This window comes from Streptomyces sp. NPDC058646 (genome assembly GCF_042716875.1).
Lineage (GTDB): Bacteria > Actinomycetota > Actinomycetes > Streptomycetales > Streptomycetaceae > Streptomyces.
Window position 1 is genome coordinate 55,016 of sequence record NZ_JBHXRK010000002.1, and the last position, 112,899, is coordinate 167,914.

General features: G+C 73.4%; 96 protein-coding genes and 6 pseudogenes (2 of these 102 only partly in view). 47 read left to right on the forward strand and 55 right to left on the reverse strand.

Annotation, left to right across the window (positions count from 1 at the left end):
• The 3 genes from ACFWUZ_RS03760 to ACFWUZ_RS03770 form a co-directional block, all read right to left on the reverse strand.
• Positions 1-136 carry the 5' end (the start) of an SGNH/GDSL hydrolase family protein gene (locus ACFWUZ_RS03760; RefSeq protein ID WP_384366500.1) on the reverse strand. It extends 656 nt beyond the left edge of the window, so 136 of the gene's 792 nt are visible here — the first part of the coding sequence; its start codon is at positions 134-136; its stop codon lies beyond the left edge, outside the window.
• Between the two features lie 81 nt (positions 137-217).
• Positions 218-1,243: a hemolysin family protein gene (locus ACFWUZ_RS03765; protein WP_384366503.1), complete on the reverse strand. Its 1,026-nt coding sequence runs from the start codon at positions 1,241-1,243 to the stop codon at positions 218-220.
• Complete coding sequence (locus ACFWUZ_RS03770; protein ID WP_384366506.1) at positions 1,240-2,580, reverse strand: hemolysin family protein; 1,341 nt, start codon at positions 2,578-2,580, stop codon at positions 1,240-1,242. Before ACFWUZ_RS03770 ends, ACFWUZ_RS03765 begins: the two co-directional genes overlap by 4 nt.
• A 204-nt stretch (positions 2,581-2,784) precedes the next feature.
• On the opposite strand from ACFWUZ_RS03770, the gene ACFWUZ_RS03775 reads away from it, so the two are divergent.
• The gene (locus tag ACFWUZ_RS03775; protein ID WP_384366509.1) at positions 2,785-3,210 is read left to right on the forward strand and encodes a GNAT family N-acetyltransferase; all 426 of its coding nucleotides are present in this window, start codon (positions 2,785-2,787) and stop codon (positions 3,208-3,210) included.
• 26 nt (positions 3,211-3,236) lie between these two features.
• On the opposite strand, the gene ACFWUZ_RS03780 is transcribed toward ACFWUZ_RS03775, so the two are convergent.
• The 4 genes from ACFWUZ_RS03780 to bioB form a co-directional block, all read right to left on the reverse strand.
• On the reverse strand, positions 3,237-3,914 hold the full coding sequence (locus ACFWUZ_RS03780; protein WP_384366512.1) for a class I SAM-dependent methyltransferase: 678 nt from the start codon (positions 3,912-3,914) through the stop codon (positions 3,237-3,239).
• Between the two features lie 362 nt (positions 3,915-4,276).
• Entirely contained in the window at positions 4,277-4,996 is a 720-nt protein-coding gene (bioD, locus tag ACFWUZ_RS03785; protein WP_384366514.1) for a dethiobiotin synthase, read from the reverse strand.
• Between the two features lies 1 nt (position 4,997).
• Positions 4,998-6,320 carry an adenosylmethionine--8-amino-7-oxononanoate transaminase gene (locus tag ACFWUZ_RS03790; protein ID WP_384366517.1) on the reverse strand — a complete coding sequence of 441 codons (1,323 nt, stop codon included), beginning with the start codon at positions 6,318-6,320 and terminating at the stop codon, positions 4,998-5,000.
• Entirely contained in the window at positions 6,313-7,572 is a 1,260-nt protein-coding gene (gene bioB / locus ACFWUZ_RS03795; RefSeq protein ID WP_384366521.1) for a biotin synthase BioB, read from the reverse strand. Before bioB ends, ACFWUZ_RS03790 begins: the two co-directional genes overlap by 8 nt.
• A 156-nt stretch (positions 7,573-7,728) precedes the next feature.
• On the opposite strand from bioB, the gene ACFWUZ_RS03800 reads away from it, so the two are divergent.
• A complete protein-coding gene (locus ACFWUZ_RS03800) occupies positions 7,729-8,901 on the forward strand; it encodes an 8-amino-7-oxononanoate synthase (RefSeq protein ID WP_384366524.1) in 1,173 nt (390 codons plus the stop codon).
• 7 nt (positions 8,902-8,908) lie between these two features.
• Here the strand turns inward: ACFWUZ_RS03800 and ACFWUZ_RS03805 are convergent, their stop codons facing one another.
• Positions 8,909-9,130 (reverse strand): DUF397 domain-containing protein, encoded by a 222-nt coding sequence (locus ACFWUZ_RS03805; RefSeq protein WP_384366527.1) that lies wholly within the window; start codon positions 9,128-9,130, stop codon positions 8,909-8,911.
• Between the two features lie 12 nt (positions 9,131-9,142).
• The gene (locus tag ACFWUZ_RS03810; RefSeq protein ID WP_384366530.1) at positions 9,143-10,027 is read right to left on the reverse strand and encodes a helix-turn-helix domain-containing protein; all 885 of its coding nucleotides are present in this window, start codon (positions 10,025-10,027) and stop codon (positions 9,143-9,145) included.
• A gap of 197 nt (positions 10,028-10,224) precedes the next feature.
• Here ACFWUZ_RS03810 and ACFWUZ_RS03815 point away from each other — a divergent pair, with 197 nt between their 5' ends.
• Positions 10,225-10,677: an ATP-binding protein gene (locus ACFWUZ_RS03815; protein ID WP_384366533.1), complete on the forward strand. Its 453-nt coding sequence runs from the start codon at positions 10,225-10,227 to the stop codon at positions 10,675-10,677.
• 30 nt (positions 10,678-10,707) lie between these two features.
• Here the strand turns inward: ACFWUZ_RS03815 and ACFWUZ_RS03820 are convergent, their stop codons facing one another.
• On the reverse strand, positions 10,708-11,106 hold the full coding sequence (locus ACFWUZ_RS03820) for a VOC family protein (protein ID WP_384366536.1): 399 nt from the start codon (positions 11,104-11,106) through the stop codon (positions 10,708-10,710).
• 332 nt (positions 11,107-11,438) lie between these two features.
• On the opposite strand from ACFWUZ_RS03820, the gene ACFWUZ_RS03825 reads away from it, so the two are divergent.
• From ACFWUZ_RS03825 to ACFWUZ_RS03855, 7 genes are all read left to right on the forward strand, one after another.
• A complete protein-coding gene (locus ACFWUZ_RS03825; protein ID WP_384366539.1) occupies positions 11,439-11,741 on the forward strand; it encodes an urease subunit gamma in 303 nt (100 codons plus the stop codon).
• 14 nt (positions 11,742-11,755) lie between these two features.
• Positions 11,756-12,067 (forward strand): urease subunit beta, encoded by a 312-nt coding sequence (locus ACFWUZ_RS03830; RefSeq protein ID WP_384366542.1) that lies wholly within the window; start codon positions 11,756-11,758, stop codon positions 12,065-12,067.
• Positions 12,060-13,781: an urease subunit alpha gene (locus tag ACFWUZ_RS03835; protein WP_384366545.1), complete on the forward strand. Its 1,722-nt coding sequence runs from the start codon at positions 12,060-12,062 to the stop codon at positions 13,779-13,781. Before ACFWUZ_RS03830 ends, ACFWUZ_RS03835 begins: the two co-directional genes overlap by 8 nt.
• A 16-nt stretch (positions 13,782-13,797) precedes the next feature.
• Positions 13,798-14,472, forward strand: a complete 675-nt coding sequence (locus tag ACFWUZ_RS03840; protein ID WP_384366548.1) for an urease accessory protein UreF — start codon at positions 13,798-13,800, stop codon at positions 14,470-14,472.
• Positions 14,473-14,513: 41 nt separating this feature from the next.
• Positions 14,514-15,209 carry an urease accessory protein UreG gene (gene ureG, locus ACFWUZ_RS03845; RefSeq protein ID WP_384366551.1) on the forward strand — a complete coding sequence of 232 codons (696 nt, stop codon included), beginning with the start codon at positions 14,514-14,516 and terminating at the stop codon, positions 15,207-15,209.
• Between the two features lie 215 nt (positions 15,210-15,424).
• Positions 15,425-16,216, forward strand: a complete 792-nt coding sequence (locus ACFWUZ_RS03850; RefSeq protein WP_384367247.1) for an urease accessory protein UreD — start codon at positions 15,425-15,427, stop codon at positions 16,214-16,216.
• A gap of 193 nt (positions 16,217-16,409) precedes the next feature.
• Positions 16,410-18,083, forward strand: coding sequence for an alpha/beta hydrolase (locus ACFWUZ_RS03855; RefSeq protein ID WP_384366554.1), 1,674 nt, complete (start codon positions 16,410-16,412; stop codon positions 18,081-18,083).
• Between the two features lie 27 nt (positions 18,084-18,110).
• On the opposite strand, the gene ACFWUZ_RS03860 is transcribed toward ACFWUZ_RS03855, so the two are convergent.
• From ACFWUZ_RS03860 to ACFWUZ_RS03885, 6 genes are all read right to left on the reverse strand, one after another.
• A complete protein-coding gene (locus tag ACFWUZ_RS03860) occupies positions 18,111-18,821 on the reverse strand; it encodes a lysophospholipid acyltransferase family protein (protein ID WP_384366557.1) in 711 nt (236 codons plus the stop codon).
• A 99-nt stretch (positions 18,822-18,920) separates the two neighbouring features.
• Positions 18,921-19,079 (reverse strand): hypothetical protein, encoded by a 159-nt coding sequence (locus ACFWUZ_RS03865; RefSeq protein ID WP_384366560.1) that lies wholly within the window; start codon positions 19,077-19,079, stop codon positions 18,921-18,923.
• Between the two features lie 32 nt (positions 19,080-19,111).
• Complete coding sequence (locus ACFWUZ_RS03870; RefSeq protein ID WP_384366563.1) at positions 19,112-20,068, reverse strand: cytochrome c oxidase assembly protein; 957 nt, start codon at positions 20,066-20,068, stop codon at positions 19,112-19,114.
• Positions 20,069-20,158: 90 nt separating this feature from the next.
• Entirely contained in the window at positions 20,159-21,187 is a 1,029-nt protein-coding gene (locus ACFWUZ_RS03875; RefSeq protein ID WP_384366566.1) for a 6-phosphofructokinase, read from the reverse strand.
• A 214-nt stretch (positions 21,188-21,401) separates the two neighbouring features.
• Positions 21,402-22,130, reverse strand: coding sequence for a glutamine amidotransferase (locus ACFWUZ_RS03880; RefSeq protein ID WP_362062256.1), 729 nt, complete (start codon positions 22,128-22,130; stop codon positions 21,402-21,404).
• Between the two features lie 28 nt (positions 22,131-22,158).
• Positions 22,159-23,397, reverse strand: a complete 1,239-nt coding sequence (locus ACFWUZ_RS03885) for a MurT ligase domain-containing protein (RefSeq protein ID WP_053790204.1) — start codon at positions 23,395-23,397, stop codon at positions 22,159-22,161.
• 123 nt (positions 23,398-23,520) lie between these two features.
• Here ACFWUZ_RS03885 and def point away from each other — a divergent pair, with 123 nt between their 5' ends.
• Complete coding sequence (gene def, locus ACFWUZ_RS03890; protein ID WP_384366570.1) at positions 23,521-24,075, forward strand: peptide deformylase; 555 nt, start codon at positions 23,521-23,523, stop codon at positions 24,073-24,075.
• Positions 24,076-24,409: 334 nt separating this feature from the next.
• On the opposite strand, the gene ACFWUZ_RS03895 is transcribed toward def, so the two are convergent.
• The gene (locus ACFWUZ_RS03895; RefSeq protein ID WP_384366573.1) at positions 24,410-25,054 is read right to left on the reverse strand and encodes a TetR family transcriptional regulator; all 645 of its coding nucleotides are present in this window, start codon (positions 25,052-25,054) and stop codon (positions 24,410-24,412) included.
• 206 nt (positions 25,055-25,260) lie between these two features.
• Here ACFWUZ_RS03895 and ACFWUZ_RS03900 point away from each other — a divergent pair, with 206 nt between their 5' ends.
• Positions 25,261-26,493 carry an acyl-CoA dehydrogenase family protein gene (locus ACFWUZ_RS03900; RefSeq protein ID WP_384366576.1) on the forward strand — a complete coding sequence of 411 codons (1,233 nt, stop codon included), beginning with the start codon at positions 25,261-25,263 and terminating at the stop codon, positions 26,491-26,493.
• Positions 26,494-26,617: 124 nt separating this feature from the next.
• Here the strand turns inward: ACFWUZ_RS03900 and ACFWUZ_RS03905 are convergent, their stop codons facing one another.
• Positions 26,618-27,058: an SRPBCC family protein gene (locus tag ACFWUZ_RS03905; protein ID WP_384366579.1), complete on the reverse strand. Its 441-nt coding sequence runs from the start codon at positions 27,056-27,058 to the stop codon at positions 26,618-26,620.
• Positions 27,059-27,213: 155 nt separating this feature from the next.
• Between ACFWUZ_RS03905 and ACFWUZ_RS03910 the strand changes: the two genes are divergently transcribed.
• Positions 27,214-27,399, forward strand: a complete 186-nt coding sequence (locus ACFWUZ_RS03910; protein ID WP_031142052.1) for a DUF5999 family protein — start codon at positions 27,214-27,216, stop codon at positions 27,397-27,399.
• 143 nt (positions 27,400-27,542) lie between these two features.
• Here ACFWUZ_RS03910 and ACFWUZ_RS03915 read toward each other — a convergent pair whose 3' ends face one another.
• Both ACFWUZ_RS03915 and ACFWUZ_RS03920 read right to left on the reverse strand, forming a co-directional pair.
• Positions 27,543-29,639 (reverse strand): ATP-binding protein, encoded by a 2,097-nt coding sequence (locus ACFWUZ_RS03915; protein ID WP_384366582.1) that lies wholly within the window; start codon positions 29,637-29,639, stop codon positions 27,543-27,545.
• Between the two features lie 63 nt (positions 29,640-29,702).
• The gene (locus tag ACFWUZ_RS03920; RefSeq protein ID WP_384366585.1) at positions 29,703-30,650 is read right to left on the reverse strand and encodes a fibronectin type III domain-containing protein; all 948 of its coding nucleotides are present in this window, start codon (positions 30,648-30,650) and stop codon (positions 29,703-29,705) included.
• A 202-nt stretch (positions 30,651-30,852) separates the two neighbouring features.
• Between ACFWUZ_RS03920 and ACFWUZ_RS03925 the strand changes: the two genes are divergently transcribed.
• From ACFWUZ_RS03925 to ACFWUZ_RS03955, 7 genes and pseudogenes are all read left to right on the forward strand, one after another.
• Entirely contained in the window at positions 30,853-32,454 is a 1,602-nt protein-coding gene (locus ACFWUZ_RS03925) for an ABC transporter substrate-binding protein (protein ID WP_384366588.1), read from the forward strand.
• 46 nt (positions 32,455-32,500) lie between these two features.
• A complete protein-coding gene (locus ACFWUZ_RS03930; RefSeq protein ID WP_384367250.1) occupies positions 32,501-33,466 on the forward strand; it encodes an ABC transporter permease in 966 nt (321 codons plus the stop codon).
• A gap of 4 nt (positions 33,467-33,470) precedes the next feature.
• Positions 33,471-34,337, forward strand: coding sequence for an ABC transporter permease (locus ACFWUZ_RS03935; protein WP_384367253.1), 867 nt, complete (start codon positions 33,471-33,473; stop codon positions 34,335-34,337).
• An 83-nt stretch (positions 34,338-34,420) separates the two neighbouring features.
• On the forward strand, positions 34,421-35,410 hold the full coding sequence (locus tag ACFWUZ_RS03940; RefSeq protein ID WP_384367255.1) for an oligopeptide/dipeptide ABC transporter ATP-binding protein: 990 nt from the start codon (positions 34,421-34,423) through the stop codon (positions 35,408-35,410).
• Entirely contained in the window at positions 35,403-36,062 is a 660-nt protein-coding gene (locus ACFWUZ_RS03945) for an ABC transporter ATP-binding protein (protein ID WP_384366591.1), read from the forward strand. The genes ACFWUZ_RS03940 and ACFWUZ_RS03945 overlap by 8 nt, the downstream gene beginning before the upstream one ends.
• A gap of 98 nt (positions 36,063-36,160) precedes the next feature.
• Positions 36,161-36,355, forward strand: coding sequence for a hypothetical protein (locus ACFWUZ_RS03950; RefSeq protein WP_384366595.1), 195 nt, complete (start codon positions 36,161-36,163; stop codon positions 36,353-36,355).
• 136 nt (positions 36,356-36,491) lie between these two features.
• Positions 36,492-37,890: pseudogene (locus tag ACFWUZ_RS03955) on the forward strand (hypothetical protein); the annotation flags it as partial.
• A 138-nt stretch (positions 37,891-38,028) separates the two neighbouring features.
• On the opposite strand, the gene ACFWUZ_RS03960 reads toward ACFWUZ_RS03955, so the two are convergent.
• The 3 genes from ACFWUZ_RS03960 to ACFWUZ_RS03970 all read right to left on the reverse strand — a co-directional run bounded on the left by ACFWUZ_RS03960 (position 38,029) and on the right by ACFWUZ_RS03970 (position 43,556).
• Positions 38,029-38,889 (reverse strand): NlpC/P60 family protein, encoded by an 861-nt coding sequence (locus ACFWUZ_RS03960; protein ID WP_384366598.1) that lies wholly within the window; start codon positions 38,887-38,889, stop codon positions 38,029-38,031.
• A gap of 229 nt (positions 38,890-39,118) precedes the next feature.
• Positions 39,119-43,042: a helix-turn-helix domain-containing protein gene (locus ACFWUZ_RS03965; RefSeq protein WP_384366601.1), complete on the reverse strand. Its 3,924-nt coding sequence runs from the start codon at positions 43,040-43,042 to the stop codon at positions 39,119-39,121.
• Positions 43,043-43,190: 148 nt separating this feature from the next.
• The gene (locus tag ACFWUZ_RS03970; protein ID WP_384366604.1) at positions 43,191-43,556 is read right to left on the reverse strand and encodes a hypothetical protein; all 366 of its coding nucleotides are present in this window, start codon (positions 43,554-43,556) and stop codon (positions 43,191-43,193) included.
• Between the two features lie 269 nt (positions 43,557-43,825).
• Between ACFWUZ_RS03970 and ACFWUZ_RS03975 the strand changes: the two genes are divergently transcribed.
• A complete protein-coding gene (locus tag ACFWUZ_RS03975) occupies positions 43,826-44,548 on the forward strand; it encodes a helix-turn-helix domain-containing protein (protein ID WP_384366607.1) in 723 nt (240 codons plus the stop codon).
• 112 nt (positions 44,549-44,660) lie between these two features.
• On the opposite strand, the gene ACFWUZ_RS03980 is transcribed toward ACFWUZ_RS03975, so the two are convergent.
• Complete coding sequence (locus tag ACFWUZ_RS03980; protein ID WP_384366610.1) at positions 44,661-46,094, reverse strand: nucleobase:cation symporter-2 family protein; 1,434 nt, start codon at positions 46,092-46,094, stop codon at positions 44,661-44,663.
• 388 nt (positions 46,095-46,482) lie between these two features.
• On the opposite strand from ACFWUZ_RS03980, the gene ACFWUZ_RS03985 reads away from it, so the two are divergent.
• Positions 46,483-47,568 (forward strand): nitrous oxide reductase family maturation protein NosD, encoded by a 1,086-nt coding sequence (locus tag ACFWUZ_RS03985; RefSeq protein WP_384366613.1) that lies wholly within the window; start codon positions 46,483-46,485, stop codon positions 47,566-47,568.
• A gap of 35 nt (positions 47,569-47,603) precedes the next feature.
• The gene (locus tag ACFWUZ_RS03990) at positions 47,604-48,674 is read left to right on the forward strand and encodes a methyltransferase (protein WP_384366616.1); all 1,071 of its coding nucleotides are present in this window, start codon (positions 47,604-47,606) and stop codon (positions 48,672-48,674) included.
• A 66-nt stretch (positions 48,675-48,740) separates the two neighbouring features.
• Here ACFWUZ_RS03990 and ACFWUZ_RS03995 read toward each other — a convergent pair whose 3' ends face one another.
• A complete protein-coding gene (locus tag ACFWUZ_RS03995) occupies positions 48,741-48,998 on the reverse strand; it encodes an acyl carrier protein (protein ID WP_384366619.1) in 258 nt (85 codons plus the stop codon).
• Between the two features lie 36 nt (positions 48,999-49,034).
• Complete coding sequence (locus tag ACFWUZ_RS04000; protein WP_384366622.1) at positions 49,035-50,177, reverse strand: SchA/CurD-like domain-containing protein; 1,143 nt, start codon at positions 50,175-50,177, stop codon at positions 49,035-49,037.
• Positions 50,178-50,405: 228 nt separating this feature from the next.
• Here ACFWUZ_RS04000 and ACFWUZ_RS04005 point away from each other — a divergent pair, with 228 nt between their 5' ends.
• Entirely contained in the window at positions 50,406-52,037 is a 1,632-nt protein-coding gene (locus tag ACFWUZ_RS04005) for an FAD-dependent oxidoreductase (RefSeq protein WP_384366625.1), read from the forward strand.
• Between the two features lie 35 nt (positions 52,038-52,072).
• Here the strand turns inward: ACFWUZ_RS04005 and ACFWUZ_RS04010 are convergent, their stop codons facing one another.
• From ACFWUZ_RS04010 to ACFWUZ_RS04030, 5 genes are all read right to left on the reverse strand, one after another.
• Entirely contained in the window at positions 52,073-53,995 is a 1,923-nt protein-coding gene (locus tag ACFWUZ_RS04010) for a helix-turn-helix domain-containing protein (RefSeq protein ID WP_384366628.1), read from the reverse strand.
• A 77-nt stretch (positions 53,996-54,072) separates the two neighbouring features.
• Entirely contained in the window at positions 54,073-55,452 is a 1,380-nt protein-coding gene (locus tag ACFWUZ_RS04015; protein ID WP_384367258.1) for an MFS transporter, read from the reverse strand.
• Between the two features lie 579 nt (positions 55,453-56,031).
• Complete coding sequence (locus tag ACFWUZ_RS04020) at positions 56,032-56,601, reverse strand: hypothetical protein (RefSeq protein ID WP_384366631.1); 570 nt, start codon at positions 56,599-56,601, stop codon at positions 56,032-56,034.
• Between the two features lie 286 nt (positions 56,602-56,887).
• On the reverse strand, positions 56,888-60,868 hold the full coding sequence (locus ACFWUZ_RS04025) for an AAA domain-containing protein (RefSeq protein WP_384366634.1): 3,981 nt from the start codon (positions 60,866-60,868) through the stop codon (positions 56,888-56,890).
• Positions 60,869-60,986: 118 nt separating this feature from the next.
• Positions 60,987-62,528, reverse strand: coding sequence for a serine/threonine-protein kinase (locus ACFWUZ_RS04030; protein WP_384366637.1), 1,542 nt, complete (start codon positions 62,526-62,528; stop codon positions 60,987-60,989).
• Positions 62,529-63,166: 638 nt separating this feature from the next.
• Here ACFWUZ_RS04030 and ACFWUZ_RS04035 point away from each other — a divergent pair.
• Positions 63,167-63,523 carry a hypothetical protein gene (locus ACFWUZ_RS04035; RefSeq protein ID WP_384366641.1) on the forward strand — a complete coding sequence of 119 codons (357 nt, stop codon included), beginning with the start codon at positions 63,167-63,169 and terminating at the stop codon, positions 63,521-63,523.
• A 55-nt stretch (positions 63,524-63,578) separates the two neighbouring features.
• Here the strand turns inward: ACFWUZ_RS04035 and ACFWUZ_RS04040 are convergent, their stop codons facing one another.
• Positions 63,579-65,195 carry an FAD-binding oxidoreductase gene (locus ACFWUZ_RS04040; protein ID WP_384366644.1) on the reverse strand — a complete coding sequence of 539 codons (1,617 nt, stop codon included), beginning with the start codon at positions 65,193-65,195 and terminating at the stop codon, positions 63,579-63,581.
• Between the two features lie 63 nt (positions 65,196-65,258).
• Here ACFWUZ_RS04040 and ACFWUZ_RS04045 point away from each other — a divergent pair, with 63 nt between their 5' ends.
• Positions 65,259-65,891: a TetR/AcrR family transcriptional regulator gene (locus ACFWUZ_RS04045; RefSeq protein WP_384366647.1), complete on the forward strand. Its 633-nt coding sequence runs from the start codon at positions 65,259-65,261 to the stop codon at positions 65,889-65,891.
• Between the two features lie 690 nt (positions 65,892-66,581).
• Entirely contained in the window at positions 66,582-67,349 is a 768-nt protein-coding gene (locus tag ACFWUZ_RS04050) for an NPP1 family protein (RefSeq protein WP_384366650.1), read from the forward strand.
• A 59-nt stretch (positions 67,350-67,408) separates the two neighbouring features.
• Here the strand turns inward: ACFWUZ_RS04050 and ACFWUZ_RS04055 are convergent, their stop codons facing one another.
• Both ACFWUZ_RS04055 and ACFWUZ_RS04060 read right to left on the reverse strand, forming a co-directional pair.
• Positions 67,409-68,737 carry a phosphoribosyltransferase family protein gene (locus ACFWUZ_RS04055; RefSeq protein WP_384366653.1) on the reverse strand — a complete coding sequence of 443 codons (1,329 nt, stop codon included), beginning with the start codon at positions 68,735-68,737 and terminating at the stop codon, positions 67,409-67,411.
• Between the two features lie 136 nt (positions 68,738-68,873).
• Positions 68,874-69,671, reverse strand: a complete 798-nt coding sequence (locus ACFWUZ_RS04060; protein WP_384366656.1) for a 3-hydroxybutyrate dehydrogenase — start codon at positions 69,669-69,671, stop codon at positions 68,874-68,876.
• A 276-nt stretch (positions 69,672-69,947) separates the two neighbouring features.
• Between ACFWUZ_RS04060 and ACFWUZ_RS04065 the strand changes: the two genes are divergently transcribed.
• Positions 69,948-70,187, forward strand: coding sequence for a chaplin (locus ACFWUZ_RS04065; RefSeq protein WP_384366659.1), 240 nt, complete (start codon positions 69,948-69,950; stop codon positions 70,185-70,187).
• A gap of 118 nt (positions 70,188-70,305) precedes the next feature.
• Here ACFWUZ_RS04065 and ACFWUZ_RS04070 read toward each other — a convergent pair whose 3' ends face one another.
• Positions 70,306-70,731: a DUF5997 family protein gene (locus tag ACFWUZ_RS04070; protein WP_384366662.1), complete on the reverse strand. Its 426-nt coding sequence runs from the start codon at positions 70,729-70,731 to the stop codon at positions 70,306-70,308.
• A gap of 37 nt (positions 70,732-70,768) precedes the next feature.
• On the opposite strand from ACFWUZ_RS04070, the gene ACFWUZ_RS04075 reads away from it, so the two are divergent.
• Positions 70,769-71,569, forward strand: coding sequence for a LysR family transcriptional regulator substrate-binding protein (locus ACFWUZ_RS04075; RefSeq protein WP_384366666.1), 801 nt, complete (start codon positions 70,769-70,771; stop codon positions 71,567-71,569).
• 62 nt (positions 71,570-71,631) lie between these two features.
• Here the strand turns inward: ACFWUZ_RS04075 and ACFWUZ_RS04080 are convergent, their stop codons facing one another.
• A complete protein-coding gene (locus ACFWUZ_RS04080) occupies positions 71,632-72,747 on the reverse strand; it encodes a sigma factor (RefSeq protein WP_384366669.1) in 1,116 nt (371 codons plus the stop codon).
• A gap of 242 nt (positions 72,748-72,989) precedes the next feature.
• On the opposite strand from ACFWUZ_RS04080, the gene ACFWUZ_RS04085 reads away from it, so the two are divergent.
• From ACFWUZ_RS04085 to ACFWUZ_RS04095, 3 genes are read left to right on the forward strand one after another with little or no spacing between them, the layout of a single operon-like run.
• On the forward strand, positions 72,990-73,418 hold the full coding sequence (locus ACFWUZ_RS04085; RefSeq protein ID WP_384366672.1) for a hypothetical protein: 429 nt from the start codon (positions 72,990-72,992) through the stop codon (positions 73,416-73,418).
• Positions 73,412-73,645: a helix-turn-helix transcriptional regulator gene (locus ACFWUZ_RS04090; protein ID WP_266938205.1), complete on the forward strand. Its 234-nt coding sequence runs from the start codon at positions 73,412-73,414 to the stop codon at positions 73,643-73,645. Before ACFWUZ_RS04085 ends, ACFWUZ_RS04090 begins: the two co-directional genes overlap by 7 nt.
• Entirely contained in the window at positions 73,642-74,628 is a 987-nt protein-coding gene (locus ACFWUZ_RS04095) for an NAD(P)-dependent alcohol dehydrogenase (RefSeq protein WP_384366676.1), read from the forward strand. The genes ACFWUZ_RS04090 and ACFWUZ_RS04095 overlap by 4 nt, the downstream gene beginning before the upstream one ends.
• Positions 74,629-74,691: 63 nt before the next feature.
• On the opposite strand, the gene ACFWUZ_RS04100 is transcribed toward ACFWUZ_RS04095, so the two are convergent.
• From ACFWUZ_RS04100 to ACFWUZ_RS04115, 4 genes are read right to left on the reverse strand one after another with little or no spacing between them, the layout of a single operon-like run.
• Positions 74,692-75,312 carry an ATP/GTP-binding protein gene (locus ACFWUZ_RS04100; RefSeq protein WP_384366679.1) on the reverse strand — a complete coding sequence of 207 codons (621 nt, stop codon included), beginning with the start codon at positions 75,310-75,312 and terminating at the stop codon, positions 74,692-74,694.
• Positions 75,293-75,652: a DUF742 domain-containing protein gene (locus tag ACFWUZ_RS04105; RefSeq protein ID WP_384366682.1), complete on the reverse strand. Its 360-nt coding sequence runs from the start codon at positions 75,650-75,652 to the stop codon at positions 75,293-75,295. The genes ACFWUZ_RS04100 and ACFWUZ_RS04105 overlap by 20 nt, the downstream gene beginning before the upstream one ends.
• On the reverse strand, positions 75,649-76,056 hold the full coding sequence (locus ACFWUZ_RS04110; RefSeq protein ID WP_384366685.1) for a roadblock/LC7 domain-containing protein: 408 nt from the start codon (positions 76,054-76,056) through the stop codon (positions 75,649-75,651). Before ACFWUZ_RS04110 ends, ACFWUZ_RS04105 begins: the two co-directional genes overlap by 4 nt.
• Positions 76,053-77,687, reverse strand: coding sequence for an ATP-binding protein (locus ACFWUZ_RS04115; protein ID WP_384366688.1), 1,635 nt, complete (start codon positions 77,685-77,687; stop codon positions 76,053-76,055). The genes ACFWUZ_RS04110 and ACFWUZ_RS04115 overlap by 4 nt, the downstream gene beginning before the upstream one ends.
• Positions 77,688-78,117: 430 nt before the next feature.
• Here ACFWUZ_RS04115 and ACFWUZ_RS04120 point away from each other — a divergent pair, with 430 nt between their 5' ends.
• From ACFWUZ_RS04120 to ACFWUZ_RS04135, 4 genes are all read left to right on the forward strand, one after another.
• Positions 78,118-79,392 carry a ricin-type beta-trefoil lectin domain protein gene (locus tag ACFWUZ_RS04120; RefSeq protein WP_384366691.1) on the forward strand — a complete coding sequence of 425 codons (1,275 nt, stop codon included), beginning with the start codon at positions 78,118-78,120 and terminating at the stop codon, positions 79,390-79,392.
• A 170-nt stretch (positions 79,393-79,562) separates the two neighbouring features.
• The gene (locus tag ACFWUZ_RS04125) at positions 79,563-80,471 is read left to right on the forward strand and encodes a PP2C family protein-serine/threonine phosphatase (RefSeq protein ID WP_384366694.1); all 909 of its coding nucleotides are present in this window, start codon (positions 79,563-79,565) and stop codon (positions 80,469-80,471) included.
• Positions 80,472-80,540: 69 nt separating this feature from the next.
• Positions 80,541-81,545 carry an MASE1 domain-containing protein gene (locus tag ACFWUZ_RS04130; RefSeq protein ID WP_384366697.1) on the forward strand — a complete coding sequence of 335 codons (1,005 nt, stop codon included), beginning with the start codon at positions 80,541-80,543 and terminating at the stop codon, positions 81,543-81,545.
• Between the two features lie 292 nt (positions 81,546-81,837).
• Complete coding sequence (locus ACFWUZ_RS04135) at positions 81,838-83,052, forward strand: S8 family serine peptidase (protein ID WP_384366700.1); 1,215 nt, start codon at positions 81,838-81,840, stop codon at positions 83,050-83,052.
• A gap of 144 nt (positions 83,053-83,196) precedes the next feature.
• On the opposite strand, the gene ACFWUZ_RS04140 is transcribed toward ACFWUZ_RS04135, so the two are convergent.
• The 5 genes from ACFWUZ_RS04140 to ACFWUZ_RS04160 are packed head-to-tail and all read right to left on the reverse strand — an operon-like array spanning position 83,197 to position 90,502.
• Positions 83,197-84,183, reverse strand: a complete 987-nt coding sequence (locus tag ACFWUZ_RS04140; protein WP_384366703.1) for an ABC transporter substrate-binding protein — start codon at positions 84,181-84,183, stop codon at positions 83,197-83,199.
• A 1-nt stretch (position 84,184) separates the two neighbouring features.
• Positions 84,185-86,263, reverse strand: coding sequence for an ABC transporter permease subunit (locus tag ACFWUZ_RS04145; RefSeq protein WP_384366706.1), 2,079 nt, complete (start codon positions 86,261-86,263; stop codon positions 84,185-84,187).
• 46 nt (positions 86,264-86,309) lie between these two features.
• Complete coding sequence (locus tag ACFWUZ_RS04150; protein ID WP_384366709.1) at positions 86,310-87,401, reverse strand: glycine betaine/L-proline ABC transporter ATP-binding protein; 1,092 nt, start codon at positions 87,399-87,401, stop codon at positions 86,310-86,312.
• Positions 87,398-89,005, reverse strand: coding sequence for a GMC family oxidoreductase (locus tag ACFWUZ_RS04155; protein WP_384366712.1), 1,608 nt, complete (start codon positions 89,003-89,005; stop codon positions 87,398-87,400). The genes ACFWUZ_RS04150 and ACFWUZ_RS04155 overlap by 4 nt, the downstream gene beginning before the upstream one ends.
• 12 nt (positions 89,006-89,017) lie before the next feature.
• The gene (locus ACFWUZ_RS04160) at positions 89,018-90,502 is read right to left on the reverse strand and encodes an aldehyde dehydrogenase family protein (RefSeq protein WP_384366715.1); all 1,485 of its coding nucleotides are present in this window, start codon (positions 90,500-90,502) and stop codon (positions 89,018-89,020) included.
• A gap of 203 nt (positions 90,503-90,705) precedes the next feature.
• On the opposite strand from ACFWUZ_RS04160, the gene ACFWUZ_RS04165 reads away from it, so the two are divergent.
• Both ACFWUZ_RS04165 and ACFWUZ_RS04170 read left to right on the forward strand, forming a co-directional pair.
• Positions 90,706-91,443 (forward strand): IclR family transcriptional regulator, encoded by a 738-nt coding sequence (locus ACFWUZ_RS04165; RefSeq protein WP_384366718.1) that lies wholly within the window; start codon positions 90,706-90,708, stop codon positions 91,441-91,443.
• Positions 91,444-91,518: 75 nt separating this feature from the next.
• Positions 91,519-91,845 (forward strand): putative quinol monooxygenase, encoded by a 327-nt coding sequence (locus tag ACFWUZ_RS04170; RefSeq protein ID WP_384366721.1) that lies wholly within the window; start codon positions 91,519-91,521, stop codon positions 91,843-91,845.
• A 46-nt stretch (positions 91,846-91,891) separates the two neighbouring features.
• On the opposite strand, the pseudogene ACFWUZ_RS04175 reads toward ACFWUZ_RS04170, so the two are convergent.
• The 5 genes and pseudogenes from ACFWUZ_RS04175 to ACFWUZ_RS04195 form a co-directional block, all read right to left on the reverse strand.
• Positions 91,892-93,026, reverse strand: a pseudogene (locus ACFWUZ_RS04175) (AMP-binding protein).
• A gap of 152 nt (positions 93,027-93,178) precedes the next feature.
• Complete coding sequence (locus tag ACFWUZ_RS04180; protein ID WP_384366723.1) at positions 93,179-93,931, reverse strand: class I SAM-dependent methyltransferase; 753 nt, start codon at positions 93,929-93,931, stop codon at positions 93,179-93,181.
• An 8-nt stretch (positions 93,932-93,939) separates the two neighbouring features.
• Positions 93,940-95,142 carry an aminotransferase class V-fold PLP-dependent enzyme gene (locus ACFWUZ_RS04185; protein ID WP_384366726.1) on the reverse strand — a complete coding sequence of 401 codons (1,203 nt, stop codon included), beginning with the start codon at positions 95,140-95,142 and terminating at the stop codon, positions 93,940-93,942.
• A 1-nt stretch (position 95,143) separates the two neighbouring features.
• Positions 95,144-95,602: pseudogene (locus tag ACFWUZ_RS04190) on the reverse strand (rhodanese-like domain-containing protein); the annotation flags it as partial.
• Between the two features lie 7 nt (positions 95,603-95,609).
• Positions 95,610-97,007: pseudogene (locus tag ACFWUZ_RS04195) on the reverse strand (Y4yA family PLP-dependent enzyme); the annotation flags it as partial.
• 213 nt (positions 97,008-97,220) lie between these two features.
• Between ACFWUZ_RS04195 and rpmB the strand changes: the two are divergent.
• Positions 97,221-97,412, forward strand: a pseudogene (gene rpmB, locus ACFWUZ_RS04200) (50S ribosomal protein L28); the annotation flags it as partial.
• Between the two features lie 10 nt (positions 97,413-97,422).
• Positions 97,423-97,554: pseudogene (locus ACFWUZ_RS04205) on the forward strand (30S ribosomal protein S14); the annotation flags it as partial.
• 128 nt (positions 97,555-97,682) lie between these two features.
• Here the strand turns inward: ACFWUZ_RS04205 and ACFWUZ_RS04210 are convergent.
• Positions 97,683-98,942: a serine hydrolase domain-containing protein gene (locus tag ACFWUZ_RS04210; protein ID WP_384366729.1), complete on the reverse strand. Its 1,260-nt coding sequence runs from the start codon at positions 98,940-98,942 to the stop codon at positions 97,683-97,685.
• A gap of 253 nt (positions 98,943-99,195) precedes the next feature.
• Positions 99,196-101,673, reverse strand: coding sequence for a SpoIIE family protein phosphatase (locus ACFWUZ_RS04215; RefSeq protein ID WP_384367261.1), 2,478 nt, complete (start codon positions 101,671-101,673; stop codon positions 99,196-99,198).
• 142 nt (positions 101,674-101,815) lie between these two features.
• Here ACFWUZ_RS04215 and ACFWUZ_RS04220 point away from each other — a divergent pair, with 142 nt between their 5' ends.
• A complete protein-coding gene (locus ACFWUZ_RS04220; protein WP_384366732.1) occupies positions 101,816-102,247 on the forward strand; it encodes a VOC family protein in 432 nt (143 codons plus the stop codon).
• A 21-nt stretch (positions 102,248-102,268) separates the two neighbouring features.
• Here the strand turns inward: ACFWUZ_RS04220 and ACFWUZ_RS04225 are convergent, their stop codons facing one another.
• Together ACFWUZ_RS04225 and ACFWUZ_RS04230 are read right to left on the reverse strand one after the other, a co-directional pair.
• Positions 102,269-102,703, reverse strand: a complete 435-nt coding sequence (locus ACFWUZ_RS04225; protein WP_384366735.1) for a CBS domain-containing protein — start codon at positions 102,701-102,703, stop codon at positions 102,269-102,271.
• Positions 102,704-102,814: 111 nt separating this feature from the next.
• Positions 102,815-103,174, reverse strand: coding sequence for an HGxxPAAW family protein (locus tag ACFWUZ_RS04230; RefSeq protein ID WP_384366738.1), 360 nt, complete (start codon positions 103,172-103,174; stop codon positions 102,815-102,817).
• 117 nt (positions 103,175-103,291) lie between these two features.
• Between ACFWUZ_RS04230 and ACFWUZ_RS04235 the strand changes: the two genes are divergently transcribed.
• The 5 genes from ACFWUZ_RS04235 to ACFWUZ_RS04255 all read left to right on the forward strand — a co-directional run bounded on the left by ACFWUZ_RS04235 (position 103,292) and on the right by ACFWUZ_RS04255 (position 111,490).
• Positions 103,292-103,759: a MarR family winged helix-turn-helix transcriptional regulator gene (locus ACFWUZ_RS04235; protein WP_384366741.1), complete on the forward strand. Its 468-nt coding sequence runs from the start codon at positions 103,292-103,294 to the stop codon at positions 103,757-103,759.
• A gap of 177 nt (positions 103,760-103,936) precedes the next feature.
• The gene (locus tag ACFWUZ_RS04240; protein WP_384366744.1) at positions 103,937-104,977 is read left to right on the forward strand and encodes an SMP-30/gluconolactonase/LRE family protein; all 1,041 of its coding nucleotides are present in this window, start codon (positions 103,937-103,939) and stop codon (positions 104,975-104,977) included.
• Positions 104,978-105,095: 118 nt separating this feature from the next.
• The gene (locus ACFWUZ_RS04245) at positions 105,096-106,541 is read left to right on the forward strand and encodes a glyceraldehyde-3-phosphate dehydrogenase (protein ID WP_384366747.1); all 1,446 of its coding nucleotides are present in this window, start codon (positions 105,096-105,098) and stop codon (positions 106,539-106,541) included.
• Between the two features lie 230 nt (positions 106,542-106,771).
• Positions 106,772-108,658: a VanW family protein gene (locus tag ACFWUZ_RS04250; RefSeq protein WP_384366750.1), complete on the forward strand. Its 1,887-nt coding sequence runs from the start codon at positions 106,772-106,774 to the stop codon at positions 108,656-108,658.
• A gap of 198 nt (positions 108,659-108,856) precedes the next feature.
• Positions 108,857-111,490, forward strand: coding sequence for a SpoIIE family protein phosphatase (locus ACFWUZ_RS04255; RefSeq protein ID WP_384366753.1), 2,634 nt, complete (start codon positions 108,857-108,859; stop codon positions 111,488-111,490).
• A gap of 28 nt (positions 111,491-111,518) precedes the next feature.
• Here ACFWUZ_RS04255 and ACFWUZ_RS04260 read toward each other — a convergent pair whose 3' ends face one another.
• Positions 111,519-112,142 (reverse strand): sigma-70 family RNA polymerase sigma factor, encoded by a 624-nt coding sequence (locus ACFWUZ_RS04260; RefSeq protein ID WP_384366756.1) that lies wholly within the window; start codon positions 112,140-112,142, stop codon positions 111,519-111,521.
• Positions 112,143-112,219: 77 nt separating this feature from the next.
• On the opposite strand from ACFWUZ_RS04260, the gene ACFWUZ_RS04265 reads away from it, so the two are divergent.
• A protein-coding gene (locus ACFWUZ_RS04265) for an alpha/beta fold hydrolase (protein ID WP_384367264.1) crosses the window boundary here: on the forward strand, positions 112,220-112,899 show its 5' portion. 205 nt of this gene lie beyond the right edge of the window; only the first 680 of its 885 coding nucleotides appear in the window; its start codon is at positions 112,220-112,222; its stop codon lies beyond the right edge, outside the window.

Sequence of the window (112,899 nt, forward strand, 5' to 3'; positions counted from 1 at the left end):
GCTCGCGCGCGGCGAGCCGGGCGGCCAGCAGGTCGGCCCAGCCCCGGTAGGAGCCGTCCGGGAGCAGGTCGGACATGCCCTCGGTGAAGGAGTCGCCGACCGCGACGAAACTGGTGTAAGAGGCATTCATCTCCATGGCGGAGCGATGTTACCGCGTGGTACCCCGGCCCCGCAGGGCCGGGGACCCGCGGGGCCGGGGATCAGCCGGGCCTGCCGGTCACGCGGCCGCCGGCCTGCCGAACAGCTCGCGCAGCACGTCCTCCATCGTGACCAGCCCCGTCATCGTGCCGTCCGTCCCGAGCACCGCCGCCAGGTGCGTACGGCTGCGCCGCATGGCGGTCAGCACGTCGTCCAGCGGAGTCTCCGCGCGGACCTGGGCGATGGGCCGCAGCGCCGGCAGCGGGAAGGCCTCGTCCCGCTCCGTCCCTTCCGACTCCAGGGCGTCCTTGACGTGCAGGTAGCCCAGGATCCGGTGCTGTGCGTCGATCACGGGGAAGCGGGAGTAGCTTGACGTCGCCGACAGCCGTTCCAGGTCGGCCGGGGTGATGCCGAGCCGGGCGGTGACCACCCGGTCCGCCGGCAGCACCACATCGGTCACCGGCCGCCTGCCCAGCTCCAGGGCGTCGTGCAGCCGCTCGCTCGCCCGGTCGTCGAGGAGCCCCGCGTCACTGGAGTCCTTGACCATCCGGGCCAGCTCGTCGTCCGAGAACGTCGCCGCGACCTCGTCCTTCACCTCCACCCGCAGCAGGCGCAGCAGCAGGTTGGCGAAGGCGTTGATCGCGAAGATCACCGGCCGCAGGCCACGGGTGAGGGCCACCAGCGGCGGCCCCAGCAGCAGGGCGGTGCGCACCGGCTCCGCCAGCGCCACGTTCTTCGGCACCATCTCGCCGAACAGCATGTGCAGGTAGGTCGCCAGCGCCAGCGCCACCACGAAGGAGATCGCGTGCGTCAGGCCGTCCGGGACCCCGACCAGGTCGAACAGCGGCGTCAGCAGGTGGGCGATGGCGGGCTCCGCCACCACACCCAGCACCAGGGTGCACAGGGTGATGCCCAGCTGCGCCGCCGCCATCATGGCCGACACGTGCTCCAGGCCCCACAGGACGGCGCGGGCCCGCCGGTCGCCCTGCTCGGCGTACGGCTCGATCTGGCTGCGCCGGACCGAGATCAGCGCGAACTCCGCGCCGACGAAGAAGGCGTTGACGACCAGGGTCGCCAAGCCGATCAGCAACTGGATCGCGGTCATCGCTCCCCCTCCGCGGCCTGGTTCCCGGCCGGTCCGTCCGGAGCGTGCAGCAGCACGCGGGCGGCGCGCCGCCCGCTGGCGTCCACCACGTCCAGCCGCCAGCCGTCCAGGTCCAGGCCGTCGCCCACGGCGGGGATCCGGCCGAGCTCGGTCGCTATCAGGCCCGCCAGCGTCTCGTACGGGCCGTCAGGCACCCGCAGTCCGATCCGCTGGAGCTGGTCCGTGCGTGCGGCGCCGTCGGCGGAGTAGAGCAGGCGCCCCGAGGCGTCCGTACCGGCCGGGGCCAGGTCGGGGGTCTCGTGCGGGTCGTGCTCGTCGCGGACCTCGCCGACGACCTCCTCGACGATGTCCTCCAGCGTGGCCACGCCGGCCGTACCGCCGTACTCGTCGATGATCACGGCCATCGTCCTCTTGCCGGACAGCCGGTCCAGCAGCCGGTCCACGGTCAGGGACTCGGGAACGAGCAGCGGCTCGCGCATCAGGTGCGACACCGGGGTGCGGGGGCGCTCCGGCGCGGGCAGGGCCAGCACGTCCTTGATGTGGACGGTGCCGACGACGGTGTCGAGGCTGTTGCGGTACACCGGGAAGCGCGACAGGCCGGTGGCCAGCGTCGCGTTCGCCACGTCCTCGGCCGTGGCCTGCGCGTCGAGGGCGGTGACCTGGACGCGCGGGGTCATCACGTTCTCCGCGGTCAGGTCGGCCAGGTTCAGGGTCCGCACGAACAGTTCGGCGGTGTCCTTCTCCAGCGCTCCCGCCTTGGCCGAGTGCCGCGCCAGCGCGACCAGCTCCTGCGGGGTACGGGCCGAGGCGAGCTCCTCGGCCGGCTCCATGCCGAGCCGGCGCACCATGTGGTTCGCCGTGGTGTTCAGATGGCCGATCAGCGGCCCGAAGGCCCGGCTGAAGACCCGCTGCATGGTGGCCACGCGCTTGGCGATGACCAGCGGCGAGGAGATCGCCCAGTTCTTGGGCACGAGCTCGCCGACGACCATCAGGACGACGGTCGACAGCACGGTGCCGAGGACCAGAGCCGTGGAGGAGGCGGCGCCGGACGACAGCCCGACGTCCTCGAACGGGCCCTGGAGCAGGGCGGCGATGGAAGGCTTGGAGATCATGCCGATGACCAGGCCGGTCACTGTGATGCCGAGCTGGGCACCGGAGAGCTGGAACGTCAGGCTGCGGACGGCTGCCAGGGCGCTGTCGGCCCCGCGCTCACCCCGCTCGACGGCCTGTTCGAGCTCGCTGCGCTCGACCGTGGTCAGCGAGAACTCGGCCGCGACGAAGACCCCGCAGGCAAGGCAGAGCAGGAGCGCCACGAGCAGCAGGAGCACTTCGGTCATCGGTCGTTCACCTCCGTCCCATGATCAGCCGGGAGGAGGGGTGTCGCGCGATGTCGCTTACCGGAATGCCGGGGACTGGGAGGCTCGCCCATGGGCGGACGCTCACACCTTTCGTTGAAGTGGACTGTTGACCACATGGTAAAGGACGGGCAAAGAGGGTCCATCATTCTGCTGGCGGCCCCGACCGGATGATGGGATCCGGCCATGAGTGATCTTCATATCAGCCCCGCCGGGGCAGCCGATCTCAGCGCCGTGCTCGACTTCTGGAAGAGCGCGGCCGAGGGAACGAGTATCAGCGACGACCTCGCCGGGGTCGAACGCCTCCACCGTAGAGACCCCCACGCCCTGCTCCTCGCCCGCCGCGACGGCGAACTCGTCGGCACCGTCATCGCCGGGTTCGACGGCTGGCGCTGCCACCTCTACCGGCTCGCGGTCCACCCGGGGCACCGCAGACAGGGCATCGGGGCGGCGCTGCTGGCCGCCGCCGAGGAGCGGTTCACGGCCCTCGGCGGGCGGCGCGCGGACGCGATGGTGCTCGACCGCAACGAGCGGGCGCACCGCGCATGGGAAGCGGGCGGATACGGGCCCGAGGAGCACTGGACGCGCTGGGTCAAGCCGCTCGCCCGCTGACACCGGCCCCCCGTACGCGCCCCGGCTCAGGCCGGGGAGCGGCGGGCCGAACCGATCACGCAGTACGAGGTCGGGAGGGCCGGGCCGCGCTCCGGCAGCCGGAAGGAGCGCTGCGAGACGATCCGGAAGCCCGCGGCTTCGATGGAGGCGAGCGGGTCGCGGGACGTGTGGCAGCCGCCGAAGAGACGGGGCCAGACGGTCCGGTCCAGCGCCCGCTGCACGGCGGCCATGCCGGGGCCGGGCGCGAGGCCGTGCTCCAGGAAGCGCAGCTCGGCGTCCGGGCGGAGCACGCGGTGCAGCTCGGCGAGGGTGCGGGGCAGGTCCCGTACGGTGCACAGCACCAAGGCGGCGACGGCGGCGTCGAAGGCCTCGCTCTTCACCGGGAGGGACTCGGCCACGCCGGGCACGACGTCCACCGGGACCTCGGAGCGCAGGGCGGCCGACACGGCGAGCCGGCGCAGGGTGCGCTCCGGTTCGACGGCCACCACCTCGGAGACGGCGCGCGGGTAGTGGGCGAAGTTCAGGCCGTTCCCGGCGCCGATCTCGATCACCCGGCCGGAGACGCCGTGCAGCAGCTCGCGGCGGAGGGCGCCGATGCCGCCGCGGGTCTCGGCGGTGGTGCTGGCACGGGCGTAGAACCGGGCGAAGAGCGGGTGGTGGACCGGGTCGGGGGGCAGGACGCTTGGTTCGGGGCGCGGCGACATGACGAACCTCCGGGGCGGCGGACGGGTGCGTACCTTCAGCGTGCCCGGTCCGCCGGCGCTCATCCCTGCCGTGGGGTGGCGCTGCCGGTAACCGCCCCGCCGCGGCGCCGTTGCGGGGGCTCCGCCCCCGGGCCCCCGCGCCTCAAACGCCGGCGGGGCTGGGGGTGGGGCTGCGGCGCCCCGCGGTGCCTGGCTGGGGCTGGAGGCGGGGTCGTGGCGTCCAGCGGAGCCCAGCTGAGAGTGGGCGGGGCCGGGCTGCGGCCCCCAGCGGTGCCTGGCTGGGCGTGGGGGCGGCATCCGCCGGGCCCGGGCCTGGGCCCGGACCCGGACCGGGGTTCGGCGGAGGGTGGGGGTCGGGGGGGTTACGCCGGCCAGGTGGTCAGGAAGGACTGGGCCGTCCAGGTGCCGTGGAGGGGTGGGGCCAGCCAGGAGGGGGCCGCGGTGCGGAAGGCGGCCGGGGAGGTGGCGGCCGCGCCGTGCGGGACCGCGCCCAGCAGCGGCAGGTCCGAGACCTTCGGCAGGTCCGCGAGGTTGCAGCGGGAGGCCAGGTCCGGGTCTGCGGGCCAGCTGCCGACGACCACGCCCAGCCCGGTCAGGCCGCGGGCCCGCAGGGCCTCCGCCGTCAGGGCGGTGCTGTTCAGCGTGCCGAGGCCCGCCGGGGCGACCAGCAGCACCGGGGCGCCGAGCTGCCGGGCCGTGTCCGCGAGGGTGTGCCCCGCCTCGTCGAAGCGGACCAGCAGCCCGCCCGCGCCCTCCACCAGGACCAGGTCGTGGGTCAGGGACAGCCGTTCCGCCGCCCGGGCGATCTCCGCGGGCGAGAGGGTCGGCAGCCCCGAGCGGCGGGCCGCGGTGTCCGGGGCCAGCGGCTCCGGGTAGCGGGCCAGCTCCACCGCCGTGACCGAGGGGCCCGCGAGCCGGACGGCCTCGGCGGCGTCCCCGGGCTCGTCCGGGCCCACGCCCGTCTGGGCGGGCTTGAGGACCGCCACCGACAGGCCGCGGGCCACCGCAGCGGCGGCGACGGCCGAGGTGACCACCGTCTTGCCGATCTCCGTGCCCGTGCCGGACACCACCAGTACGGACATCTCAGCCCTCCTGCGCGGCCGCGCACACGGCCCGGCAGATGCGGGCGACGTCGGCGTCGCCGGTGACGAACGGCGGCATGGTGTAGATCAGGTCCCGGAAGGGGCGCAGCCACACCCCTTCCCGGACCGCCGCCCGGGTGGCGGCAGCCACGTCGGCCTCGTGGTCGAGCTGGACCACGCCGATGGCCCCCAGCACGCGGACGTCCCGGACCCCGGGCAGGCCCGACGCCGCCGCCAGGCCCTCGCGCAGGCCCGCCTCGATCCGCTTGATCTCCTGGGCCCAGTCCTGGCCCAGCAGCAGGTCGATGGAGGCCAGGGCCACGGCGGTGGCCAGCGGGTTGCCCATGAAGGTCGGCCCGTGGGCCAGCACCGGGACCTCGCCCTGCGAGATCCCCTGTGCGACCCGCTCGGTGCACAGGGTCGCGGCGAGCGTCACGTAACCGCCCGTCAGCGACTTGCCCAGGCACATCACGTCCGGGGTGATCCCGGCGTGGTCGGAGGCGAAGAGCGCGCCCGTACGGCCGAAGCCCGTGGCGATCTCGTCCAGGATCAGCAGGACCCCGTACTCGTCGCAGAGTTCGCGCAGCACCCGCAGGTATCCCGGGTTGTGGAAGCGCATCCCGCCCGCGCCCTGGACCACCGGTTCCACGATGACGGCGGCCAGCTCGTCCGCGTGCGCGGCGACCAGCGAGCGCAGGTGGGCGGCGTACGCCGGGTCGACGGGCGTGTCGAAGCCGCCGGGCGGCGCGTCAGCGAAGACCTGCCGGGGCAGGTGGCCCTGCCACAGCTCGTGCATCCCGCCCTCGGGATCGCAGACGGCCATCGGCTGCCAGGTGTCGCCGTGGTAGCCGCCGCGCCAGGTCAGCAGCCGGGTCTTGCCCGTCCGCCCGAGCGAACGCCAGTACTGCAGGCACATCTTGACCGCGACCTCGACGGAGACCGAGCCCGAGTCGGCGAGGAAGACGTGCTCCAGGCCGCCCGGGGTGATCTCCACCAGCTTCGCGGCCAGCCGGACGGCGGGCTCGTGGGTGAGCCCGCCGAACATCACGTGCGACATCCGGCCCAGCTGGCCGGTCACGGCCTCGTTCAGCACCGGGTGGTTGTAGCCGTGGACCGCCGACCACCAGGAGGACATGCCGTCGACCAGCTCGTCCTGCCCCTGCGCCGGGGCGGCCAGCCGCAGCCGGACACCCGAGGCGGAGGAGACGACCAGCGGCTCCTGCCGCCCCGGCATCGGACCGTACGGGTGCCAGACGTGCTGCCGGTCCAGGGCCAGCAGCTCCTCGACCGGCAGCGGATCCTGCGTGTGGTGCGGGTCAGGCATTGGGGGCGAGGTCCGTTCCCGCGCCGCGTCGGCGCACCGCCACCAGGTCGGAGCGCACCTCGCCCGCACCGGCCTGCGCCCCCACCGGCGCCGCCTCCTGCGCGGCGGGCGCGTGCCCGGAGCAGCCGCCGCACGCCGAGCCGCAGCCCGCCTCGTCGGCCGCCCCCGAGGACGCCCCGGAGCCGCAGAGCGAGGCGCCGCCGCTGTGCGAGCCGCAGCCTCCGGCCGCAGCAGCCTCCACGGCGTCGGCGCGGTGCGCGGGAAGGGTCGTCGTACCGGCGCCCTCCACCTCGAAACCGGCGTCCGCGATCATGTCGAGGTCGGCCTGCCCGGCCTGTCCCTCACTGGTGAGGTAGTCGCCCAGGAAGATCGAGTTGACCAGGTGCAGGGCCAGCGGCTGCATCGTGCGCAGGTGCACCTCGCGCCCGCCCGCGAGCCGGACCTCCACGTCGGGGCAGACGAAGCGCACCATCGCCAGGATCCGCAGGGCGCGCTGCGGGGTGAGGTTCCACTCCTTGGCGAGCGGGGTGCCCTCGAAGGGGATCAGGAAGTTGACGGGCACCGAGTCCGGGTCGAGGTCGCGCAGCGAGTAGACGACGTCGACCAGGTCCTCGTCGCTCTCGCCCATGCCCGCGATCAGGCCGGAGCAGGCGGACAGGCCCGCGGCGTGCGCCTTCTGCACCGTGTCGACCCGGTCCGCGTAGGTGTGGGTCTTGGTGATCTGGCCGTACGTCGCCTCGGACGTGTTGAGGTTGTGGTTGTACGCGTCGGCGCCCGCGTCGCGCAGCCGCTCCGCCTGGCCGTCGGAGAGCAGGCCGAGGCAGGCGCAGACCTCGACGCCCTCGTTCTGCTCCTTGATCGCCGCGATGGTCTTGCCGACGCGGTCCACGTCCCGGTCCGTCGGACCGCGGCCGCTCGCCACCAGGCAGACCCGCTTGGCCCCGCCCGCGACACCGGCCGCCGCTGCCTGCGAGGCCTCTTCCGGCTTCAGCCAGGTGTACTTGAGGATCTCGGCCTTGGAGCCCAGACGCTGGGAGCAGTACGAGCAGTCCTCCGGGCAGAGGCCCGACTTCAGGTTGACCAGGTAGTTCAGCTTGACCCGGCGCCCGAACCACTGCCGGCGCACCTTGCCGGCCGCGGCCACCACGTCGAGCAGTTCGTCGTCGGAGGTCGCCAGTACGGCAAGTGCCTCTTCGCGGGTCGGCAGCTCACGCCGCAGCCCCTTGTCAACCAAGGTGTTCAGCAGATCCATGACGCCGATCCTGGACCACGCGACCACTCCCGGCCAAGGAGAGAATGAACAACATGGCCGGAACCGAGTGTGTGTATCGCCACACCTGACGCGTAGGTCCCGCCGGTTAAGGTCGGGCAGGTCTGTGGACTGCCGACAAAAACCGAGGACGCGCCGATGCCCCAGCACAGCCCCGAGCCCGTGGACGTCTTCGCCTGGATTGATGACGCCGAACGGGTCCGTGAGCAGGCCGGACTGGTTCGGACGCTGCGCCCGCGCCCCGCCTCCTCCCCGCTCCTGGACCTCGCGAGCAACGACTACCTCGGCCTGTCCAGGCACCCCGGGACCGTCCGCGGCGCACGCGAGGCGGCCGAGCGCTGGGGAGCCGGAGCCACTGGATCGCGGCTGGTCACGGGCACGACCGAGCTTCACGCCGAACTCGAACGGGAGCTCGCCGCCTTCTGCGGTTTCGAGGCGGCGCTGGTCCTCTCCTCCGGCTACGCGGCCAACCTCGCGGCCGTGACCGCGCTCAGCGACCGGGGCACCCTGGTCGTCTCCGACGCCGGGAACCACGCCTCGATCGTCGACGGCTGCCGCCTTTCGCGCGCCGAGACCGCGGTGGTCCCGCACTCCGACCCGGAGACCGCCCGCAAGACGCTCGCCGCGCACGAGGGCAGGGCGTTGCTGGTCAGCGACTCGGTCTTCTCCGTCGACGGGGACGCCGCCCCGCTCGCGGCGTACGCGGCCGCCTGCCGGGAGGAGGGCGCGGCCCTGGTCGTGGACGACGCGCACGGGCTGGGCGTACTGGGCGAGGGCGGCCGGGGCGCGCTGCACGCGGCGGGGCTCGCGGGCGCGCCGGGGGTGGTCGCCACGCTGACCCTCTCGAAGTCGCTGGGCAGCCAGGGCGGCGCGGTGCTCGGCCCGGCCAAGGTGATCCGGCACCTGGTCAACACGGCCCGGACCTTCATCTTCGACACCGGGCTCGCGCCCGCCGCCGCGGGTGCGGCGCTGGCGAGCCTGCGGCTGCTCCAGCAGGAACCGGAACGGGCACGCAGGGCCCGGGAGGTGGCCGCCGAGCTGTACGGGCGGCTCACCGCGTCCGGCCTGACCGCGGCCCGGCCGGACGCGGCCGTGGTGTCGGTTCGGGCCCCGTCGGCTTCGGCGGCACTGCGCTGGGCCGCCGACTGCCGCGAGGCAGGTCTGTCCGTGGGCTGCTTCCGCCCGCCGTCGGTGCCGGACGGCATCTCCCGGCTGCGGCTGACCGCCCGGGCGGACCTCACGGGGGAGGAGATCGACCGGGCCGTCGGGACGATCCTGGGGACCGCGCCCGCCGGAGCCACGGACCGGTAGGCGGGGGCTACGGGTGCCGGTCCGCCCGGACCGAGGCCAGGAAGCCGGTCCAGGCCGGCCCGGTGAAGAGCACGGCCGGGCCGTCCGTCCGCTTGGAGTCCCGGACGGCGAGCAGACCGCTGCCGAGGGCGGCCGCCTCCACGCAGTTGTTCATACCGGTGCTGCGGCTGCTCCGCCGCCACCGCGCGCTGTTCAGAAGTCCGCTGGTGGATAAGGGGGTTGCGGACACGGGGGTGCCTCCTTACGCGTCGTCAGCGAGTGAGCTGATGAGATCCGACGAGTCCTGGGGCGGGAGGGCGTGCGCCTGGATGGTGCGGAACGCGGCGCTGTAAGCCTCTAGGTCTTCCTTCCGCTCCAGATAGAGGCTACTCGTCAAATGGTCGAGTACCACCACATCCAGATCGGCGATGTTCGGAAATGAGAAGATGACGAACGGTCCGGTGAGGCCGAGATGTCCCCCCACGCTGAACGGGAGGACCTGCAGGCGCACTTGGGGCAGCCGTCCCACCTCCACCAGGTGCCGCAGCTGCTCCTTCATCACCCCCGGCCCCCCGATCTGCCGGCGCAGCACCGCCTCGTCCAGCACCGCGCTCAGCTCCAGCGGGGGGTCCGCCCGCAGCACCGCCTGCCGCGCCAGCCGCACCTCGACCAGGGCGTCGACCTTCGGCTCGGGGAGCCCGCCCAGCGCGGCCCGCGTCACGGCCCGCGCGTAGCCGGGGGTCTGCAGCAGCCCCGGGACGACCGACAGCTCCACCGTACGGGCCGACCGGGCGCCCGCCTCCAGGCTGATGAAGTCCCGGTACTCCTGGGGCAGCAGCCCGCGGTAGTCGTGCCACCACTGCCGGCCCCGACCGGTGTCGCCGTCCGCGCCGGGGCCCGCGGCCGAGGCCGACAGGGCCTCCAGGAGGGCTCGTTGCTGGGCGCTCACGACCTCCCCGTACGCGTCCAGGAGCAGCCGGATGTCCTCCGGCTTGACGCCGCTGCGCCCCGTCTCGATGCGGCTGATCTTCGACTGGTGCCACCCCACGATCCGGGCCGCCTCACCACTGGTGAGTCCGGACCGGTCGCGCAGGGCACGCAGTTCCTCGCCGAGCTTGCGTCGGCGCACTGCGGGACCGTGCTGCACACCCGCCTCCTTCCACCGGCACAGCTCGCACCAGTCTGAGGGTCAAATACGCTCTTCCGTAGCAGAGTTCACCGCATTGGGGGACAGATATATGCATATCTTGGGGGAACGGGAGAAACGGCGGCATGATGGGTGGCACTCTGGCGTCCAGCACAGATCCGGGGCGGCTCCGCCCCGGTGGGAAAGGGACCGTCGCCATGGCAGATCACCAGGAAGCATCCGTCACTCTGCCGAGCGGTCCGGCCTCGGTCGCCGCCGCCCGCCGCTACGTCGCGGAGGTGCTGAGCGAATGGGGACTGCCCGATGAGGCCGAGACCGCGGACAGCGTCCGGCTGATCGTCTCGGAGCTCGCCACCAACGCGGTCCAGCACACCTTCGGCCAGTCACCCACCTTCACCGTCGACATCCGGCTGGAGCGCGGGGAATGGCTCCGCGTCGGGGTGACCGACAGCCACCCGCGCTGGCCCAAGCGCCTGCCGGCCGCCGTGCAGCAGGACAACGGCCGGGGAATGGTCATCATCCGGTGGCTCACCGCGGAAGCGGGCGGCCGGCTGTCGGTCACCCCCACCGAGGATGGCGGCAAGACGGTGTGGATCGCCCTTCCCTGGACCGTCGGAGCCCCGGCGGGGACCGCCGTCACCGGCTGCTGAGCCAGGGCGCGACCCATCGGGGGACGGGTCTCAGACGAGTCCGCGCTCGACCGCGCTGCGCTCGATGCACAGTTCGTTGCCCTCGGGGTCGGCCAGGACCACCCAGCCCATCACGCCGTCCGGCGCGCGCCGGTCGTCGACGAGCTTCGCGCCGAGCCCGAGCAGCCGGTCCACCGTCTCGTCCCGGGTGCCGGTGGGCGGCTGGATGTCCAGGTGGACCCGGTTCTTGACGGACTTGGCGTCGGGGACGCGGATGAAGAGCAGGCCCGGCACGCCGGGCCTGGCCGGCTGCGGCTCCAGGAGGATCTCGTCGTCGCCCTCCTCGTCGTCCGGGTGGATCGGGAAGCCGGTCACGGCGGACCAGAAGCGGGCGACCGCGTAAGGATCGAGCGCGTCGAAGGTGATGTGACGGACGGGGTTCAGGAACACGGATCTCCTCGGTCAGGCGCCTGACGGCCGCCCGGAGTGCCCTGACGGCCGTATACGGAACGGGGCCTGCGCGGTCCTGCCGCTGAACCGAGTGTCTTCCCGAAACGTGGGTTAACCCAACGGAAAAGCGGGGCCCTTAGCGTGGCGGCCACGTTCCTCCGCCAATGATCGCCCATGATCCGGTAAAGCTGCGGTGGTCGGGACGGAAAGCCTTTCACCGCGTTGGGCAAGACCCGCTTGGCTCGGATATGCGCAGGTCAACTGGGCGTTGACGGCCAGTAGGGTCGCCCCGGCGCGATGTCGATCTTGTCCCGGAAGCTTGGTGAATACGAGTGCACCTGACACCGCACGAGCAGGAGAGACTGCTCATCCACGTGGCCGCGGACGTGGCGGAGAGGCGCAGGGCCCGCGGAGTGCGCCTCAACCACCCCGAAGCCGTCGCCCTGATCACCTCGCACCTCCTCGAAGGCGCCCGCGACGGCCGCACGGTGGCCGAGCTGATGGCCTCCGGTCGCACCGTCCTGCGCCGCGAGGAGGTGATGGAGGGGATTCCCGAGATGATCCACGACGTCCAGGTCGAGGCGACCTTCCCGGACGGCACCAAACTCGTCACCGTCCACGATCCGATCGTCTGAAGGGGAGTACCCGCATGATCCCCGGCGAAATCGCCTACGGGGACGGGCCGGTGCCCTTCAACGAGGGCCGGACCGTCACCCGCATCGTGGTCCTCAACTCCGCCGACCGTCCCGTCCAGGTCGGCTCCCACTACCACTTCGCCGAAGCCAACCCGGGCCTCGACTTCGACCGCCCCGCCGCCCACGGGCTCCGGCTCAACGTCGCCGCCGGAACGGCCGTCCGCTTCGAGCCGGGCATCCCCGTCGCGGTGGAACTCGTACCGCTGGGCGGACGGCGCACCGTACCGGGACTGCGCGGGGAGACCGGAGGGGCGCTCGATGGCTGAGATCTCGCGCCAGGAGTACGCCGACCTGTTCGGGCCGACGGCCGGTGACCGGATCCGGCTGGCCGACACCGACCTGTTCGTCGAGATCGAGGAGGACCGCAGCGGCGGACCCGGCCGGTCCGGCGACGAGGCCGTCTTCGGCGGCGGCAAGGTCATCCGCGAGTCCATGGGCCAGGCCCGCACCACCCGCGCCGAGGGCGCCGCCGACACCGTGATCACCGGCGTCGTGGTCCTCGACCACTGGGGCGTCGTCAAGGCCGACCTCGGCATCCGCGACGGCCGGATCTGCGGCATCGGCAAGGCCGGCAACCCCGACACCATGGACGGCGTCGACCCCGCCCTGGTCATCGGTCCGGAGACGGAGATCATCGCCGGCAACGGGAAGATCGTCACCGCGGGAGCCGTCGACGCCCACGTGCACTTCATCTCCCCGACGGTCATCGACGAGGCCCTGGCCTCCGGGATCACCACCCTGGTCGGCGGCGGCACCGGTCCCGCCGAGGGCACCAAGGCCACCACTGTCACCCCGGGCCCCTGGCACCTGGCCCGGATGTTCGCCGCGCTGGAGGCCTACCCCGTCAACATCGGCCTGCTCGGCAAGGGCAACACCATGTCCCGGGAGGGCATGCACTCCCAACTGCGCGGCGGAGCCCTCGGCTTCAAGATCCACGAGGACTGGGGGGCCACCCCCGCCGTCATCGACGCCTGCCTGGGCGTCTGCGAGGAGACCGGCGTCCAGGTCGCCATCCACACCGACACGCTCAACGAGGCCGGATTCGTCGGGGACACCCTCAAGGCCATCGGCGGGCGCACCATCCACTCGTACCACACCGAAGGGGCCGGCGGCGGGCACGCACCCGACATCATCACCGTGGTGTCCGAGCCCAACGTCCTGCCCAGTTCCACCAACCCGACCCGGCCGCACACCGTCAACACCGTCGAGGAACACCTCGACATGCTGATGGTCTGCCACCACCTCAACCCCGCCGTCCCCGAGGACCTCGCCTTCGCCGAATCCCGCATCCGGCCCTCGACCATCGCCGCCGAAGACGTCCTGCACGACCTCGGGGCGATCTCCATCATCTCCTCCGACTCGCAGGCCATGGGCCGGGTCGGCGAGGTCGTCCTGCGCACCTGGCAGACCGCCCACGTGATGAAGAAACGGCGCGGCTTCCTGCCCGGAGACGGGCCCGCCGACAACCACCGCGCCCGCCGCTACGTCGCCAAGTACACGATCAACCCGGCCGTGGCCCAGGGACTCGCCCGCGAGATCGGCTCGGTGGAAACCGGCAAACTCGCCGACCTGGTCCTGTGGGACCCCGCCTTCTTCGGGGTGAAACCCGCCCTGGTCATCAAGGGCGGGCAGATCGCCTACGCGCAGATGGGCGATGGCAATGCCTCCATCCCCACCCCCCAGCCGGTGCTGCCCCGTCCGATGTTCGGCGCCCACGGGCGGGCGCCAGGACTCAATTCGCTCAACTTCACCGCGCAGGCCGCCCTCGACGACGGACTGCCCGAACGGCTCGGCCTCGGCAAGCGGTTCGTGGCCATCGAGAGCACCCGCAAGGTGAGCAAGGCGGACATGCGCTGCAACGACGCGATGCCGAAGGTGGAGGTCGACGCCGACACCTTCACCGTCCGCATCGACGGAGAAGCCGTGGAACCGGCGCCCGCGAGCGAACTGCCCATGGCACAGAGATACTTCCTCTTCTGATGAGGGGCCGCACGCGATGAGCCTCGCCGCGCTGCTCGTCCTCGCCGACGGCCGCTTCCCCGCCGGGGGCCACGCGCACTCCGGCGGGGCCGAGGCGGCCTGCAAGGCGGGCCGGATCCACGACGCCGCCACCCTGGAGGAGTTCTGCCGGGGCCGTCTGCACACCGCGGGCCTCACCGCCGCCGGGCTCGCCGCCGCGGCGGCCCTCGGGCTCGACCCCGCCCGGCTCGACTCCGCCGCCGACGCCCGCACCCCCTCGCCCGCGCTGCGCACGGCGGCGCGGCGCCTGGGCCGCCAGCTGCTGCGGGCGGCCCGGGCCACCTGGCCGGACCCGGCGCTGGAGGCCCTGGCAGCCGCCTTCCCGCGCGGGGCCCATCAGCCGGTGGTGCTCGGCGTCACCGCCCGGGCGGCCGGGCTCGGGCCGCGCGAGGCCGCCCACGTGGCGGCGTACGAGGCCGTCGGCGGGCCCGCGACCGCGACCGTCCGGCTGCTGGGCCTCGACCCCTTCGAGGCGAGCGGGGTCCTGGCCCGCCTCGCCCCCGAACTCGACGCCGTGGCCGCCCGGGCGGAGCGGGCCGCGTTGCGCGCCCGCTCGGAGGGCCCGGACGCTCTGCCCGCGGCCTCCTCGCCGCTGCTGGAGATCGCGGCGCAGGCCCATGCCGACTGGGCGGTACGCCTCTTCGCCTCCTGAACCGCGCCGCCCGGCCCCCGACCATCTCAAGGAGATCCCCCATGCACCTCGACCACGCCGTGACCTACCCCCAGCGGCACACCCACGGCGCCGCACCGCTGCGGGCCGACGGCTCGCGCCGCGCGCTGCGCATCGGACTCGGCGGGCCCGTGGGCTCCGGCAAGACAGCCACCGTCGCCGCGCTCTGCCGGGCCCTGCGCGCCGAGTTCTCCATGGCCGTCGTCACGAACGACATCTACACGCGGGAGGACGCCGAGTTCCTGCTCCGCGAGGCCGTGCTGCCGCCCGAGCGGATCACCGCCGTCGAGACCGGGGCCTGTCCGCACACCGCCATCCGCGACGACATCTCCGCCAACCTGGAGGCCGTCGAGGAACTGGAGGAGGCCTTCCGGGAGAGCGGCCCGCTCGACCTGATCCTCGTCGAGTCCGGCGGGGACAACCTCACCGCCACCTTCTCCCGCGGGCTGGCCGACGCCCAGATCTTCGTCATCGACGTGGCCGGCGGCGACGACATCCCGCGCAAGGGCGGCCCCGGCGTCACCACCTCCGACCTCCTCGTCGTCAACAAGACCGACCTCGCCCCCCACGTCGGATCCGACCTCGCCCGGATGGCCCGCGACGCCGCCGAGCAGCGCGGCGCACTGCCCGTCGCCTTCCAGTCGCTGCGCGGCCCGGACGGCGTGGCCCCGGTGGCCGCCTGGGTCCGCGAACGCATCGCCACCTGGGCCACCCGGTGACCAGCACGCCGCCCGCGTCTGCGCCGCCCGCGTCTGCGCCGCCCGCGTCCGCGCCGGCCGGGCCCGCGCCGGTGGCGGAGTTGCCTGGGACGGTCCTGTCCGATCCGGTGCCGGCCGCCGCGGCGCGGTTCTCGGCGGCCCCGGCCGAGCCGGAGTTGCCCCTGGCGGTCCGGTCCGGTGCAGGCCGGACCGCGTCGGCGGTGCCCACCCCGGTCCTGCCCGCGCCGGGCGTCACCGCTCGTGCCCGGACCGCGGCCGGGCTGACGGCCACCGCCCGGATCCGTGCCGTGGCGGACGGGCGCGGCGCCACCGCCCTGCCCCTGCTGGCCGGGGAGGGGCCGCTCGCGCTGCGCCGCACCCGCGACCGCGGCGGCGAGGCCGGGGTCATGCTGGTCGGCGCGATGAGCGCCCCGCTCGGCGGCGACCACCTCACCGTCGAGGCCACCGCCGGTCCCGGGGCCCGCCTGGCGCTCGCGTCGGCGGCGGCGACCCTGGCGCTGCCCGGCCGGGGCGGCGAACCCGCACGGTACGACGTACGGCTCGCCCTGGAGGACGGGGCCTCCGTGCGGTGGCTGCCCGAGCCCCTGGTCTCCGTGCGCGGCAGTGACCTGACGGTGCACACGCGGACCGAACTGGCCCCCACCGCACGGCTGCTCCTGCGCGAGGAGCAGGTGCTGGGGCGTACGGGGGAGGCCCCCGGCCTGCTGCGCAGCCGGCTCACCGTCGCCCTCGGCGGCCGACCGCTGCTCGACCAGGAGCTCGCCTGCGGCCCCGGCGCGCCCGGCGGCTGGGACGGCCCGGCGGGACTGGCGGGCCACCGGGCGCTCGGCCAGCTCCTCGTCGTGGACCCGGCCTTCGCCGCAGCCCCGCCCGCGGCCCGGCTGCTGGGGGAGTTCGCCGCGGTGACCCCGCTCGCCGGGCCCGCCGTGCTGGTGACGGCCCTGGCCCCGGACGCCCTGAGGCTGCGCGAGCTGCTCGACACCGCCCTGCGCACCTACGGCTGGTGACCCGTACCGGGCATCCCGGCGCGCAGCGGGTACCGCTCAGCGGTGCCCGCCTCCCGGTTATCGGTTGGCAAAGAACACGGCCGAGGACTGTCGCCCGGCACGGGTGAGCGACAAGGATCCCCTTGCACCCCGATGACCGGACCGACCGAACCAGGCCGCCCACGGCGGCACTTGACGCAGGGGGAACCACCACGTGATACGCACCGCGGCGCTGGGGAGCGCCGCCACCCTCATCACCGGGGCACTCGCGGCGAGCCTGCTGCTCGCACCGCCCGCCGGAGCGGCCACGGCCGGCCGGGACGACGGGGCCGCCGAGGCGGCCGGCGTGCAGATCGCCGCCGCCCGGGCCGCGCGCACCGGGATCGACTGGAAGGACTGCCCCGCCGACTGGGGCCTGGAGAAGCCCATCCAGTGCGGCTGGGTGAAGGTCCCGCTCGACTACCGCAAGCCCTTCGGCCGCACCATCGACCTCGCCGTCGACCGGATCGGCAGCACCGGCACCCGGCAGGAGCGGCAGGGCGCGCTCGTCTACAACCCGGGCGGCCCCGGCGGCTCCGGCATGCGCTTCCCGCGCCGGGTCACCACGCAGAGCCCGCTGTGGGCGAACACCGCGAAGGCCTACGACTTCGTGGGCTTCGACCCCCGCGGGGTCGGCCATTCGGCGCCGATCTCCTGCATCGACCCGCAGGAGTTCGTGAAGGCCCCCAAGGCCGACCCCGTCCCGTCCGGCGAGGCCGACAAGCGTGCCCAGCGCAAGCTCGCCGCCGAGTACGCGGACGGCTGCAAGGAGCGCAGCGGCGAGATGCTGCCGCACATGACCACCCCGAACACCGCGCGGGACCTGGACGTCATCCGGGCGGCCCTCGGCGAGCGGAAGCTGAACTTCCTCGGCGTCTCCTACGGCACCTACATCGGCGGGGTCTACGCGACCCTGTTCCCGGCCCACGTGCGCCGCATGGTCGTCGACAGCGTGGTCGACCCGGACCAGGACAACATCTGGTACGAGGCCAACCTCGGCCAGGACGTCGCCTTCCAGACCCGCTGGAACGACTGGCAGGACTGGGTCGCCGAGAACGACGCGGTCTTCCACATCGGCGCCACCCGCGCCCAGGTCGAGGCCAGGTACCAGGAACTGCGCGCCACGGCCAAGGCGAACCCGATCGGCGGGGTCGTCGGCCCGGCCGAGCTGATCGGCTTCTTCCAGGGCGCCCCGTACTACGACTCCTCCTGGGTGCCCGTCGCCCAGACCTGGAGCAAGTACCTCGCCGGCGACACCCAGGCCCTGGTCGACGCGATCGCCCCGGACATGTCCGACCTCAAGGGCAACGCGGCGGCCGAGAACAGCAACGCCGTGTACACCGCGGTCGAGTGCGCCGACGCGAAGTGGCCCACCAGCTGGGCGCAGTGGGACCGCGACAACACCGCGCTGCACGCCAAGTACCCGTTCCTGACCTGGTCGAACGCCTGGATGAACCTGCCCTGCGCGACCTGGAGGTCCAAGCAGAGCACCCCGATCGAGGTCCGTGCCGGGCGCGGATTGCCGCCGGTGCTGATCGTCCAGTCCGAGCGGGACGCGGCCACGCCGTACAAGGGCGCCGTCTCGCTCCACCGCCGGCTGGCCGGCTCGCGCCTGATCACCGAGCGGAACGCGGGTTCGCACGGGGTCACGAGCCTGGTGAACCCCTGCGTCAACACGAGGGTGGACGCCTACCTGCTGACCGGCAGGGTCGATGCCGCCGATGTGACGTGCGATCCGCACGCCGAGCCCGTCGCCCCCGCCCCGGCCGCGGCGAACGCCACCGGCCAGGCGGCCCGGCCCCGGACCCCGGCCCTCCCGGCGCACGAGGAACTCCCCGCCGTGCGCTGATCCCCGGGGCCACGGGCGGGAGGAGGCTCAGCGCGCGGTGCGCCGGGCCTTCTTCCGCTCGGCCTCCTCCTCGGCCTTGACCTCGGCCGCGTACCGGTCGACGTACTCCTGGCCGGACAGCCCGAGGATCGCGTACATGATCTCGTCGGTGACGGCCCGCAGGACGGTCCGCTCGCCCTCCAGCCCCTCGTACCGGGAGAAGTCCATCGGCTCGCCGAAGCGGATCGTCACCCGCCGGATCTTGGGGATCTTCTTACCGGGCGGCTGGATCTCGAAGGTGCCGACCATCGCGCACGGCACGACGCGCACCCCGGCGCCCAGCGCCATCGCGGCCACCCCCACCTTGCCCTTGTAGAGCCGTCCGTCGTGCGACCGGGTGCCCTCCGGGTAGATGCCCAGCAGCTCGTCCTTGGCCAGCACCCCGAGCCCCTCCCGCAGGGCCGCCTGCCCGGCGTCCTTGCCCGAGCGGTCCACGGGGATCTGGCCGGCGCTGCGGAAGAACGAGGCGGTGAGCCGCCCCTTGATCCCGGGGCCGGTGAAGTACTCGGCCTTCGCGAGGAAGGTGATCCGCCGCTTGAGGATCGCGGGCATCAGGAAGTGGTCGGAGAACGACAGGTGGTTGCCCGCGATGATCGCGGCCCCCTCCGCCGGGATGTTCTCCAGCCCCTCGATCCGCGGGCGGAACAGCAGCCTCAGAAGTGGACCGAGCAACACGTGCTTGAGCAAGTGGTAGAACACCAGGCCGCTCCCGTCGATGTCCCGTTGTCACGGCCATCGTACGGACAGTCAGTCCCGCTCCGGCAGTTCGGGGACCGCCTTGATCGCACCCTGTCCTGATCACACGCTGCGGGAGGCGGCCATCGCGGCGGTCAGCAGCCCCAGCACGACCCAGCCGAACCACAGCCAGCCGTTGCTGCCGAGGACCACGGAATACGCGGCGACGGCCACCAGGGCGGCGAAGGTCATGACAGCCATCGCCTTAACAGATCCGGTCATGCCCCATGGTCGCGCGCCGGAGCCGCAATCCGCTACTGGCCACGCGCTTGGAGCGAGGCGAGATATGCGTTGTACGCCTCCAGCTCCCGGTCGCCGTCGCGGTCCGCGGCCCGGTCGGAACGCTTCGCGGCACGCTGCTCGGAGTGGTACCACTGGTAGACCAGCGCGATCAGCACGAGCACCGACGGGATCTCGCTGAAGGCCCACGCGATGCCGCCGCCCCACTGCTGGTCGAGCAGCGGATCGATCCCGAGGGAGGCGGGCGGGTTCGCGTACGTCTTGATCATCGGCTCGCTCGCCATCATGAGCGCGATGCCGAAGAAGGCGTGGAAGGGCATCCCCGCGAACAGCTCCAGCATGCGCATCACGTACCCCGGCCGGTGCGGTCCCGGGTCGATGCCCATGATCGGCCAGAAGAAGATCAGGCCGACGGCGAGGAAGTGCACCATCATCGCGATGTGGCCCGTCCGGCTCTCCATCAGGAAGTCGAAGAGCGGGGTGAAGTACAGGGCGTACAGGCTGGCGATGAACATCGGGATCGTGAAGGCCGGGTGCGTGACGATCCGCATGTACCGGCTGTGCAGCAGCATCAGGAGCAGCTCGCGCGGCCCCTTGGTGCCGCGCGCGGCGGGTGGCAGGGCGCGCAGCGCGAGCGTCATCGGCGCGCCGAGCAGCAGCAGGATCGGGGTGATCATGCTGATCACCATGTGCTGGACCATGTGGACGCTGAACATGACCATGCCGTAGTCGTTCAGCTTGGTGCACATGACGAGGATGACGCTCAGCACGCCGAGGGTGAAGGCGACGGTCCGGCCCAGGGACCAGGTGTCCCCGCGCCGGCGCAGCCGCAGCACGCCCCATCCGTACAGGGCGAGCCCCAGCAGCGAGCCGAAGAGGAAGAAGGCGTCGAAGGAGAACTCCAGACCACGCCCGAGCGTGAAGGGCGGCAGGTCCATGTGCATGTCCATGCCGTGCCCGTTGTGGTCCATCTGTTCACTCCCTTGACTGTGGCGCCCCACCACAGTAGTGCCGCCCCCGGACGCTCCTGCGCGCGGGGGCGGCCGTAAAGGGCATACCGGTCACAGAACGGTCTGGGCCTCGTCGTAGCGCTCGGCCGGAACCGTCTTGAGGGTCTCCACGGCCTCGGCGAGCGGCACCATCACGATGTCCGTGCCGCGCAGCGCGGTCAGCATGCCGAATTCGCCCCGGTGCGCGGCTTCCACCGCGTGCCAGCCGAAGCGGGTGGCCAGGACCCGGTCGTAGGCGGTGGGCGTGCCGCCGCGCTGGACGTGGCCCAGGATGACGGGGCGCGCCTCCTTGCCCAGGCGGTGCTCCAGCTCCACCGCGAGCCGGTTGCCGATCCCCGCGAAGCGCTCGTGCCCGTACATGTCGGTGCCGCGCTCCTCCAGGGCCATCGAGGAGCCCCGGGCGGGCTTGGCGCCCTCGGCGACCACGACGATCGCGAACCGCTTGCCCGCGGAGAAGCGCTCGCCGACGATCGTCGTCAGCGCGTCGATGTCGAAGGGGCGCTCCGGGACGACGATCGCGTGCGCGCCGGCCGCCATGCCCGAGTGCAGGGCGATCCAGCCGGTGTGCCGGCCCATGACCTCCACGACCATGACGCGCTGGTGGGACTCGGCGGTGGTCTTCAGCCGGTCCAGGGCCTCGGTTGCCACCCCGACGGCGGTGTCGAAGCCGAAGGTCACGTCGGTGGACGCGATGTCGTTGTCGATGGTCTTGGGGACCCCGACGATCGGCAGACCCGCCTGCGAGAGCAGGTTCGCGGCCTTCAGGGTGCCCTCGCCGCCGATCGGGATGATCGCGTCGAGGCCGAGGTCGGCGACGTGGCCGCGGGCGCGCTCGACGCCGTCGCGCAGGTGTGCGGGCTGGACCCGGGAGGAGCCGAGGATGGTGCCGCCCCGGGCCAGGATGCCGGCGACGGCATCGAGGTCGAGCTTGCGGTAGTCCGCCTCCAGAAGACCCTTCCAGCCGTCGTGGAAACCGATCACTTCGTCGCCGTGGTCGACGACGGCGCGGTGCACGACGGAACGGATGACGGCATTCAGGCCGGGGCAGTCGCCACCGGAAGTGAGCACACCAATGCGCATGGCAGGAAGAGACCTTTGCAACGTGGGCCGAGGACCGGACCACGTCGTCCGGTGGGAACTACCGTCACCCTACAAGCGCCGGAGCGGTGGACTGAACCATCCTCCACATCCTGGTCGCGCACCTCGTGGGAAACCACGTCGGCCCGGTCCCCCCAAGGGAATCCGGGCCGAACATATGGTGCCGGGGCCGCCCCGATGAGCGGCCCGCGCGGCGCTAGGCGGGCTGCGTCGCCGCCGCGATGCGCTCGGCGCGGAGCGCCTCGTACCACCGGTCGTCTATGGCCGGCAGCGCGTTCACGTCGAGCGCCAGCTTCAGCAGCAGGTCCGCGATGTGCGGGTTGCGCGCCATCACGGGGCCGTGCATGTAGGTGCCGAACACCGTGTCGTTGTACGCGCCTTCGGTGCCGTCGCCGGTGCCGTTGCCGCGGCCCATGCTCACCCGGGCGAACGGCCGGGCCGTCGGGCCGAGGTGGGTGACGCCCTGGTGGTTCTCGAAGCCCGTCAGCTGCGGCAGGCCCAGGCGCGGGTCGATGTCCGCGAGGACGTCGCCGACGCACCGCTCGCCCTCGCCGCGCACGGTGACGACGTCCAGCAGACCGAGGCCCTGCTGGCGCTCGCCCATGTCGTTGACGAACTCGTTGCCGAGGATCTGGTAGCCGGCGCAGACGGAGAAGACGATCGCCCCGTTCGAGACCGCCCGCTCCAGACCGCCGTCACGCAGCAGCCGCTCCGCGGCCAGCCGCTGCGGCCGGTCCTCACCGCCGCCGATCAGGTAGATGTCGCCCGAGGTCGGGATCGGCTGGTCGCTGCGCACGTCCACGCGCTGCACGTCCAGGCCGCGCTGACGCGCCCGGCGCTCCACCACGAGGGCGTTGCCCTGGTCTCCGTACGTGCTGAGCAGGTCGGGGTAGACCCACACCAGACGCAGGCTGTTGTCGCTCATGCTCTTGTCCTCTGCGTTTCTGACGGGTCTAGTTGCCGACGCGGCGGCGCACGTCCTGGAAGGCGGTGTAGTTGGCGATCAGCTCGATCTGTCCGGGCGGCGCCAGCTGCACGGCCTCGTCGAGGGTCTCGCACACCCGGAAGTCCAGGCCCGCGACCTCCAGGCGGACCGCCAGGTCCAGCTTGCGGTCACCGATCACGAAGATCGGGTGGCCCGCGAGGCGCGGGTAGTCCACGTCCCACAGCCAGGAGGTGTCGGTGCCGTCGGCGCCGCGCGCGTTCACCGAGAGGATCACCGGGGTCGGCGGCGGGTCGATCAGCGAGAACGTCTCCAGCCAGCCCGCCGGGTTCTTCGCGAGCAGCAGCCGCAGCTCGCGGCCCTGGAAGTTCACCACGTCGTAGCGGCCGGCCACGGCCTGCACCTGGTACATCCGCTCCAGCGCCACCTGCGGCGGCACGCCGAAGACGGCTGCCACGGCGGCCGACGTGGCCGCGTTCGCCTTGTTGGCGCGGCCGGGCAGCTGGAGGTGGATCGGCCAGGCGCTGCCGTGCGGGTCCAGTACGTGGTCACCGGAGAGCACCCAGCTGGGGGTGGGGCGGCGGAAGCCGCACTCGCCGCAGAACCAGTCGTCGCCGGGGCGCTGCATGACGCCACCGCAGGAGGGGCACGACCAGGCGTCGTCCTTCCACTCCTGGCCGGCCGCGACCCACACCACGTTCTGCGAGGAGGAGGCGGACCAGACGATCAGCGGGTCGTCGCAGTTCGCAACGATCACGGCCTTGGAGCCCTGGAGGCCCTCGCGCCACTTCTCGGCGAGCATGCGGGTCTCGGCGGCGCGGTCCAGCTGGTCGCGCGAGAGGTTCAGCAGGGCGATCACCTTCGGGGTGACGTCCCGGGCCACTCCGGCCAGGTACTTCTCGTCGACCTCGATGACGCCGTACTTGGCGTCCGAGCCGCCCGCCAGCGCCGAGGTGATGCCGGCCGGCATGTTCGCGCCGAGGGCGTTGGAGACGACCGGACCGCTGGCCCGCAGGGCCTCCGCGATCAGCCGGGTCGTCGTGGTCTTGCCGTTCGTCGCGGAGACGAGGACGACATCGAGATGCTGCGCCAGCGCTCCGAGGAGATCGGGGTCGAGCCTGAGTGCGACCTTGCCACCGATCACCGATCCGCTTCCGCGTCCCGCGGCCCGCGACACCGCCGCCGCGGCCTTGCCCGCCGTCACGGCCAGCTTGGCCCGCGGCGAAAGCGGCTCCGTGTTGCCTGCCATCGTCCCTTGTCCTCCTTGCGTCGGTCGGCCCCAGCCTATCCAGTACCTGCCGGGGCCTTGACCGCGGCGCCCCCGGGCCGCCGTAGATCTCCTCATATATTCGCCCGTCGTACCCTTACCGCCATGCGACAGCGCCCCATCCCCGGTACCTCCGGCATCGTCCGCACCATGAGCCTGCTGGGCGATCCGGTGCTCCACTCCGCCTGCGCGGAGGTCACCGAGTTCGGACCGGCCCTCGACCGGCTCATCGAGGACATGTTCGCGACGATGTACGCCCACCAGGGCGTCGGCCTCGCCGCGAACCAGATCGGGGTCGGGCAGCGGGTGTTCGTCTACGACTGCCCCGACGACGAGGACGTCCGGCACGTCGGGCACGTCGTCAACCCCCGCCTGGTGACGGCCGACGGGGACGAGTTCCTCGGGCCCGAGGGATGCCTCTCGCTGCCGGGCCTGGAGGCGGGGACCGCCCGTTTCGACCACGCGGTCGTCGAGGGGGTCACCTCGGACGGGGCGGCCGTACGGATCCCGGGTACGGGCTTCTTCGCCCGCTGCCTGCAGCACGAGTGCGACCACCTCGAGGGGACGGTCTACGCGGACCGGGTCACGGGACTCCGCGCGCGTCGCCTGCGGCGAGCCATCCGCAAGACCCCCTGGGGCGCAGCCGCCGCCCACGCCTGACGGCCTCGCGCCGCGGCGGGCACTTCCGGCCGCCCGGAACGTCCTCAGTGCCTTCGGCTCCGCGGCCTTCGGGGGGTCCGCCCGACCTCGCCTCGTCGGGGCGCGCCCCGGATCAGCGGCCGCCGCCCCAGACCCCGCGCCTCGAGCGCCGGCGGGGCCGGAGGTGTGCTCGGCGAGGAGGGGAAGGGGCCCCGCGGGGCCGGCAAGTGCCCGCGCGGGGGCGGAAGATGCCCAGCCGGAGCCGGAGCCGGAGCCGGAGCCGGAGCCGGAGCCGGAGCCGGAGCCGGAGCCGGAGCCAGGGCCCGAGCCCGAGCCCGAGCCCGAGCCGGGTGGGTCAGAAGCCGGGGCCGTCGGCGCGGTTGCCGGCCGTGGCGAGGCGGCCCCACAGGAGGTCGGTGAGGGCGGCGACCAGCTCCTCGCGGGCGCACGGGCGTTCGCCGAGCCACCAGTCGCCCGCGGCGTGCATCATGCCGACGATGCCGTGGCCCCAGACGCGCGCGAGCCGTTCGCCGCCCGGGCCGAGGTCCACCCGCTCGCCGATCACCTGGGCCAGCTCCTCGCCGAGCCGGCGCAGCAGCGGCGCCGTGTGCCGGCCCACGTCGAAACCGCGCTCGGCGGCCTGCGGGTCCTCGGCCGGGTGCATCAGGAAGCGGTAGACCTGCGGGCGGGCCTCGATGGCGGCGAGGTACGTCTCCAGCGTCGACTCCACCCGCTTGCGGCGCTCGGCCGGGGCGTCGAGTGCGGCGCGCAGGGAGTCGAGCAGGGCGTCGGTGTGCCGCACGGCGAGCGCCTGGTAGAGGCCCGCCTTGTCACCGAAGTGCCGGTAGAGGATGGGCTTGGTGATGCCCGCCTCCGCGGCGATGGCGTTCATGGAGGCCTTGGGGCCGTCCCTGAGCACGACCCGGTCGGCCGCTTCGAGCAGTTCCCGCCGCCGGCGTTCGGCCGATCCCGGCTCGCCGGCCTGCTGCGTGGTCTCCATGACGTGTTTCTCTCCCCGCCCTTGCGATGTGCGTGACGCCCACGCAACGTAACACCCCGCACACCCTGGCGATCGAACCGGCAACCGCCTCCCGGGCGGTTCCGGCCCTGCTTGACAGGGCTTACTCGCCGGTAACAGACTGTGGTCATCGCGCGGGTTACCGGTAGTAACATGCACGTGGACGAGCACAGACAGCTGGAGGGGACATGGCGGAGTTCACCATGGAGCTCAACGAGGACCAGAAGCAGGTGCGGGACTGGATCCACGGCTTCGCCGCCGACGTGATCCGCCCCGCGGCCGCGGAATGGGACGAGCGCGAAGAGACTCCCTGGCCCGTCATCCAGGAGGCGGCGAAAGTCGGCATCTACTCGCTGGACTTCTACGCCCAGCAGTTCTTCGACCCCACCGGCCTCGGCATCCCGATGGCGATGGAGGAGCTGTTCTGGGGCGACGCGGGCATCGCGCTGTCCATCGTCGGCACCGGACTCGCGGCCATCGGTGTCGTCGCCAACGGCACCGAGGAGCAGATCGGCACCTGGATCCCGCAGATGTACGGCACCCCGGACGACGTGAAGGTCGCCGCCTTCTGCTCCTCCGAGCCGGACGCGGGCTCCGACGTGGGCTCGATGCGCACCCGCGCCGTCTACGACCGGGCCAAGGACGAGTGGGTGCTCAACGGCACCAAGACCTGGGCGACGAACGGCGGCATCGCCAACGTCCACATCGTCGTGGCCGTCGTCGACCCGGAGCTGGGGACGAAGGGCCACGCCTCCTTCATCGTGCCGCCGGGCACGCCGGGCCTGACGCAGGGGCAGAAGTTCAAGAAGCACGGCATCCGGGCCTCGCACACCGCCGAGGTGGTGCTGGAGGACGTACGGGTCCCCGGCTCCTGCCTGCTCGGCGGCAAGGAGAAGCTGGACGAGCGGCTCGCACGGGCCCACGAGCGGGCGCGCAGCGGCGGCGCCGGCGAACGCGTGAAGAACGCGGCCATGGCCACCTTCGAGGCCTCCCGGCCGGCTGTGGGCGCCATGGCGGTGGGCACCGCGCGCGCCGCGTACGAGGTGGCCCTCGACTACGCGAAGACCCGCACCCAGTTCGGCCGCCCGATCATCGACAACCAGGGCGTGGCCTTCCAGCTCGCCGACATGCGGACCCGGATCGACGCCGCGCGGCTGCTGGTGTGGCGGGCGTCCTGGATGGCGGTCGCGGGGCGGCCCTTCACCTCGGCCGAGGGCTCGATGTCGAAGCTCTTCGCGAGCGAGATGTGCAAGAAGGTCACCGCGCAGGCGGTCCAGATCCTCGGCGGCAACGGCTTCACCCGGGAGTACCCGGTCGAGCGCATGCACCGGGACAGCGCCATCTACACCATCTTCGAGGGGACGAGCGAGATCCAGCGGCTGGTGATCGCGCGGACGATCTCCGACATGCCGATCCGCTAGGAGCGCGTCCGGCCCTGCGTCCCGGCCCCTCGCGGCCCGTCACGGCCCGGACCCCCACCCGGGCCGTGGCCCGCCGCGACGCAGGACCGGAGCGGGACCCGCGCCGGCCGCCCCCGGGCGGCGCTCAGGGGCGCAGGAGGCGGCGCAGGGCGCGGCCGAACAGCAGCCGGCCGGCCGCCGTGACCAGGGGGTCGAGGAGGCGGGGGAGGGGGCGTACCCGCAGGGACTCGTCCCAGTGGACCTCGCTGCCCCCGCCCGGCACCGGCCGGACCCCGATCTCAGCCCAGCCCGTCACCACCCGGCCGCGCTTCTCCAGCCGGACCAGCCCCGGCGTTCCGTCCGCCGCCGGAGGCTGCCAGACGACGACCTCCATCGGGTCGTCGAACGTGATCCTGCCCACGCCCGTGCGGGCGGTGAAGACCGTCCCGACCCGGGTCGGCGGCGCCGTCCCGACGATGGTCCGGGTGAGGGGGACCTGTGCGCCGTGCCGTCCCCAGTCCGTCAGCCGCTGCCACGCCTCGGCCGGCGGGAAAAGGGTGCGGTGAACGATCCGGATAACGGGCATGAGCGCATCGTAATCGGGCATACACACCGTGAACTGAACCACGAATATGGGTTCCGTCCAGGGGTGGCGATCAGCAATACTCACCGCCACCGTGGATCGCGGATTCGACCGGGTGACCACCGGCCCTCCCGCCCCACTCTGCGAGGAGGTGCGCCATGTGCTCCCACCAGCCCCCCTGCCCTACGGCGGACAGCGCCGACCACGATGCCGCCCGCACGGTGGCCTTCCACCCCGAACAGGGCTGGAGCCTGCTCTGCAACGGCGCCGTGGTGTTCGACGACACCGGTGAACTGCTCCCCGACGGCCGCGCGGTGGAACCCCGCCGCCCGGCCCTGGTCTGAGCGAGGAGGCAGCATGCGCCAGCAGCTGATCCGCAAGCCCGTTCCGAAACCCGCCCCCCGAGACCTGGACCTGCGCACCCCGTCGGGCAGACCCCTCCCGTACTGACGGGAGTCCAGGAGTTACCGGGTCCACCGGCTGCCGCTCAGCCGGTGGACGCGGCCGTGCCGCCCCGGAACGCCGCCTCGAAGGCCGCGTCCCCGATCGCCGCCCGCGCCTGCCGCTCGCCCTGGTCCCGCAGGGCCGTCAGCGACGGCGAACCCATCTGCGGCCTGCCCACCGTGCGCCACCAGGCGTGCCCGGTGCCGAGCAGGCGTGCCGCCAGCTCCCCGTCGCCCAGCGCCGCCACCGCGGCCGCCAGCAGGTCCAGGCCCAGGGCGATGCCGAAGCGGTCGCCGAGCAGCCGTTTCCCGGACAGCATCGCCCGTACGTGACGGGCGGCCTCCCCGTGGTGGCCCAGGCCCAGCGCCGCCACCGCCAGGATGTAGTCCGCGTACGCCCGCAGCCAGCGCTCGCCCAGCTCCGCGCAGGCGTCCCGCAGGGCCCGGGCCTCCTCGGCCGCCTCCTCGTAGCGCCCCAGGTCGCACAGGGCGTACCCGGTGGCCAGCCGGCACAGCAGCCAGCCGGGTCCGGTGGTCCGGCCGCCGTGGCCCGCCCGGGCCCGCGGACCGGCCAGTTCGAGGGCCCGTACGGGGTCCCCGGGCATGAGCACCGCCACCGCGTGCAGGTGGGCCGCCCGCAGCTCCCGCTCCGGGTCCGCCAGCCGGGCCGCCTCCCGGGTGCAGTCCAGGCCGAGCTCGCGGGAGGTCGACAGGTCGCCCTGGAGCAGGGTCGTCAGCCCGAGGGCCCACAGGGCCTGGGTGTACGCGGCCCCCCGGTGCGGGGCGGCCCGCAGCGCCCGTTCGAGGAAGTTCCGGCCCTCGTGGACGTGCCCGCAGGCGAACCAGTAGAACCACAGGGCCCCGGCCATCTCCACCGCGGCCGCCGGGTCGGAGCCCAGCAGGTGCTCCAGGGCCGTACGCAGCTGCGCGTGCTCGGCGGTCGTCCTGCGATACCAGTCCACCTGCCCCGGTCCCAGCCAGCCCCGGTCGGCGGCCTGGGAGAGCGCCGCGTACCAGTGGGCGTGCCGGTCGGCGGTGATGCGGACCTCGCCTAGCTCCTCCAGCCAGTCGTGGCCGTACTCGCGGATCGTGTCGAGCATCCGGTAGCGGGCCCCGGCGCCGCGCTCCTCGGTGCACCGGACCACCGATTTGGCGACCAGGCCCGCGAGGACCCGCTCCACCCGCGAGGCGGGCAGCGGACCGCCCGAGCACACGGCGCGGGCCGCGGCGACGTCGAAGTCACCCGTGAACACCGACAGGCGTGCCCACAGCAGCCGTTCCACCGGCTCGCACAGCTCGTGGCTCCAGCCGATCGTGGTCCGCATCGTCCGGTGCCGCGGCAGCAGGGCGGTCCGGGTGTCGGACAGCATCTCCGAGCGGCTGCCGAGCCGTTCGGCCACCTGTTCCAGCGTCCACAACCGCAGCCGGGCGCCGGCGAGTTCCAGGGCGAGCGGGATCCCGTCGAGGCGACGGCACACCTCGACCGCGACGGCGGACCGTACGGGGTCCTCGAAGACGGCCGCGGCCTCGTCGGTCGCCGCGAGCGCGCGCGCCCGGAAGAGGGCGAGGGCGTCGCTCTCAGGGCCCTCGCAGGGCAGCGGGCAGACCTCGAAGAGGGTCTCGCGGGGGGAGCCGAGCGGCTCGCGGGAGGTGACCACCACCGTCAACCCGGGCGCGGACTGCAGGAGTTCGCCCACGAGGTGGCGGCATTCGGCCACCAGGTGCTCGCAGGTGTCCAGGACGAGGAGCAGCTCCTTGTCGGCCATCCAGGCGCACAGCTCCTCGTCGAGGGGGCGCGAGGAGTGGTCGGCGAGCCCCACGGCATGGGCGACGGTGGTGGTGAGCAGGGCGGGGTCGCGCAGCGGCGACAGCTCCACCCACCAGACGCCGTCGGGCCGCGCCCGGCGGGCGCCGGTGACCGCGCGCAGGGCGAGGCGAGACTTCCCCACACCGCCCACCCCGGTGAGGGTGACCAGCCTCCGTTCGTCCAACAGGTGGTGGAGTAAGCCGAGTTCCTTCTCCCGGCCGACGAAGCTCGCCGATTCCGGCGGCAGGTTTCCCGGCAGGGCGCCGGAGCCTGGTCCAGCCTCCCCGCCCGTGGATCCTGCCTGATTGTTGTTGACCGAGTACTCACCGAACACAGCTGTATTGTGCGTGATCTTCTTTCACGGCAGGGCCGATCAGGCCGGAACGCCCGTCGGATTTCACGCTACGAGAACGATCCGCCGCTCCGCGGAGAAGGCGCCCCAGTTGCCGTCGGGCAGCCGGGCCCGCAGTTTCACGGCCCACACGGTGCCGGCCGGCTCGGTCACCGTCAGCCGGTGCTCGGCCCTGCCCGCCGGAACCGCACCGGCGCCGAACTGGATGACGGTCGTGGGCCGTTCGTTGACGTAGAGCTGGTACTCGCTGGTCTCCCGCCCGGTGTCGGGGGGTGTCCAGGTGAGGGTGACCGCCCCGGGCGAGACGGCCGCGGCGAACTCCGCGGGCGCCGTACCGGGGCCCTGCCCGGAGGCGGGCGGGGTCGTCACGTCCACCGGCGGGCCGTCGGGGGAGGAGTTGTCCGCCCCGTCCCGGGCGCGGACGGTGAAGGTGTAGACGGTGTCCGGCTGGAGGCCGGTGAGGACGGTACCGCTCTCACCGGGGCCGGCGGTATGGATGCGGACGCCGCCCTGGTAGACGTCGTAGGCCGTCACGTCCGTGTCGTCCGTGGCCGCGGACCAGGACATCCGGGCGGCGCGGGGGCCGGTCGCGCTGCCCGTGGTGGTGGCCGGGGCGGTGGGGGCCGTGCGGTCCTCGGACCGGGCCGCCGGGGTGGTGACCGTGGCCACCGGGGTCTGCGGGGAGAGGTTGCCCGCGGCGTCCTCGGCCCGGACCGTGAAGGCGTAGCCCGTCTGCGGGGTGAGCCCGGTGACGTCCGTCATGGTCTTCCCGGCCGGGAGCTCCCGCACCGGGCGGCCGGCCTGGAACACCTGGTAGCCGGTCACCCCGTCCGAGGGCTTCGCCGCGTCCCACATGACGTGCACGGTGGTGGCGCTGCCGGCCTGCGCCGTGAGCCCGGCGGGAGCGGGCGGGGCCACGGTGTCGGCCGCGGTGCACCCCGCCGGGCCGAGGAGGGCCAGGCAGAGGGCGAGCGTGGGGGCGGTGCGTCGCACGGGGTGCCTTCCTCCGCATCCTCGTAAAGGTCTAGACATATATGGCACGCGGAACGGAGACCCGGCAAGACCCGTGCGCCCTCCGGTCGGCCTGGCCGAAAATGGCCCCCGGTGTGACCCGGTTCGTCTTCCTCTGCCCCCGTCTGGCATTATTGCGATCTCTTTGCAATAACAGATGATCGTAAACAGGGATGTGCACAGCATGACGGCCCGGACAGTACGGGGAGCGGTCGGCGCCACGCTGGCCGCCGCACTCATCACGGGCGTGGCGGCCTGCTCGAACCCCTCCCCGGGCGGCGCGGCGGACGCCGGCGGCGCGGACTCGGCCGTGGTCGGCATCGCCACCGAGCCGGAGAGCCTCAGCCCGCTCCTCGGCTACGGCAAGGACGGCAACTCCAAGATCTTCGACGGACTGCTCACGCACGACGCCGAGATGAAGCTGCAGCCCGCACTGGCCCGCGCCCTCCCCGAGGTCTCCGCCGACGGACGCACGTACACCTACGCGCTGCGCCAGGGCGTGAAGTTCAGCGACGGGGCGCCCTTCTCCGCCAAGGATGTCGTCTTCACCTACCGGACGATCCTCGACGCGAAGACGAACAACGCGTCGAAGACCGAACTCGACGCCGTCGAGAGCGTCGAGGCGCGGGGCGAGGACACGGTCGTCTTCACGCTGAAGTACCCCTACGCGCCCTTCGCCGAGCGCACCGTGCTGCCGATCGCCCCCGAACACGTCGCGGGAGGGCAGGACGTCAACAGCGGAGACTTCACCACCCGGCCCGTCGGTACCGGCCCCTACCTGCTCACCGGCTGGTCCAAGGGCGAGAAGCTCAGCTTCAGGGCCAACCCCGGGTACTGGGGCGGTGAACCCGCCGTCAAGAAGTTCACCATGGCCGTCATCAAGGACGACGACGTACGCCTCACCCGGCTGCGCTCCGGCGAGCTGGACGCCGCGATCCTCCCGCCCAACCTCGCCAGGGCCTTCGAGAAGGACGGGACGCGCACGACCTTCGCGGCCAGGACCTTCGACTACCGCAACGTGACCCTGCCGACGCAGCACAGGGTCACCGGTGACCTGGCGGTCCGCCAGGCCCTGGACATCGCCGTCGACCGGGGCGCCATGGTCGACAAGCTCCTCGACGGCGCGGGCAAGCCCGCGTACGGCCCGGTCCCGACCGGCAGTCCCTGGTTCACGGCCGGCACCGAGCGCGCGCACGACCTCGACCGGGCGCGCCGGATCCTCGACGACGCCGGCTGGAAGGCCGGCGAGGACGGAATCCGCGTCAAGGACGGAGTCCGCGCCTCCTTCCCGCTCTGGTACACCTCCGGCGACAAGATCCGCCAGGACCACGCCCTCGCCTTCGCCTCCGACGCCAAGAAGGCCGGCATCGAGATCAGGACCGAGGCCGGGACCTGGGAGGTCATCGAGCCCCGCATGAAGACGGACGCGGTCCTCGCGGGCGGCGGCTCCCCCGCCGACCCGGACTTCGACCAGTACCAGCTGCTGACCTCCTCGCTCGGCGGTGACGGCTTCAACAACATGGCCCGGTACGACAACCCGACCGTGGACCGCGCCCTCGAAGACGGCCGCCGCAGCGGCGACCCGGCCGCCCGCAAGGCGGCGTACGACACCGTGCAGCGCGAGCTCGTGAAGAACCCGGGCTACGTCTTCCTCACCCACATCGACCACCTGTACGTGGTGAACGACAGGTGGGAGGGGCTCGGCACCCAGGTCGAGCCGCACGACCACGGCCTCGGCTCAGGCCCCTGGTGGAACGTCGAGAGCTGGAAGCCGAAGCAGAAGTGAGCCCGGCCCAGTGACCTCCCGCTCCGCCCGCCTGCCCTGGGGGCCGATGGCGCGCATGGCGGGGCGGCGGACCCTCTTCGCCGCCCCCGTGCTGCTCGCCGTCACCTTCGGGGTCTTCGCCGTCGCCGCGCTGTCCCCCTTCGACCCCGTCAAGGCGTACGCCGGCACCGCCGGCCTCACCGCCTCCCAGGAGCACCTCGACGAGCTGCGGGCCAACCTCGGCACGGACCGGCCGCTGGTCACGCGCTGGTGGGACTGGCTGACCTCGGCCCTCACCGGGGACTTCGGCACCTCCTCCGTCATGCGGCAGCCGGTGTCCGACGTCATCGCCGAACGGGTCGGCTGGTCCGCGCTGCTCGCCGCCTGCGCCTTCGTGCTGGCGGTCCTCGCGGGCACCGCGCTCGGAGTGCTGGCCGCGCGCCGGCCGGGCGGCCCGCTGGACCGGGCGGTGTCCGCGCTCGCGTACACCCTGGAAGCGGCCCCGGCCTTCTGGCTGGGCCTGCTGGCCATCTGGTTCTTCTCGGTACGGCTGGGGGCCCTGCCCTCCGGCGGCCTGACCGACGCGGGCAGCGACGTCGTCACCTTCGGGCAGGTCGCCTCGCACCTGGTGCTGCCCGCACTGGTGCTGGGCCTCTCCCAACTCCCCTGGTTCTTCCTGTACGTCCGCCAGGGCGTCGCCGACGCGCTCGCGGAGGACCCCGTCCGCGGGGCCCGCGCGCGGGGTCTCGCGGAGCGGACCGTCCTCCTCGGGCACGGGCTCCGCTCCGGCATGCTGCCGATGCTGACCCTGGTCGGCTCGCGGGTCCCGGAACTGATCACCGGCGCGCTGCTCGTCGAGACCGTCTTCAGCTGGCCGGGCATCGCCGCGGCGACCGTGCAGGCGGCTACCTCGGTGGACTTCCCGCTGCTCGCTGCCCTGACCGTGCTGGCCACGGCCGCGGTGCTCGCCGGGAACCTGCTGTCCGACCTGCTCTACGGGCTGGCCGACCCGAGGGTGGGTTTCGATGGCTGAACCCATGGCCGGCCGGGCCTGGCAGCCCGCGGGCCGCACCCGGCGTTCGACGCGCACGCTGCGCGTACGGGCTTCGGCGGCGACCGTCGCGCTGATCGTGGCGGCGGTGCTCCTGGTCCCGCCGCTCGCACAGCTCGACCAGCAGGCGGTCGACTTGTCGGCAAAGCTCCTTCCGCCGTCGTGGGCGCACCCCTTCGGGACGGACGACGTCGGGCGGGACCTGCTCCTGAGGTGCGTCTACGGGCTGCGGGTCTCACTGGCCGTCGGGCTGGTCGCCGCGCTGGCCGCCACCGTGGCCGGCACGGCGGTGGGCGCGGCGGCCGGCGCGCTGGGCGGCTGGACCGACCGCCTGGTGATGCGCGTCGTGGACGCGCTGTCCTCCATCCCGCACCTGCTGCTGGGCATCTTCGTCGTGGCGATGTTCCGCCCCGGGGTCTGGCCGGTCGTCGCCTCCGTCGCCGTGACCCACTGGCTGTCGACCGCCCGCATCGTCCGCGCGGAGGTCCTGTCCCTGCGGGGCCGGCCCTACGTGGACGCGGCGGTCTCGGGCGGCGCCTCGCGGTGGCGGATCACCGTACGGCACCTGGTGCCGGGGGTCCTCCCGCAGGCGGGCCTGGCCGCCGTGCTGATGGTCCCGCACGCCATGTGGCACGAGTCCGCGCTGTCCTTCCTGGGCCTGGGACTTCCCGCGCACCAGGCCAGCCTCGGCGGACTCGTCCAGAGCGCCAGGGGTTCCCTGCTGGCCGGCGACTGGTGGCCCACGCTCTTCCCCGGCCTCCTGCTCATCGTCCCGACCCTGGCCATGGCGGGCCTCGCGGGCGCCTGGCGCGACCGCCTCAACCCCCGGCGCCGCTCGGAGCTGACCCTGTGACCCACCCCGTGCCCGTCCCGGCCGCTGAAGCCTCCGCCGCGGGGGCCGTCCTCACCGTCGAGGCTCTCTCCGTCCGCTTCCGCATGCCCGCCGGCCGGTACGTCGAGGCCGTCAGCGAGGTCACCTTCGACCTCGCCCCCGGCGCGTGCCTGGCCCTCGTCGGGGAGAGCGGCTGCGGCAAGTCGGTGCTCGCCTCCGCCCTGCTCGGCCTGCTCCCCGGCAACGCCGAGACCGCCGGCTCCGCCCGGCTCGCCGACGGCCTGGACCTGCTCGCCGCCGACGAGCGGACGCTGGCCGGGACGGTACGGGGCCGCCGCGTCGGCCTGGTCCCGCAGAGCCCGGCGGCGCACCTCACCCCCGTCCGCACCGTCCGGGCCCACCTGGAGGAGAGCGTCCGGGAGCTGGGCCCCGGCCCGTCCGGCTCCGCGGGCCGGCCCGGCGCGGCGGACCCGCCCCCGGACCGCCCCGGGCCCGGTCCCCGGGCGGGCTTCCTGCGGCGGCGCCCGCGGCCCGGCGCCCTGCGGCTGCGCGCGGCGGCCGAGGCGGCAGCGGCCCGGGCCGCCTTCCCCGCCTCCCACCTCGACCGCTACCCCCACGAGCTCTCCGGCGGCCTCGCCCAGCGCGCCGCCACCGCCCTCGCCCTGGTCGGCGACGCCCCGCTCCTGCTCGCGGACGAGCCGACCACGGGCCTCGACCGGGACCTCGTGCACCGCACGGCCGACGAACTGCGGGCCCACACCCGGGAAGCCGGGCGGGCCCTGCTGCTGATCACGCACGACCTCGCCGCCGCGGAGCGCATCGCGGACACCGTCGCCGTCATGTACGCCGGACGGATCGTGGAACTGGCCCCGGCCCGCTCCTTCTTCGGCCCGCCCGGCCCCCGCCACCCCTACGCCCGGGGACTCCTCGAAGCCCTCCCCGAACGGGCCTTCACCCCCGTCCCCGGCGCTCCGCCCGAACTCGGCGCCCTCCCCCCAGGCTGCGCCTTCGCCGCCCGCTGCGCCCGCGCCGACACGCTCTGCCGCACCGAACGGCCGCTGCTCACCGAAGGGTCGGCCTGCCACCATGCTTGAGCTCAAGGACATCACCGCGGGGTACGGCGGGCGCGACCCGGTCGTCCGCGGCGCGCACCTCACCCTGCACCCCGGCGCCTCCCTCGGTCTGCTGGGGCCGAGCGGCTGCGGGAAGTCGACCCTCGCCCGGGTCGCCGCCCTGCTGCACCGCCCCGACCGCGGGAGCGTGACCCTGGACGGCCGCACCGTGACCGGGTTCCGCCACCGGGCCCCGCGGTCACTGCGCACCGCGGTCGGCGTCGTCTTCCAGCAGCCCCGCCTGTCCGCCGACCCGCGGCTGCGCCTCCACGACCTCGTCGCCGAACCGCTGCGCGCCACGGGCCGCCGTACGGAAGTGGCCCCGGTCGTCGGCGAATTGGCGGAGCGGGTCGGTCTCGGCGCGGACCTGCTCACCCGGAGGCCGCACGAGGTGAGCGACGGCCAGCTGCAGCGCGCCTGTCTGGCCCGGGCGCTCGTCCTGCGCCCGCGCTGGCTGGTCTGCGACGAGATGACCGCGATGCTGGACGCCTCCACCACGGCGGCGCTGGTCACGGTGGTCGAGGAGTACCGCGCCGAGTCGGGGGCCGGGCTGCTGGCGGTCGGCCACGATCCGGTCCTGCTCGCGCGCTGGTGCGACCGTACGGCGCACTGGGACGAGATCGTCAAGGACTGATCGCCCGTCACGGACGGTCAACACCCGTACGGCGGACACGTCTTTCGCCCGAAGGCATCCCTTCCTGCGCCACCATGGCGCCGAGTAAGGAGGTTTCGATGGTGCTTTCCCTCTCCGTGGTCGTCCTGCTCCTCGTCCTTGCGTGGATCTTCGTGCGCAGCGGCGGTCTCAAGTTCTCGCACGCCCTCGTGTGCGTCCTGCTCGGCTTCTATCTCGCGGGCAGCAGCATGGCCGCGACCATCCACAACGGCCTGGCCGCCACCGCGGACGTGGTGTCCGGCCTGAAGCCGTAAGTCACCCTCAGCTGCTGCGCGTTCACGAATCGTCCGGCACCTCCATGGACTCTTCGGACAGCGCGATCCAGCGTCGGGCGGCGCGCGAGGTCAGACGCACGGTCAACAGCACGAGAAGGCAACGGAGGAAGTCCGCATGCTCCGAGGAACGCTGCACTGCGCCGCGCTCCCCGTCCTCGCCGCCCTCACGGCGCTGGACGGGAACCCCCCGGCCCAGGCAGAGGAGATACCCAAGGCCCCCGGGCACCGCCTGGTCAGCCACTACGACGGCAGCCCCGCCACTGCCGCACCACTCCCCGGGGAAGCCCCGCCGCAGCACCCCTTCCTCGCGCCCAACGGCCGCAGCGGCATGCACTCCGACGCCGCCGGCAGCGCCACGTCACCCTGGTCCGGCCCGCTCGGCAGGAACCCGCGGGTGACCAGCGGGAGGATCGCCGCCCTCGGCGGCGAATGCGCCACCGCCACCTTCGACTCCGGAGGCCGCCTCGTCACGGTGTGCGGTACCTTCTCCGGCTTCAAGGTCAAGCTCCTCGACCCCCGGACGCTGGCCACGCTCGCGGAACACCAGCTCCCGCAGCGCCCTTCGACCGTCGAGGCGATCACCTCGCTCGACTTCGCGAAGATCTTCAAGGACACCTCGGGCGGCGCCTACTTCTACCTGGACGACCAGGACCGGGCCGTCCTCGCCGACTCCCGCCAGCACGTCCTGTGGCTGTCGCACACGCAGGACCCGGACGGCAGCTGCAAAGTTCTCCGTCGACGACGACTGGGACCTCACCGGACACGTCCCGCACGACTGCGTCAGCTGGACCGACCTGTGGCCCAGCGGCACCTGTGACCCCGTCACCTCCGTCATGCCCGACCGGAACGGCCGGATCTGGTGGGTCACCCACCAGGGCCGCGTCGGCACCGTCGACCCGGTGACCTCGCAGATCCGCTCCGTCCGGCTGCGGGGCGAGGAGATCCAGAACTCCTTCTCCGTCGCCGAGGACGGCGTCTCCCTCGTCACCGACCCGGACCTCTTCGGCAACGGCCACGTCGCCATCACCGACAACGCCGACGACCGGATGAACGTCCTGGTCTATCAGCGGGGCGCCGACGTCCCCGCCGGCCGCAGGCTGGTCTGCAAGGTCCCCGTCTTCCGGACCGGCGCCTCGACCACCCACAACTCCCTGGTCACCTGGGGAAACAGCATCGTCGTCGAGAACAACTACGGATACGAGAACCCCGCCGGCCTGCTGCTGGGCAAGTCCGTCGTCGGCGGCGTCAGCCGCATCGACGTCCGCGCCGACGGCAGCGGCTGCGACACGGTCTGGGAGAGCGGGATCCGCTCGCCCTCGACCGTGCCCAAGCTCTCCACCGCCAACGGGCTGCTCTACTTCTACGAGAAGGAGCCCAACGCCTGGGGCATCGACGCCTGGTACCTCACCGCGGTCGACTTCCGCACCGGTGAGCACCGCTGGCGCCGGCTGACCGGCACCGGCCCGCTGTACGACAACAACTGGGCCCCCATCACCCTCGGCCCGGACGGCACGCGACCCGTGCCGGCGGCAGAGCAGCTTCAGCCGGAGGGCGACCCGCGGGTGCGGGGCGGGATCCGGAGCCCGTTCGGCGCGTACCCGTCGACGACCGCAGCGGCGGGCGGTGCGGCCGGCGGAGGGCCCCGGAGCGCGTCATCGCCTCGTGCAGGTGGGCACGCCCTCCAGCCAGGCGGGCCCCCGGACGTAGATGTTGCTGACCCAGGCTCCGTAGTCGGGCAGGTATGACCAGGCGTCGTTGGTGTAGCCGTCCGACGTGACCTCCTCCGCGTGCTTCTGGCACTCGACCCGGATCGTCGTCGGCCCCGGGAAGGCGTAGACGCGTTCGGCCCGGACGGACGGCTGGGCCTTGGTCCAGACGCCGGTGCCCCAGGTCCGGAAGACGTGCCCCGTCACGGGACCGGCGTCGACGCGGACCGCCCCGAAGTAGTCCGCGTTCAGCCGGACGTCACTGACCATCAGTTTCGTCCCGGACTGCCGGGCCTCCGCCATCTTGCCCGCGCCGAGGTAGACGGCGATGTGGTGCAGGTCCCGGGAGGTGCCCCACACCAGCAGGTCGCCGGGGAGCAGCGGGCCGAGGCCCTGGGCGGCGGTGAAACGTCCGGCGGCCCGGTGCGTGTAGTACTGGCTGCTGGCCACGCCGTCGAGGATGTCCGAGCCGGCGGCCTGGGCGTAGGCGTGGCGGACCAGCCCCGAGCAGTCGAAGCCCAGCCGTTCGGGGTCGTGTTCGCTGGCCGGGTCGCTCGGGTCCACCTGCCCGTACGTGGCACCCGGCTGCGGTCCGTGGCCGCCGCCCCAGGTGTACCAGACCCCGGCGTCGACCTGTGCGCAGGCCGCGGCGACGGCCCGTTCGGCCGTGGGGGAGGCGCCCGGCGCCCGTACGGCACACGCGCCGTCGGATGCGGCCCCGGCGGCCACGGCGGGCGACGGGAGGAGGAGGGACAGGAGGGCGAACAGGGCGATGAGCGGGCCGAAGAGGGCGGACCGGCGTGGCATGCGGACCTCGATTCCAGTGGATGGCCGAGTGGCCGTGTACTGCGGGGGGCCGGGGGCCCGTCCCCCACGGGGGACCCGTCGTGCGGCGGTCACCTGCGACGCAGCCTGCGGGCCGCCGCCCCCGCACGTCGAGACTCCGGCGGCGCCCCACCGGAACGGGCAACGGGAAACCCCCGGGGAAACCCCGCCCCGGGCGGCCCGTCGCCGGGGTCAGGACCCGGCACCCGCGTCAGGACCCGTCGCACGCGGGACCGGCTGAGCGGGAGGCGCCCGGCAGGAGCGCGGCCGCCTGCCGCGCCCCGAGGTCCGCGCGCAGCCGGCAGATCTCCGCCAGCCGCTCCCCGACGTCCAGGTTCCACAGCCGTACGGTGCCGTCGGTGCTGCTGCTGGCCACCGTCCGACCGTCGGGGGCGAAGGCGACGCTCCACACCGCGTTCGCGTGTCCCGTCAGCGTGGCCGTGAGCCGCCGCCCGGCCACGTCCCACAGCCGCACCGTGCGGTCGTTGCCGCTGGAGGCGAGGGTGCGCCCGTCGGGGGAGAAGCCGAGGCCCCGCGCGGAGCCCGTGTGCCCCGTCAGCGACGCCACCAGGACGTGCCGGCCGGCGTCCCACAGGCGTACGGTCCCCTCGTTGCCGCTGCTCGCGAGGGACCGCCCGTCCGGGCTGAAGGCCACGCCCCGCACCGCTCCCGTGTGCCCGGTGAGCGTGGCCAGCGGACGACGGGCCGGGACGTCCCACAGCCGGACCGTGAGATCGTCGCCCGCGCTCGCCAGGGTGCGCCCGTCGGGGCTGAACGCCACGTCGTTGGCGAAGTCCGTATGACCGCTGAGCGTCGCGAGCAGACCGCGGCCCGGGACGTCCCACAGCCGGACCGCACCGTCCGACCCGGCCGAGGCGAGCGTCCGTCCGTCGGGTGCGAAGGCCACCGAGAAGACGGTGCCGTGCCGGCTGGCGAGCGTGACCGGCGCCGTACCCGAGGCGACGTCCCACAGCCGGATCGAGCCGTCCGACCCGGCCGAGGCCAGGGTCCGTCCGTCGGGTGCGAAGGCCACCGAGAACACGGTCTCGGTGTGCCCGGTGAAGGAGGCCACGACCCGCCGCCGCGCCACGTCCCACAGCCGCACCGTGTGGTCGGACTCGGCGGTGGCCAGCAGCTCGCCCCCGGGGCCGTACGCGGCGTGCCAGACCTCGGTGAACGGACGCGCCGTCAGCACCCGGCCGCGCAGGTCCCACAGCACCACGGACTGGTCGAACCCGGCGGTGGCCAGCAGGGTGCCCGCGGAGTCCACGGCCACCCCGAGCACGTAGTCGGTGTGCCCGGCGAGCGTGGCGACGGCCCGGCCGCCGGGCACGTCCCACAACCGCGTCGTCCCGTCGCCGCCCGCGCTGACCACCGTCGTCCCGTCGGGGGTGTAGGTGACCGCGTTCACGTCGTCGCTGTGCCCGGTCAGCGCCGCGCTCTGGCGCCGCGCCGCGACGTCCCACAGCCGCACGGTCCGGTCCACGCCACCGGTGGCCGCCGTCTTCCCGTCCGGTGAGAACGCCGCGCCCAGCACCTCGTCGGTGTGCCCGGTGAGCACGGCGAGGGGCCGCGCCTCCACCGCGTCCCACAGCCGGACGGACCGGTCCGACCCGGCCGAGACCAGGGTCTTGCCGTCCGGGGCGTAGGCCAGTGCGTTGATCCTCCCGCTGTGCCCGGTGAGAGTGGCAGCCGGCCGGTGGTCCCCGGCGGTGTCCCACAGCCGCACGGCGCCGTCGGCGTCCGCCGAGGCCAGCGTCCGCCCGTCGGGCGAGAAGGCCAGCGCCCGGGCACCGGCCGTGCTGGCGGGGAGCTCCACCGCCGTACGGGGGTCCGCGAGGCGCCAGAGCCGGGCGGGCCCGTCCGTGGCCGTCGCCGCGAGGGTGCGGCCGTCGGGGGCGAAGGCCACCGAGCGCACCCGGCCGGGCAGGGTGAACGTCGCGGTCGTCACGCGGTCCGCCACCCGCCGCACCGTCACCGTGCCGTCGGAACTGGCCGTGGCGAGCAGCTCGCTGCCGGGGGCGAAGGCCACCGCGTTGACCGGACCGCCGTGCCCGCCGAGCCGCGCGACGAAGGGCTGGGCCTGGGTGCTCAGCAGTGCCCCGCGCGCCTCCGCGGTCGCCTCGGTCCCGTACGCCGCCCCGGCGAGCAGCATCGACCGCTCCGGCTGCCCGGCGGCCAGCGAGGTGGACTGCAGGGCGAGGGCCCGCGACCGGGCCACGCGTTCCTGGGCGAGGGCGCCCGCGCGCTGCTGGTACGCCAGCCCGCCGGCGGTCAGGGCCAGCGCCAGCAGCACGACGAGGGTGGCCAGCATGCCCTGGCGCAGCCGGACCTGACGCCGTGCCTGCCTCGCGCGGCCGTCCTCGGCGTCCTGGCTCGCCCGCAGGAAGTCCGCCTCCCGGGGGGCGAGCCGGCTCCGGCCGTCGAACTCCTCGGCCCAGGAGCGGACGTTGTCGAGCCTGGTCCCGCGGTACAGGATCGAGGGGTCGCGGCCCTCCCGCTCCCATTCGTCGGCGGCGTGGGCCAGCTGCTGGTGGATCAGCAGCCCGGCCCGGTCGGCGTGGATCCAGCCGTGCAGCCGGGGCCAGGCGTGCAGCAGCGCCTCGTGGGTGATCTCCACCGTGTCGCTGCCCACGGTGATCAGCCGGGCCCGGACGAACGGGTCGAGGGCCGCCGCCACCCCGTCGGGGTCGGCCAGTTGCTGCATCAGCGCGGTCCGGCCGATGCGGCGCCGGGTGGCCCCCGTACCGTCGGCGACGTGGACCAGACGGACCAGGATGCGGCGGATGGTCTTCTGCTCGGCCGGGTACAGCCGGCCGAACACGGTCTCGGCGGTCCGGGCGATCGCCCCCCGGATGCCGCCGCTGTGCTCGTACCCGGCGACCGTCAGGGTGGCCCCCTCGCGCCGCTGCCAGGTGGCCATCAGCGCGTGGGACACCAGGGGCAGCGCAGCGGAGGGGGTGTGGCCCGGCATCCCGCCCGCGCCGGGGGAGCCCGGCTCCTCGCGCAGTCCGGCGTCGCGCAGGAGCAGCGGGACGAGACCGGGTTCGAGGGTGAGACCGGCGAGTTCCGCCGGGCGCGTGATCGATTCCCGCAGCTCCGCCACGGACATCGGAGGCAGGACGCACAGCCCCTCGGTGAAGACGGAGGCCAGTTCGGGCAGGTCCAGACAGCTCCCGGAGAAGTCGGCGCGTAATCCGAGCACCACGACCGCGGGATCGAGGCCGGCCGTGTCCGGGCCGGCGGTGGCCACCGAGCGGAGCACGCGTACGAAGGCGCGCCGCTCCTCGTCGTCCGGGCAGAGGGTGAACAGCTCCTCGAACTGGTCGACGATCAGGACCGGGCGGCCTGGCGGCGGCTGCGGGCCCCCGGCCGCCGCGGGGCCGGTGCCCGAGAGCCGGCGGACGGCTTCGAGGAGCGTCCGCGGCCGGTCGCGCACCTCCCGTACGGTGACGCCGAGATCGCTGCCCAGCGCCTTCGCGGCGCGGTCCAGCAGTTCCTCCAGCGGATGCGCGGTGGGAGTGAGGGCGACCACCGGCCAGTCCTCGGCGCCCGGCATCGGGAAGCCCCCAGGGCGCCGGAGGGCCGGTACGAGGCCGGCGTTCAGCAGGGAGGACTTGCCCGCGCCCGAGGGGGCGACCAGGAGCAGCGGCCCGTTCCCGATGCGCTCGAAGACCCGCTCGGCGAGTTCGGAGGTGGCGCGCTCCCGGCCGAAGAACCACGCCGCGTCCCGGGAGGTGAACGCCGGCAGGCCGCGGTAGGGGCAGTCACCCTCCGACTGCGGACCGGGCGCTTCGGTTCCGCTTCCGTTTCCGTCCCCTGCCCCGACGTCGGCGCGTGCGTCGCCGTCGGGAGATTCACCCTCCCGGGCCATCCGCAGAAGCCCACCCTCTGCTCGCAGTACCTCGTCGCAGCGACGCGCGACATCGACGGTGACGCGCTTCGAGCCGGTCTCGATCTTGCTGAGGTAGCCCTTGCTGTAGTGCGTCTGGCGGGCCAGGTCGGCGAGCGACAGGCCGCGTTGCACCCGAAGACGCCGCAGCTGCGCGGGAAACGACGGCGCGGCGTCCTCGGGTGGCTGGTGCTGGTGATCGGTCTTCTGCCGGCGGTCCGGATCCCCCACAACATCCCCCATGGCACAGCACAACCAGGCAGCGAGATGACGCTTCCCAGGCTACAGCGGGGGTCGGACGGACGGCCAAGTCCCGGTTCCGGTATGACGAGAACAGGTGTGTCCGGAGCCCTGGTCGGAAGCTCCGGACACCCCCCCCGTCAGGCGGCGGTCACGGCCGGTTGAGGCGGATCGAGTTGATCGGCCCGAGGTCGGCGTACACGCCCTTGCCTGCCTCGATGAGGTAGCCGCAGCCCGCGCCGTTGTACCCGCTGCACAGGTTCGCGCTCGCGCCGCCGGTCTGGTTGTTGAGGACCCAGTGGTTCCCGAACTGGTTGCTCAGGTTGTGGGCCCCGTAGGCGTAGAAGATGTGGGTCGGCTTGACGGCCGGGTTCTGGTTCTGCGGGTAGATGCAGACGGCTCCGTCCGGGCATCCGGCCCAGGGCGAAGCCGGAGCTGCCCCGGCCGTACCGTTGAGCGCGATCACGGCGACGGCGGCGGTCGCGAGCGCGGCGGCGCCGCGGAACATCTTGCGCATGATTTCCCCTCGTGGGTCTTGCCTCGTGCTGACACCTTCAGCCTGTCCCGGGGCCGCCCGGGGGTCGACGTGTTTCCTGTTGCCCGTCGGCGGGCCGGCCGGGAAACCGCGCGTGACCTGCCCGGACGCGCTCGTGGAGGCAACAGCCCGGAAGGAGGATCCGCTCCGCGGAGGCAGGACGACACGAGAATCGCCGTCCTGGATGTTCATCCACCGATCCGTCTCCCCTCGGGCGCCGCCGTCCGAGGGTGCTGCGAGGTGTCTTGTACGTGTACAGCACTCCGTTCTCCCCCGCGCAGGCCCGGTCCGCGCGCGACCGCATGGGCCTGACCCCGGCACAGGTGGCCCACTCGATGGCGGCCTGCGGCGCACCCGTCCACCCCCAGCTGGTGGTGGCCTGGGAGCAGGGCTCCCACGTGCCGTCCGACCGGCAGCTCTTCGCCCTCGCGGATGTCCTGTGGTGCGGGGCGACGGCCCTGATGGGCGTGGAACCGCGGACCCTGGCGGAGCACCGGCTGGCCCGTCAGCTCACCGTGGAACGGCTGTCGTACCGCATCGGCATGGACCCGGCCGAGTACCGCGCGGCGGAGGCCGAGCGCCGGTGGCACGGCGACACCTGGCAGACCCGGGCCCTGGTCGAGGCGCTGGGACTGTCCTTGCGCAAGCTCATCGGGATCATGGGCCGCGGCGAGGAGCTGGCCGGCCACCTGCGGTCGGCCGTGGGCGGGCGGTGGAAGGCGCACGTGGAGCCGGTGGCGGAGATCGCGGTGGTCGACGCGACCAGCGTGGGCGACGCGCTGCGCACGATGCACGGGGAGTTCGGGCAGTTCGCGCAGCGGTACATGGGGCACCTGGTCGCCCTCAACGACGACTCCCGGCTCAAGGAGACGGCGGCCGAGCGCGCCGCATACCTGAACCGGCTCGTGGACCACTTCTGGGAACTGGTCGGCGAGGCGGGGGACGCGTCCCCCTTCCCGCCGGGTGCCTGTTGACGGGCCGCCGGGCGCCACGGCGTGCCCGCGGCTTCCGGCGGGACCGGAACCCGCGGGAGGCGGGGGGAGCGTGCCGGTACGTCAGGGCGCCGGCTCCTGGCACGCCGGGCCGTCAGCGGGCCGGTGCGCCGGGCAGGGGATCCGCCGGACCCCCGTCCGCGATCCGGGCCCAGTCGATCTCCATCGCGGTGCGGCTGGTGAAGACGTTGAACAGCAGGTTCAGCGCGATGGCCGTGAGGGCGCCGAGGGTGATCCCGCTGTCGAGCACCGCCCGGACGCCGTCGGGCATCCGGTCGAAGAAGGGGCCGACGGTGGTCGGCAGCAGCGCGGCACCGAGACTGACCCCCAGGATCAGGGCGTTGCGTTCCTCGCGCAGATCGGCCTTGGCCAGGATCTGCACGCCGACCGCGGCCACCATGCCGAACATCGAGAGCGCCGCGCCGCCGAGCACCGGGTGGGGGATCGCCGCTACCAGGCCGCCCGCCTTCGGCAACAGCCCCAGGACGATCATGAACAGGCCGGCCGCGACGACCACGTACCGGCTCATCACCCTGGACATGCGGACGAGCCCGATGTTCTCGGCGAAGGCCACGTACAGAAAGGAGTTGAGGATGCCGCCGAGGACCGTGGCCGCACCGTCGGCGCGCAGGGCCCGCGCGACGGTGTCGGTGTCCACCCGCTTGCCGGTGATCTCACCGATGGCGTAGACGTCCCCGGTGGTCTCCACCATGGTGATGAGCATGACCACGAGCATCGCGGCCACCGGCAGCAGCTCGAACCGCGGCATGCCGTAGTGGAACGGGGTGGTGACGCCGAACCAGGCGCTGTCCCGCACCGCGGAGAAGTCGGTGTCGCCGAGGAACCAGGCCACGGCCGTCCCGGCCACCGGTCCCAGCAGCACGGCGAGGCTGCTGAGGAACGGCTTGCCGGCGCGGACCACCGCCAGGACGAAGACCAGGGTGCCCAGCGCATACGCGAGGTTCTCCGGGGATCCGTACGCGGGGGTGCCGATCAGCTGCGCGCCGCCGGCCGCGTCCTGCAGGGCCACTGGGATCAGCGTGATGCCGATGATCGTGAGGATCGTGCCGATCACGACCGGGGGGAAGTACTTCGCCAGTCGGCTGAAGACCGGCGCGAACAGGAACGTGGCTATTCCGGCCGTGATCACCGCACCGTAGACGACGAGCAGGCCGGCGGTACCGCCGCCGGCGCCCGTGCCGATGGCGATCATGGGGGAGACCGCGGTGAAGGTGACGCCCTGGACCAGGGGCAGCCGGGCGCCGGCCTTCCAGACGCCGAGCGCCTGGATGATCGAGGCGATGCCGCAGGTCAGCAGGTCCGCGTTGATGAGGTGGACGAGTTCCTGGCGGGAGAGGCCCAGGGCGTTCCCGAGCAGGACGGGGACGATGACCGCCGCCGCGTAGAACGCGAGGACGTGCTGGAACCCGTAGAGGGTGAGGCGGGGGAGCGGGAGCAACTCGTCGACGGGGTGCGCCTGCTGGTGCGGAGCGTGCGGGGAGGAGTGTCGGGGGAGGCGTCGTGCCATCTCTGCCTTGCCTTCGCGAGGTAGGTGAATGAGAGAGGACCGCCGCCCTCCGGTCCCGGGTGGCGGGAGCCGGCTCGTACGGAGCCGACGTCGGGCGGTGTTGCCGACAGCACGTCGCTCTGCACTGCGATTGCGTCCTGGATTCGCAGGACGTCCTTCGATCGACATGGCGGAGCCGTGTTGGTGCATGGGATCCGAAGGGATGGTCGATCGAGGGCGTCACCATAGCCAAAGGGTGTGTTTCCTCGCGAGTAACCGCGGCGGGGGAGTGCGCGGCCTGCGCCGCCCGTGGCACTTCCGGTATGAAAAAGAGGCCGTTTGCGCGCCATATGTATCCATCTGCTTACCCAAGGTGGCGAGAGGGGGTAGTCGCCCATAGCTTCGGAATGTGACGAACCGACAGCTGAAGTACCTCGCCTGCATCTCCGTCGTCATGGCCACGGGAATCGGCGCGACCGCGCCGACCGCGACCGCCAGCGCGGCGGCGGCCAGACACATGGTGCACGCGGGTGAATCGATCCAGGAAGCGGTGGACGCCGCAAAGCCGGGAGACGTCATCACCGTGATGCCCGGCACCTACCGCGAGAACGTGCTGATCACGAAAGGGCTGACCCTGCGCGGCTGGGGAAGGCAGACGGTGATCATGCCGCCGGCCGCCCCCGCGCCGCTGCCCGCACGTGCCGCCACCGCCTGCTCGCAGGCCGACACCGGAATCTGCGTCATGGGCACCGCGGAGCAGACCACCGACCGGGTGACCATCAGGTCGCTGACCCTCTCCGGCTTCAAGCGCAACGGTCTGTGGGCCTCCTACACCGACCGGCTGACCGTCGAGCGCGTGATCTCGGAGAAGAACGGCACCTGGGGCATCGCGCAGGAACGCTCCACCCGGGGGGTGTTCCGCAAGAACGTCGCCCGGGACAACGCGGAGTCCGGCATCTTCATCGCCAACACCGTCGAGCGGGAGGGTGGCGCCATCGACACCCTCGGCGCCGTGGTCCGCCGCAACACGCTGACGGGGAACCGCATCGGTGTGACGGCCCGGCGGGTCAGGAACCTGACGATCAACGACAACACCCTCACCGGCAACTGCGGCGGCGTCTTCGTCGTCGGGGACGAGGGTGAGCCGGGCGCCGGAGACATGACCATCCGGGGCAACCGGATCCACGCGAACAACAAGTTCTGCAAGGGCAACAGCCGCCTTCCCGACATCCAGGGAGCGGGCATCGTCCTCACCGGAGCGGAGGAGACGACCATCCGGTCGAACTCCATCCGCGACAACGTCGGCGCCGCCCCGATCTCCGGCGGAATCCTGCTCTTCAAGAGCTTCGTCGGAGCCCAGAACACCGACAACGTGATCAGGGACAACGTGGTCCGGGGCAACAAACCGGCGGACCTGGCCAACCAGGGCACCGGCACGGGCAACCAGTTCCTCGGCAACAGGTGCGAGACCTCCCAGCCCGCAGGGATGTGCTGACCGGTGTTCCCCGTGATCAGGAGAGACGAGGCCGAATGACCACCGTGAGCCCCACCCCCGCCCCGGCTGCGCCCCCCGCCCCTTCCGCCGCTGCCGCCCCGCCGCCGGGCATGCGGCTGAGGGAGCTCGTCTTCGGGGCCGCCTGCGCCGCGGCCGTCCGAGCGGCGGCCCGCCTCGGCGTCGCCGACGCCCTGGGCGAATCGCCCGCCACCGCGGCCGAACTCGCGACCGTGCTGAACGCCGAACCGCAGCCGTTGCACCGGCTGCTCCGCGCCCTGTCCTGCTACGGGGTCTTCGCCGAGACCCCGGACGGGAAGTTCGTCCACACGGAGATGTCGCGCCTGCTGCGCGAGGACGACCCGAACAGCCTCCGGTACATCTCGCTGTGGTGCACGGAGCCCTGGACCTGGCAGGCCTGGCCGCTGCTCGACGAAGCGGTCCGCTCCGGCGGGAACGTGTTCGAGGGCGTCTTCGGGAAGGGGTTCTTCGACTACCTCCACCAGGACGCGCACGAATCGGCCCACGTGTTCAACCGGGCCATGACCACCTCCAGCATGCAGTCCGCCCTCGACGTCGCCGCCCTCCTCGACCTGACCGGGGTGTCCTCGGTGGCCGACATCGGAGGCGGCCAGGGGCACGTCCTGGCGAGCCTGCTGGAGAAGCACCCGACGGTACGCGGCACCCTGCTCGACCTCCCCGGGGTGGCGGCCAAGGCCGACGCCCGGCTACGGGAGGGCGGCGCCCTCGCCGGGCGGGCCGCCATCGTCCCCGGCGACTGCCGCGAGACCATCCCGGTCCAGGCCGACCTCTACATCATCAAGAACATCCTGGAGTGGGACGACGACAGCACCCGCCGGACCCTGCGCAACGTCGTCGGGGCAGCCCGCCCGGGGGCCAGGGTCGTCGTCATCGAGAACCTCGTCGACGACACCCCGTCGATGAGGTTCACCACGGCCATGGACCTGATGCTGCTGCTCAACGTCGGCGGTGCGAAGCACTCCAGGGAGAGCCTCGTCACCCGGCTGACGGACGCCGGGCTGGTGATCGGGGAGATCCGCCCCGTGAACGCGTACCTGCACGCGTTCGAATGCAGCGTGCCCGGGTGACTGCGGCCCTGACGGCCACCGCACTCCGAGTCCGGCCCCGCGCCGGTCTCGGGGTGCCGGGGCGCGTCAGGCGTCCGTCATCAGGCTGCCGTTGACGAGGCTGAGGAACTCCCGCGGCGTCTTGCAGCGGTCCGCGTCGGCCGGCAGCGGCCGGCCGTGCCGGTTCTCCAGCTCACCGACGATGCCGAGCAGCCCCAGCGAGTCGAGGCCCCACTCCTCGAAGGCCGCGTCGGGACGGCTCGCCATGTCGACGGGGTCCACGGTGATGCCGGCGCCCTTCTTCATCAGGGCGGCCAGCTCTTCGACGGTCAGTTGAACGGTCATGACGGGGTTCTCCTTGCCTGAGGTGGAGCGGGCGGGTCAGACCGCCGCTGTGGTCCGGTCGGTGATCCGGCGCATGGTGGCCCGTTCGAGGAAGCGCGCGACGCCCCGGTCGGTGGCGAGGAGACCCTCCTGGGTGCCCGTGGTCCCGAAGCCGTCGCCGTCGTCGAGCAGCCTGGCGAGGACGGCCGCCTTGCGGTCGCCCTCGATGCCGAGCGCCAGGGCGGGCCGGGCGTCGAGCGGGCCGCGCACGTCGAGGAGGCGTACCACGACGTCGTCGCGCTGGAAGACGGTGCTGCTCTCCACGGGGCTCGTCAGGTCGTCGACGGCCGCCTCGTCCTGGCGCGCCAGCAGCCGGGCGAGGGCCATGCCGCACCCGGCCTTGGCGGGGTAGAACAGCGCGTGGCGCCCGACGGCCCCGGACTCGTACCCGCCCGTCGCGATGTGGTGCACGGCGGGGAGGGCCGCGCGGGTGAAGAACACCCGCGCGGCCGCGGGGTCGTCGAGGTCCCGGGACTGCTCCAGGTACGGGTTGAGGGCATCCTCGAGAGCCCGGACCTCGGGCTGGCGGGCCACGTGCCGCAGCGCCGCGAGGAGGTCGCCCTCCACCTCGATCGCCCGTACGACGCGGTTGCCGTGCATGAACAGCGAGGTACGGCGCAGCCGGGTGCTCTCGTCGACGCGGGCCTGCGGGGAGTCGTACCCGGCCAGCAGCTTCGCGACGACGGACTCGCTGCCCGGCTTGACGGTGAACGTGAGGGCGTGGCGCACCACCCCGTCCCCGCGCCGGGGAGCGGCCTGCAGGCGGCCCTTGACGGGCACCGGGACGTCGGCAGCCGCCTTGCCGCTCTCCTGGAGGACGCTGAAGCGCAGTGAGCGGGTGTCCCGGACGCAGCCGTGCAGCGGCTGGACCGACCGGGCGTGCTCCTCGCTGTTCAGCCAGGCCAGGAACGGCGGTGCGCTCTCCCATTCGCTGGTGATGAGCCATTGGGAGGGGTTCTCGATCGACTGGCACAGCTCGTCGCTGATGTGCCCGGGGACGGACGACACCTGGTCGCGCAGGTTCTCGTACACCTCCAGGAACTGGTTCTGGGCCCCGTCGTACAGGTCCAGCAGCAGCACGACCCGAAGCCTGGAGCCGTCGAAGGCGGACTGCGATATCCGTTCCGACAAAGTTGTCATCGTTCTCACTCCTTCGAGACCGAGCGCCCGCCACGTCCCGTGGCACGTCGTCAGTCGTCGGTGGAATCCGCGTGGGTGATCCGCCTGCGGATGCGGTCGGTCAGGCCCCGAGTCACGGTGGCGCTACCCGAGACCGATCGTGGTCCGGTCCTGCGGCGGGCGCGAGAGGGGAGAACCAAGCGGGTGAATGGGCGGGGGAAACCCCCCACATAAGGGCATGAAAGACCCATGACGGAAAACGTTGACCACCGTGTGCCGGTCCTCATCGTGGGTGGCTCCCTGGTGGGCCTGTGCACTTCCCTGTTTCTGGGCCGCCTCGGCATCAGGCACATGCTGGTCGAGAAGCACGCAGGTACCTCGATGCATCCCCGCGGACGCGGAATCAACGTACGGACCATGGAGGTGTTCCGGGTCGCCGGCGTGGAGGCGCAGATCCGCGAGGCGGCCTCGGTGCTGTCGGACAACCACGGCATCCTGCAGGGCGGCTCGCTCACCGGTGACGACCAGGAGTGGCTGTTCGAGGAGATCGACCCCGGAGGTGCGATCGCCCGCTTCAGCCCCTCGACGTGGTGCCTGTGCAGCCAGAACGACATCGAGCCGGTCCTGATGTCCGTGACCCCCTCCCTCGGAGCGGACCTGCGGTTCTCCACCGAGCTCCTCTCCTTCGACCCCGACGAGACCGGGGTCACGGCGATCGTGAAGAACCGCGACACCGGAGAACACGCCACCGTGCGGGCGGACTACCTCGTCGCGGCGGACGGGCCGCGCAGCCCCGTCCGTGAGCAACTGCGCATCGGACAGAGCGGCACCGGCGACCTCTTCCACAACGTGAGCATCACCTTCCGGTCCCACGGGCTCACGCGCATCGTCGGCGACCGGCGCTTCATCGTCTGCTACCTGACCACCCCCGACGCGGACGGCGCCCTGCTGCCCGTCGACAACCACGAGCAGTGGGTGTTCCACGCGCCCTGGCACCCCGACCGCGGGGAGACCCTCGAGGACTTCACCGACGAGCGCTGCATCGACCACATCCGCCGCGCGGTCGGCGCACCCGACCTGGACGTCACCGTCACCGGCAAGGCGCCGTGGCACGCCGCGGAGCGGGTTGCGCGCCAGTACGCCTCCGGCCGGGTGTTCCTTGCCGGCGACTCCGCCCACGAGATGTCCCCCACCGGGGCCTTCGGCTCGAACACCGGCATCCAGGACGCGCACAACCTCGCCTGGAAGCTGGCGGCCGTACTGGAGGGCTGGGCCGGTCCGAGCCTGCTCGAGACGTACGAGGCCGAGCGGCAGCCGGTGGCGCAGGCCACGAGCGAACGGGCCTCGGCCCGCTCGGCGGAACACAGCCACCCGGGCTACGCACCCGCGCCCGGCTCCGCCGGTGCACGGCAGGGCGGCGTCCTGACCGTGGCCATGGGCTACCGCTACAACCAGGGCGCCGTCGTGGGCACGGACCCGGACCAGCCGGTCGTGCCCGAGCGGATGCAGCTGACCGGCGACCCCGGAACCCGGGCCCCGCACATGTGGATCGGCCGCGCCGGCGAACGGAGGTCCACCCTCGACCTCTACGAGCGCTCCTTCGTCCTGCTCAGCTCCGAGGGCACCCCCTGGCGGGCGGCGGGGCAGGAGGTCGCGGAGCAGCTGGGCATGCGCCTGGACGCGTACGCGATCGGCATCGGCGCGGACGCCGACCTGATCCCCGAGAACGGGGCCGACTGGGCGGAGGTGCACGGCACGCACCCCGAGGGCGCGGTGCTCGTCCGCCCCGACGGCTTCGTCGCCTGGCGGTGGACGCAGGTGGTGGACGACCCGGCGGCCGTCCTGTACGAGGTGGTGAGCACGCTGCTCGGCCGGTCCTGACCGTCCGGGACGGCCCGCCCGGGGCGGGGCCAGGCTCATGCCGGGCCGTGACCGCCCGGGGCCAGGCGGTGGAGCCGCAGGGCCAGCTGGAGTTCGAGCCCCCGCTCCGGGGCGTTCCAGTCCCGGCCCAGCAGCCGCCCGACCCGTTCCAGGCGCTGGACCACGGTGTTCACGTGGACGTGCAGGACCTCCCTGGTCCTGGTCAGGCTGGCGCCCTGCGCGAAGTACGCCTCCAGGGTCGCGGTCAGATCGGTCCCGCGGGCCGTGTCGTAGTCCAGTACGGGGCCCAGCGTCCGGGCCACGTACCCGGCGACATCGGCCTGGTCGCCGAGGAGCACCCCGACGAAGCCGAGGTCGGTGAGGGCCCCGCCCCCGCCCGTGCGGCCCAGCGCCCGCAGCGCGGACAGCGCACGCTGGGCCTCCGCGTGCGCGGCCGGCAGGCCGCCCGGCCCGGCGGCGGGCCCGGCCGCGCCGACGGTCACCTCGGCGCAGACGGCCCGGCCCAGCTCCGCGGCGAGGTCCTGGGCGAGGGGGCCCGGGTCCCGGGCCGGGAGGACGAGCACGACGTGTTCGTGGTGGAGTCCGGCCAGGCCGTCGTGGGCGCGGGCGCCGCGGGCCGCCGCCGTGAGCAGCCGGTGCCGGGGCACCGCCGCGGCGTGGACGACGAACACCGACTGCGGCAGCCCGAGGTCGACGCCCGTCCGCCGGGCCCGGGCGGCGAGGCCGCCGGGGTCCCCGGCGGCCGACAGCAGATCGCCCAGCAGCTCCCCGCGGAGCCGGTCCTCCGTCTCGGCGACCGAGCGGCGCAGCAGCAGGAGCAGGGCGGCCACCACGCTCGCCCGCTCGAACAGCAGCCGGTCGGCGTCCCCCAGGTCGGGCCGGCCCGTCAGGGCGATGCTGCCGAGGAGTTCGGGCCCGGCCAGGACCGCGCACACCCAGGTCCCGTCCACGGGGACGGCCCGGCCGCCGGCTCGCGAGGCCGCCACCGCCCGGGCCTGCGGAGGCAGCGGATCCGCCCCGGTCCGGGCCAGCTCGGCGCCCTCCGCGTCGTGGATCAGGACGCCGCCGTCCAGGACGGCGGCGATCTGCGCGGCCACGCCGGTGGCGTCGCCGCCGCGCAACACCAGGTCGGTGAGCTGGTCGTGGGCCTGTTCGGCACGGCGCAGGGCCTCGCTCTGCGCGCGGATGGTCCCGGTGGCGGAGTTGAGGTCCACGAGCGCGGCCCGGGTCTCCTCCAGCAGCCGGGCGCCGTCGATGGCGATGGCGGCGTGGTCGGCCAGTGAGGACAGGAGCGCGACCTCGTCCGGCGTGAAGGTGCGCGGGGAGCGGTCGGCGGCATAGAGCACCCCGATGACCTGGGCGCCCACGCGCAGCGGCACGCCCAGGATGGCCCGGAGCCCCTCGTCGAGGACGGCGCCGTCGATCGGGGCGGTGTGGCGGAACCGGGTGTCGGCCCGGTAGTCCCCGGTGGCGTACGGGCGGGCGGTCTGGGCGACGAGACCGCCCAGCCCTTCGCCCATGCCGAGCCGGACCCGCTGGAAGGCGGCGGCCACCGAACCGTCGGTGACCCTCATGTACGTGTCGCCCGCGGCCTCGTCGTTGAGGGACAGGTAGGTGACGTCCGTCCCGAGCAGCAGCTTGGCCCGGTGGACGATGGCCCTCAGCACGGCGTCCAGATCGCGCAGGGCCGCCAGATCGCTCGCGGTGTCGAAGAGGGCGGTGAGCTGGGCCTCGCGCCTGCGGTGCTGGCCGAGCGTGCGGCGGATCCGCAGGGCCACCTCGGTGGCCTCGGCCAGTGCGGCGAGCTCCTCGGGGCCCGCCCCGGCCTCCACGGCCTCGGCGGTGGGGCGGCCGAACTCCTCCGAGGGGGCGCCGTCGGCCAGCAGGCCGAGCAACTGCCGCACACCGGTGCGGGCTTCGTGGTGGGCGGAGCCGGAGCCTGTCACGGAGCGGAGCATACGGGGAGGCCTCCGGTGGCTGCACGGCCGGTGGTGGCGGGTGGGGCACGGGGCCGGCAGCGCGGTGCCGGCCCCGGTCAGCCGGCGGGCGCGACCGGGTCGCGGCTGCCCTGCCGCGGCAGCGCGGCGGCCTGCGCGGCCTCGGCCAGGTCGCGTCCCCGGGTCTCCTTCGCCACGAGCACCGTCAGGGTGGTGACCAGCGCCGTCAGGCAGAGGTAGACGGAGACGGGCACCGACGAGTCGTAGTCCTTGAGCAGTTCGACCGCGATGACCGGCGCGAGCGCGCCGCCGATGACGGAAGCGAGCTGGGACCCCAGGGAGGCGCCGGAGTAACGGACCTCGGTGTCGAACATCTCCGAGAGGAAGGCGGCCTGCGGACCGTACATCGCCCCGTGCAGCAGCAGCCCGACGGTGACGGCGAGTGCGATGACCGGGAAGGACCTGGTGTCCAGCAGGGCGAAGAAGGCGAAGGCCCAGCCGGCCGTCCCGACCGCGCCGATCAGGGTCACCGGCCGGCGCCCGATCCGGTCGGAGAGCGCGCCCCACAGCGGGATGGTGACGAAGTGGACCGCCGAGCCGATCAGTACGGCGTTCAGCGCGTCGCTCTTCGGCAGCCCCAGGTGGGCGGTGACGTAGACGAGCAGGAAGGCGGTGAGGACGTAGTACGAGACGTTCTCGCCGAGCCGGGTGCCGATCGCGGTCAGCACCTGGCGCCGGCCGGTGCGCAGGACCTGGAGGACCGGGGGCCTCTCCCGGGCGCCGGCCGCGGCTGCCGCCTCCGCCTTGCGCCGGGCCTCCAGGAAGACCGGGGACTCCGAGACGGAGACGCGGATCCACAGGCCGATCACGACGAGCACGCCGGAGAGCAGGAAGGGGATCCGCCAGCCCCAGGCGAGGAACGCCTCCTCGGACTGGACCGCCGCCAGGAGCGCCAGCACACCGGTGGCGAGCAGGTTTCCGCCGGGCGCGCCCGCTTGCGGCCAAGAGGCCCAGAATCCGCGGTGCCGCTCCCCGCCGTGCTCGGAGACCAGCAGGACGGCCCCGCCCCATTCCCCGCCCAGCGCGAACCCCTGGACCAGACGGAGCAGCGTGAGCAGAACGGGTGCGCCGGCCCCGATGGAGGCGTGCGTGGGCAGCAGACCCATCGCGAAGGTGGCCCCGCCCATCATCAGCAGGCTCACCACCAGCAGCTTCTTGCGGCCCACCCGGTCGCCGAAGTGACCGAAGACGATCCCGCCCAGGGGCCGGGCGGCGAAGCCGACCGCATAGGTCAGGAAGGCGAGCATCGTGCCGACCAGCGGATCGCTCGACGGGAAGAACAGCGTGTTGAACACCAGGGCGGCCGCGGAGCCGTAGAGGAAGAAGTCGTACCACTCGATGGTGGTCCCGACGAGGCTGGCGGCGACGATCCTCCGAATGCCTGACGGGGCCGGCGTAACCGGTGCGGGGGAGACCATGTGCACCACTTCCAGGGTGTCTGCGGGGACGTCGGTGTGGCCACAACGTAGAAGTCCGCAGGTCAGCGGTATATGTGGCGTGCCATCACAATCAACCCCACCTGAGTGTGTCCGACCACCACTCGGCCCGAACTGATCCCCTCCGACCCCTCCGGAAGCGGGTGGGAAGCCCCTGCCGGAATTGCAGAGTTGCGCCTCTTTTGGGGAGGCGGTGCTGGCTCCCGTGGTGGTTTGGCGCTGGTTACGCTGCGTTGAGCATGACGCGTTTGTGGTCGAGCTGACGCAAAGCGGAAACGGCAGAGAAGTGTCGTTTTGACTCGTCTCTCGGGTCTGCTTCATGCCTGGCGTCGTCTGGTACGCCTCGGTGTCCCATACCGAGCAGCAGGTCCTGAACGAGGTCGGGCGAAGTCCCATCGATGGCGTCCCCGGTCCTCCCGGCCCGATGCTCTACCTCGGCTGCGGCCGCGCGGACCGGCCTTTCGCTACCGCCGACTGGAGCGTCTACCTCGTAGCCCGTTGACGTTCGGTACTCGCCTCGTCGGATGTGGGCAGGGCGGTCGGCTGCGAGGAGTGGCTTGGTCAGCACAGGAGATGGCGTCCGGCCGTCGCCAGTTCTGGAGCCAAGGGTCGCTTGCAGACTGTGCAGCGCAGGGCGCCCGGCGGCAGTCGAGGTGCCGGCAGTGGCTTCGGATGCCGGTCGGCCTCTTCGCGTCGCTGCTGTGCCTCGCGCAGCTGGCGGGCGCACCGCGATGCGCTCTCCCGCCGCTCCGCTGCCTCCTCGCCGGCTTCCCGCTGGGAGTCGCTCAGCTTGTGTTGCAGGCTCGGAGGCAGCACGGCGCCATGCCGGTCCAGGTCCAGCTCGCCGAGCGGTACGGCCTGCCGTTCCAGGTCGTCGAGCGCGCACGGCGGATGGCGCAGACCGAACACCGCCGGGTCCTTCACCTCCCACCACTGGTGCACCTTCTGGTGCGCCCGGCCGAAGGCCGTCCACGCCGTGCCCTTGGACGGGACGTAGAACCACACCGGCAGCCCCTCGGACAGGACGACGTGGGGGAAGGGCACACCGGGCCGCCAGAACCAGACATCGACGATGCCCTGCCGTCGATAGTCACCGTGTCTGGCGCGCCACGAGTCATCCGTCATGAGCATCCGCTGCGCCTCCAGCGCGAGGCGAGTGCCGTCCTCCAACCGCACGGCAACGTCTGCGCGGCGGTCCTGGTCCGGGGTCCACTGCTCCAGGCCTACCGCGGCTGTGCCCGGGGCGGCCACCCTCTGCGGACCCCGGGCATCCGACGCCATCGCCCGGACGACCTGGGGGATTTGGCGGCGCTCGCCGCTTCCTCGGCTGTGCTCGACGAGCGGGCCAGGGACATGCCATCGAGCCTTCCAGCGGCATCGCGTCGTGACGGGCATATAGCCATCCGCCCGTCGGCTGTCACTCGGTGTCCGGCGGCCAGGTGGTGCGGTCGCGGCGGTGGTCGAACTCCGGCAGCTCGGAGGCGAGGATGTCGAAGTGGGGGAGCGGGGCCCACAGGCTGCGCTCGCCGATCACGTAGAGGCGGCGTTTGGCGCGGCTCGCGGCGACGTTGAGCAGGTGCGGGGTGCGGGCCGCCCAGTCACGGGCGCCGGGCCGGCCGCCGCCGAGCACGAGGACGACGACGTCGGCTTCCTTGCCCTGGGCCCGATGGACGGTGGCGCAGCGCTCCTCGATCAGTTCGGACGTCCAGCCTTCACGGCCGCGGCAGATCTTCTGGCATTCGGCGACCAGGGCCCGGAAGGGGGCGATGACGCGTACGCGCTCGATGTCGACACCGTGCCGGTGCAAGTTTTCCAGGACGAACTCGAAGGCTCGGCGGTCGCGTTCGCCCCACGGGGCCTCGGATGGGCGGCTCGGGTCGTCGGTGTTGAGCCAGCGGCTGGGGAGCAGGCCGCTGTGTTCCGTGTCGGGGAATGCCTTGGGTGCGGTGCCGTAGACCATGAGGCCGCCGTACGCGACCTCGTTGCTGACCGTGAACATCGGTTCTTCGCAGCGGCGGTGGACGCGCAGCGGCGAGCCCACCCAGACGTGCTCGTCCTCGGTGTCCGGGGCCGGCAGGTAGGTGCCGTAGCGGTTGGTCCGGTCGGCGACGGCCTGGGCCGAGGTGGCCGAGGGCAGCCAGTGCTCGTCGACACCGTAGGCGCGCAGCAGCCGGAGCTGCAGGGCCGTGGGCATGGTGACCACGGGTTCGAGCTGGAGCGGATCACCGACCAGAACGGCACGGCGGGCCCGCCACAGCGCGCCGGCGGCGGCCTGCGGCGTGGCCTGCCCGGCCTCGTCCACGAGGACCCAGCCGATCGACTCCCGACCGAGGCGGGCGAACATGCTGCCCACCGAGGAGAAGGTGGTCGATACGACCGGCACCAGGAGGAAGAGGGTCTGCCAGGCGCGCTCGACCTCCTCGTCGGGGACGGGCCCGTTGGTGCCTGCCATCAGCTCCATGAGGACCTGGAGGTTGCCGAGGACCTTCTTCGCGGCGCCGGCGACGAAGGCGCGGTGCAGGTCGAGGGCGCGCAGGAACAGGTCACTGCGCGCGGTGGACCATGCCTCGTCGGACCAGGGCGAGCCGAGCTCCTGGTCGGCTTCGTCGAGGTGCGCCCAGCCGAGGGGCAGGGACGGCAGCGGCCGGGCCGCCTCCCGCAGTTCGCGGTGGAGGCCGTCGAGTTCGGCCACGGCGCCCCGCAGGTCGCGGCGGGACGAGTCTGCGACCCATCGGGCGTGCCGAAGGGCGGCGGCCGACGCGGCCTCCCGCGAGCTCGCGGCCCGTTCGTGGTCGAGGGCGGCGGTGAGGCCGGCGGCGGCCTCGTCTACGGCGGCGGCGGACGCGGTGTGCTGCCCGGCGGCCAGGGACTCGGCGCGCACGGCTGCGGCGACCTGCTCCAGGGAGTCCTCGAGCGCGGCGCGCTGCTGGAAGAGCAGGTGCGCGATCTCGGCCTGGGTGTGCTCCTGCTGCCGTTCGGCGGACTGCCGGTCGGCCGCGCTCTGCAGCAGACGGCGCAGCCCGCCGCGCAGGCCCCGTTCGCCGGCCGGGGGCGCGTCGTGCCGGGCGGTCAGCGCGGCCACGTACTCGCGGTGGTGCGCAGCCAGTTCACGGGCGGCCGACAGGTCCGCGCGGGCGGCGGCCAGCTCCTGCCGGGCCTGGGGTACGCGGTGGGAGGCCGTCCCGTATCCGGCCTCGGCCATCACTGTGGCCGTCCGGGCGGTGGCGGTGGCGGCGGCGGCCCGGTCCAAGGCCGCCGCGGCGGCGGCGGCCTGCTGGTCGGCCCGGGAGACGGCGGCCTCCAGGTCCGCGATCCGCTGCCCGGCTGATGGGGACTCGACGGCCGCCAGAGCCCCGGCCAGCCGGGCGCGCCCGGCGCGCAGCCGCTCGACCTCTGCCTGGGCGGCACGGAACGCCGCGACGGCGCCGGTCCACGACGGTACGGGTTGGGCGGGTCCGGCCGCCGCGGCCCCAGCGTGGTCCGCGGGGGTGACAGTCCCCCGGCCTCCGGGCGTGGGCTTGGGCGGAATCCAGTCACTCAAGACCGCGCGCATGCCGCGCAGCGGCGGCAGGCCGGCGGCCGAGCGGGCGTCGCTCTCCTTCTCGGGTAGTTGGCCCCACCAGAACCGGTTCCCGAACTCCTTGCGGTTGGTCTTGTTGCCGAGCACCGCTGCGACCAGCCCCCAGGCCGGCCCGCCGAGGAGTGCGGAGGCGAGGTCGGAGAAGTGGTCGGGGCCGTCTTGCCAGTGTTCGCCGAGCGCGCCGATGCCGGGCAGTTCGGCGGTGATGTTCTCCACGGCGCCGTTGTTGGAGGAGGCGACCACGATTTCGAACCCGGTCAGCCGCGGGTCGAGCCGCGATATGAAGCGGGGGCGCTGACCCTGGCGGTCCCGGCCCCGCCACGGCGGACCGGTGAACGCCTGGCCGGGCCGGTCGAACGTGGCCAGCACCGCCGCCCGCTCGACGACCAGAGCGGCGACCAGGTCGCGCAGCATCGTGGTCTTGCCCGTGCCCGGCGGGCCGTTCACGGAGAACATCCCGCCCTCGGTTCCCGCTCGGTCGGCGAGCATGCGGTTGACCGCGAACTGCTGGCTCAGAGCGAGCGGGAACCGCGCCGGTGCGGGCCAGCGGCCGGCCGGAACAAGGTCCGGAGCGACCCCGTCGAGGACGATCCCGCGCTCTTGGCGGACATCCGTCCGCGCCCTCACGGCGACGGAGTCGAGCTCGGTCAGGTACGCCTCCAGCGCCGGGCCGATGCCGTTGCCGAGGGCTGCGGACACCCGGGCCAGATCAGGCGGGAGCAGGCTGTTCAGGAATGGTGCTGTGGCAGTGACCTTCGCCTTCGGGTCCCGCGGCCGTCGGACCAGCCTGCTACGTACCCGGACCGCCTGGGGTCGCAGGTGGTCCCGTACCCCGCACAGGTCGGCGATCTGCGCGGTCAGGGCGACCAGATCGGCGAACCCGAGCGCACGGGGACCGGCGCCGGCGCTTGCCCCGAACTCCGCCGACGTGTCAGGACCATCGGCCGACGCCCCCTGAGGAACGTCCTCGGTGCCTTGCGGCGGCGTGGACTCCACTTGCTCCTCGGCTGGGCGGCGGGCCGCGACCCAGTCCGCGGTGCGGCGAACCAGGGGTTCCGCCGCGCCCTGCAGGGCGGCGCCGGCGACTTCGCCGAACAGGGCGCCGACCGCGCCGACGGCAGCGCCGCCCAGGATCTCGGCAAGCAACTGCTGCCAGCTCCCGCCGCCGATGGCGCCCCGCGTTCCCGCCCCACCGTCGGTGCCGGGCCACGCTCCGTACGCGGTGACGGCGGCCGGGATAGTGGGGCCGTACGGGACCGTGGTGGCCGTGAGCTCGTCGATCGCGGTGCCGAACGCGTCGTTGAGCTCCTCGAAGCCGTCCAGCCATCCCGCTGCGGACGGTCCTGGATCGAACAGACGCCCGGTCGCCCAGCCGCATGCGGAGATCACGGATGTGTCCTCGAGCGGTCGTCCCTCGTCGTCCAGGACCAACGCAAACATCGCGCTCTGGCCCGACAGCACCAGCTCGGTCTGCGGCACGCCGGGATCGGGATCGGTCCCTGCGGGCAGTACCGCGATCATCGCCTGGCGGAGTAACTCCAGGTCGAAGACCCCGCAGTAGACATCGTGCCGCCACATCCAACCGTTCCGTGCCCGCCGCGCCCCCGTCTCCGGGTGGTCCGCGGCCCAGGGCAGGGGCGGCGGCACCCGGCCCGGCTCCGGGATGAGGTCGACGACGTACTCGTCCCTCGCCCCAGAGCGTGCGACGGGGCGGCGACGGGGCAGCGCCGGGATGGTCGGCGGGCTGAACAGCTCGATCGCGCGCCAGCACTCCAGCAGGGCCTCCCGCCGACGGTCCCGCGCGTGTCCACTCCGCACCCACTGCCCCCGTGTCGTACACGCGGCATCGTGCCGCTCCCCTGAAGATCAGCTGCATCGCCGAATCTACCGGACCGTCAGCGAGCCCGAGTCCCGCTCAGCGGGGCTTTGCCGAGCCTCAGCTGCGGTCGGGTGGGAGGAGGAAGGTCACCGCCAGGCCCACGACGGCCCAGATCAGCAGCCCGCCGAGCACCGGTACCAGGACCCCGAGGTCCGTACGGGCAAGCAGCAGCGAGCCTGCCGTCACCCCTGCGGCCATGCCCGATCCGTTGGCAACGAACACGGATTCCCGCGCCCGTGCCACCGCCGTGAACACCCGCACCAGGCACATGGATACCCAGAAGAGCACGGGCGTCGTCAGCATGAGGGCCAGGATCCCCACCCACCATGGGACACCAGGAGCCCGGAGCAGCACGATCGTTGCCGCTGCGGCCACGAGCATGGCGAGCAGGAGGCCCATCAGCGATAGGCCGTCCTGATCACCTTCCTCCGAGATCGAGCGATCCACCGAGAAGACGCTGCCGATGACGATGCCCAGGATCACCGACCACGTCCCGGACAGGACCTGGAACGCGACCAGCTGGCCCCCGACCGCCACCGCGGGCGCCACGAAGGCGATCCAGGCGGCGCCCGTCGACCGTAGGGCTTTCTTCGGCTTCTCGGGATCCCGCGAGGCGGACGCCCCTCGGGATACGCGCGCCGACGCCTGTTCGGCGGGTGGGGGCACGGGCTGCGCGGCGGCCGGCCGAGCGGTGGCGGTCTCGGTCGGGCGTGCGGCGAGGTCCCGCGCCGCCATGAGACTTCCCGACGGCTCCCACAACTCGGTCGTCCGGTAACCCTGCTGTTTTCCGGCCAGGCTCAGCAGCTCCCCGGTCGCGGCCGCGCTCGGCGGGCGATCCGCCGGGTCTTTGCTCAGCAGCCGAAGGACCAGCCGGTCGAGCTCGCCCGCGACTTCCGGCCGATGCGTCCGTACCGGTACCGGCACCCGGTTCGCGTGCTGGGCAAGCACATCCCACCCCGAGCCTGTGAACGGCGGTTCCCCGGTGAGCAGTTCGTAGAGAACGCATCCCAGCGCGTAGAGGTCGGTGCGCGCGTCGTGCCTTCCTTGGGCCTGCTCGGGCGCCATGTACGCGGGCGTCCCGATCACCGACCCGGTCGTCGTAAGTCCCCGAACTCCGCTCTGCCGGGCGATCCCGAAGTCGCAGATCTTGATCCGGCCCCTCGCGGTCAGCAGGATGTTGCCCGGCTTGATGTCCCGGTGGACGATCCCCGCCGCGTGCGCGGCCTGGAGCCCCGCGCAGATCTGCACACCCCACCGCACCACGTCCTCGACGGCCGACGGACCGCTCTGAGTCCCCAGCGGGCGCCCGTCGACGAGCTCCATCACCAGAAAGACGACCGTCTGTCCGTCGACCGGACCTTCCCCGACATCGTGCACGGCCACCACGTGCGGGTCGGACAGCCTCGCGGCCGCGCGCGCCTCCGCCCGCAACCGCAGCGCGAGCTTGTCCTCCCCCGGCCGGGCGATGACCTTCACCGCCACATCCCGGGCCAACGAGAGGTCCCGGCCCCGCCACACCTCGCCCATGCCACCCACGCCTATCAGCTCGGCCAGCTCGTACCGGCCTGCCAACACCATGCCTTCCATCGGCACCCCCATGCGGTGCACTGTAGATCGTCGGCCATGTGCACGGCTGCGCTCCCAGCACCAGCAGCCTGTTCCTTGCGAGGGCCGTCCGGGGGCGGGCCTGAGCCCCCGCCCAAGTACTTCCCAGCGTCCGCTTGCCCGTAGGGGGCGCCTGGGTGAGGGCGGCCGTGATCTTCGGGTACTGCGGTCGCTCGGCCCAGGAGGTCGCCGCGCTCGGTGACCTCCTGGGCGCTGCCGTGCATGCCCCGGCCGTGGTCTGGGATCCGGTCCAGGATGCGGCGGACGGTCAACGCCGAGCTCCCCGGCCCGCCGGCTTCGCGGCACACCACATCGGATGGGCGCAGACCCGTGCCGGTACCCGGCCGGTCCGGGCGCCCCTGCCGACCGGCGCCACCGACGTGAAGGCCGGGCGATGCGGCCTGTGCACCGTGAGACTCCCGAACGGGAGGAGCAGACCCGTCCGGGCGGCACTCACCCGCCCGTCACCGCCGTGGTTCACGCTCGCCGTCAAGGTGGCCGCCGTCCGCCTTCCCGCCCGCCGCGGGCAGCATCCGGGCGCCGGCGCGCGGGAATCCGGTTGCGGCCGGACGCCGCGTCGACTCTCCTGGGACGTCGGGGCGGTCCCCGAGGGTGCGGGAGGGTGGGTGCACGTGAGGACGCGCAAGCTGAGGTTCGGCCTGTACGCGGACGAGGAGGGGCTGGCGTGGGTCAGGGAGTCCGTCGGCCGGGAGGCCGGTGCCCGCGGCGCGCGCATCGTGGACGAGACCGTCCTACGGGCCGGTGCGCACAGTGGCCGCACGACCGCCGAGCTCTGCGACTTCCTCGCGGAGCAGTGGGCCGTCGAGAACCCCGGCCGCAGCAGCGGCACCCGGGAGGCGGTCGTGCTGGACGTCCGGCTGGTGTGCTCGCTGCGCACCTACCGGGCGGTCCGCAAGGCGGCGCTCAGGGCCCTGTGTCCGGAAGGGGCGGGGCCGCACACCTGCCGGGTGCCCTGGTCCGCCTGGTGACGGCCGCCCCTGCCGGGGCCGCGGGCGGACCGGGGCACCTCCGGCGCGCTCCGTCTCAGTCCACGAGCACGCCGGGGTTGAGGATGCCCCGGGGATCGAGGGCGCCCTTCGCTGCCCGCAGGGCGAGGGCGAAGGGCTCGGGGCGCTGGCGGTCGTAGCCGGGGCGGTGGTCCCGGCCCACGGCGTGGTGGTGGGTGATGGTGGCCCGGTGGCGGTGCAGGACCTCACCCGCGACGGCCTTGAGATCGTCCCAGAGGGCGACCTCGTCACCGGCGCGGCCGGCCGCGAGGACGGTGAAATAGGGCGCTGCACCGTCCGGATACACATGTGTCAGACGGCAGTTGACGGTCGCGGGATGTCCGGTGGCCTTGAGCGCCGCCGCGCCGACCTCGGTGCGCACCGCCTCGATCAGCCCGGGGATCCGGTCCCAGGTCGCCGCCGTCTCGAAGGTCTCCGCCACGGCGCCCATCCTGGCCAGCCCGTCCCGCAGGTAGGGCATCCGCAGGAAGGCGGAGCGCCAGGCGACTACGGCGGCGTCGCCGGACGGAGCCGCGTGCGGCCCGGAGGCGCCCACGGGCGTGTCGTCGTACCGTCCGCCGTGCGAACGGGCCAGGTCGACCCCCCGTGCGAGCAGGGCGTCCACCGGCTCGTCCGCCGACTCGAAGCCCAGGACCAGGACGGCGCAGCCGTCCCGCGCCGCGCCCGACAGCGCAGCCTCCCCGGCGTCCAGGAGACGGCAGTTGGCGGGGGAGAGACCGGACTGCGCCAGGGCCCGTACCGCCCGCAGTGCGTCCGGGAATCCGGTGAAGGACACGGCGGCGGACGCCTTGTGGCGGGGGCGTTCCTGCAGGCGGACCCAGGCCTCGGTGATGACCCCGAGGGCGCCTTCGGATCCCAGGAACAGGCGGTCGGGTGACGGGCCGGCCCCGGAGGCGGGCAGCCGCCACGAGCTGCTCGTGCCGGCCGGGGTGACCACGCGCAGCGACTGCACGAAGTCGTCGATGTGCGTGCGGCCGGTGGCGTAGTGGCCGCCGGCCCGGGTGGCGAGCCAGCCCCCGAGCGTGGAGAACTCGAAGCTCTGGGGGAAGTGCCGCAGGGTGAGGCCGTAGGGGCGCAGCTGGTCCTCCAGGGCCGGCCCGAGGGTCCCCGCCTGGATGCGTGCGGCCCGGCCTTCGGCGTCGACCTCCAGGACGCGGCCCATGGCGGTCAGGTCGAGGGACAGCACCGCCCGGTGGGCATCGCCCCGGTACTCCACGCCGCCGGTGACCGAGGAGCCCCCGCCGTACGGGACGACGGCGACCTGGCGTTCGCCGGCCCACTCCAGCAGGTCGGCCACGCCCCGCTCGTCCGCCGGGCGGGCGACGAGGTCGGGGATGCGGCCGGGGCGCCCGCGCAGGGCGCGTACGACGTCGCGGTACGCCTTGCCCATGGCGTGGGCGGCCCGGTCCGCGGGGTCGGCGCTGACCAGGTGGGCGAGGCTGCCCGGAGGTTCCACGGCAGGGCTGCCGATGCCCAGATCGCGGACGCGGGGTACGGGGAGCGGGCGGCCGAGGGTACCGGGGAGCAGGGCTCCCATCGCGGTGCACTCGGCATCGTCGGGGTGCTCGTCCGTCCGGCCCCAGCCCCACCAGGAGCGGGTGCGGGCCGTCGGCTGCGGGGTGGTGCCGTTCATGGGCGGCGCTCCTGGGGTAGGTAATTTACCGAGCGGTAAATTACCTACTGATAATATCGGCTCATGGCAACCCCACCGTCGAAGGCCGGTACCAAGGGCGTCCCGCGGGAGCACCGCCGGCAGCAGATGCTGGAGGCCGCCACCGAGGAGTTCGGCACCCGTGGCTACGCGGCCGCCTCGCTGCCCGCGATCGCCGCGCGCGTGGGCGTCACCAAGACGCTGCTGCACCAGTACGTCGGGACCAAGGAGGACCTGTACGTCGCCTGCCTGGTCCCCGTGGGCGACCGGCTCCTTGACGCGATCCGGACGGCGATGGGCCCGGACGGGACCGCCCCGCACACCCCGCTGCGCGTGCTCCACGGCATCTTCACCGCCCTGGAGGGGCGGCGGGAGGCGTGGTTCGTGCTGTACGACACCTCGCTGCCGCCCGGCGGCGAGGGCGCCCGCCGGGCCGCGGAGTACTGGGCGGCCGTCGACCGGCTCGCCGCGGGCGGCACCGCCGAGCTGCTGCGCGCGGCCGGATCCGCCGACCCCCTGGACGCCGACGCCCTCAAGTACGTCTGGCGGGACCTGGTCGCCACCCTCGTCCGCTGGTGGGTCAAGCACCCGGAGCAGACCCCGGAGGCCATGACGCAGCGCTGCGCCCGCCTCTTCGCGGCCGCCGCCACGCTCACCCCGGACGGCCGTTCCGGCTGAGGCCGGGTCCGGCGGCCCGGGTGCCCCGACCTGTGCGCCGCCCGGAACGGGGGCATCATGGCGGAAGGCCGGCGGGTTCCGCGTACGGCCGTCGAGCCTGCGGGGAGGCGCGCTGAGTCGGGAGGTGACTCGTACGCATGGACGAATCGCGCAGGGCCTGGTTCATGATCGGCGGCGTGGGCGCCGTCATCCTCCTCAACCTCGTGGCCATCATCCTGATGAACGTCCTCGGACGCTGACCGTGTGACGGATCCGCCGCATCCCTCAGGGGGTGCGGCGGATCCGTTCGTGCCGCAGCCGCCGCGACCCGGCACCCGGCCGGCGGGGGCCGCCGGGCGCACGTCCCGCCCGTCCGGGGCGATTTCGCCCGCAGGAGAGGGGCGCGGCTTCCGGGCCGGCCGCCCGCGCGGACAGACCCCTGCCCGCCCGGTGGCCGCCGCGCCGGCCCGGCGGTCACCGGGGGCGGCCTTCCGCGATGCGGCGAGCCCGTCGCGCGGGCGCGCCCCCTTTGTCTGACACATCCTCAACTCCGTTCCCTGCCACGGATGTCCGGTTCGCCGTCGGGTCCGCAAGAGAGGTCGTCCGCACCCTTGCCGTGCCGCCCCGGTTCGCGAATGATGCACCGGGCGCTTCGGTCGACGGTGGTCGCGATCCGCCCGCCACCCCCGAACCGCGGCCAGGAGGCACGACGTGCGGACGAACCGTCACATCCGGAGATCACTGGCGGTCGTGGGAACCGCCCTCGCGCTGGTCGTCGGCATCCCCCAAGTCGCCTTCGCGGCACCGCCTCCGGCCCTGCCCGGCCAGGCCGAAGCGATCGAGCTGACCTTCCAGCCGGCCTACGACTACGACACCGACGGCTGCTACCCGACACCCGCGATAGGCCCGACCGGCGTCCTGAACGGCGGACTCAACCCCACCGGCGCCCTCAACGGCAACTGCCGGGACGCCGCGGACCTCGCCAACACCAACGGATACTCCCGCTGGACCTGCAACAACGGCTGGTGCGCCGTGGTCTACGCGCTGTACTTCGAGAAGGACCAGGCCATCCCCGGCATCAGCCTCGGCGGCCACCGCCACGACTGGGAACACGTGGTCGTCTGGATCCAGGACAGCGAGGCCAAATACGTCGCGACCTCCGCCCACGGCGACTTCACCGTCCACGCGCGCGACCAGATCCGCTGGGACGGCACCCATCCCAAGATCGTTTACCACAAGGACGGCATCGGCACGCACTGCTTCCGCGCGGCGAACACCGACGACGAACCGCCGGAGAACCACCGCGGCACCTGGCAGTTCCCCACCCTCGTCGGATGGTCGGGCTACCCCGCCACGCTGCGGGACAAGCTCAGCCAGGCCGATTTCGGCAGCGCGCACTTCGGCCTGAAGGACGGCTCCTTCGCCTCCCACCTCGCGAAGGCCAAGCCGGCGGGCATCCCCTTCGACCCGTACCGGTAGCCGGACGGCCACGGCCGGGACCCGCGGCTCAGGACCCGCGCGGGCTCCCCCCGCCCCGGCTAGCCGGGGCCGGGGCCCAGATGGCTCGTGAACCAGGCGCGGGCGAGGGCGGCCACCTCCGAGAGCGCTCCCGGTTCCTCGAAGAGGTGGGTCGCGCCGGGCACCACGGCGAGGCTGTTCTCGCAGCGCAGCTCCGCCTGGGCCCGCCGGTTGAGGTCGAGCACCGTCGGGTCGCGGCCGCCCACGATGAACAGGGTCGGCGCCCGTACGCCGGCGAGCAGCGGCCCGGCGAGGTCCGGGCGGCCGCCCCGGGAGACGACCGCGGAGACGTCCGCACCGGGCGCGGCGGCCGCCCGCAGCGCTGCCGCGGCCCCGGTGCTCGCTCCGAAATAGCCGACGGGCCCCTCGGTGCGCTGCCGCAGCCAGCGCGTGGCGTCCGTGAGCCGTCGGGCCAGGGTCTCGATGTCGAAGACGTTCGCCCGGTCCGCTTCCTCCCCGGGGGTGAGCAGGTCGAAGAGCAGCGTGCCCAGCCCCGCGTGGTGCAGGCTCCGCGCGACCGCCCGGTTGCGCGGACTGCGGCGGCTGCTGCCGGAGCCGTGGGCGAACACCACGACCGCCCCGGCACCGGCCGGCAGGACGAGGTCCCCGGCCAGCGCGAGGCCGTCCGCGTCGACCGACACCTCGGCGGACGGGCCCGTTCCGGGGGATGCGGGATATCGGGGAGGTGCGGGGGACGCCGGGGGCGGCTGGAGCGGCGGTCCCGCCTCCGCCAGCAAGGAGACGACCTCCTCGTCGGAGGTCTGCGTGAAGTCCTCGTACCACTCGCCGACCGCGCGGAACGCGTGCGGCGTGGACAGGCACACCACCTCGTCCGCCGCGGAGCGCAGCCGGACGGCCGCGTCCGGCGGCGCCACGGGCGCCGCCAGCACCACCCGTGCCGCGCCCATCGCCCGGACCACCTGGCAGGCGGCCGCCGCCGTGGCGCCGGTCGCGATCCCGTCGTCCACGACGATCACCGTGCGCCCGTCGAGCGGCACCCGGGGCCGGTCCCCGCGGAACTTCCGGGCCTGCCGTACCAGCTCGGCCCCCTCCGCGCGCTCGACCGCCGCCCGGTCCCGGGGCCCGACCCCGGCACGCTGGACGACGTCCTCACTGATGACCCGTACGCCCCCTTCGCCGAGGGCGCCGAACCCCCACTCGCGGTGGTGGGGCACGCCCAGTTTCCGGACCACGACCACGTCGAGGGGCGCACCGAGCTCCCGCGCCACCTGGAAGGCCACCGGGACACCGCCGCGGGGCAGGCCCAGGACCACGGGGTCGGCGGCCTCCAGGTGCCGCAGCGCGGCGGCGAGACGGCGCCCGGCATCAGTGCGGTGGGCGAACAGCACGAGGGCTCACCCCCAGCCAGGGGAGACGGAAAAGCGCGTACGCACCTCCTTCGAACCAACGCCCCTCGCGGCCCTCGCGCAACTCGGCGGGGCCCGGCGGACCCGGCGCGGCGGCCCGGGCCCGCGGGAGGGGTGCTCAGTGGGCGCCCCAGCCGCCGTCCAGAGGGACGGAGGCGCCGGTGAGGTAGCCGGTGTGCGGGCCGCAGAGCCAGAGGGCGACCGCGGCGACCTCCTCCGGTTCGATCAGCCGCTTGATCGCCGAGCGGCTGAGGAGCACCTCCCCGACCACCGCCTCGGGGGCGACCCCGTGGGCCGCGGCCTGGGCCGCGACCTGCCCCTCGACCAGCGGCGTACGGACGTAACCGGGGCTGACGCAGTTGCTGGTCACCCCGTACGGGGCCCCCTCCAGGGCCGTGACCTTGCTCAGGCCCTCCAGGCCGTGCTTGGCGGCGACGTACGCGGACTTGAACGGGCTGGCCCGCAGCCCGTGGACGCTGGAGATGTTCACGACGCGGCCCCAGCCGCCCGCGTACATGTACGGCAGACAGTGCCGGAGCAGCAGGAACGGTGCGGTCACCATCACCCGCTGGATCAGCTCGAAGCGGTCCGGCGGGAACTCCTCGATCGGCGCCACGTGCTGGATCCCCGCGCAGTTGACGAGGACGTCCACCTCCCGGGGGAGTGCGAGGACGGCCTCCCCGTCCGCCAGGTCCACCGCGTGCGCGAGGCCGCCGGTGGCCCGGGCGACCGCGCGGGCCGCCCCGCCGTCCCGGTCGACCACGTGCACGAGGGCTCCGGCGTCGGCGAGCGCCCGCGCGCAGGCCCGTCCGATACCACTGCCGCCGCCGGTCACCAGGGCCGTGCGGCCGGTCAGGTCCACCCGCTGGGCCCCGTACGGAAGGCCTTCGGGAGCTGGGTGCAGTTCGCTCGTCATGGCCGCCCACGCTAGGGACGGGGCGCCCGGCGGCCCATGGGCGCGGACACCACAGTCCCCGCCGGCCCGGTGGTGCGGCCCGCCATGTTCACGGTCGCGGCCGCCCGGGCGGGGCCCCCGCAGCAGTCCGAATGCAGCAGGGGCGGGCCCACCCTTTCGAGGGAACCGGCCCTCGCCGGCCGATCGGGAAGGGGTTTCGTGCCGAAGAGAAGATGCGGCCCCGTCGGGGGGCGCGCGGCGCACAGGCGCCGTTCTGGAACAACTAGGAGACTTCCCATGTCCCGTGTTCTGAAGAGTGCTGGTCTGGCCCTGGCCGTCGCCATGGCGATCGCCGGCGGTGCCTCGGCGGCGTCCGCCGACGCCAACGCCTCGGGTGCGGCGATCGGCTCCCCGGGCGTGCTCTCGGGCAACGTGATCCAGGTCCCCGTCCACATCCCGATCAACGTCTGCGGCAACAGCGTCAACGTGATCGGTGTGCTGAACCCGGCCGCCGGCAACGTCTGCGTCAACGCCTGACGCATGCGAAAGCCGTGGGGGGGGGGGGGGGGGGGCCCCCCCCCCCCCCCCCCCCCCCCCCCCCGGGGGGGGGGGGGCGGGGCCCCCCCCCCCCCCCACGGCACTGCGGCACCGCGGATCAGGGACGCGTCCGACCCTGCTTCTCGGCCTGCTCCGCCTTCTTCTCCTTGATGCGGACAGTCTCCTTGCGGACATCGGCCTGGGTGGTGCGCTCCCGCTGGAGCCACTCGGGGAGCTCGGCCTTCAGCGCCTCGATCTGCTCCGTGGTCAGCGGCTCCGTGACCCCGCCGCGGGCCAGGCCCGCGATGGAGACGCCCAGCTTCGCCGCGACCACCGGACGGGGGTGCGGGCCGTTGCGTCGCAGGTCCTGCAGCCACTGGGGCGGGTCGGCCTGCAGCGCGGCCAGCTCGGTGCGCGAGACGACACCCTCCTGGAACTCGGCGGGGGTGGCCTCGAGGTACACACCCAGTTTCTTCGCCGCGGTCGCGGGCTTCATGGTCTGGGTGCTCTGGTGCGACGTCATGGTGCCAAGGGTATCGAGCATGTGCGCTACCTCCGACCACGACCGGTAACCTGGCGGAGTGACAGGCTCGGAAACACCCTCTTCCTTCCGGCTCGCGTATGTCCCCGGAGTGACGCCCACCAAGTGGGTGCGGATCTGGAACGAGCGGCTGCCCGACATCCCCCTGACCCTCGTCGCGGCCCCGGCCGCCGAGGCCTTCGGCGTGCTGCGCGGCGGTGCCGCCGACGCGGGATTCGTCCGTCTGCCCGTCGACCGGGACGACCTCAGCGCGATCCCCCTCTACACCGAGACGACCGTCGTCGTGGTCCCCAAGGACCACCTGGTGGCGGCCGTCGAAGAGCTGTCCGCCGAGGAACTGGCCGACGAGATCGTGCTGCACCCCCTCGACGACACCCTGGACTGGGAGCGTCCGCCGGGACGTCCCGCCATGGAGCGGCCCGCCACGACGGAGGACGCCGTCGAGCTGGTGGCGGCCGGCGTGGGACTGCTCGTGGTCCCGCAGTCGCTGGCCCGCCTGTACCACCGCAGGGACCTCACCTACCGGCCCGTCTCGGGCGTCCCGGAATCACGGGTAGCGCTGTCCTGGCCGCAGGAGGAGACCACCGACCTGGTGGAGGAGTTCATCGGGATCGTCCGCGGACGGACGGTCAACAGCACCCGGGGCCGGCCCCCGACGCCGCCGCAGCCGAAGCGCAAGCGCCCCGAGGCGGGCGCCGGGCAGCGCAAGCCGGCCGCGGGCAAGTCGGCGGGTTCCGGCAGGTCCGCCGGGGCCGGCAAGGGCGCACGGGGCGCCGCCGGAGGCGCCAAGGGCACGAAGGGCGCCAAGGGCGCCAAGCGGGGCAAGCCGCGCGGCCGTTGACGACGCCCGCCGGACCGGACGACGGCTCGCCACCCCGACGGGGGCGGCGAGCCGTCGCCGTTTCACCGACCCGTCGCCACCGTCGCGGCAGGGCCGCCCCCACCGCCCGCACCCCGCCCCCGCGGAACGGGGGGGGGGCGCGGACGGCGTCCCGGTGTCCGCCAGGAGGGCGACCAGTGCGGTGCGCGCCCGCGCGCGCGGGCGCGGCCGGTACCCACCGGGCAGCCCAGGGCGCCGAGCGCCCGCAGGAAGGTGTCCTGGGTGAGGTCGTCCGCGGCCTGCGGATCGGCGCTCAGGTGGGCCACGTACCGCCCTACGTCGCGGTGCAGCGAGCGGACGAACCGGTCGGTGCACCGGGGGTCGCCGTCGCGTGCGGCCGGAGCCGGCAGGGTCACCGCCCCGTCGGCGCCGCCGGTGTGCCGCGCCGGCCTGTCCTCGGCCGCGCGGAGGGTGCTCAGGGCAGGGGGCATCGCCTGATGTCCTTCGGGAAGGCTGCGGACCCGGCGCCGCCCCGGAGGCGGCCCGGGTGAAGGGCGTACGGCCACGCGCACAGGGGCGGGGCGCCGGCTGTCGGAGGACGGCGGAACCGGGCGGCGGACCCCGCGAGGCGACGGACCGGCCGGGGAGCAGCCGGCGCGGCGGGTGCACCCGGTCCTCGCGGCGCGGGCGGATGCGCGGCCGGTGCGGCGGCGCGGGCGGGCGGCGCACCGGCCGCAGTGGGGCGAGCAGGGCGGCGGCCCCCGCGCGCAGGATGCGGAAGGCGCCGCGCTCCCGTAGGCGAGCCACGGCGCGCACAGCAGGGCGGCCAGTGGGTGGGCGGCGGGCATGGCGGCGGGCGAGGTGCCGGCCGTGGCGTGCCCCGCGGGCGCGGCGCTGTGCGCGAGCACCGGCGCGAGGTGGCGGGCGTGCGCTCCGCCCGCCCCGGCCGCGATCGGCAGCGGTGCGGTGGCCGCCTGGGCCGGCGAGAAGCCGAGGTGCAGGGCCGTGTGCAACGCGACGGCGACCGCGGTGACGGCGGCGACGCCGTGTTCACGGCCGGCGAGCCACCAGCCCGCCGCACCGGCTCCGGCGAGGGCCGGGGCGGCCACCGGCCGGGGGACGGCCCTGCCCGACATCAGTACGTGACCCGGTGCCGCGAGCAGCACGCAGGCGGCCGCGAACACGGCGGCCCGTACCACTCGGCCCCCATCGGCGGGGATTCACGGCGGGCTCATCCAGGCAGTCCCCGTTCGAGATCGGGATGCGCAGGTGTGGACTTCCCTCCGACCCCGCCGGTCGTGCGCGAGGTGACCGGGGCCACACGGGGGGCCGGTGAGGGGTGCGCTGCCGTCCGGCGCGGAGTGAAGTACAGAATCCTTGACATGATGTTGCGACTCCTTGACACTGACCATGTCAGGTTTTCTTTACATGGGGAGTGGGAGTGGCAGCAGAAGAGAAACGCGCCTGGATCATGCTCGTGGTCGCCATCGCGTCGTACGCCGCCTATCTGGCCGTGATCCTCGCGCGGACCGCGGGCGGCCCCCTGGCCGAGACGCCGTACGCGGCCGCCCTGCTGTGGACCGTCGGCGCCTCGATCGGCGCCTCGACCGTGCTCCACGTCCTCGTGACGGCCTTCTCGCCCGAGTGCGAGAAGACCAAGGACCAGCGCGACCGGGAGATCCACCGCTTCGGCGAGTACGTGGGGCAGTCGTTCGTGGTGGTCGGGGGCGTGGCCGGGCTCGCCCTGGCGATGGCCGAGGCCGCCCCGTTCTGGATCGCCAACGCGATCTACCTGGCCTTCGTCCTGTCCGCGGTCCTGTCCTCGGTCGCGAAGATCGTCGCCTACCGCCTCGGGTTCCACCCGTGGTGAGGGCGACGCGGGTCACCAACACGATCCGGGCCCTGCGCTTCGCCCACGACGAGATGACCCAGGCCGAACTCGCCCGCCGGATCGGCGTCAGCCGCCAGACCGTCATCGCCATCGAGCAGGGCCGCTACTCGCCCACGCTGGAGATGGCCTTCCAGATCGCCCGGGTGTTCGCCGTGCCGCTCGACCGCGTGTTCCAGTACCCCGAGACCGAGGGAGACACCCCATGAGAGCCGTCGTCCAGGACGTGTACGGACCGCCCGAGGTGCTGCGGCTGGAAGAGGTGGACCGGCCGGTCCCGGGCAAGGGCGAGGTGCTCGTACGGGTCCACGCGGCCGCCGTCGACCAGGGGGTCTGGCACCTGATGGAGGGACGCCCGTACGCCGTCCGCGCCGCGGGCTTCGGTCTGCGCGCCCCCAAGGCCCGCGTGCGCGGCATGGACCTCGCGGGCCGGGTGGAGGCGGTGGGGCCCGGCGCCGGCCGGTTCCGGCCCGGCGACGAGGTGTACGGGGAGGGCAAAGGATCGTTCGCGGAGTACGCCGTCGCCAAGGAGAGCCGGCTCGCGCCGAAGCCGCGCAACCTGGACTTCGACGCCGCGGCCGCCCTCCCGGTCTCCGCCTGCAGCGCGCTGAACGCCCTGCGCGACGCCGGGGGAGTCCGGGCCGGACAGAGCGTCCTGGTCATCGGCGCGTCGGGCGGTGTGGGCAGCTACGCGGTGCAGCTGGCCAAGGCCTTCGGGGCCCGCGTCACCGGTGTGTGCAGCACGGCCAAGGCCGACCTGGCCCGCTCGCTCGGGGCCGACGAGGTCGTCGACTACACGCGCGAGGACCCGGTGGACGGCCGCCGCCGCTACGACCTGATCCTCGACATCGCGGGCAACCGGCCCCTGGGCGCCCTCCGCCGCGCCCTCACCCCCCGCGGGACCCTCGTCATCGTCGGCGGGGAGGGCGGCGGCCGGTGGATCGGGGGCAACGACCGCCAGCTGCGCGCGCTGCTGCTGTCGCCGTTCGTCGGACAGCGGCTGCGTCCGCTGGCCTCCGTGGTGCGCCACGGCGACCTGGAGGTGCTCACCGGGCTCGTCGAAGCGGGCTCGGTGACCCCCGCGATCGGGCGGACCTACCCGCTGGACGGGGTGCCCGACGCCATCCGCCACCTGAGGGCCGGTCACGCGCGCGGCAAGCTCGTCATCCGCGTCGCGCCGGACCCGCACTGACGGAACGGGCCCGGGAGCGCGGCGCCGGGACCGGACCGCGGAAGGGCCCGCGGAACGGACCGGTCACGAAGCCTCCGGGGTCACGGCGAGGGAATGCAGGTAGCGCATCAGCGTCATCAGGACGTCACGGCTGGAGTCGCGTCGCCGGGCGTCGCACAGGACCAGTGGCACGGAGTCGGGCAGGTCCAGGGCGCCGCGCAGTTCCTCCACGGGATAACCGGGGGCCTCGGGGAAGGAGTTGACGGCGACCACGAAGGGCACCCCGCGCTCCTCCAGCCGGCCGATCACGTCGAAGCTGACCTCCAGCCGGCGGGTGTCCACCAGGACCACGGCCCCCAGTGCACCCTCGAACAGGCCGTGCCACAGGAACCAGAAGCGCTGCTGCCCCGGCGTACCGAAGAGGTAGAGCACCAGCTCCTCGTTGAGGGTGATCCGGCCGAAGTCCATGGCCACGGTGGTGGAACTCTTGCGCTCCACCCCCGCCGTGTCGTCGACGCCGACCCCGGCCTGGGTCATCGTCTCCTCGGTGGTCAGCGGCCGGATCTCGCTCACCGAGCCGACCAGGGTCGTCTTGCCGACCCCGAAGCCGCCCACGATCACGACCTTGACCGCGGCGGCGGCCGTGGCCGGCAATACGTCCTCGCGCCGCGGCCCCGCGGGAGGATCAGAGCTTTCGAAGTCCATCGATCACTGCCTCAATCAATGCCAGGTCCGGGAGTTGGGCGAGGGCGACCGGTGCCCGGGAGAGCACCTGGTCGGCGGCGAGGAGGTCACCGAGGAGTACGGTGACCACGCTCACCGGCAGGGCGAGATACGCGGAGATCTCCGCCACCGAGAGCGGCGACTGGCACATGCGCATGATCGCCGCGTGCTCCGGCTGCATCCCGGGCCTGGGCCCCGACCTGGCGATGATCAGCGTCACCAGGTCGAGGGTGGTGGTGGTTAACGGTCCGCTGCGGCCGCCCGTGATGACGTACAGGCGTTCGGGAATGCCGTCCTCCCAGCGGGGGCCGGGGTCGCTCACGCGGTCTGTCCGTCGCGGCGCGGCGGGCTGCTGAGGTGCTCTCCGATCCGCGCCACCAGGTCCCGCATCCGCTGGCCCATCAGTCCGGCGTCGACGCCCTCGTCGGCCAGCACCGCGAGGAAGGCGCCGGCGCCCGCCGCCATCAGGTAGAAGAAGCCGCCGTCCATCTCGATCACGACCAGCCGCATCCGGCCCCGGCTGTTGGGCAGTTCGGAGGCGACCGCGCCCGCCAGGCTCTGGAGTCCGGCGCAGGCGGCGGCGAGCCGGTCGGCCGTGTCGGTCTCCGCGCCGTACTGGGCCATGCGCAGGCCGTCGGCGGAGAGCACGATCACGTGGCGGGTCTGCGGAACGCTCTCGGCCAGGTCCTTGAGCATCCAGTCCATATTGGTCTGCAGCTGACTCATGGCTGTTCCCCCTTGCTCGCCGAGGCCGGCGAGGCGTCACTGTTCTGGCTTGCTCCGGTCCGCCCCGGACCGGTCTGACTGTCCCCGGAGAGACCGCTCTGGAAGGCGGCCAGCCACATCCCTGGCTCCACCCGGGGTTCGGGCTCGGCGTCCGCGCGGGCCACGGCGGCCGCGTGGGCCGGCTCGGCGGCGGCCGGCTGGGCCGGGACCGTGGCCCGGGCCTTGCGGCGCCGCTGCGGCAGGCCGTTGGTGGTCCGCTCGGTCACGGCCGGGACGTCGTCGGCGTCGGCGTACGCGCCGAGGCCGACACCGGCAGCCGGTGTCGGCGGGCCGGTGACCGGGCGGGGGACCCGCGGGTCGACGACGCCTGCCACCGGCTGGGCCACCGACGGGACCGGGGTGCGGGCGGCGCGCGGCCCGGCCGCCGGTTCCACGGCCGCCCGGGGTCCGGACGAGGTGCCGATGCCGTGGGCCACGCCCGTCGCGGAGGAGACGGTGGTGATCAGGTCCTGCGGGATGACGAGCACGGCACGCACGCCTCCGTACGCCGACGAGCGCAGCGAGACCTGCAGGCCGTACGCCTGCGAGAGCCGGCCGACCACGGCGAGGCCCAGTCGCGGGGTCTCGCCCAGGTCCGTGAGGTCGATGCCCTGCTGTGCCTGGCGGAGCATGCGCTCGGCCCGCGTGCGGGCCTCCTCGCTCATGCTGAGGCCGCCGTCCTCGATCTCGACCGCGATGCCGGAGTTCACGTCGACGGCGGTCAGGTGCACCTTCGTCTGCGGCGGGGAGTAGCGGGTCGCGTTGTCGAGCAGCTCGGCCAGTGCGTGGATGAGCGGTTCGACGGCCGGGCCGACGACGGCGACCTGGGAGACCGAGTGCAGCTCCACGCGCTGGTAGTCGATGATCCGGGACATCGCACCGCGCAGCACGCTGTACAGCGGCACGGCCTTGCTCCACTGACGGCCGGGCCGCGCACCGCCGAGTACGGCGATGGAGTCGGCGAGCCGGCCGATGAGCGCGGTGCCGTGGTCGAGCCGGAGCAGGTCGCCGAAGACGGCCGGGGTCTGGCCGTGCCGGTCCTCCATCTCCCGCAGCTCCGTGGCCTGCTGGTGCACGATGGCCTGGACCCGGCGGGCGATGTTCACGAAGGCGCGCTGCGCCGAGTCGCGCAGGTCCTCCTCGGCTACCACGGCCTCCAGTACGGAGCGCAGGACCGCCTGGTGCGCCGCGATGAACTCGGGCGTCAGACCGGCCCGGTAGGAGCCGTGCTGTTCCAGTGAGGAGAGCACGTCCTCGGGGAACTCGCCCTTCCGCAGACGCGCCACGACATCCGGCAGCAGCGAATCGGCCAGCCGTACGGTCTCGGCCTGCTGCCGTGACAGCGCCGCCTCCTGCGCGGCGACCGTGGCCCGCAGTGCCGCCATCGCCTTGCCGCGCCGGGCGGCCTCGCCGCAGGAGAGCGTGACCGCGACGAAGGCCACGGCGCCGATGCACGCCACCGGGGTACGTGCGGGCGCCGACACCCACGCCACGGCCACCGCCGTGGCGACGGCGATCAGCAGCGCGGGAAGCGCCCAAGCGACGGGTGAGGCGGGCCCTGTACTGCCGGGCGACGATCCCTCTCGAACCATCAGAACCCTCAAACGATCGAAAGTGAAAGATCATTGGACAACAGCCCGGGATCTTATCGGTTCTGTGCAGGGGTCTTGACAGCAGGTCATGATGCGGACGGCGCCGTTGAGTTGGCGCCGTGAAACCTGTCCGAAAACAGCGGGCGGCGTAGGCCGGCGAGCGGCGTGGCGGAACGGGAACCCGTACGGGGAGGCCTGCCGGGCGTCCGGCCGGGGCCCCGGTGCGGGGCCGGCGCGCGGTGCAGTGCGGAGCGCGCCGGATTCGGCTGATTCCCGCCAGGTGCCGGGGCCGCCGTGCACGCAGGGAACCCGGCTCCGGTCCACGGATGAGGAACGCTCGGGGAGGTGGTCCAGACCAACCCCTTGACGGGGAATGGGTTCACTTCTTAAATCACGGAGTGAACTAAGCGCCCCCCACGGAAGGGGAGTCATGGACTCCGCCCGCTTACCCCGACGTCTGCTGCTGTCCCTCGCCTCGGTGCTCGCCCTCGCCTGCCTGGCCACCGGCCAGGCCCAGGGCGGTCCGGCGACCGCCGCTCCCGCTCCCGCGGCCCAGGCGGCCGCCGTCACCTTCTCCGACGATTTCGACGGGCCGGCGGGCTCAGCCGTCGATCCGGGGAAGTGGCAGACCGAGACCGGTGACAACGTCAACAACCACGAACGGCAGTACTACACCGCCGGCACCCGCAACGCCGCCCTCGACGGCCAGGGCAACCTGGTCGTCACCGCCCGCCGCGAGAACCCGGCCAACTACAACTGCTGGTACGGGCGGTGCGAGTACACCTCCGCGCGCCTGAACACGGCGGGCCGGTTCACCACGACGTACGGCCGCGTCGAGGCCCGGATGAAGGTCCCGCGCGGGCAGGGGATGTGGCCCGCGTTCTGGATGCTCGGCGACGACATCGGACAGGTCGGATGGCCCGCTTCGGGCGAGATCGACATCATGGAGAACGTGGGCTTCGAACCCTCCACGGTCCACGGCACCCTCCACGGGCCCGGCTACTCCGGCTCCGGCGGCATCGGCGCAGGCCACACCCTGCCCGGCGGTCAGGCCTTCGCCGACGCCTTCCACACCTTCGCCGTCGACTGGAGCCCCGGCGCGGTCACCTGGTCCGTCGACGGCGCCGTGTACCAGCGGCGCACCCCCGCCGACCTCGGCGGCCGCCAGTGGGTCTTCGACAAGCCGTTCTTCCTGATCCTCAACCTCGCGGTCGGCGGCTACTGGCCCGGGGACCCGGACGGCAGCACGGCCTTCCCCCAGCAGCTCCTCGTCGACTACGTCCGGGTCACCGCCGGCGGCGGTCAGCCGGGCGCGGGCGCGATCACCGGCCTGGGCGGGAAGTGCGTGGACGTCGCCGGGGCGGGCACCGCAGACGGCACGCCCGTACAGCTCTACGACTGCAACGGAACCGGGGCCCAGCAGTGGACCGTCGGCGCGGACGGAACGGTCCGCGCGCTCGGCAAGTGCCTGGACGTGGCGGCGGGAGGCACGGCCGACGGCACCCCGGTCCAGCTCTGGACCTGCAACGGGACCCCCGCCCAGCAGTGGGCGCTCCCCGCGGCCCGGGACGTGGTCAACCCGCAGGCGGACAAGTGCCTCGACGCCACGGGCGGCAGCTCCGCGAACGGGACGCGCCTGCAGATCTGGACCTGCACCGGAGCCCCCCGGCAGAAGTGGACGCCGCCGGCCGCCCGGACCTCCTGACCGGTCCGGCCCGCCCCGGCCGGCACCCCGCCGGCCGGGGCGCGGGCCGTCGCGGCGGCCGGCCGGTCACCCGTTCGGGGTGTGGTTCGCAGGTCGCGCAAATATGATGAACGGGGTTCTTGAGCCAGGGCCTGGAAGCTGACGTACCTCGAAGCATCTCGGAGCGCTGCATGACCCCCCATCGGTCCACGCGGTCGGCGAGCGCCGACGCCCTGCTGGCCCGGCTCGGGCGGCTCACGGAGCAGGCCAGGGAGGGCGCGGAGCTCCACCAGGCCCGGGTGGAGCTCGCCGAGGCGCTCCAGCGGGAGATCCTCCCGGCCTCCCTGCCCACCGTGCCGGGGCTGCGCACCGCCGCCCGGTACGCGCCCGCCCGGCACGGGCTGAGCGTGGGCGGGGACTGGTACGACGGCTTCCAGCTGCCCGGGGGTGCGCTGGGCTTCTCCATCGGCGACGTGGAGGGCCACGACGTCGAGGCGGCCGCCTTCATGGGGCAGGTCCGGATCGCCGTACGGGCCGTGGCCGCTGCCGCCGCCGATCCCGGGGAAGTGCTCAGCCGCGCCAACGACCTGCTGCTCTCCGTGGACTGCGACCTCTTCGCGACCTGCACGTTCGTCCGCTTCGACCCCGCGACCTGGGAGGTCCAGAGCGCCCGCGCGGGCCATGTGCCGGCCGTCTGGGCCACGCTCGACGGCCGGTACGGCGTCGTGGAGGACGAGGGCGGTCTGCCCCTGGGCATGCTGCCCGGCGTGCGCTATCCCGTGACCCGGCGCAGACTGGGCGCGGCCGGCTCCTTCGTCCTGCTCACCGACGGGGTCGTCGAAGGTCCGTCCTTCCCCATCGAGGCAGGACTCGCACGGGTGATCGAGACGGTCAGGGCGGGCGCGGGCGCGGACCCCGGCGAGCTGGCCGCCGAGGTGATGAAGGTCGCCGATTCCACCGGCCACGCGGACGACGCCGCGGTGCTCGTCCTGAGCCACGACGCTGCCGCGGACCGGACCGAAGGCGACCGGACCGAAGACGACTGCACGGGCCGCACCGACGGGGCCAAAGGAGCCGGTCCGGGTGACCGGACGGGGTGAGACGGCGGACGCCGCGCGGCCGTAGGGCGTGTCACACGCGGCCGAGGGCGCCGACTCCTGTCTGATGAAGTGATGCGCACCGAGGGCTTCCGACGTCTGTGCCTGGCTGTGCTCCGGATCCTCGCCGTGGCCGCCGCCTACTACGCGGGCGGACGGATCGGCCTGCTCCAGCAGGTGGCCGTCGACGGGGCGGTCGTCACCCCCCTGTGGCCGCCGACGGGCATCGCCCTCGCCTGTCTGCTCTGGCTGGGGCTGCGGGTCTGGCCGGGGATCGCCCTGGGTGCCTGCCTGGTGATCCAGTCACTCGGCTCCCTCGAACCCGTCGGCCTGGGCATCGTCGCGGGCAACACCCTCGCGCCCGTCTGCGCCTTCCTGCTGCTCCGCCGGGTCGGCTTCCGCTGCGGACTGGGCCGGCTCCGGGACGCCGTGGCCCTGGTCTTCCTGGGAGGCATGGTGCCCATGCTGATCAGTGCCACGGCCGGCGCCGGCCTCCTGCTGGCCACCGGCAGCATGCCGCACAGCGGGTTCTGGACCACGTGGTGGACGTGGTGGGCGGGCGACGCCATGGGCGTGCTCGTGGTCACGCCGCTGCTGCTGGTCCTGAGCAGGGCGCGCCTGCCCGAGGACACCTACCGGTGGGGCGAGGCCGTCGCCCTCGCCGTCACGGCCGTGCCCGTCACCGTCCTGGCGACCAGGAGCGGGATGGCGGTGCTCTTCCTCGTCTTCCCCGTCCTCATCTGGGCCGCTCTGCGCTTCCAGTTGGCGGGGAGCGCGCCGTGCATGCTGCTGGTGTCCGTCCTGGCGAACGCGGCGGCGATCGCGCGGGTGGGCCCCTTCGCCGACCTCAGCCTGACCCAGGGCATGGTCAACCTCCAGGCGCTCAACGGCAGCGCGGCGCTGACCTCGTTGCTGCTGTCGGCACTCGTCACGGAGCACCTCGACATCCGGATGCGGATCGAACAGGCCTGCCAGGACCTGGCCGAGGTGGTGGACCGGCTCACGTCGGCCCGGACGGCGCCGCGCTGGCCGTCGTCCGAAAACCCCCCGCACCGCCGGGACTTCGACACCCGCTGAACCCGCACCCGGGCGTCCGGTCGGCGGTTCGGCATGTCCGCGTTCGCGGACGCACATCGAGAAGTGCCGTACATGTGCAGAAGGTTCGGAGAGTGTGTCCGTTCCGAGGAGCCCGCGAGGAGGTCCCATTAAGAAACCTTGTTGAACAACGCTGAGGACCCGGGCGACCTTGAATCGCTCCCGTGAATCGGTCAGGGTTTCGAACCAACCCCCGGAGATCTTCCGGCTCCGAAGGGTTCGCGCGACAGCGCGTCTTGACGCCCCACACGTCAACACGAGGAGCACCCTCTTCATGTCAATGCACAGGCACGCACGTACCCGGTCCGGTCGGATCCGGCTCCTGGCGGTCTTCACGGGAGCCGCGACCGCCGTAGGCGCCGGCATCCTGTTCACTCCCTTCGCCGGTGCGACCACTCCGGCCGAGGGCACGGTGTACGGACTGGGCGCACCCGGCGCACTCAGCGGCAGCTACATCGTGATGCTGGACAAGTCCGCGGACAAGCAGGCCCTCGCCAAGAAGTACGGCGGCGAACTGCGGCGCGAGTACAGCTCCGCGGTCAACGGCTTCTCCGCGTCGGGGCTTTCGGAGGTGGACGCGAAGCGCCTGGCCGCCGACCCGACGGTGGACAAGGTCGTCCAGAACAAGAAGTTCACCCTCAGTACCACCCAGCAGAACCCGCCGTCCTGGGGCCTGGACCGCATCGACCAGACGGCGACGCCCGGCGACAAGAAGTACACGTACCCCGACGCGGGCGGCGAAGGTGTGACGGCCTACGTCATCGACACCGGAGTCCGGGTCACCCACAAGGACTTCGGAGGCCGCGCCCAGCACGGCTTCGACGCCGTGGACAACGACCAGAGCGCGGACGACGGCAACGGTCACGGCACGCACGTCGCCGGCACCATAGCGGGCGAGGCCCACGGGGTGGCGAAGAAGGCCAAGGTCGTCGCCGTCCGCGTGCTCGACGACAACGGCTCCGGAACCACCGAGCAGGTCGTCGCGGGCATCGACTGGGTGACGCAGAACCACAGCGGGCCCTCGGTCGCCAACATGAGCCTCGGCGGCGGCGCCGACGAGGCCCTGGACGAGGCGGTGCGCAGGGCCGTGGCCGGCGGCGTCACCTTCGCCGTCGCCGCGGGCAACGAGTCGAGCGACGCGGGACAGGGTTCGCCCTCGCGGGTCCGGGAGGCCATCACGGTGGCGTCCAGCGCCGCGGACGACTCCCAGTCCTCCTTCTCCAACTTCGGCTCCGTCGTGGACCTCTACGCACCCGGGTCGGACATCACCTCCGCCTGGAACGACAGCGACACGGGTACGAAGACCATCTCGGGCACGTCCATGGCGACCCCGCACGTCGTCGGAGCGGTGGCCCTCTACCTGGCCGGCAACAAAAACGCGTCACCGGCACAGGTCGCCGCGGCCCTGACCGCCGGGGCCACCTCGGGCAAGATCACCAACCCGAGCGCGGGAACCCCCAACAAGCTCCTGAAGGTGTCCGCCCCGTAGCGGTCCACCGGAGCAGGCCGGAGGCCGCCGCCCCCTCACGGGGGGCGGCGGCCTCCGGGCGTCCTCCCGGACACGGACGCCCCGGCGGGACGACCGGTGGCCGGCCCGCGGCGGGGACGCGTGCGGTCGAACCGGCGCGCCGGATCAGCGCAGCCAGGGCTCCCACACCGCGCGGTTGCCCTCCACCCACTTCTTCGCCGCCTGCTCCGGCGACAGCTTCTCCTCGGCGATCATCAGCGACACCTCGTTCTGCTCCTCCGTCGTCCAGCGGAACGCCTTCAGGAACGCGGCCGCCTTCCCGCCCGACTGCGCGAAGCGGGCGTTGAGGAACTTGCGCAGCGGGGTGTGCGGATAGGCGCAGGCGACCGCCTCCGGGTCGGCGTCGCAGCCCTCCGTGTACGCGGGCAGCTGCACCTCCGTCATCGGGACCCGCTCGAACAGCCACTGCGGCTTGTACCAGTACGTCAGGAAGGGCTTGCGCTCCTTCGCGAACTGCTTGATCTGGGTGATCTGCGCGGCCTCGGACCCGGCGAACACCACCTCGAAGTCCAGGCCCAGGTTCTTCACCAGCGCCTTGTCGTTCGTGATGTAGGAAGGGGAGCCGTCCAGCAGCTGCCCCTTGCCGCGGCTCTCGGGCGTGCGCAGCTGATCGGCGTACTTGTCGAGGTTCTTCCAGTCGGTGACGTCCGGGTGCGCCTCGGCGAAGTAGGTGGGGACGAACCAGCCGATGTGGCCGGTCACGCCCAGCTCGCCGCCGGGCTCGATGGTCCCCTTCTCCGCGACGTACCGCTTCTCCTGCTCGGGGTGCCCCCAGTCCTCCAGGATCGCGTCGACGCGGCCCTGGCTCAGGGCGTCCCAGGCGGGCACCTCGTCGACCTGGACGGTGTCCACCCGGTAGTCCAGTTCGTGCTCCAGCAGGTACGCGGCCACGGCGGCGTTGGCCTGGGCGCCGACCCAGGACTGCACGGAGAGCGTGACGGTCCGGGCGTCCTCGGCAGCCGCGTACGGGGAGGACTGGCGGGTCATGTCGGCGGCGCCGCAGCCGGTGACCAGGACGAGGCAGCCCACGGCGGCGGTCAGGGCGGTACGGGCACGGCGGCGCGGCGCGCGCCCCTGCTGTCGGTACGGCATGTCAGGCCTCCTTCGCGGGCTGGGTGACGCGGTCGAGCACCAGGCCCAGGCAGACGATCGCGGCGCCCGCCACCAGTCCGGTGGCCAGGTCGCCCTGGGCGAGGCCGAGGACGACCTCGTAGCCGAGCGCACCGCCGCCCACCAGACCGCCGATGATGACGACCGCCAGCACCAGGACCACGGCCTGGTTCACGGCCAGCAGCAGCGCGGGCCGGGCCAGCGGCAGCTGGACCTGCCACAGCTGCTGCGCGGGGGTGGCCCCGAGGGAGCGCGCCGATTCCAGCGCTGCGGGGTTCACCCCGCTCAGCCCCTGGACGGTGATGCGCACGACGGCGGGCAGCGCGTACACGACGGCGGCCGCCGCTGCGGGTGCCCGCCCGACGCCGAACAGGGCGACCACCGGGATGAGGTAGACGAACTGCGGCATGGTCTGGCACACGTCGAGCACCGGGCGCAGCAGCCGCTGGGCGCGGGCGCTGCGCGCGGCGCCCACGGCGATCGCGAAGCCGAGCACGAGGGTGACGGCGACGGCGGCGATCACCTGCGACAGGGTGTCGAGCGAGGGCTCCCAGACCCCGAGGACGCCGATGGCGGCCATGGCGAGGACCGCGGTCAGCGCACTGCGCCAGGTGCCCGAGAGCAGCCCGAGCGCGGCGACCAGCAGCAGCACCAGCCACCACGGCATGGCCGTGAGCCCGGTCCGCAGCGGGTCGAGGATCCAGCCGGTGAACCCGGCCGCCCACTGGGCGGTGCCGCCGACCACGGGCACGCCGGAGTGGAGGTGGTCGGTCATCCAGCCGACCGCGCGGTTGACCGGCTCCGCGATCTGCACGGTCCAGGACCCGGGCCACAGGGAGGTGCCCAGCATGCGGCCCGCGACCGCGACGGCGACCGCCGCGAGGACCGTGAGCAGGCGGCCGTACCAACCGGCGAACACCCGGCGCAGCAGGTGCTGCTCGCCCAGGTCGCCCCGGGCGGAGCCCAGGCGCCGGCCCGCCGCGTCGGAGGTGCGGTCCAGCACCACGGCCAGCAGCACGATGGGGATGCCCGCGGCGAGCGCGGCCCCCACGTCGACCGAGGCGAGGGCCTGGTAGACCCGGTCGCCGAGGCCGCCCGCGCCGATCACCGAGGCGATGACGGCCATCGACAGGGCCATCATCACGGCCTGGTTGACGCCCAGCAGCAGCCGGGGAAGGGCCAGCGGGAGCCGCGCGGTGAACAGCCGCTGCCGCCCGGTCGCACCGAGCGAGTCCACGGCCTCCATCACTCCGGCGTCGGCCTCCCGCAGCCCCAGTGCGGTGAGCCGGGCCATCGGCGGGGCCGCGTACACCACGGTGGCGAGGACGGCGGCGGGCACGCCGATGCCGAAGACCAGCACCATCGGGAGCAGGTACGCGAAGGCGGGCAGCACCTGCATGGTGTCCAGGACCGGGCGCAGCGCGCGGCCGGTCCGCGGGGAGAGCCCGGCGGCGAGACCGAGCAGCGCGCCGACCGCCACGGAGGCGGCCACGGCGACGGTCATCAGCGCCAGGGTCTGCATCGTCGGCACCCACATGCCGAGCAGCCCGCACGCGGCGAACGCTCCGGCGCAGGTCAGGGCGAGCCGGACGCCCGCGAGCCGCCAGGCCACCAGCCCGGCCAGCGCGGTGACCCCGGTCCAGCCGGCGGCGAGCAGCACCACGTACACGGCGCGGACGGACACCACCACGGCGTTGCTGACGTGGCCGAAGAAGTAGAGGAAGAGCGGATGGCCGTCGCGGTTGCCGATGATCCAGTCGCCGGCCCGGCCCAGCGGCCCGGACAGGTCGACGGCCAGGGCGGCCGGCCAGCCGCCGGCACCGGGGAAGAGGACCGCGAGCGGCAGCAGGGCCAGCGCGGCGACCGCGAGGGGCAGCAGGGCGCGTGACGCGCGGTGCGGGAGCAGGGACCGTCCCGGGCCGGCCGGCGCGGCGGCCGCACCGGACCGGTGGCGGACGGAGCGTCCGCCCGGACCCGGCCGCGCGCAGGACGCGGTCCGGGCCGGGCCGGCGGGCCGCCCGGGCTCGGCGGGCTCCCGTACGGACGTGGTGGTCGTGGTCATCCGCGCCACCTCCCCGCGCCGGGGGCGCGGACACGCGTACGGTCCCTCATGCGGCCACCTCCGGCGTGTACGGGGCGGGGAGGCCGGCGACGACGGCGAGCAGCCCCGCGTCGTCGACCACGCCGAGGCAGCGGCCGCCGTCGACGACCCGCGCGGGACCGCCGGTACGGGCGACCGCCTCGATGGCCTGGGAGACGGTCGTGCTGGGGGAGAGGGCGGGACCCCGGTCGGCCTCGCCCGGCGCCGCCGGACGCATCGCGCCGCGCACGGTGAGCACCTGCTCGCGCGGCACGTCGCGGACGAAGTCCCGGACGTAGTCGTCGGCGGGCGAGCCCACGATCTCCTCGGGGGTGCCGCACTGGACGATCCGGCCGTCGCGCATCAGCGCGATCCGGTCGCCCAGGCGGAGCGCCTCGGCCAGGTCGTGGGTGATGAAGACCATCGTGCGGCCTTCCTCGTGGTGGAGCCGCGCCACCTCTTCCTGCATCTCGCGCCGGATCAGCGGGTCGAGCGCGCTGAACGGCTCGTCGAACAGCAGCACCTCCGGATCGGCGGCGAGCGCGCGGGCGAGCCCGACACGCTGCTGCTGCCCGCCGGAGAGCTGGCCGGGCCTGCGGTTCTCCAGGCCGTCGAGGCCGACCTTGGCCACCATCTCGGCGGCCTTGGCACGCCGCTCCGCGCGGCTCATGCCCTGGATCTCCAGACCGTAGGCGACGTTGTCGAGGACGGTGCGGTGCGGCAGCAGGCCGAAGTGCTGGAAGACCATGGCGGCGCGGTGGCGGCGCAGGGAGCGCAGCCGCCCCGCGTCCATCGCGAGGACGTCCTCGCCGTCGATGGACAGTGATCCGGCGGTGGGCTCGATCAGCCGGGTCAGGCAGCGCACCAGCGTGGACTTGCCCGAGCCGGACAGGCCCATGACGACGAAGACCTCGCCCTTGCGGACGTCGAAGGCGACGTCGCGGACGGCCGCGGTGCAGCCGGTCCGTTCGCGCAGTTCGGCGGCGGTCAGTTCCGCGTCCGCGGAGCCGGGGACCTTCGCCGCCCGGGCCTCGGGGCCGAAGACCTTCCACAGCCCCCTGACGGAGAAGACGGGCGAGCCGTGGGCGTCCTCGCCGCCGTGCGTGTGCGGGGCGTTCACCGGGCCTCCCCTTCCGGCGCGTGGCCCAGCCCGTGGCCCACGTCCCCCGCGCGGTCCTGCCGCAGCAGCTCGGCCGCCTTCTCGCCGACCATGAGCACTCCGATCATCGGGTTGACCGCGGGCATGGTGGGGAAGACGGAGGCGTCGGCGATCCGGATGCCGTCGAGCCCGCGGACCTTCAGGTCCGGCCCCACCACGGCGCTCTCGTCGTCGAGGGCGCCCATCTTGCAGGTCCCGGCGGGGTGGTAGACGGTGTGGGCCACCGAACGGGCGTAGACGCTCAGCTCCTCGTCGCCGGTGATCTCCGGGCCCGGGCACACCTCGCGCCGCAGCCATCCCGCCAGCGGTTCGGCCGCGGCGATCTCGCGGGCCAGCTTGATGCCGTCCACCAGCGTCGTCGCGTCGTAGTCGTCCTCGTCCGTGAAGTAGCGGAAGTCGAGGGCGGGTTTGACCGCGGGGTCCGCGCTGGTCAGGTAGAGGCGGCCGCGGCTGCGCGGCTTGGGGATGTTGGGGGTCATCGAGACGCCGTGCGCGGGCCGTTCGTAGCCCAGCCGCTCCGGGTTGTCGGTGAAGGGGATCTGGTAGAAGTGGAACATCAGGTCGGGCCCGGCGGAGTCCGGGTCACGGCGGACGAACAGTCCCGCGTCGCTGTCCATCGCGGAGTTCTCCGGGATCGGCCCGTCCGTCTCCCAGACGATCACCGACTCGGGGTGGTCCAGCAGGTTCTCGCCGACTCCGGGCAGATCGTGGACCGGGGTGATGCCGAGGGCCTCCAGGTCCGCACGGGGACCGATGCCGGAGTGCAGCAGGAGCCGCGGGGTGTCGACGGCGCCCGCGCACACCAGCACCTCGCGGCGGGCGGTGATCAGCGACCGGGTGCCGTCCTGGGCCCGGACGTGCACGCCACGGGCCCGGGTGCCTTCCAGCTCCAGGCGGTACGCCCAGGTCTCCAGCAGCAGACGGAGGTTGGGCCGTTCGTCCATGACCGGGTGGAGGTACGCCACCGACGCCGAGGAGCGCTTGTTGGTCTCCGGATGGTAGGCGAGGTCGAAGAACCCGACGCCCTCGTGGAACGGCTTCCGGTTGAACCCCTCGATGCGGGGTATGCCCAGTGCACCCTGGGCGGCCTCCACGAAGTCGGCGGCGATGGCGTTGCGGTCCGCCTCCGCCACGGGCACGACGTTGTTCAGCAGCCGGTCGAAGTACGGCTCCATCGCGGCCGCGTGCCATCCCTCGGCCCCCGCGTCCGACCATTCGTCCCAGTCGGAGGGGAGCGGCCTGAAGGCGATGAGGGTGTTGTGCGAGGAACAGCCGCCGAGTACGCGGGCCCGGCTGTGCCGGATGTGCGAGTTGCCGCGGGGCTGCTCGGTGGTGGGGTAGTCGTAGTCGAGTTCCCCGCCGAGCAGGCCCATCCAGCGGCGCAGGGTCAGCACGTCGGGGCGGTCGACGTCGCTCGGCCCGCCCTCGATGACGGCGACGGTGACGTCCGGGTCCTCGGTGAGGCGCGAGGCGATCACGGAGCCGGCGGTGCCGCCGCCGACGACGACGTAGTCGTACTCCTCCTCGCGCTCGTGCCCGGGGTGCTGCGTGGTGCTCGTGGTCATCAATCTGCCCTTTCAGCCCGCAAACCAGCGCACGGGGCGCGGAGCGAGGTTCTGGTAGACGTGCTTCGTCTCGCGGTACTCGGCGAGGCCCGCCGGGCCGAGCTCGCGCCCGATGCCGGACTTGCCGAAGCCGCCCCACTCGGCCTGCGGCAGGTAGGGGTGGAAGTCGTTGATCCAGACGGTGCCGTGGCGGAGCCGGCCCGCCACCCGCGCGGCGCGGCCCTGGTCCGCCGTCCACACGCCGCCGGCCAGCCCGTACTCGGTGTCGTTGGCCAGCGCGACGGCCTCGGCCTCGGTACGGAAGGTCTCGACGGTCAGGACCGGCCCGAAGACCTCCTCCCGGACCACCCGCATCCCGCGGTGGCAGCGGTCGAGGACGGTCGGGCGGTAGAAGTAGCCCGGGACCTCCGGGCGCTCCCCGCCGGCGCGCAGGACGGCGCCCTCCTCCAGCGCGGAGGCGACGTAGGCCTGGGTCCGCGCGAGCTGGGCGGTCGAGACCAGCGGGCCGCACTCCACGCCCGGGTCGGTGCCCCGGCCGATGCGGATCCGTTCCGCGCGGCGGGCGAGCTCGGTGACGAAGCGTTCGCTCAGCGATTCCTCGATGATCAGCCGTGAACCGGCCGAGCAGACCTGGCCGCTGTGCAGGAAGGCCGCGTTGAGCGCCTGGTCGACGGCGGTGTCGAAGCCCTCCTCGGTGGCGCACGCGTCGGCGAAGACGACGTTGGGGTTCTTCCCGCCCAGCTCCAGGGCCACCTTCTTGACCGTGTCGGCGGCCGCCCGCATGACGCGCGTCCCGCTGGAGAGGCCGCCGGTGAAGGAGACCAGGTCGACGCCGGGGTGCTCGGCGAGGCGGGCACCGACCGGATCGCCGGGACCGGTCACCAGATTGGCGACCCCGGCCGGCAGGCCCGCCTCCACCAGCAGTCCGATCAGGGCCACCGTGGTCAGGGGGGTGATCTCGCTGGGCTTGATCACGAAGGTGTTGCCCGCCGCCAGGGCCGGAGCGATCTTCCAGCTGGCCTGGAGCAGCGGGTAGTTCCACGGCGTGATCAGGGCGCACACCCCGACCGGCTCGTGGACGACCACGCTGCGGATCTCGGGGGAACCGGCGTCGACGACGCGTCCGGCACCCTCGGCGACGACGAGGTCGGCGAAGTAGCGGAAGGCGTCGCTGACGCAGTCCACGTCGATGCGGCCCTCTTCGAGGGTCTTGCCCGCGTCCTGGCTCTCCAGCAGAGCGATGCGCTCGCGGTCGCGCTGCAGCAGGTCGGCCGTCCGGCGCAGCAGGGCGGCGCGCTCGGCGACCGGGGTGCCGGGCCACTCGCCCGCGTCGAAGGCGGCCCGTGCGGCGCCGACGGCCGCGTCGGCGTCCGCCGCACCGCCTTCGGCGACGACGGCCAGCGGCCGGGTGTCCGCGGGGTCCAGGACCTCCCTGACCGCCCCCGAGGCGGAGGACCGCCACGTTCCGGCGATGTGAATGGTCTTCTCTTCCGACACGACGCGCTGTACCTCCGGTTCCGGCACCGCGGTGGACCCGCGGTGGTCTCGCAAGCCCCGCGCGTGCCCCGTGCCCCCGTCGTCATGTCCCATCCCTCACTCGAAGTGACAGGAGTCACCCTCCGCCGGGCCGTTTCGAGCGGCTCCGCAGCGCCCCGTAGGCTCGGGTCCCGTCCTGCCGTCCCACCCCGGGGAAAACCGCCATGCCGCAGACCGGTCCGCAGTCCGTCGACCGCGCGCTGGCGATCCTCGACGCCGTGGCCGAGGCGGCGGACCCGCTCAGCGCGAAGGCGCTGGCGCGGCTGACGGGCTGCTCGCTGTCCACCGCGTACCACCTGCTGGGCCCGCTCACGGAACGCGGCTACCTCCTGCGCACGGCGCGCGGCTACGTGCCGGGGCCCCGCATACCCCGGCTGCACCGGGGCTACCTGCGCCACCTCGAGCCGGCCGGCCCCATGACCGACCTGCTGGCCCGGCTGCGCCGGGCCACCGGCGCCGAGGCGTACTACACGGCCTACCGGGGCGGCCTCATCACGGTCGTCGACACGACGGCTCCGGTCACGGACGCCACCCACCCCTTCGGGCCCGGCCGCGAGACCCGGGCACACGCGACCGCGCACGGCAAGGCGCTGCTCGCCGAGCTGCCCCGGCCGGTCCGGCGGCGCTACCTCGCCGAGCACGGCATGGCCCGCCTGACCCGGGCGACCATCGTCGGCGCCGGGGCCATGGAGGCGGAGCTGGCCCGGGTGCGCGGGCAGGGCTACGCGCTCTCCGTCGGGGAGGCCGACCCCGCGTACACCTGCCTGGCTGTGGCCCTGCCCGGGCCGCGCGAGGGGGACGCCGTGCACGCCCTGTCGGTGTCACTGCCGACCGAGGAGTTCCGCCGCCGCCCGGGGGAGATCCGTACCGCGCTGGCGCGGGCCGCGGCGCCGCGGCCGTGACGGCGGATTCCGGCCCTGCCGGAATCCGGACTGACCCGGGGTGCGCCGGCCGTCCCCGCCTGCCAGGCTGGAGCCATGATTTTCATAGCCGTCAGGTTCGACGTCCGCCCGGAGCACAGCGACAACTGGCTCGCGCTCGTCGACGACTTCACCCGGGCCACCCGCGACGAGCCGGGGAACCTGTTCTACGACTGGTCGCGCAGCGTCGACGACCCGAACAAGTACACCCTCCTGGAGGCCTTCACCGATGCCGCGGCGGGCGCCGCCCACGTCGGGTCGGCGCACTTCAAGGCCGGAATGGAAGCGATGGCGGGCGCCATCGCCACCACCCCGGAGATCATCAACGTCGAGGTCCCCGGCCAGGGCTGGAACGCCATGGCGGAACTGTCGCCCCGCCCCTGACCGCCGTCCCCGTCCGGGCGGGCGCCGCGTGCACCGCCCGGGTCGGTCACCGGGCCGGCAGGCCGAGCAGGCGGGCGGCCCTCTCCCGCATCTCCACCTTGCGGATCTTGCCCGTCACCGTCATGGGGAACTCCTCCACGACGTGGACGTAGCGCGGGATCTTGAAGTGGGCCGGCCGTCCGTCGCAGTAGGCGCGGACGGCGGCCGCCGTCAGCGGCTCGGCGCCCTCGCGCATCCGGACCCACGCCATCAGCTCCTCCCCGTACTTCGGGTCCGGGACGCCGATGACCTGCACGTCCAGCACGTCGGGGTGCGTGTGGAGGAACTCCTCGATCTCCCGCGGGTAGAGGTTCTCGCCGCCGCGGATCACCATGTCCTTAGCCGAGCATGACCGAATAACCGCGCGTGCACAGCTCGCCCGGTTCCCCCGGGGCACCGTCCGTCCCGTCTGCGGATCGACCACCTTCATCTCCAGGTGCGGACCGACCCGGCCCACCGTCGAGACCCGGCGCTCGACCGGGTCGTCCGCTCGGGTCTGCGTCGACACCGGTGAGGTCTCCGTCATGCCGTAGCAGATGGACACCTCGGTCATCCCCATGCGGTCGGTGACCTGCTTCATCACCTCGACCGGACAGGGGGAGCCCGCCATTATGCCCGTCCGCAGGCTGGACAGGTCGTAGCCGTCGAAGCCGGGCTCGGCCAGCTCCGAAGCAGTGGTAGAACGGCACCGGCAGGCAGACCCGGTCGCGCTCGGTGTAGTGGCACAACTCGCCGACGGAATACCCGTTGTTGAGGATGCTGTGCTGGGAGAGGGTGGCGCTCTTGGGGAAGCCGGTGGTCCCCGAGGCTCCCCGCAGTCCGGGCGCACCTCCTCGATCACCGCCGCGTGGTCGGAGCCCTTGAAGCTCTCCGCCGCGACCAGCAGACGGGTCCCTGACTGCCGGAGCAGGTAGGCGAGTTCGTGCGAGCGGTAGGCGGGGTTCACGGTGACGAGCACAGCCCCGATCCTTGCGGTGGCGTACTGCACGAGCGTCCACTCGGCGCGGTTGGGCGCCCAGATGCCGACGCGGTCGCCCTTGGCGATGCCGAGGTCCAGCAGTCCGAGGGCGTCGACGTCGGCGGCCAGCTCCGCGGACGGTGCGGTCCGAGTTCTCTCCGATGGTGTCGCCCAGCAGCGGCACTTCGCAGACCCCGGACGCATAGCTCGACGCGGCGGACACGCGTATCTCCTGGACTCGGTGACGGGGCGCGGGACCACGGCTCCCGTGGCACCGCAGGTCCGTACCGAGGGTTACCCCGCGCGGTGCCCGCCAACCGGCGCGGGCGCCGCGGTTCAGCGGACGGCGACCACGACGTGGCTGTGGCCGAACTGCCAGACGGTTCCGGCCTGCCCGAAACCGGCCTCGCGCAGCAGGGCGAGATGACCCGCCAGGGTCAGGTCGTTGCCCTCGCACTCCGGATGCCGGTGCGGTGCGCACCGCGCGAGGCGGGGCGCCAGTTCCGGGTCCGCGGCCGCCTCCGCCCACCAGGACTCCCAGTCCTCGGCGGTGTCCAGGTGGTGCTGCGAGCGGCGGAGCCCGATGTGCTGCGCGAGCCGGGAGACGGCCGTCGCGTCCGGGCTGATGTGGTCGCCGTTGACGAGGACGCCGCCGGGGCGCAGCCGCGCCGCCAGCTCGCCGTACACCCGGCGCAGGGTGCCTTCGCCCAGGTAGTGCAGGGCGGTCGCCGACACGGCCGCGTCCACCGGGCGGTCCAGGGCGAGCGCGTCGAGCCAGCCGGGCTCGCCGATCAGCGCCTGCGCGTAGCGCAGGTCCGGCCCGTAGTAGGAGCGGCCGAGGTCCAGCAGGAGGGGATCGGCGTCCACGGCCACCACCTCGGCCCCGGGGAGCCGGGCCGCCAGCCGGGAGGCGAGCGCCCCCGGACCGCTGCCCAGGTCGAGCACCAGCGGCGCCGGCCGGCCGAGCGTCACCTCCTCGACGACGTCGGCCATGACCGTGAATCTCTCCTCCCGGTCCACCGCGTACCGCTGCTGCTGGCTCTCCCAGCGCTCCACCCACCGTGCCGCCGTCGCCGTACTCACTCCCATAATGGAAATCATTGCAGACTGGCGAGCGTGCTGAGCAACTCCTCCATCTCCTGCGGTGTGTTGTGCACGTGCAGGCTCACCCGCACCGACCCCTCCTTCTCCGGCACGCCGGCCTGGCAGTGTCCGTCGGAGCGCACCATGAAGCCGTGGCTGAAGAGGATGAACCCGAGGTCCTGGGCTTCGATCCCGCGATGACGGAACGTCACGATGCTGCGCCGCCGCTGCACCGGAGATCCGGCCGCCAGGTTCGAGCGGCAGCCGAGGACCTCGTACGCCGGCATCTGCGCGAGTCCGTCGGTCAGCAGTGACGTCAGGGCCACCGTCCAGCGCTCGATGCGGCCGGTCCCCGCCCCGTCGAGCCAGTCGAGGGCGGCCGCCAGCGAGACGATGCCGACCGTGTTCGGCGTACCGCTCCAGCCGCCCGGCCGGAACGCCGGCCCCCGCTGCCCGCGGGACCAGACGGCACCGGTACCCGGCAGGGCCATGGTCTTGTGGCCGGAGAACACCACGAAGTCCACGTCGAGGTCGGCCACCGACACCGGCAGGTGGCCCACGCTCTGCGCGGCGTCCAGGCAGACGGGTACGTCCGGCCCGACCGCCCGGCGGACGCGGTGCACGTTCATGTCGACCCCGTGCACGTGGTGCACGTGGGTGGCCGGGACGAAACGGGTGCGCGGCCCGGTGATCGCTTCGAGCTCCCGCGGGTCGTAGTCCCCGGTACCCGCCTGGCGCGGCAGCTCCCGGACCCTGATGCGGACGCCCTGGCGGGCCAGCAGGTCCCGCGCCTCCAGCCACGGCGACAGGTTCGCCTGGTGGTCGGAGAACGGGACGACGATCTCGTCCCCGTCCTCCAGCAGGCCGGGCAGCCAGTCCCGGGCCAGGGTGCGCAGCCCGTCCGAAACCCCGCTGGTGAAGTGCACCCCGGACCGGTCCGGCCGCGGATCGCCGAGGAACTCCTTGACCCGCCCGCGGGCGCCCTCCCCCAGAGCCGTCGTGGTGTTGGCCCAGGGGTACGAGCCCCGGCCCGCGTTGGCGTTCGAGCGGGTCAGGTAGTCCTGCACGGCGTCCAGGACGGGCTGCGGCTTCTGCGCGGTGGCCGCACTGTCCAGGTAGACCAGACCGGGATGGCCGACCACGATCGGGAACTGGGCCCGCAGGCCGCGCTGCCAGGACGCCAGTTCCCGGATGTCCTGCGCGGGGTCCGCCGCCATGTCAGTCACGCACCAGCGGCGCGCCGGCGTCCCGCCAGGCGACGATGCCGCCGGCGAGACTGCGCACGTCGGGGTGGCCCATCCGCGTCAGCAGGGCCGCGTACCGGGCGGACTTCTCCCCGACCGGGCAGGCCAGCAGCACCGGCTGCCGCTTGCTGAAGGGCAGGCCGCCCCGGACGAGTTCGTCGAACAGCTCGTCCACGATGTTCACGGAGCCGTCGATGTGCAGCGCGGCGTACGCGAAGGGGCCGCGCAGGTCGACGACCAGCGGCCGGCCGGCATCCAGCCACTTCTGCGCGTCGCCGACCTCGATGACGGGAGCCGACCGGACCTCGGCCTCCGTCAGCGTGGCCACCGAGTTGCGCACGGCGGGCCTCCCGAGCAGCTCCGGGCGGCGCCGGCGCACGTAGCCGAGATAGCTCTCCACCCGGTCGCAGACGATGAAGACGGCCGTCCGGCGGCCGGGCCTCGTCCACCGCGACCTTGCGTGCCGTGGGCTGCTGCTGGGCGCCGGTGGCGGTGAAGTCCATGCAGTAGCCGGCCGTGTTGGCGAAGGCGAGGAGGTCCCCCGGCCGCGGCAGCGCGGGCAGGAAGACCATCCGCCGGGTGATCAGGTCCGCTTCCAGGCAGAGGTTGCCCAGGAGGTGGACCCCGACCGGCCCGGTGGCGTCGGGCGGGCTGCCGTCGCGGCGCAGGAGGACGGGGTCCACGAGGACGCCGTGGTCCTCCAGGCCCACGTCCCCCGCGTTCAGGGCGAGCCGCACGAGATGGCCGTCGCCGCCGTTTTCGGGGGGCCGCACCTCCAGCACCCGGCCGAGCGTGACCCCGCACTGGTCGGTCAGCGCCCGGCCGGGTTCCGCGTACAGATCGCACAGGCTCTCCAGGAGCAGCGTGCCCAGCGGGCGTCCGAGCGTGGGCGCGGGGAGGCGGAGCAGCTCGTCGAGATAGGCGGCCCCGGTGACCGGGCGGTGCGCCGGATACAGCCCCAGGGCCCCCTTGAGGGTGCCGTGCTCCGCGCGCAGGCCGTACCCGTGGCCGCCCCAGGTGAGCGGTGGCCGCCGGCCCATCACGGCACGGGTCAGCTCCGTGGTGTAGCGCTCCCACTGGGCGGCGTGGGCCAGGTAGCTGACGCCGAAGCCGCCGCCGACGTCGATCACGTACGGCTGGAAGCCCCGCAGCCGCAGCTCCTCGGTGGCCCGCAGGCAGCCTTCGAGCGCCGTGGCCTTCTCGTCCGGGCTCGTCGGGTCGAGGTGATAGCCGACCCCGATCGGCTCCAGCGCGTCCCGGTGCCGTTCGAGTACGCCGAGCAGACCGTCCAGGGCCTTCACGGAGGTACCGAAGCGGCTGCGGCGCGACAGCACCCTGGCTCCGGAGACCTCGAACCCGGACAGGCGCAGCAGGACGCGCAGCCGCGGCAGCCCGTACGCGCCGACGAGGGCGGCAGCGGCCGCGAGTTCCCCGGCACCGTGGGCGTTGACGGTCGCCCCGCAGCGCGCGGCGAGCCAGAGGAACTCGGGGTCCTTGGGCCCGGTCACCATGATCCGGTCACCGGTGAACCCCGACGCGAGCGCGTGCTGCAACTCGCCGAGCGAAGCGGCGTCGAGCGCGGCGCCGGTGGTGGAGAGCCGCCGGACCAGGGCGCTGGAGCGGTTGGCCTTGTGCGCGTAGTAGACCCGGCCGCCGAGGCGGTGCCGGCTCAGGACGGAGTGGAATTCCGCCACGTTCTGCGCGAACTGCTGCGGCAGGACAAGGTTCAGGGGCGATCCGAGCCCGTCCACGAGGTCGTGCGCGAAGCCTGCCGCGTCCAGCAGGGACGCCAGACGCGGGGCCAGCCGCGGTTCCAGGTACAGAGGTGCGTCGCTCATCCCAGCTGTTCCTCCCCGACGAGGAATACGTACCGGTTTCGGCAAACGGCCGTACGACCGTAACCCTCGCCGGGCGCTTTGCACCCGGCCCGGCGGCGGAGGGACCGCAAGACGCTGCTGGACGGCTGGATCAGGACGGTCGGCGCGCGCCGGAAGCGGCCGCGGCTGCGGACGGCGGCGCAGCTGAGACTCTGCGTGAGGCAGGCAGCACCCATGGCCGCCCACTGCCGGCTGACGGGCGCCCGGCCGGGCTTCGGCAACTCCGTCTCCCACTCGCACCGGCGCACCTCCCGCCGTTTCGACCCCGACATCCAGCACAAGCGGTACTGGCTGCTCGGCGAGGGCCGCTTCGTGCGGCTGACCCTGAGCGCACGGGCGGTCAGGACCGTCGACGTGATCGGCGTCGGGAGCGGCCGTGGCCCGCAACCGGGACGCCGTCGACGGACGCCCCCGCGGGTACCTCCGCCGGTTCGGGCTCTCGCGCGTCCGGATGCGCGAACAGGCCCATGCCGGGTTCCTCCCCGGGGGCACCAAGTCCTCCTGGTGACACCCGCGTCCGGTCCTCCGCCGGGAACGCGGAGAGCCCACACCCCCCGGGGGGTGTGGGCTCCCGTGTACGGTTCCTCCCGCCCCGGCCCGGAGGTCACCGGGTCGCGCGGGGAAGTTCCGTTCGTGTCAGCGCGCGTGGCGCTCGGGCAGGTCCACCTCGGCCGGCGCCGGCTCCGGGGCCGTCACCGCGAAGCCGCGGGCGGTGGCCTTGGCGGGCTGCTTTCCGCAGAACGCCGCCTCGAGGGTTCCGCCGAGGGCCGTGTTCGCGGTACCCCTGTTCGAGGTGTTCGCCATGGCGGCGAGGCTGCGGCGGCCGTCCCGGGTGGCGAACGCGTAGGTGTAGAAGCCCTGGACCGTGCCCGTGTGCCCGTAGACCGACGTACCGCAGGACAGGTCGTAGCGGCGCAGGCCGAGCCCGTAGAACCGGGTGTTCGTGGCGTCCGTCGGGGTCATGGTGATCATGGCGTCCAGCATCGGCGCGGACAGCAGCCGGCCCCCGAGCAGCGCGGACATGAAGGTGTTGAGGTCGGCCGGGCTGGAGATGACCGCACCCGCGGACTGGGCCCAGGACACCGTCTGCTCGGTGGAGTCGACCAGGGGGGCGCCCGCCTCGTCCGGGTGGAGGTAACCGCGGGCGTGCAGACCCTTGACCGCCGTGCTGGGGTGGACGTACGAGGTGTTGCGCAGCCCCAGGCGCTTGATGATGCGGCGGTCGTACTCCTTGGCCACCTTGTTGCCGGTGGCCTTCTCGATGAGCATGCCGACGACCACGAAGTTGGTGTTCGAGTACTTGTACGCCGCGCCGGGCTCGGTCGTGCGCGGTTCGGCCAGCGACAGGGCGACCAGCTCCTCGTAGCTGAACACCTTGTTCCGTACGGCCTCGAAACCGGGCACGGTCTGCGCGAACATGGCGTTCGTGTAGTCCGCGAGCCCGCTCCGGTGGTTCAGCAGGTGCCGCACCGTGATCCGGTCGTCGGGCAGCAGGCCGGGCAGGTAGTGGTTGACGGAGGTGTCCAGGTCGATCTTCTTCTCGGCCACCAGCTGGAGCAGGACGACGGAGGAGAAGGTCTTGCTGACGCTGCCGATCCGGAAGCGGGCCTTGGTGTCCATGGCCGCGTTCGTGGTCCTGTCGCGGACGCCCGTGGTCCTGGTGACGACACCGCCGGGGCCGGTCAGACGCACCATGGCGCCGGGCGCACCGGCATCGGTCGTGTTCCGCAGGGCCTGGGCCAGGGCCTCGAGGTCGGCGGCCGGTACGGCGGGCTGCGCGGCCTCGGCGGGACGGGCTGGCGCGGCGTGCGCGGCGGTCACCGGTGCCATGGTGGCCACCAGCGCCAGCAGGGTGGTGGCGCTGAGGGCCAGACGTCGGTTGACGGGCAGAAGCATGCTGTTCCCCTGGTCGGTCCGCGTCCGCGGGGGCGGCCCCTGCGGACGCGACGGTGCGTGAGCTCAGTCGGTCGCACTGAGGGGCACGAGCTTACGGAAGATCTTCAGCCGGCCCTGCCACGGGTCCGCAAGGCCGGGCGGCCGGGCCAGGGGTGACGGTGTGCCAGTCGTGCGCGCCGGCGTACGGGGGCCGGGCCGCGCACGACCGAGGGGAGGGCCGCGGCGGCGGCCGCCCCGGGGCGGAGCAGACTGCTCAGGAGGTGTGCGGGACGGCGGACGGGCCGCTCGGGAAGGGCTGTTCGGCCCAGATGGTCTTGCCGCGGGGGTGGTAGCGGGTGCCCCAGAGCTGGGCCAGCTGCGCGACCATGAACAGTCCGCGGCCGCCCTCGTCCGTCTCCAGGGCCCGCCGGACGTGCGGGGAGGTGCTGCTGCCGTCGGAGACCTCGCAGATCAGCGCGCGGTCGCGGATCAGCCGCAGCCGGACCGGCGGGCTGCCGTAGCGGACGGCGTTGGTGACGAGCTCGCTCACCACCAGTTCCGTGGTGAACTCCAGCTCCTGCAGACCCCATTCGGCCAGCTTCTCCGTGGCGAGCACACGGGCCCGGCCCACCACCTCGGGCGCCGAGGGCAGCTCCCAGGTGACGTGGCGGTCGGGGGCCAGTCCGCGCACCCGCGCCATCAGGAGCGCGGCGTCGTCGTGCGCGCGGGTCGGCAGCAGACGCCCCATCACCTCGTCGCAGACGGCGTCCAGGCTGCCGCCGGGCCGCAGGCCGCTCAGCGCGGTCCGCAGCCTGTCGAGCCCGGTGTCGACCGTCTGCTCCTGCGCGCGCACCAGACCGTCGGTGTACAGGACGAGCAGTTCCCCGTCGGCCAGCGCCAGTTCGCCGTGCTCGAAGGGGAGCCCGCCCCGTCCCAGGGCGGAGCCCGCGGGGAGGCCGAGGACGTCGACCCGTCCGTCCGCCGACACGCGCGCCGGTGCCGGATGCCCCGCGCGGGCCAGGACGCAGACCCGGGTGACCGGATCGAACACCGCGTACACGCAGGTCGTCCCGGCCGCCCCGGCCGCATGCCCCTGGCCGTGCTCGTCCTGGAGCCGGCCCACCAGGTCGTTCAGCCGGCCCAGCAGCTCCTCGGGCGCCAGATCGAGGTCCGCGAGCGTCCGTACGGCCGTGCGCAGCCGCCCCATGGTGACCACCGAGTGCAGGCCGTGCCCCGCCACGTCCCCCACCACCATCGCGACCCGCGCGCCCGACAGCGGGATGACGTCGAACCAGGCACCGCCCAGCACGGTGTGCCCGCTGGCGGGCAGGTACCGGCCCACGGACTCCACCGCGTCGAGTTCCGGCAGCCGCTGCGGCAGCAGGCTGCGCTGCAGGGCCAGGGCCGTCGTGCGCTCCCGGGTGTAGCGGCTCGCGTTGTCGATGCACACGGCGGCGCGTCCCACGATCTCCTCGGCCAGCAGCACGTCGTCGGCCTCGAAGGGGTGCGCGCGCTCGGAGCGCACGAAGACCGCGGTGCCCAGCGCCGCACCGCGCGCGAACAGGGGGACCAGCAGCCAGGAGTGGACCCCGTACTCGCGCACCAGGGCGGCCCGGCCGGGGTCCGCCGCAGCGAATTCGGGGGTCAGCTCCGCGCCCGTCATCAGCGCGGGCTCGCCGCTCGCCAGCGCGAGCGCGAAGGGCGAACCGGGCTCCGAGGCGAAGCGGTCGACCTCGCCCATGGGCACCATCGCCTCGCTCCGCGCCCCCTGCGCCACCGAACTCGCCGCGCGGCGCTGCGGCACGGTGCCGGGGACCGGACCGTGGGCCGGCTCCTCACCGCCGAAGACCGGGTCCAGCAGGTTGACGTACGCGTGGTCGGCGAAGCGCGGGACGGCCACGTCGACCAGCTCCTGCGCGGTGCGCAGGACGTCGAGCGCCGTGCCGATGCGCGCGCTAGCGTCGTTCACCAGGGCCAGCCGCTCCTCGGCCCGGTCCCGTTCCGTCGCGTCGACGACCGCGTGCGCCAGCGCGATCACCTCCCCGGAGCGGCTGCGCAGCGGCAGGATCGACTCGGACCAGACGTGTTCGCGGTCCGGGTCGGCGGGTGTGCGCCCGCGGACCTCGGTGGCGATCAGGGCTTCACCGGTCTCCAGGACGTGCCGCTGCCGGGCTTCGAAGGCCTCCAGGTCCAGCAGCCCGGGCGGCGCCACCTCGGCCATCGTGCGGCCCGTGCACTGCCTGTCCCCGAAGGTCCCGGTGCGGCCCTGTGCGTCGTTCTGGGCCAGGAAGCGCAGCTCCGTGTCGAAGACGTCGATGACGACCGGGGATTCGGTGAACAGGCCCCGCAGGAGGGCCTCTCCGAGTTCGTGCCGGTGCGCGGCGGCGGAGTCCCTCAGGCGGACCAGCCACTGCCGGTCGCCGCCCGTCGACGCGATCGGGCGCACCTGGAGGGTCACCCCCACCGGCTGTCCGCTGCTGTGCCGCAGGACCGCGCGCCCCAGATCGACCACGGTGCCGGCCGCGCACCGCCCCATCAGCGCGGCGGCGTCCGAGCGGGTGTACAGCAGTTCGGCCCCCTGCCGCCCCCGGACCTCCTCCGCGGTGCGGCCGAGGAGGCTCTCGGCGCCGGGGCTCAGGCCGATCACGACGCCGTGCACGTCCAGCAGGGCGTACGCCTCGTAGGTCTCTTCGCCCGGTTCCCCGGCGGAGCCGGAGCCGTCGGAGGCGCCGCGGAACAGGCCGTCGTGCATCACACCGCCCCACTTCCGGGTGCGAGGCCGTCAGATCCGCCTCGCGGGGCCGCTGTCCTGCTGTCATTGTCTCTTTGATCCCCTTCTGGTGCAGCCGGTGGGTCCGGTGCGGCCAGAGCCCGACGTGCGTGAGGAGCCCCCCGTGAACTGGACGCTCGAAGTCATCCCCGTCCCCGTCACCGACATGGACCGGGCGAAGGAGTTCTACGCCGGCAAGGCCGGGTTCAGGGTCGACCTCGACGACGAGGTGGCCCCCGGCATGCGCATCATCCAGCTGACCCCGGAGGGCTCGCGGTGCTCGATCGCGATGCTCCAGGGGATGCCCGCGGCGCCCGGAATGCAGCAGATGGCCCCCGGCACGCTGCAGGGCCTGCAGCTCTGCGTCACGGACATCGAGGCGGCCCGGGCGGAGCTGCTGGGCCGGGGCGTGGAGGTCTCCGTGATCCGGCACGTCGGGGACGACGGCTGGGAGGAGGGCAAGGGGGGCACCTGGAACTCGTTCATGTCCTTCCAGGACCCGGACGGCAACGGCTGGGTGGTCCAGGAGGCACCCTCGGAGCTCTCGGAACGCTGAGCCGCTGCCTCCGTTCCGGGGTCAGTTGGCGGCGTAGACGCGGACGGCGAACTCGGCGATGTCCTCGTCGGAGAGGTTCTTCGCCAGGTTGGCTTCGGTGATCATGCCGACCAGGCGGTGGCCGCCGGCCACGTCGATGACGGGAAGCCGCTTGATCTGGTGGACCTCCATGGTGTCCACCGCTTCCTGCGCGTTGCTCTCGGCGTCGATCCAGTGCAGGGTGCCGCTCAGTTCCCCGGCGCGCATCCGGGCCGGGTCCTTGCCCTCGGCGCAGCACTTGAGCACGATGTCCCGGTCGGTGATGAGGCCCTGGAGGCGCTGGTCGCTGCCGCAGATCGGCAGACAGCCGACGTTCAGGTCGCGCATCATGCGCGCCGCCTCCACCAGGGACTGTTCCTCCCGGATGCACTGCACGCCCTCGGTCATGATGTCCCGGGCCCGCAGGGTGCTGTTCATGGTTCCTCCTCGGCTCGCTCGTCCCGTCCCGTACAGCTCGTGCTGTCGGGGAGTCCCTCCCCTACGAGGACAGCACGGATGGCGCAGCGCGGCGCGCCGAGCCCCGCTACGTCAGGGTGCGAGGTCGGCCGCCACGGGGGAGAGGGTGACGGCGTGGACGGCGCGCGCCGGAGCGGGGCGCCGTCCGGCCAGCCGGCAGCCGAGGCACTGCGCGTGCCCCTGGCGCGCGGAGTCGTCCCGTACCCGCATGCCCCACTGGTCGACGGGCCGCAGGCCCGGCGGCTTGCCCCAGCCGGCGAGGTGCAGGGCCCAGGTGACCAGCAGCGCCGCCGCCGTGATCGCGAGGCCCAGCCAGATGCCCGGGGCCCAGCCGATGACGCCCAGGGCGGTGACCGAGGTGCCGGCCGTGGCGACGGCGGTCCCGGTCCATCCGGCGACGGTGTGGCCCTCGTCGTAAGGGTGTGCGCTCATCTGCTTGCCTCCTGCGTGAGCCGGTGTCGCGCCGCGGTGGAATGGGCATGCGGACGGCGGCCGACCTATGATGTCTTAGTCGCTAAGCAATTTATCTCATGAGGTGAGGGAATTTCAATGGAGGTCACACCCGGCGCCACCGCCGCGGACGCGATCGCGGCGATGGACGGCCTCATCGCGACGAGCATCGTCGGCCAGCAGGAGTTCGCCCGGAAGCTCGGCGTGAGCGTGACGGACCTCGTGTGCTTCGCGTACGTCCTGGAGGCGGGGGACTCACCGGTCACCGCCGGCGATCTGGCCGCGCGCGCCCACGTCACCACCGGGGCGGTCACCGGCATCCTCAACCGGCTGGAGCGGGGAGGCTTCGTGGTCCGGCAGCCGGACCCGGCCGACGGGCGCCGGGTGCGGGTCGTCGCGGTCCCGGCCGCCGCCGAGCGCGTGACGGAGATCTACGGGCCGTACTACGTGCGCCTCGCAGGCCTCTTCGCGCAGTACACGCCGGAGCAGACCGCCGTCCTCACCGACTGGTTCACACGCGCCGGGGCCCTGGCGCGCGCCTACCTCGACGAGTCCTGGGAGAGCTGAGCCGGCCCGGCACCGGCCCGCCACCCCCTCGGGCCGACGCACCGGGATGCGGCCAACTTCCCGCCGTTTCCGGCCGCAACGCCGCGCCGGGCGGGCCCGGCCCTATCGTGGACCGCTTCGACGGGCGCCGGTCCGTCGGCGTCGCGCCGTGACGGCGGCGGCCACGGAGGAGGACCGATGGGGCCGGCCACGATGTTCCGAGCCGCGCGCAGGCAGCGCCGCGGCGACCGCAGGGCCTCGGTGCCGGCGGTCGCGGCAGCCGTGGCGGCGGCCCTGGCGGTGCTCGCGCCCGCCCCGGCCCACGCGGCCCCGATGTGTGCGGGCGCCGGGTCGGCGCCGCCGCCCGTCCAGGTGGCGCACCTGCCCGACTGGGTCGAGTCCATCGCGGTCGACCGGCGCGGCCGGATGTTCGCCACCGCGTACTTCAGCGGCCGGGTCCACCGCATCGACGCACCCGGCAGCGCCCCCGTCGCCCTCACCGGGGACATCGGGGCCAACGGGGGGATCGTCGTCCGCCCCGACGGCGGGCTCCTCGTCGGCACCGGCAACGACCTCGTGCACTCGCTCACCGGCGACGTCCTTCCCGTGTCGCAGCTCCTGGCGGTGGACCCGGACTCCGGCGAGGTCACCCCGTACGCCTCCGGCCTCGGCGGCGTCGCCCTCGCACCCGACGGCACGGTGTACACCACGACCCTGGGCGGGCGGCGGGGCATCGGACGCGTCACGCCCGACGGGCGGGTCGATCCCGTCTGGGCCGAGGTGGCGCAGCCCAACGGGATCGCCGTCTCCCCGGACGGGTCCGAGGTCGATCCCGTCTGGGCCGAGGTGGCGCAGCCCAACGGGATCGCCGTCTCCCCGGACGGGTCCGAGGTCTACGTCGTGCAGACCACCGTCGCCCCCGGGCTGTACCGGATCCCCGCGGCCGACCCCGGACACCCGCGGCGGTGGCTCTCCGCCGGACCCTCCGACGCCCTCGCCCTTCCCGACGGACTCACCCTCGACAGCGCGGGGCGCCCGCTGATCGCCACCCACGCCTCGGGGCAGATCTGGCGGGCCGAGGACGGAGGCCTGTGCGCCCTGGAGTCGGGGATGCGGCTGTCCACGCAGCTCGTGTACGGGCAGGGCGACCGGGGGTTCTCGGCCGGCAGGCTCTACCGGGCCGGCGTCGACGGGCGGATCCACGAGGTGCCCGCCGGTGCCGAGGCGGGCGCCCGCTGAGCCCCCAGGAACAAGGTGGGGTGAATCACACCAACCGTGACCCTGGGCGACACCACTTGAATGATCAAAGTATCGGGGGGTTAGCATGTGAGCGCCGCCTAGCTCGAAAGATAAACCTGTGACTGTCAATGACGACTCGTTCACCAACTGGAAGAACCGCGAGGAGATCGCGGAGTCGATGATCCCGATCATCGGGAAGCTGCACCGGGAGCGGGACGTCACGGTCGTCCTGCACAGCCGCTCCCTGGTGAACAAGTCCGTGGTGAGCATTCTCAAGACCCACCGATTCGCCCGCCAGATCGACGGCGAGGAGCTCTCGGTCACCGAGACCCTGCCGTTCCTGCAGGCCCTCACCACGCTCGACCTCGGCCCCTCCCAGATCGACATCGGCATGCTCGCCGCGACGTACAAGACCGACGACCGCGGTCTGTCGGTGGAGGCGTTCACCGCCGAGGCCGTCGCCGGCGCCACCGGTGCCGACAAGATCGGGCGCCGCGAGCCGCGCGACGTCGTCCTCTACGGCTTCGGCCGCATCGGCCGCCTCGTCGCCCGCCTGCTCATCGAGAAGGCCGGCTCCGGCAACGGCCTGCGCCTGCGCGCCATCGTCGTCCGCGGAGGCGGCGCCCAGGACCTCGTCAAGCGTGCCTCGCTGCTGCGCCGCGACTCCATCCACGGCCAGTTCCAGGGCACCATCACCGTGGACGAGGCGACGAGCACGATCATCGCCAACGGCAACGAGATCAAGGTGATCTACGCCGGCGATCCGTCCGAGGTCGACTACACCGCGTACGGCATCAAGGACGCCATCCTCATCGACAACACGGGCAAGTGGCGCGACCGCGCGGGTCTCTCCAAGCACCTGCGCCCGGGTATCGACAAGGTCGTCCTCACCGCGCCCGGCAAGGGTGACGTCCCGAACATCGTGCACGGCGTCAACCACGACACGATCAAGCCGGACGAGCGGATCCTGTCCTGCGCCTCCTGCACCACGAACGCGATCGTCCCGCCGCTCAAGGCGATGGACGACGAGTACGGCGTGCTGCGCGGTCACGTGGAGACCGTCCACTCGTTCACCAACGACCAGAACCTCCTGGACAACTACCACAGCTCGGACCGCCGCGGCCGTTCGGCGCCGCTGAACATGGTCATCACCGAGACCGGCGCCGCCTCCGCGGTCGCCAAGGCGCTGCCCGAGCTGAAGGCGCGGATCACCGGCAGCTCGATCCGCGTCCCCGTGCCCAACGTCTCGATCGCGATCCTGAACCTGCGGCTCGCGCGGGAGGCCAACCGCGAGGAAGTCGTCGACTACCTCCGCAACGTGTCGCTGTCCTCGCCGCTCAAGCGCCAGATCGACTTCATCAGCGCCCCCGACGCGGTCTCCAGCGACTTCATCGGCTCGCGCCACTCGTCGATCATCGACGCGGGCGCGCTGAAGGTCGAGGGCGACGACGCGATCCTCTACCTCTGGTACGACAACGAGTTCGGCTACTCGTGCCAGGTGATCCGCGTCGTGCAGCAGGTCTCCGGCGTCGAGTACCCGACCTACCCGGTTCCGGCGGTCTGACCTCCGCGGATCCCACCGGTCCGGCATACCGACCGGAGCGCCCGGCCTGAACACCCGTTCAGGCCGGGCGCTCTGTTGTGGGCCCGGCCGGTTCCGTCTGCGTGAGAACCATTACATTCGCCCCCAAATGGTCCGTTTCAGGGAGATCATGGCGGTCCGGAACGTCATCGAGGGGCCGCCGCCGCGGCCCGCGCCGCCCGCCGTACGACCGGCCGGCGGCAGGGAGAGACATGGGACGCGTGCGCAGCTGGACGGGTGACTGGCGGACGGCACTGCCCGTGGCGGGCGGCGCCGCCGTGCTCGGGCTGGGCGGTCTCTACGTCACCGGGCTCGTCACGGGCGGGGACATCTACCCCGGCACCCGGGTCCGGGGCGTCGACATCGGCGGGATGAGCCGGGCGCAGGCCCGGCAGGTGCTGGACCGGGAGCTGGGGCCCACCGCCGCGGCGCCGGTCGCGATGCGGATCGGCGACCGGGTGGAGGAAGCCGATCCCGCAGTGCTCGGGCTCGCCCTCGACACCGCCGCCACCGTCGAACGCGCCGTCCGCACCGGGTACGGCCCCCTCACCGTCATCGGCGGCCTCTTCGCCGAGGGACACCGCGACGTGCAGCCCGTGACCCGCATGGACGAGCCGACCGCCCGGGCGGCCGTCGACCGGATCGGCGCGAGCACCCGCCAGCAGGTCCGCGACGGCTCCGTCACCTTCGACAAGGGCACGGTGAAGTCAGTCGCCCCGCTCCCCGGCATCGCCCTGCGGACGGACCCGGCCCTCGACACCCTCCGCGAGGCCTACCTCCAGCCGGACACCGCCCCCGTGGTGATGCCGGTCGAGCGTACGCAGCCCCGCATCGGAGCCGAGGAGACCGGACGGGCCCTGCGGCAGTTCGCGCAGCCCGCGATGTCCGGCCCCGTCACGCTCACCGTCGCCGGCCGGCGCATACCCATAGGCCCCGCCGTGCTCGGCGGGCACCTGGAGATGAAGCCCGACACCCAGGGCCGCCTGGTGCCCGCCCTGGACTCCAAGGGCCTGCTCGCCGACCCCGCCGTGGCCCGGCCGGTCGAAGCGGTCACCCGGGATCCGCGCGACGCCGCCCTCCGCCTCGACGCGGACGGCCGCGTGGTGGTCGGGGACCACGGCAGCACGGGCCGCCAGGTCACCGAGGCGGCGCTCGGCCGGGCCGTGATGCCCCTGCTGACCCGCACCGGTGCCGCGCGCAGCGCCGAGGTCGCGACCGTGGAGGTCCAGCCCGACCTCACGAGCGCCGAGGCGCAGCGCCTGGGCATCAAGGAGAAGGTCTCCTCCTTCACGGTCGACTTCCCGGCCGCCCCGTACCGCACGACCAACATCGGCCGCGCCGTGGAACTCATCAACGGCTCGGTGGTCCTTCCGGGCCAGGAGTGGAGCTTCAACCGGACCGTCGGCGAGCGCACCCCGGAGAACGGCTTCGTCGACGGCATCATGATCAACGACGGCCAGTACGTGAAATCACCCGGCGGCGGTGTCTCGGCCGTCGCGACCACCATGTACAACGCCGCCTTCTTCGCGGGCGTCAAGACCGTCGAGCACGGCGCCCACTCCTTCTACATCGAGCGCTACCCCGAGGGCCGCGAGGCCACCGTCGCGTGGGGCCTCCTCGACCTCCGCTGGATCAACGACACCGGCCACGCCCTCTACGTGAGGGCCGAATCCACCGAGACCTCGCTGACCATCACCCTCCTCGGTACGAAGAAGTACGACGAGATCCGCGCGACCCAGGGGCCGCGCACCCACGTGACGCCGCCCGGCAAGCGGACGGGCAGCGGACCCACCTGCGAGGTCCAGACTCCCCTCGAGGGCTTCGACGTGGCCGTCGGCCGTGTCTTCGTCCAGGGCGGCAAGGAGGTCAAGCGCGAGGAGTACACGACCCGCTACACCCCGCGCGACGAGGTCACCTGCGCCCCGGAGACCACCGAGGGCCCGCAGGCGCCCATAGACCCGAAGGCCCCTGCAGCCCCGCAGGCCCCCGTGGACCGCAAGGCTCCCGAGACCTCGCCGTCCCCCCGGACATCTATGTCCGCGCGGGCGACCCCGCTCCCGGCCGCACCGGCCGCCGCCACCGTCCCCACCCAGCGCTAGCGCGCCAGGACCGGCCCGGCTCGGGCCGCCGGGCCGGGGACGCGCCGACGCGGCATGTGCGATTCGGCAGCCGCGGACGCCCGGAAGTGCTACAACTGGGTTCGTGACCCTTCCTCGCCACCCGTGCCGGGCACGTCGGTGCGGTCACCCCTAGGCAACCGGTTCAGGAGCGTCGCCGGACAGGTATTCGTCCTCCAGGTGGCGATCGTGGTGTTGCTCGCCGCCGCCGCGCTGCTGGCCCTGCTCCTGCAGTCGCGCCACGACATCGACCGGGAGGCGCGCAACCGGTCCGTCTCCGTCGCCCAGACCTTCGCGCACTCCCTGGGCCTCCAGGAGGCCCTGAAGTCGCCGGACCCCTCCGCGATCCTGCAACCCCTGGCCGAGGCCACGCGTGCGGCCGCCGGGGTGGACTTCATCGTGGTCATGGACACCCAGGGCATCCGCTACACCCACCCGCAGCCGGACCGCATCGGCAAGCGGTTCGTCGGGACGATCGAGCCCTCGCTCGCCGGGCGGACCTACACCGAGAGCGTCGACGGCCCCCTCGGCAAGGAGATCCAGGCCGTGGTGCCGGTCACGGCGCCCGACGGCCGGGTCGTCGCCCTGGTCTCGGCGGGCCTGACCGTCGAGAACGTGAGCGGTGTCGTCGACCGCCAGCTCCCCGTCATCCTGCTGGCCATCGCGACCGGCCTGGCCCTGGCGACGGCGGGCACCGCCCTGATCAGCCGGCGGCTGCGGCGCCAGACCCACGGACTCGGCACGCAGGAGATGACCCGCATGTACGAGCACCACGACGCGGTGCTCCACGCCGTCCGCGAAGGGGTGCTGATCACCGACGGGGACCGGCGGCTCGTGCTGGCCAACGACGAGGCCAAACGGCTCCTCGGGCTGCCGGAGGACGCCGAGGGGCTGCACATCGGGTCCGTACCCGGCCTGGACCGCCGTACGGCGGACCTGCTGCTGTCCGGCCGGGTGGCCACCGACGAGGTCCTGGAGACCGGGGACCGGCTGCTCGTGGTCAACCAGCGGCTCACCCACCCCCGCAGCCGGCCGTCGGGCACGGTGGTCACCATCCGCGACTCCACCGAGATGCGGGTCCTGACCAGCCGGGCCGAGACGGCCCGCAAGCGCCTCAAGCTGCTGTACGACGCGGGCGGTGACATCGGCACCACCCTCGACGTGGTCCGCACCGCCGAGGAACTCGCCGCCGTCGCGGTCCCCCGCTTCGCCGACTACGTCACCGTCGACCTGGCCGAGTCGGTGCTCGACGGGGACGAACCCGGGCCCGGCGCCGACATGCGGCGCACGGCGGTCAGCGGCATCCGCGCCGACCACCCGCTCTACCCGCGCGGCCGCCTCATCGACTTCCTGCCCTCCACCCCGCAGGCCCGCGGCTACGGCACCGGCGAAGCGGAACTGGTGCCCGACCTCGCCCACGCGCCGGGCTGGCACGCCCAGGACCCGCCCCGGACCCGGGCCATCATCGACTACGGGATCCACTCCCTCATCGCCGCCCCGCTCACGGCCCGGGGGGTCGTGCTCGGGGTGGTGAACTTCTGGCGGTCGCGGAAACCGGAGCCCTTCGACGAGGACGACCTGTCGCTCGCCGAGGAACTCGTGGCCCGCGCGGCGGTCGCCATGGACAACGCCCGCCGCTACACCCGGGAGCACGCCCTCGCCGAGACCCTCCAGCGCAGCCTGCTGCCGCGCGCCCTGCCCGAGCAGAGCGCCGTGGACGTGGCGCACTTCTACCTGCCCGCGCAGTCCGGGGTGGGCGGGGACTGGTTCGACGTGATCCCGCTGCCCGGCAGCCGGGTCGCGCTGGTCGTCGGGGACGTGGTCGGGCACGGGCTGCACGCCGCGGCCACCATGGGGCGGCTGCGCACGGCCGTGCACAACTTCTCCACCCTCGACCTGCCGCCCGACGAGATCCTCGCCCGCCTGGACGACCTCGTCCACCGCATCGACCACGACGGGGAGGGCGACGACGTGAACGGCGGGGTGCTCGGCGCGACCTGCCTCTACGCCGTCTACGACCCGGTGTCCCAGCGCTGCACGATGGCGCGGGCCGGGCACCTGCCGCCCCTGGTGGTCGCACCCGACGGCACGACGGAGATCGTGGAGCTGCCGGCCGGGCCCCCGCTGGGGCTCGGCGGCATGCCCTTCGAGACCGCCGAACTGTACCTGCGGGAAGGCAGCCAGCTCGTCCTGTACACGGACGGGCTCATCGAGGAGCGGACCCGGGACATCACCGAGGGGCTGGAACTGCTGCGGGCGGCGCTGAGCCACCCCGACCGGGATCCGCAGGAGAGCTGCCGGGCGGTGCTCGACATCCTGCTGCCGGCCCGGCCGACCGACGACGTGGCCCTGCTCATCGCGCGGACCCGCACCCTCGGCCCGGACCGGGTCGCGCTGTGGGAGGTGCCGTTCGAGCCCAGCGCGGTCGGCTCGCTGCGCAGCCTCGCGGCGAAGAAGCTCGACGAGTGGGGCATGCCGGAACTGGGCTTCGCCACGGAGCTGATCCTCAGCGAGCTGATCACCAACGCCCTGCGGCACGGCAGCGCGCCCGTACGCGTACGGCTGCTGTACGACCACACGCTGACCTGCGAGGTCTGGGACGGCAGCAGCACCGCCCCGCACCTGCGGTACGCGGCGACCACGGACGAGGGAGGCCGCGGCCTGTTCCTGGTGGCCCAGCTCAGCGAGCACTGGGGCACCCGCTACACGCCCGAGGGGAAGGTCATCTGGGCGGAGCTGGCCCTGCCCGGTGCCGGCGCGGGCGCGGAACCCTCCCTCGCGGCCTTCACGGTCCCCGACGAGGACGACTTCTGACCCCGGGCCGGCCGGCCCGGGCGCGGGGTCAGGCCGTGTCCGCGAGCCGGTCCCGCTGGAGCTGACGGGCGAGGGCCCGCCGCACCGAGGCCGGTGCGGCGGCGGCCGGGGCACCGGCGCCGGCCGGGGAGGGGAGGTCGAGGCCGCGGCTGATCCGGTCGTAAGCGGCCCGGTAGCCGTCGGGCAGCTCCGCCCGGTGGACCCTCAGGTCCTCCTCGACGAGACGGCGCAGCGCGTCGACCTCGTCCGGCGTGAAGCGCCTGCGCCCCCGGGCGAGGGCCTCGACCCGGCGCGTGCAGGAGGCGGTGCCCGGGACGGACTCCGAGAGGGCCTCGGCCAGCCCCCACAGGCGCCCCTCCAGCCAGGGGGCGTCGCGCTGGTCGAGGGAGAGCTCCAGCGGCGGCAGGGGGGCGCCGGCCTGGTGCTTCACCACCTGTTTGGACACGGCGGGCTGACTCATGCCGGCGATCCGCGCGATGCGCTCCTGCGTCCAGCCGAAGCCCGCGAACACCTTGATCATCTCGCCGCGCAGCGCACGCATCTCCTCGCCCGCGCGGATGATCTCGTTCATCCCGGCGAGCATCCGCGCGGCCTGTTCCTCGGTCAGCGGTCCGGGCTCCCCGGGCGGGGCCGTGTTCTCCTCGGTATCCACACCCCGGTTATACACCGCGGAGGCCGTCCGTCATAACCGGGTTGTACAACCTGGTTATGACAGGCATGATCTGCGACATGCCCACCTTCACCGCACCCGACGGAACCCGGCTCGCCTATCGCGTCCACGGGAACGGGTCACCGATCATCTGCCTTCCCGGTGGCCCCACGGACGCCGGCTACCTCGGGGAGCTCGGCGGCCTCGGCGCGCACCGCCGCCTCATCTTCCCGGACCACCGCGGTACCGGCCGCTCCGCGCTGCCCGACGACCCCGCCAGCTACCGCTGCGACCGCCTGGTCGACGACGTCGAGGCCCTCCGCGCCCACCTCGGTCTGGACCGGACCGACCTGCTCGCCCACTCCGCCGGGACGAACCTCGCGACGCAGTACGCGGCCCGTCACCCGGAGCGCGTCGGCAGGCTCCTCCTGATCGGGCCGAGCACCCGCGCCCTCGGCGTCGCGATCACCGGCGGGACGCGGCGCGCGCTCGCCCTGCTGCGGAGGGACGAGCCCTGGTTCCCGGCAGCCTTCGCCGCCCTGGACGCACTGATCGCGGGCGCCGGCGGCGACGGGGAGGCCCTGGCCCCCTTCTTCCACGGCCGGTGGGACGCGCAGGCCCGGGAGTTCCACGCCGCCGCCCTGCCCGCCAACGCGGAGGCCGTCGCCGGCTTCGCGGCCGAGGGTGCCTTCGACCCGGCGGCCACCCGTACCGCGCTCACCGCCCTGACCGCGCCCGTCCTGCTGCTCACCGGCGGGTT

Bases quoted from the DNA above. Each gene is read 5' to 3' on its own strand.
- def (WP_384366570.1), top strand. From the start codon at position 23,521: ATGCGACAGCGCCCCATCCCCGGTACCTCCGGCATCGTCCGCACCATG.
- bioB (WP_384366521.1), bottom strand. From the start codon at position 7,572: ATGGATCTGCTGAACACCTTGGTTGACAAGGGGCTGCGGCGTGAGCTG.
- ACFWUZ_RS04115 (WP_384366688.1), bottom strand. From the start codon at position 77,687: ATGGTTCGAGAGGGATCGTCGCCCGGCAGTACAGGGCCCGCCTCACCC.
- ACFWUZ_RS04040 (WP_384366644.1), bottom strand. From the start codon at position 65,195: ATGAACGGCACCACCCCGCAGCCGACGGCCCGCACCCGCTCCTGGTGG.
- ACFWUZ_RS03840 (WP_384366548.1), top strand. From the start codon at position 13,798: ATGAGCCTCGCCGCGCTGCTCGTCCTCGCCGACGGCCGCTTCCCCGCC.
- ACFWUZ_RS03945 (WP_384366591.1), top strand. From the start codon at position 35,403: ATGCTTGAGCTCAAGGACATCACCGCGGGGTACGGCGGGCGCGACCCG.
- ACFWUZ_RS04015 (WP_384367258.1), bottom strand. From the start codon at position 55,452: ATGGTCTCCCCCGCACCGGTTACGCCGGCCCCGTCAGGCATTCGGAGG.
- ACFWUZ_RS03790 (WP_384366517.1), bottom strand. From the start codon at position 6,320: ATGCCTGACCCGCACCACACGCAGGATCCGCTGCCGGTCGAGGAGCTG.
- ureG (WP_384366551.1), top strand. From the start codon at position 14,514: ATGCACCTCGACCACGCCGTGACCTACCCCCAGCGGCACACCCACGGC.
- ACFWUZ_RS04100 (WP_384366679.1), bottom strand. From the start codon at position 75,312: ATGGACTTCGAAAGCTCTGATCCTCCCGCGGGGCCGCGGCGCGAGGAC.
- ACFWUZ_RS04010 (WP_384366628.1), bottom strand. From the start codon at position 53,995: ATGCTCCGCTCCGTGACAGGCTCCGGCTCCGCCCACCACGAAGCCCGC.
- ACFWUZ_RS03900 (WP_384366576.1), top strand. From the start codon at position 25,261: ATGGCGGAGTTCACCATGGAGCTCAACGAGGACCAGAAGCAGGTGCGG.
- ACFWUZ_RS04045 (WP_384366647.1), top strand. From the start codon at position 65,259: ATGGCAACCCCACCGTCGAAGGCCGGTACCAAGGGCGTCCCGCGGGAG.
- ACFWUZ_RS03830 (WP_384366542.1), top strand. From the start codon at position 11,756: ATGATCCCCGGCGAAATCGCCTACGGGGACGGGCCGGTGCCCTTCAAC.
- ACFWUZ_RS04185 (WP_384366726.1), bottom strand. From the start codon at position 95,142: ATGGCGGCGGACCCCGCGCAGGACATCCGGGAACTGGCGTCCTGGCAG.
- ACFWUZ_RS04070 (WP_384366662.1), bottom strand. From the start codon at position 70,731: ATGCTCGATACCCTTGGCACCATGACGTCGCACCAGAGCACCCAGACC.
- ACFWUZ_RS04240 (WP_384366744.1), top strand. From the start codon at position 103,937: ATGGGGCCGGCCACGATGTTCCGAGCCGCGCGCAGGCAGCGCCGCGGC.
- ACFWUZ_RS04165 (WP_384366718.1), top strand. From the start codon at position 90,706: ATGCCGCAGACCGGTCCGCAGTCCGTCGACCGCGCGCTGGCGATCCTC.
- ACFWUZ_RS04135 (WP_384366700.1), top strand. From the start codon at position 81,838: ATGTCAATGCACAGGCACGCACGTACCCGGTCCGGTCGGATCCGGCTC.
- ACFWUZ_RS04225 (WP_384366735.1), bottom strand. From the start codon at position 102,703: ATGAACAGCACCCTGCGGGCCCGGGACATCATGACCGAGGGCGTGCAG.
- ACFWUZ_RS04095 (WP_384366676.1), top strand. From the start codon at position 73,642: ATGAGAGCCGTCGTCCAGGACGTGTACGGACCGCCCGAGGTGCTGCGG.
- ACFWUZ_RS03970 (WP_384366604.1), bottom strand. From the start codon at position 43,556: ATGCGCAAGATGTTCCGCGGCGCCGCCGCGCTCGCGACCGCCGCCGTC.
- ACFWUZ_RS03780 (WP_384366512.1), bottom strand. From the start codon at position 3,914: ATGTCGCCGCGCCCCGAACCAAGCGTCCTGCCCCCCGACCCGGTCCAC.
- ACFWUZ_RS03875 (WP_384366566.1), bottom strand. From the start codon at position 21,187: ATGCGCATTGGTGTGCTCACTTCCGGTGGCGACTGCCCCGGCCTGAAT.
- ACFWUZ_RS04065 (WP_384366659.1), top strand. From the start codon at position 69,948: ATGTCCCGTGTTCTGAAGAGTGCTGGTCTGGCCCTGGCCGTCGCCATG.
- ACFWUZ_RS03960 (WP_384366598.1), bottom strand. From the start codon at position 38,889: ATGCCACGCCGGTCCGCCCTCTTCGGCCCGCTCATCGCCCTGTTCGCC.
- ACFWUZ_RS04140 (WP_384366703.1), bottom strand. From the start codon at position 84,183: ATGCCGTACCGACAGCAGGGGCGCGCGCCGCGCCGCCGTGCCCGTACC.
- ACFWUZ_RS03770 (WP_384366506.1), bottom strand. From the start codon at position 2,580: ATGACCGAAGTGCTCCTGCTGCTCGTGGCGCTCCTGCTCTGCCTTGCC.
- ACFWUZ_RS03815 (WP_384366533.1), top strand. From the start codon at position 10,225: ATGGCAGATCACCAGGAAGCATCCGTCACTCTGCCGAGCGGTCCGGCC.
- ACFWUZ_RS03935 (WP_384367253.1), top strand. From the start codon at position 33,471: ATGGCCGGCCGGGCCTGGCAGCCCGCGGGCCGCACCCGGCGTTCGACG.
- ACFWUZ_RS03965 (WP_384366601.1), bottom strand. From the start codon at position 43,042: ATGGGGGATGTTGTGGGGGATCCGGACCGCCGGCAGAAGACCGATCAC.
- ACFWUZ_RS04120 (WP_384366691.1), top strand. From the start codon at position 78,118: ATGGACTCCGCCCGCTTACCCCGACGTCTGCTGCTGTCCCTCGCCTCG.
- ACFWUZ_RS03880 (WP_362062256.1), bottom strand. From the start codon at position 22,130: ATGAGCGACAACAGCCTGCGTCTGGTGTGGGTCTACCCCGACCTGCTC.
- ACFWUZ_RS03885 (WP_053790204.1), bottom strand. From the start codon at position 23,397: ATGGCAGGCAACACGGAGCCGCTTTCGCCGCGGGCCAAGCTGGCCGTG.
- ACFWUZ_RS04000 (WP_384366622.1), bottom strand. From the start codon at position 50,177: ATGACAACTTTGTCGGAACGGATATCGCAGTCCGCCTTCGACGGCTCC.
- ACFWUZ_RS03940 (WP_384367255.1), top strand. From the start codon at position 34,421: ATGCCCGCCGGCCGGTACGTCGAGGCCGTCAGCGAGGTCACCTTCGAC.
- ACFWUZ_RS03765 (WP_384366503.1), bottom strand. From the start codon at position 1,243: ATGACCGCGATCCAGTTGCTGATCGGCTTGGCGACCCTGGTCGTCAAC.
- ACFWUZ_RS04020 (WP_384366631.1), bottom strand. From the start codon at position 56,601: ATGCTCATGACGGATGACTCGTGGCGCGCCAGACACGGTGACTATCGA.
- ACFWUZ_RS04235 (WP_384366741.1), top strand. From the start codon at position 103,292: ATGGAGGTCACACCCGGCGCCACCGCCGCGGACGCGATCGCGGCGATG.
- ACFWUZ_RS04210 (WP_384366729.1), bottom strand. From the start codon at position 98,942: ATGCTTCTGCCCGTCAACCGACGTCTGGCCCTCAGCGCCACCACCCTG.
- ACFWUZ_RS04060 (WP_384366656.1), bottom strand. From the start codon at position 69,671: ATGACGAGCGAACTGCACCCAGCTCCCGAAGGCCTTCCGTACGGGGCC.
- ACFWUZ_RS03870 (WP_384366563.1), bottom strand. From the start codon at position 20,068: ATGGACCACAACGGGCACGGCATGGACATGCACATGGACCTGCCGCCC.
- ACFWUZ_RS04110 (WP_384366685.1), bottom strand. From the start codon at position 76,056: ATGAGTCAGCTGCAGACCAATATGGACTGGATGCTCAAGGACCTGGCC.
- ACFWUZ_RS04125 (WP_384366694.1), top strand. From the start codon at position 79,563: ATGACCCCCCATCGGTCCACGCGGTCGGCGAGCGCCGACGCCCTGCTG.
- ACFWUZ_RS03925 (WP_384366588.1), top strand. From the start codon at position 30,853: ATGACGGCCCGGACAGTACGGGGAGCGGTCGGCGCCACGCTGGCCGCC.
- ACFWUZ_RS03980 (WP_384366610.1), bottom strand. From the start codon at position 46,094: ATGGCACGACGCCTCCCCCGACACTCCTCCCCGCACGCTCCGCACCAG.
- ACFWUZ_RS03930 (WP_384367250.1), top strand. From the start codon at position 32,501: ATGGCGCGCATGGCGGGGCGGCGGACCCTCTTCGCCGCCCCCGTGCTG.
- ACFWUZ_RS03835 (WP_384366545.1), top strand. From the start codon at position 12,060: ATGGCTGAGATCTCGCGCCAGGAGTACGCCGACCTGTTCGGGCCGACG.
- ACFWUZ_RS04180 (WP_384366723.1), bottom strand. From the start codon at position 93,931: ATGGGAGTGAGTACGGCGACGGCGGCACGGTGGGTGGAGCGCTGGGAG.
- ACFWUZ_RS03865 (WP_384366560.1), bottom strand. From the start codon at position 19,079: ATGACCGGATCTGTTAAGGCGATGGCTGTCATGACCTTCGCCGCCCTG.
- ACFWUZ_RS03800 (WP_384366524.1), top strand. From the start codon at position 7,729: ATGCCCCAGCACAGCCCCGAGCCCGTGGACGTCTTCGCCTGGATTGAT.
- ACFWUZ_RS04155 (WP_384366712.1), bottom strand. From the start codon at position 89,005: ATGACCACGAGCACCACGCAGCACCCCGGGCACGAGCGCGAGGAGGAG.
- ACFWUZ_RS04170 (WP_384366721.1), top strand. From the start codon at position 91,519: ATGATTTTCATAGCCGTCAGGTTCGACGTCCGCCCGGAGCACAGCGAC.
- ACFWUZ_RS04215 (WP_384367261.1), bottom strand. From the start codon at position 101,673: ATGCACGACGGCCTGTTCCGCGGCGCCTCCGACGGCTCCGGCTCCGCC.
- ACFWUZ_RS03905 (WP_384366579.1), bottom strand. From the start codon at position 27,058: ATGCCCGTTATCCGGATCGTTCACCGCACCCTTTTCCCGCCGGCCGAG.
- ACFWUZ_RS04145 (WP_384366706.1), bottom strand. From the start codon at position 86,263: ATGACCACGACCACCACGTCCGTACGGGAGCCCGCCGAGCCCGGGCGG.
- ACFWUZ_RS04230 (WP_384366738.1), bottom strand. From the start codon at position 103,174: ATGAGCGCACACCCTTACGACGAGGGCCACACCGTCGCCGGATGGACC.
- ACFWUZ_RS03775 (WP_384366509.1), top strand. From the start codon at position 2,785: ATGAGTGATCTTCATATCAGCCCCGCCGGGGCAGCCGATCTCAGCGCC.
- ACFWUZ_RS03995 (WP_384366619.1), bottom strand. From the start codon at position 48,998: ATGACCGTTCAACTGACCGTCGAAGAGCTGGCCGCCCTGATGAAGAAG.
- bioD (WP_384366514.1), bottom strand. From the start codon at position 4,996: ATGTCCGTACTGGTGGTGTCCGGCACGGGCACGGAGATCGGCAAGACG.
- ACFWUZ_RS04250 (WP_384366750.1), top strand. From the start codon at position 106,772: ATGGGACGCGTGCGCAGCTGGACGGGTGACTGGCGGACGGCACTGCCC.
- ACFWUZ_RS03950 (WP_384366595.1), top strand. From the start codon at position 36,161: ATGGTGCTTTCCCTCTCCGTGGTCGTCCTGCTCCTCGTCCTTGCGTGG.
- ACFWUZ_RS04030 (WP_384366637.1), bottom strand. From the start codon at position 62,528: ATGGGGGTGCCGATGGAAGGCATGGTGTTGGCAGGCCGGTACGAGCTG.
- ACFWUZ_RS04005 (WP_384366625.1), top strand. From the start codon at position 50,406: ATGACGGAAAACGTTGACCACCGTGTGCCGGTCCTCATCGTGGGTGGC.
- ACFWUZ_RS03990 (WP_384366616.1), top strand. From the start codon at position 47,604: ATGACCACCGTGAGCCCCACCCCCGCCCCGGCTGCGCCCCCCGCCCCT.
- ACFWUZ_RS03895 (WP_384366573.1), bottom strand. From the start codon at position 25,054: ATGGAGACCACGCAGCAGGCCGGCGAGCCGGGATCGGCCGAACGCCGG.
- ACFWUZ_RS03910 (WP_031142052.1), top strand. From the start codon at position 27,214: ATGTGCTCCCACCAGCCCCCCTGCCCTACGGCGGACAGCGCCGACCAC.